This is a genomic window from Streptomyces sp. PT12 (assembly GCF_003311645.1).
Lineage (GTDB): Bacteria > Actinomycetota > Actinomycetes > Streptomycetales > Streptomycetaceae > Streptomyces.
This window is the reverse complement of the sequence record NZ_QEST01000184.1, coordinates 170,909-286,251: the sequence shown is the minus strand read 5'-3', so window position 1 is coordinate 286,251 and position 115,343 is coordinate 170,909. Positions and strand designations below refer to the sequence as shown.

Annotated in this window: 91 protein-coding genes and 1 pseudogene (2 of these 92 running past the window's edge); 31 read left to right on the top strand and 61 right to left on the bottom strand. The window is 73.1% G+C overall.

Annotated features, from left to right (window positions below):
• Window positions 1-1,475, top strand: the 3' portion of a protein-coding gene (locus tag DEH69_RS21650) for an alpha/beta hydrolase (RefSeq protein ID WP_113688636.1). It extends 127 nt beyond the left edge of the window; the window shows 1,475 of its 1,602 coding nt (coding positions 128-1,602); its start codon lies off the left edge, out of view; its stop codon occupies window positions 1,473-1,475.
• Between the two features lie 39 nt (window positions 1,476-1,514).
• On the opposite strand, the gene moeZ is transcribed toward DEH69_RS21650, so the two are convergent.
• The 6 genes from moeZ to DEH69_RS21620 form a co-directional block, all read right to left on the bottom strand.
• On the bottom strand, window positions 1,515-2,693 hold the full coding sequence (gene moeZ / locus DEH69_RS21645) for an adenylyltransferase/sulfurtransferase MoeZ (protein ID WP_113688635.1): 1,179 nt from the start codon (window positions 2,691-2,693) through the stop codon (window positions 1,515-1,517).
• A 123-nt stretch (window positions 2,694-2,816) separates the two neighbouring features.
• Window positions 2,817-3,743 (bottom strand): NAD(P)-dependent oxidoreductase, encoded by a 927-nt coding sequence (locus DEH69_RS21640; protein WP_113688634.1) that lies wholly within the window; start codon window positions 3,741-3,743, stop codon window positions 2,817-2,819.
• 106 nt (window positions 3,744-3,849) lie between these two features.
• On the bottom strand, window positions 3,850-4,881 hold the full coding sequence (locus tag DEH69_RS21635) for a hypothetical protein (RefSeq protein ID WP_113688633.1): 1,032 nt from the start codon (window positions 4,879-4,881) through the stop codon (window positions 3,850-3,852).
• Window positions 4,878-6,470 (bottom strand): DUF3492 domain-containing protein, encoded by a 1,593-nt coding sequence (locus DEH69_RS21630; RefSeq protein ID WP_113688632.1) that lies wholly within the window; start codon window positions 6,468-6,470, stop codon window positions 4,878-4,880. Before DEH69_RS21630 ends, DEH69_RS21635 begins: the two co-directional genes overlap by 4 nt.
• Before the next feature lie 159 nt (window positions 6,471-6,629).
• A complete protein-coding gene (locus DEH69_RS21625) occupies window positions 6,630-7,712 on the bottom strand; it encodes a DUF3152 domain-containing protein (protein ID WP_113688631.1) in 1,083 nt (360 codons plus the stop codon).
• 8 nt (window positions 7,713-7,720) lie between these two features.
• Window positions 7,721-8,605, bottom strand: a complete 885-nt coding sequence (locus tag DEH69_RS21620; protein WP_258534868.1) for an alpha/beta fold hydrolase — start codon at window positions 8,603-8,605, stop codon at window positions 7,721-7,723.
• A 234-nt stretch (window positions 8,606-8,839) separates the two neighbouring features.
• Between DEH69_RS21620 and DEH69_RS21615 the strand changes: the two genes are divergently transcribed.
• The 7 genes from DEH69_RS21615 to DEH69_RS21585 all read left to right on the top strand — a co-directional run bounded on the left by DEH69_RS21615 (window position 8,840) and on the right by DEH69_RS21585 (window position 13,407).
• Window positions 8,840-9,082, top strand: a complete 243-nt coding sequence (locus tag DEH69_RS21615; RefSeq protein WP_113688629.1) for a hypothetical protein — start codon at window positions 8,840-8,842, stop codon at window positions 9,080-9,082.
• 152 nt (window positions 9,083-9,234) lie between these two features.
• Window positions 9,235-9,861 (top strand): TetR/AcrR family transcriptional regulator, encoded by a 627-nt coding sequence (locus tag DEH69_RS21610; RefSeq protein WP_113688628.1) that lies wholly within the window; start codon window positions 9,235-9,237, stop codon window positions 9,859-9,861.
• Window positions 9,862-10,005: 144 nt separating this feature from the next.
• Window positions 10,006-10,233, top strand: coding sequence for a DUF3107 domain-containing protein (locus tag DEH69_RS21605; protein WP_113688627.1), 228 nt, complete (start codon window positions 10,006-10,008; stop codon window positions 10,231-10,233).
• 92 nt (window positions 10,234-10,325) lie between these two features.
• A complete protein-coding gene (locus DEH69_RS21600; RefSeq protein ID WP_113688626.1) occupies window positions 10,326-11,279 on the top strand; it encodes a DMT family transporter in 954 nt (317 codons plus the stop codon).
• A complete protein-coding gene (locus tag DEH69_RS21595) occupies window positions 11,276-11,869 on the top strand; it encodes a suppressor of fused domain protein (protein WP_113688625.1) in 594 nt (197 codons plus the stop codon). Before DEH69_RS21600 ends, DEH69_RS21595 begins: the two co-directional genes overlap by 4 nt.
• 43 nt (window positions 11,870-11,912) lie before the next feature.
• Window positions 11,913-12,560, top strand: a complete 648-nt coding sequence (locus DEH69_RS21590) for a DUF6758 family protein (RefSeq protein WP_113688624.1) — start codon at window positions 11,913-11,915, stop codon at window positions 12,558-12,560.
• 4 nt (window positions 12,561-12,564) lie between these two features.
• Window positions 12,565-13,407, top strand: a complete 843-nt coding sequence (locus DEH69_RS21585; protein ID WP_113688623.1) for a PHP domain-containing protein — start codon at window positions 12,565-12,567, stop codon at window positions 13,405-13,407.
• Between the two features lie 97 nt (window positions 13,408-13,504).
• On the opposite strand, the gene DEH69_RS21580 is transcribed toward DEH69_RS21585, so the two are convergent.
• Window positions 13,505-14,413: an alpha/beta fold hydrolase gene (locus DEH69_RS21580; RefSeq protein ID WP_113688743.1), complete on the bottom strand. Its 909-nt coding sequence runs from the start codon at window positions 14,411-14,413 to the stop codon at window positions 13,505-13,507.
• Window positions 14,414-14,558: 145 nt separating this feature from the next.
• Here DEH69_RS21580 and DEH69_RS21575 point away from each other — a divergent pair, with 145 nt between their 5' ends.
• Window positions 14,559-16,355 carry a bifunctional UDP-sugar hydrolase/5'-nucleotidase gene (locus tag DEH69_RS21575; RefSeq protein ID WP_113688622.1) on the top strand — a complete coding sequence of 599 codons (1,797 nt, stop codon included), beginning with the start codon at window positions 14,559-14,561 and terminating at the stop codon, window positions 16,353-16,355.
• Between the two features lie 40 nt (window positions 16,356-16,395).
• On the opposite strand, the gene DEH69_RS21570 is transcribed toward DEH69_RS21575, so the two are convergent.
• Window positions 16,396-18,057: a DEAD/DEAH box helicase gene (locus DEH69_RS21570; RefSeq protein ID WP_258534853.1), complete on the bottom strand. Its 1,662-nt coding sequence runs from the start codon at window positions 18,055-18,057 to the stop codon at window positions 16,396-16,398.
• Between the two features lie 453 nt (window positions 18,058-18,510).
• Here DEH69_RS21570 and DEH69_RS21565 point away from each other — a divergent pair, with 453 nt between their 5' ends.
• Window positions 18,511-19,242 carry a ferritin-like fold-containing protein gene (locus tag DEH69_RS21565; protein WP_113688620.1) on the top strand — a complete coding sequence of 244 codons (732 nt, stop codon included), beginning with the start codon at window positions 18,511-18,513 and terminating at the stop codon, window positions 19,240-19,242.
• 25 nt (window positions 19,243-19,267) lie between these two features.
• The gene (locus tag DEH69_RS21560) at window positions 19,268-19,822 is read left to right on the top strand and encodes a hypothetical protein (protein ID WP_113688619.1); all 555 of its coding nucleotides are present in this window, start codon (window positions 19,268-19,270) and stop codon (window positions 19,820-19,822) included.
• Here the strand turns inward: DEH69_RS21560 and DEH69_RS21555 are convergent.
• Window positions 19,806-20,564, bottom strand: a complete 759-nt coding sequence (locus DEH69_RS21555; RefSeq protein ID WP_258534852.1) for a hypothetical protein — start codon at window positions 20,562-20,564, stop codon at window positions 19,806-19,808. The genes DEH69_RS21560 and DEH69_RS21555 overlap by 17 nt on opposite strands.
• An 80-nt stretch (window positions 20,565-20,644) precedes the next feature.
• Between DEH69_RS21555 and DEH69_RS21550 the strand changes: the two genes are divergently transcribed.
• Window positions 20,645-21,823, top strand: a complete 1,179-nt coding sequence (locus tag DEH69_RS21550) for an Mrp/NBP35 family ATP-binding protein (RefSeq protein WP_113688618.1) — start codon at window positions 20,645-20,647, stop codon at window positions 21,821-21,823.
• 71 nt (window positions 21,824-21,894) lie between these two features.
• Here the strand turns inward: DEH69_RS21550 and DEH69_RS21545 are convergent, their stop codons facing one another.
• From DEH69_RS21545 to sigE, 5 genes are all read right to left on the bottom strand, one after another.
• A complete protein-coding gene (locus DEH69_RS21545) occupies window positions 21,895-22,575 on the bottom strand; it encodes a hypothetical protein (protein WP_113688617.1) in 681 nt (226 codons plus the stop codon).
• A gap of 134 nt (window positions 22,576-22,709) precedes the next feature.
• Window positions 22,710-23,213, bottom strand: a complete 504-nt coding sequence (locus DEH69_RS21540; RefSeq protein ID WP_113688616.1) for a sec-independent translocase — start codon at window positions 23,211-23,213, stop codon at window positions 22,710-22,712.
• A gap of 118 nt (window positions 23,214-23,331) precedes the next feature.
• Window positions 23,332-24,780: a S1C family serine protease gene (locus DEH69_RS21535; protein ID WP_113688615.1), complete on the bottom strand. Its 1,449-nt coding sequence runs from the start codon at window positions 24,778-24,780 to the stop codon at window positions 23,332-23,334.
• Between the two features lie 55 nt (window positions 24,781-24,835).
• A complete protein-coding gene (locus DEH69_RS21530) occupies window positions 24,836-25,642 on the bottom strand; it encodes an anti-sigma factor (RefSeq protein ID WP_113688614.1) in 807 nt (268 codons plus the stop codon).
• A complete protein-coding gene (gene sigE, locus DEH69_RS21525) occupies window positions 25,639-26,448 on the bottom strand; it encodes an RNA polymerase sigma factor SigE (RefSeq protein WP_258534851.1) in 810 nt (269 codons plus the stop codon). Before sigE ends, DEH69_RS21530 begins: the two co-directional genes overlap by 4 nt.
• Before the next feature lie 86 nt (window positions 26,449-26,534).
• Between sigE and DEH69_RS21520 the strand changes: the two genes are divergently transcribed.
• Window positions 26,535-27,245, top strand: a complete 711-nt coding sequence (locus DEH69_RS21520) for an O-methyltransferase (RefSeq protein ID WP_113688741.1) — start codon at window positions 26,535-26,537, stop codon at window positions 27,243-27,245.
• 89 nt (window positions 27,246-27,334) lie between these two features.
• On the opposite strand, the gene DEH69_RS21515 is transcribed toward DEH69_RS21520, so the two are convergent.
• Window positions 27,335-27,502, bottom strand: coding sequence for a DUF3117 domain-containing protein (locus tag DEH69_RS21515; protein WP_019434894.1), 168 nt, complete (start codon window positions 27,500-27,502; stop codon window positions 27,335-27,337).
• 195 nt (window positions 27,503-27,697) lie between these two features.
• Here DEH69_RS21515 and DEH69_RS21510 point away from each other — a divergent pair, with 195 nt between their 5' ends.
• Window positions 27,698-28,501 carry an enoyl-CoA hydratase-related protein gene (locus DEH69_RS21510; RefSeq protein WP_113688613.1) on the top strand — a complete coding sequence of 268 codons (804 nt, stop codon included), beginning with the start codon at window positions 27,698-27,700 and terminating at the stop codon, window positions 28,499-28,501.
• Window positions 28,502-28,533: 32 nt separating this feature from the next.
• Here DEH69_RS21510 and DEH69_RS21505 read toward each other — a convergent pair whose 3' ends face one another.
• On the bottom strand, window positions 28,534-28,920 hold the full coding sequence (locus DEH69_RS21505; protein WP_113688612.1) for a DivIVA domain-containing protein: 387 nt from the start codon (window positions 28,918-28,920) through the stop codon (window positions 28,534-28,536).
• Window positions 28,921-29,085: 165 nt separating this feature from the next.
• On the opposite strand from DEH69_RS21505, the gene folP reads away from it, so the two are divergent.
• Window positions 29,086-29,946, top strand: coding sequence for a dihydropteroate synthase (gene folP, locus DEH69_RS21500; protein ID WP_113688611.1), 861 nt, complete (start codon window positions 29,086-29,088; stop codon window positions 29,944-29,946).
• An 821-nt stretch (window positions 29,947-30,767) separates the two neighbouring features.
• Here the strand turns inward: folP and DEH69_RS21495 are convergent.
• The gene (locus tag DEH69_RS21495; protein WP_113688610.1) at window positions 30,768-31,517 is read right to left on the bottom strand and encodes a TIGR00730 family Rossman fold protein; all 750 of its coding nucleotides are present in this window, start codon (window positions 31,515-31,517) and stop codon (window positions 30,768-30,770) included.
• A gap of 75 nt (window positions 31,518-31,592) precedes the next feature.
• A complete protein-coding gene (dapE, locus tag DEH69_RS21490) occupies window positions 31,593-32,702 on the bottom strand; it encodes a succinyl-diaminopimelate desuccinylase (RefSeq protein ID WP_113688609.1) in 1,110 nt (369 codons plus the stop codon).
• 57 nt (window positions 32,703-32,759) lie between these two features.
• On the opposite strand from dapE, the gene DEH69_RS21485 reads away from it, so the two are divergent.
• Together DEH69_RS21485 and DEH69_RS21480 are read left to right on the top strand one after the other, a co-directional pair.
• The gene (locus DEH69_RS21485) at window positions 32,760-33,671 is read left to right on the top strand and encodes a hypothetical protein (protein WP_113688608.1); all 912 of its coding nucleotides are present in this window, start codon (window positions 32,760-32,762) and stop codon (window positions 33,669-33,671) included.
• Window positions 33,672-33,790: 119 nt separating this feature from the next.
• Window positions 33,791-34,171, top strand: a complete 381-nt coding sequence (locus DEH69_RS21480) for an ATP-binding protein (protein WP_113688607.1) — start codon at window positions 33,791-33,793, stop codon at window positions 34,169-34,171.
• Window positions 34,172-34,208: 37 nt separating this feature from the next.
• Here DEH69_RS21480 and dapC read toward each other — a convergent pair whose 3' ends face one another.
• Both dapC and fdxA read right to left on the bottom strand, forming a co-directional pair.
• Window positions 34,209-35,306: a succinyldiaminopimelate transaminase gene (gene dapC, locus DEH69_RS21475; RefSeq protein ID WP_113688606.1), complete on the bottom strand. Its 1,098-nt coding sequence runs from the start codon at window positions 35,304-35,306 to the stop codon at window positions 34,209-34,211.
• 64 nt (window positions 35,307-35,370) lie between these two features.
• Entirely contained in the window at window positions 35,371-35,697 is a 327-nt protein-coding gene (fdxA, locus tag DEH69_RS21470; protein ID WP_113688605.1) for a ferredoxin, read from the bottom strand.
• Window positions 35,698-35,825: 128 nt separating this feature from the next.
• On the opposite strand from fdxA, the gene DEH69_RS21465 reads away from it, so the two are divergent.
• Complete coding sequence (locus tag DEH69_RS21465) at window positions 35,826-36,800, top strand: N-acetyltransferase (RefSeq protein ID WP_113688604.1); 975 nt, start codon at window positions 35,826-35,828, stop codon at window positions 36,798-36,800.
• A 70-nt stretch (window positions 36,801-36,870) separates the two neighbouring features.
• Here the strand turns inward: DEH69_RS21465 and DEH69_RS21460 are convergent, their stop codons facing one another.
• From DEH69_RS21460 to DEH69_RS21440, 5 genes are all read right to left on the bottom strand, one after another.
• Entirely contained in the window at window positions 36,871-38,577 is a 1,707-nt protein-coding gene (locus tag DEH69_RS21460; RefSeq protein ID WP_113688603.1) for a peptidoglycan binding domain-containing protein, read from the bottom strand.
• Between the two features lie 280 nt (window positions 38,578-38,857).
• Window positions 38,858-39,205, bottom strand: coding sequence for a DUF6113 family protein (locus tag DEH69_RS21455; protein WP_113688602.1), 348 nt, complete (start codon window positions 39,203-39,205; stop codon window positions 38,858-38,860).
• Window positions 39,202-40,125 (bottom strand): N-acetyl-1-D-myo-inositol-2-amino-2-deoxy-alpha-D-glucopyranoside deacetylase, encoded by a 924-nt coding sequence (gene mshB / locus DEH69_RS21450; protein WP_113688601.1) that lies wholly within the window; start codon window positions 40,123-40,125, stop codon window positions 39,202-39,204. Before mshB ends, DEH69_RS21455 begins: the two co-directional genes overlap by 4 nt.
• Before the next feature lie 55 nt (window positions 40,126-40,180).
• Entirely contained in the window at window positions 40,181-40,375 is a 195-nt protein-coding gene (locus tag DEH69_RS21445) for a hypothetical protein (RefSeq protein ID WP_113688740.1), read from the bottom strand.
• Between the two features lie 152 nt (window positions 40,376-40,527).
• Complete coding sequence (locus tag DEH69_RS21440; RefSeq protein WP_258534867.1) at window positions 40,528-41,568, bottom strand: ABC transporter ATP-binding protein; 1,041 nt, start codon at window positions 41,566-41,568, stop codon at window positions 40,528-40,530.
• A 247-nt stretch (window positions 41,569-41,815) separates the two neighbouring features.
• Between DEH69_RS21440 and DEH69_RS21435 the strand changes: the two genes are divergently transcribed.
• A complete protein-coding gene (locus DEH69_RS21435; protein ID WP_113688599.1) occupies window positions 41,816-42,382 on the top strand; it encodes an RNA-guided endonuclease TnpB family protein in 567 nt (188 codons plus the stop codon).
• Between the two features lie 78 nt (window positions 42,383-42,460).
• On the opposite strand, the gene DEH69_RS21430 is transcribed toward DEH69_RS21435, so the two are convergent.
• From DEH69_RS21430 to DEH69_RS21335, 20 genes are all read right to left on the bottom strand, one after another.
• Window positions 42,461-43,495, bottom strand: coding sequence for an ABC transporter ATP-binding protein (locus DEH69_RS21430; RefSeq protein WP_113688598.1), 1,035 nt, complete (start codon window positions 43,493-43,495; stop codon window positions 42,461-42,463).
• Between the two features lie 12 nt (window positions 43,496-43,507).
• Window positions 43,508-44,488 (bottom strand): ABC transporter permease, encoded by a 981-nt coding sequence (locus DEH69_RS21425; RefSeq protein WP_113688597.1) that lies wholly within the window; start codon window positions 44,486-44,488, stop codon window positions 43,508-43,510.
• Window positions 44,489-44,577: 89 nt separating this feature from the next.
• Window positions 44,578-46,386: an ABC transporter substrate-binding protein gene (locus DEH69_RS21420; protein ID WP_113688596.1), complete on the bottom strand. Its 1,809-nt coding sequence runs from the start codon at window positions 46,384-46,386 to the stop codon at window positions 44,578-44,580.
• 91 nt (window positions 46,387-46,477) lie between these two features.
• A complete protein-coding gene (locus DEH69_RS21415; protein WP_113688595.1) occupies window positions 46,478-47,449 on the bottom strand; it encodes an ABC transporter permease in 972 nt (323 codons plus the stop codon).
• 353 nt (window positions 47,450-47,802) lie between these two features.
• Entirely contained in the window at window positions 47,803-48,861 is a 1,059-nt protein-coding gene (locus DEH69_RS21410; protein ID WP_113688739.1) for an ABC transporter ATP-binding protein, read from the bottom strand.
• Window positions 48,851-49,840: an ABC transporter ATP-binding protein gene (locus tag DEH69_RS21405; RefSeq protein ID WP_113688594.1), complete on the bottom strand. Its 990-nt coding sequence runs from the start codon at window positions 49,838-49,840 to the stop codon at window positions 48,851-48,853. Before DEH69_RS21405 ends, DEH69_RS21410 begins: the two co-directional genes overlap by 11 nt.
• Window positions 49,841-49,854: 14 nt before the next feature.
• Window positions 49,855-50,802, bottom strand: a complete 948-nt coding sequence (locus tag DEH69_RS21400; RefSeq protein WP_113688593.1) for an ABC transporter permease — start codon at window positions 50,800-50,802, stop codon at window positions 49,855-49,857.
• Window positions 50,795-51,718: an ABC transporter permease gene (locus DEH69_RS21395; protein ID WP_113688592.1), complete on the bottom strand. Its 924-nt coding sequence runs from the start codon at window positions 51,716-51,718 to the stop codon at window positions 50,795-50,797. The genes DEH69_RS21400 and DEH69_RS21395 overlap by 8 nt, the downstream gene beginning before the upstream one ends.
• 6 nt (window positions 51,719-51,724) lie before the next feature.
• Complete coding sequence (locus DEH69_RS21390; protein WP_113688591.1) at window positions 51,725-53,359, bottom strand: ABC transporter substrate-binding protein; 1,635 nt, start codon at window positions 53,357-53,359, stop codon at window positions 51,725-51,727.
• 209 nt (window positions 53,360-53,568) lie between these two features.
• Window positions 53,569-54,603, bottom strand: coding sequence for an ABC transporter ATP-binding protein (locus DEH69_RS21385; protein ID WP_181727539.1), 1,035 nt, complete (start codon window positions 54,601-54,603; stop codon window positions 53,569-53,571).
• Window positions 54,596-55,618 (bottom strand): ABC transporter ATP-binding protein, encoded by a 1,023-nt coding sequence (locus DEH69_RS21380; protein WP_113688589.1) that lies wholly within the window; start codon window positions 55,616-55,618, stop codon window positions 54,596-54,598. Before DEH69_RS21380 ends, DEH69_RS21385 begins: the two co-directional genes overlap by 8 nt.
• A 23-nt stretch (window positions 55,619-55,641) precedes the next feature.
• The gene (locus DEH69_RS21375) at window positions 55,642-56,592 is read right to left on the bottom strand and encodes an ABC transporter permease (RefSeq protein WP_113688588.1); all 951 of its coding nucleotides are present in this window, start codon (window positions 56,590-56,592) and stop codon (window positions 55,642-55,644) included.
• Window positions 56,585-57,514, bottom strand: a complete 930-nt coding sequence (locus tag DEH69_RS21370) for an ABC transporter permease (RefSeq protein WP_113688587.1) — start codon at window positions 57,512-57,514, stop codon at window positions 56,585-56,587. The genes DEH69_RS21375 and DEH69_RS21370 overlap by 8 nt, the downstream gene beginning before the upstream one ends.
• A gap of 97 nt (window positions 57,515-57,611) precedes the next feature.
• On the bottom strand, window positions 57,612-59,252 hold the full coding sequence (locus DEH69_RS21365) for an ABC transporter substrate-binding protein (protein ID WP_113688586.1): 1,641 nt from the start codon (window positions 59,250-59,252) through the stop codon (window positions 57,612-57,614).
• 331 nt (window positions 59,253-59,583) lie between these two features.
• Complete coding sequence (gene typA / locus DEH69_RS21360) at window positions 59,584-61,452, bottom strand: translational GTPase TypA (RefSeq protein ID WP_113688585.1); 1,869 nt, start codon at window positions 61,450-61,452, stop codon at window positions 59,584-59,586.
• 171 nt (window positions 61,453-61,623) lie between these two features.
• Window positions 61,624-62,391: a phytanoyl-CoA dioxygenase family protein gene (locus DEH69_RS21355; RefSeq protein ID WP_147255749.1), complete on the bottom strand. Its 768-nt coding sequence runs from the start codon at window positions 62,389-62,391 to the stop codon at window positions 61,624-61,626.
• Window positions 62,392-62,405: 14 nt separating this feature from the next.
• The gene (locus DEH69_RS21350) at window positions 62,406-65,540 is read right to left on the bottom strand and encodes a lantibiotic dehydratase (RefSeq protein WP_147255748.1); all 3,135 of its coding nucleotides are present in this window, start codon (window positions 65,538-65,540) and stop codon (window positions 62,406-62,408) included.
• 57 nt (window positions 65,541-65,597) lie between these two features.
• Window positions 65,598-66,902 (bottom strand): lanthionine synthetase C family protein, encoded by a 1,305-nt coding sequence (locus DEH69_RS21345; RefSeq protein WP_113688583.1) that lies wholly within the window; start codon window positions 66,900-66,902, stop codon window positions 65,598-65,600.
• 109 nt (window positions 66,903-67,011) lie between these two features.
• Window positions 67,012-67,206, bottom strand: a complete 195-nt coding sequence (locus DEH69_RS21340; protein ID WP_113688582.1) for a hypothetical protein — start codon at window positions 67,204-67,206, stop codon at window positions 67,012-67,014.
• Between the two features lie 149 nt (window positions 67,207-67,355).
• Entirely contained in the window at window positions 67,356-69,236 is a 1,881-nt protein-coding gene (locus DEH69_RS21335) for an ABC transporter family substrate-binding protein (RefSeq protein ID WP_258534850.1), read from the bottom strand.
• Window positions 69,237-69,663: 427 nt separating this feature from the next.
• On the opposite strand from DEH69_RS21335, the gene DEH69_RS21330 reads away from it, so the two are divergent.
• From DEH69_RS21330 to DEH69_RS21300, 7 genes are all read left to right on the top strand, one after another.
• Entirely contained in the window at window positions 69,664-69,957 is a 294-nt protein-coding gene (locus DEH69_RS21330; RefSeq protein ID WP_113688580.1) for a hypothetical protein, read from the top strand.
• 60 nt (window positions 69,958-70,017) lie between these two features.
• Window positions 70,018-70,824: a hypothetical protein gene (locus tag DEH69_RS21325; RefSeq protein ID WP_113688579.1), complete on the top strand. Its 807-nt coding sequence runs from the start codon at window positions 70,018-70,020 to the stop codon at window positions 70,822-70,824.
• A gap of 37 nt (window positions 70,825-70,861) precedes the next feature.
• On the top strand, window positions 70,862-72,799 hold the full coding sequence (locus tag DEH69_RS21320) for a fumarate reductase/succinate dehydrogenase flavoprotein subunit (RefSeq protein WP_113688578.1): 1,938 nt from the start codon (window positions 70,862-70,864) through the stop codon (window positions 72,797-72,799).
• Window positions 72,796-73,578, top strand: coding sequence for a succinate dehydrogenase/fumarate reductase iron-sulfur subunit (locus DEH69_RS21315; protein WP_113688577.1), 783 nt, complete (start codon window positions 72,796-72,798; stop codon window positions 73,576-73,578). Before DEH69_RS21320 ends, DEH69_RS21315 begins: the two co-directional genes overlap by 4 nt.
• Window positions 73,579-74,403: 825 nt before the next feature.
• Window positions 74,404-75,726, top strand: coding sequence for a hypothetical protein (locus tag DEH69_RS21310; protein WP_113688576.1), 1,323 nt, complete (start codon window positions 74,404-74,406; stop codon window positions 75,724-75,726).
• Between the two features lie 70 nt (window positions 75,727-75,796).
• Window positions 75,797-76,018: an SPOR domain-containing protein gene (locus DEH69_RS21305; protein ID WP_113688575.1), complete on the top strand. Its 222-nt coding sequence runs from the start codon at window positions 75,797-75,799 to the stop codon at window positions 76,016-76,018.
• Window positions 76,019-76,077: 59 nt separating this feature from the next.
• Complete coding sequence (locus DEH69_RS21300) at window positions 76,078-78,537, top strand: SpoIIE family protein phosphatase (RefSeq protein ID WP_258534849.1); 2,460 nt, start codon at window positions 76,078-76,080, stop codon at window positions 78,535-78,537.
• A gap of 100 nt (window positions 78,538-78,637) precedes the next feature.
• Here DEH69_RS21300 and DEH69_RS21295 read toward each other — a convergent pair whose 3' ends face one another.
• Together DEH69_RS21295 and DEH69_RS21290 are read right to left on the bottom strand one after the other, a co-directional pair.
• The gene (locus DEH69_RS21295) at window positions 78,638-79,426 is read right to left on the bottom strand and encodes an ABC transporter ATP-binding protein (RefSeq protein ID WP_113688574.1); all 789 of its coding nucleotides are present in this window, start codon (window positions 79,424-79,426) and stop codon (window positions 78,638-78,640) included.
• A gap of 150 nt (window positions 79,427-79,576) precedes the next feature.
• Window positions 79,577-80,329, bottom strand: coding sequence for a GntR family transcriptional regulator (locus DEH69_RS21290; protein ID WP_113688573.1), 753 nt, complete (start codon window positions 80,327-80,329; stop codon window positions 79,577-79,579).
• Window positions 80,330-80,461: 132 nt separating this feature from the next.
• Here DEH69_RS21290 and DEH69_RS21285 point away from each other — a divergent pair, with 132 nt between their 5' ends.
• A complete protein-coding gene (locus tag DEH69_RS21285) occupies window positions 80,462-81,001 on the top strand; it encodes a GNAT family N-acetyltransferase (RefSeq protein WP_113688572.1) in 540 nt (179 codons plus the stop codon).
• Window positions 81,002-81,058: 57 nt separating this feature from the next.
• Window positions 81,059-82,006 (top strand): cation diffusion facilitator family transporter, encoded by a 948-nt coding sequence (locus DEH69_RS21280; RefSeq protein WP_113688571.1) that lies wholly within the window; start codon window positions 81,059-81,061, stop codon window positions 82,004-82,006.
• Window positions 82,007-82,046: 40 nt separating this feature from the next.
• Here DEH69_RS21280 and DEH69_RS21275 read toward each other — a convergent pair whose 3' ends face one another.
• The gene (locus DEH69_RS21275; protein ID WP_113688570.1) at window positions 82,047-83,627 is read right to left on the bottom strand and encodes a S8 family peptidase; all 1,581 of its coding nucleotides are present in this window, start codon (window positions 83,625-83,627) and stop codon (window positions 82,047-82,049) included.
• Window positions 83,628-84,773: 1,146 nt separating this feature from the next.
• Here DEH69_RS21275 and DEH69_RS21265 point away from each other — a divergent pair.
• Window positions 84,774-85,256 carry a hypothetical protein gene (locus DEH69_RS21265; RefSeq protein WP_181727538.1) on the top strand — a complete coding sequence of 161 codons (483 nt, stop codon included), beginning with the start codon at window positions 84,774-84,776 and terminating at the stop codon, window positions 85,254-85,256.
• Between the two features lie 27 nt (window positions 85,257-85,283).
• Here the strand turns inward: DEH69_RS21265 and DEH69_RS33025 are convergent, their stop codons facing one another.
• The 3 genes and pseudogenes from DEH69_RS33025 to DEH69_RS33015 all read right to left on the bottom strand — a co-directional run.
• Entirely contained in the window at window positions 85,284-85,445 is a 162-nt protein-coding gene (locus tag DEH69_RS33025) for a hypothetical protein (RefSeq protein WP_258534872.1), read from the bottom strand.
• Entirely contained in the window at window positions 85,445-85,966 is a 522-nt protein-coding gene (locus DEH69_RS33020; protein ID WP_258534865.1) for a tripartite tricarboxylate transporter substrate-binding protein, read from the bottom strand. The genes DEH69_RS33025 and DEH69_RS33020 overlap by 1 nt, the downstream gene beginning before the upstream one ends.
• A gap of 91 nt (window positions 85,967-86,057) precedes the next feature.
• Window positions 86,058-86,495: pseudogene (locus DEH69_RS33015) on the bottom strand (helix-turn-helix domain-containing protein); the annotation flags it as partial.
• A 298-nt stretch (window positions 86,496-86,793) separates the two neighbouring features.
• Here DEH69_RS33015 and DEH69_RS21255 point away from each other — a divergent pair.
• Complete coding sequence (locus DEH69_RS21255) at window positions 86,794-87,384, top strand: TetR/AcrR family transcriptional regulator (RefSeq protein WP_113688567.1); 591 nt, start codon at window positions 86,794-86,796, stop codon at window positions 87,382-87,384.
• Between the two features lie 68 nt (window positions 87,385-87,452).
• Here DEH69_RS21255 and DEH69_RS21250 read toward each other — a convergent pair whose 3' ends face one another.
• Complete coding sequence (locus DEH69_RS21250) at window positions 87,453-87,806, bottom strand: VOC family protein (RefSeq protein ID WP_258534848.1); 354 nt, start codon at window positions 87,804-87,806, stop codon at window positions 87,453-87,455.
• Window positions 87,807-88,037: 231 nt separating this feature from the next.
• Between DEH69_RS21250 and DEH69_RS21245 the strand changes: the two genes are divergently transcribed.
• Window positions 88,038-88,466 carry a VOC family protein gene (locus tag DEH69_RS21245; RefSeq protein ID WP_113688565.1) on the top strand — a complete coding sequence of 143 codons (429 nt, stop codon included), beginning with the start codon at window positions 88,038-88,040 and terminating at the stop codon, window positions 88,464-88,466.
• Between the two features lie 327 nt (window positions 88,467-88,793).
• On the opposite strand, the gene DEH69_RS21235 is transcribed toward DEH69_RS21245, so the two are convergent.
• The 9 genes from DEH69_RS21235 to DEH69_RS21195 all read right to left on the bottom strand — a co-directional run.
• A complete protein-coding gene (locus DEH69_RS21235; RefSeq protein WP_113688564.1) occupies window positions 88,794-90,350 on the bottom strand; it encodes an MFS transporter in 1,557 nt (518 codons plus the stop codon).
• Window positions 90,334-91,173 (bottom strand): thioesterase II family protein, encoded by an 840-nt coding sequence (locus tag DEH69_RS21230; RefSeq protein WP_113688736.1) that lies wholly within the window; start codon window positions 91,171-91,173, stop codon window positions 90,334-90,336. The genes DEH69_RS21235 and DEH69_RS21230 overlap by 17 nt, the downstream gene beginning before the upstream one ends.
• An 11-nt stretch (window positions 91,174-91,184) precedes the next feature.
• Window positions 91,185-92,330 (bottom strand): class II histone deacetylase, encoded by a 1,146-nt coding sequence (locus DEH69_RS21225; RefSeq protein ID WP_113688563.1) that lies wholly within the window; start codon window positions 92,328-92,330, stop codon window positions 91,185-91,187.
• Window positions 92,327-92,635 carry a hypothetical protein gene (locus tag DEH69_RS21220; RefSeq protein ID WP_113688562.1) on the bottom strand — a complete coding sequence of 103 codons (309 nt, stop codon included), beginning with the start codon at window positions 92,633-92,635 and terminating at the stop codon, window positions 92,327-92,329. Before DEH69_RS21220 ends, DEH69_RS21225 begins: the two co-directional genes overlap by 4 nt.
• A 71-nt stretch (window positions 92,636-92,706) precedes the next feature.
• Complete coding sequence (locus tag DEH69_RS21215; RefSeq protein WP_113688561.1) at window positions 92,707-96,543, bottom strand: bifunctional SDR family oxidoreductase/pyridoxal phosphate-dependent aminotransferase family protein; 3,837 nt, start codon at window positions 96,541-96,543, stop codon at window positions 92,707-92,709.
• The gene (locus tag DEH69_RS21210; RefSeq protein ID WP_113688560.1) at window positions 96,540-97,661 is read right to left on the bottom strand and encodes a DNA alkylation repair protein; all 1,122 of its coding nucleotides are present in this window, start codon (window positions 97,659-97,661) and stop codon (window positions 96,540-96,542) included. The genes DEH69_RS21215 and DEH69_RS21210 overlap by 4 nt, the downstream gene beginning before the upstream one ends.
• A complete protein-coding gene (locus tag DEH69_RS21205) occupies window positions 97,654-103,896 on the bottom strand; it encodes a type I polyketide synthase (RefSeq protein WP_113688559.1) in 6,243 nt (2,080 codons plus the stop codon). Before DEH69_RS21205 ends, DEH69_RS21210 begins: the two co-directional genes overlap by 8 nt.
• Window positions 103,893-112,961, bottom strand: a complete 9,069-nt coding sequence (locus DEH69_RS21200; protein WP_113688558.1) for an SDR family NAD(P)-dependent oxidoreductase — start codon at window positions 112,959-112,961, stop codon at window positions 103,893-103,895. The genes DEH69_RS21205 and DEH69_RS21200 overlap by 4 nt, the downstream gene beginning before the upstream one ends.
• Window positions 112,958-115,343: the 3' portion of a polyketide synthase gene (locus DEH69_RS21195; RefSeq protein WP_113688557.1), read on the bottom strand. Its footprint extends 6,920 nt past the window's final position; the window shows 2,386 of its 9,306 coding nt (coding positions 6,921-9,306); its start codon lies off the right edge, out of view; it ends in the stop codon at window positions 112,958-112,960. The genes DEH69_RS21200 and DEH69_RS21195 overlap by 4 nt, the downstream gene beginning before the upstream one ends.

Here is a 115,343-nt window from a genome sequence, read left to right as displayed (position 1 = left end):
CCGATGCGGCCTTCGAGCCCGCGCTGCCCGCCGAGTTCACCGAGCAGACCCTGCGCTGGTCGACGTGCCCAGCGCCCAGCGCGCTCCAGGGCGCGGGCGAGGCCCCTGGCGAGGGCTGGGAGTGCGCGCGGCTGTCCGTGCCGCTCGACTACGCCGACCCCGAGGGCAGCGAAACGATCGGCATCGCGGTCATTCGCGCCCGCACCACCGCGGAGGCCGACCGGGTCGGATCGCTCGTGTTCAACTTCGGGGGCCCGGGCGGCTCGGGGGTGGCCACGCTCCCCCGCGCCGCCGCCCGTTACGAGGCCCTGCGCGCCGGGGGCTTCGACCTGGTGAGCTTCGACCCGCGTGGCGTGGGCGAGAGCGCGGGCGTCGTGTGCCGCTCGGACGCCGAGATCGACGCCGCGGGCCAGCGGGACGACGGCCCCCCGCGCACCCCCGACGAGGAGGCCGCCCACCTGGCCGACGGCCGCGACTACGCCCAGGACTGCGCGGCCAACGCCGGTCGCCTGCTGCCGCACGTCACCACGCGCGACGCCGCCCGCGACCTCGACCTGCTGCGCGCCGCGCTCGGCGACGAGGCGCTGCACTACTTCGGCGTCTCCTACGGCACCAAGCTGGGCGCCGTCTACGCGCACCTGTTCCCCGAGCGCGTGGGCCGCGCCGTCTTCGACGCCGTCGTCGACCCCACGAGGGATGTCACCGAGCGGGCGCTGCTCCAGGCCGAGGGCTTCCAGCTCGCCCTCGACAACTACCTGGCCGACTGCGCCGCCACCGAGCCCGACTGCCCCACGGGCGGCGGGGGGCAGCCCGCGTACGACGCCATCAACGGCCTCCTCGACGCGCTGCGCGAACGCCCCCTGCCCACCGCGACCGAGCGCGAGCTGACCGCGGGCCTGGCGCTGACCGCCCTGCTCTCCGCGCTCTACTCCGAGGCGTCCTGGCCCTATCTGACCGATGCGCTGCGCCAGGCGCTCGACGAGGGCCGCGGCGACCTGCTGCTCGCCGCCGCCGAGGAGTACAACGGCCGCGACGCCCAAGGCCGTTACCGCAACCTCCACGCCGCCAACAACGCCATCAACTGCGCCGACTTCGCCTCCCGCCTCACCGTGGACGACGTGGCGGAGCACCGCGCGGAGTTCGAGGCGGCCTCACCCGTCTTCGGCCCCCAGCTGGTGTGGTCGGTGCTGGCGTGCGCCCACTGGCCCGTGGCGGGCGAGAGCGACCGGCCCGAGGTGTCGGCCGAGGGCGCCGCGCCCATCCTGCTGCTGGCCACCACAGGCGACCCGGCCACGCCCTACGCGGGCGCCGAGCGCATGCGGCAGGCGCTCGGCGAGGGCGTCGGGGTGCTGCTCACCTACGAGGGCGAGGGCCATGGCGCCTATGGCAGCGGCGACCCGTGCGTCACCGCGGTCACCGACCGCTACCTGCTCGACGGCACGGTCCCCGAGCCCGGGCTGACCTGCGGCGGCTGAGCCACGCCGCAGGCCGCCCCGCCCTCCGTGGGACACCGCTCAGTAGACGGGCTTCTGCGGCTCGATCTGGTTCACCCAGCCGATGACGCCGCCGCCCACGTGCACCGCGTCCGCGAACCCGGCGTTCTTGAGCACCGCGAGGACTTCCGCGGAGCGGACACCCGTCTTGCAGTGCAAGACGATCCGCCGGTCCTGCGGCAGGTCGCTGAGGGCGTTGCCCATCAGGAACTCGTTCTTGGGAACGAGCCGCGCGCCGGGGATGGACACGATCTCGTACTCGTTGGGCTCGCGGACGTCGATGATGTCGATCTTCTCGTCGGCGTCGATCCACTCCTTGAGCTGCGCCGGGGTGATCGTGGACCCCGCGGCGGCGGCCTGGGCCTCGTCCGAGACCACGCCGCAGAACGCCTCGTAGTCGATCAGCTCGGTGACCGTGGGGTTCTCGCCGCACACCGCGCAGTCGGGGTCCTTGCGGACCTTGACCTGCCGGTACGCCATCTCCAGGGCGTCATAGATCATCAGCCGCCCGACCAGCGAATCGCCCGTGCCGGTCAGCACCTTGATGGCCTCGGTGACCTGGATCGAGCCGACGGACGCGCACAGCACGCCAAGCACGCCGCCCTCGGCGCACGAGGGCACCATGCCGGGCGGCGGGGGCTCGGGGTAGAGGCAGCGGTAGCACGGGCCGTGCTCGGACCAGAAGACCGAGGCCTGGCCGTCGAAGCGGTAGATGGAGCCCCACACATACGGCTTGTTCAGCAGCACGCACGCGTCGTTGACCAGGTAGCGGGTCGCGAAGTTGTCGGTGCCGTCGACGATCAGGTCGTACCCGGCGAACAGCTCCATGACGTTGGAGGAGTCAAGGCGCTCCTCGTGCACGTTGACCCGGACATACGGGTTGATGCCGAGGACGGTCTCCTTGGCCGAGAGCGCCTTGGACTTCCCGATGTCGGCCTGGCTGTGGATGATCTGCCGCTGGAGGTTCGACTCGTCCACCTCGTCGAACTCGACGATGCCGAGCGTGCCGACCCCGGCCGCGGCCAGGTACATGAGCGCGGGAGACCCCAGGCCGCCCGCGCCCACGCACAGCACCTTGGCGTTCTTCAGCCGCTTCTGCCCGTCCATCCCGACGTCCGGAATGATCAGATGGCGCGAATACCTGCGGACCTCGTCGACGGTGAGCTCGGCGGCCGGCTCTACCAGGGGTGGCAGCGACACGGTGACTCCGTGGGGTCTTGAGGGACAGTCCTTCGTGGTTCAACACTGCCACGGCCCGTCCCATTCCGAGACACCCGTTCCACCCTGTGGGCAGACGGCCGCCACCCCCCTCGGTCAACGGCCTCACATCCGGCAGGCCGCCTCCATCCAGATGTCGGCAAGCGACTCCTCAAGGCCGATGCGGGCCCGCCAGCCGAGCCGGTCGCGCGCGGTGCGCACATCGGCCTGCTGCCAGCCGCCGCAGCCGTCGGGGTAGGGAACGACCGCCACCCCTTCGGGGTGCCGGGGCGCGGGCGGCCCATCGAGCTCGTGCAGCGTCCCGGTGTACCCCGAGATCCTGGCCAGCGCGCTCGCGGCGTCGCGCAGCCGAACGGCGTGGCCCGTGCCGATGTTGACCACCCCCTGCGCGGCGGACAGCGTGGCCGCGTGTGCGGCCCTCGCCACATCGCGCACGTCCACGAAGTCGCGCTGCACGCCGAGCCCGCCGACCTTCAGCTCGCTGTCGCCGTGCTGCATCGCGCGGCGCAGCGAGTCCGCGAGGCGGCCGAGCGGCGACCCCGCGGGCGTGCCGGGCCCGGTCGGCGAGAACACCCGCAGCACGATCGCGTCGAGGCCCGAGCCGAGCACGAGCTCGGTGGCGGCCAGCTTGCTCACGCCATAGGGGCCGCCCGGCCTGGCCACCGCGTCCTCGGCGATCGACGAGCCGTTCTGCGAGGGGCCGTACTCCGCGGCGCAGCCCAGGTGCACGAGCCGCGCCCTGCACCCGCTGCGCCGCAGCGACTCGCACAGGGTCGCGGTGGCCACGGTGTTGTGCCGGGTCAGCTCGCTCGCCGTGCCGCGGATGGCGCCCGCGCAGTTGACGACGACGCCGGGGTGGACGGCGTCGAGGAAACGCGTCAGGGCGCCGGGGCTCCCGGTGGACAGGTCGAAGCGCACATCCGCGTCGTCGCCCCGGCCGAGCGCGGTGAGCTGGACGGCGGGGTCGGCGAGCAGCCGGTCGGCCACGAACCGGCCCAGGTACCCGCCGGCGCCCAGAAGCAGCACTCTCATCGGACGGCCTCCCTGGGGGCGACGGCGCGAACGCCGGGCAGCTGTCGGGTCATCGGTTCTCGAACTCCTCGTGTCGCATCGGAACGGGTCTCGTGGGGGGACGGGCTCACAGGGTGGTGGCGGCGCGGGTCAGGGTGCGGATGGTGGGGACGAGCAGCGCGGCCGCCGCTCCCCCGCACGCGAGCGCGGGAACGGCGGCCGTGCCGTGCGCCGCGACCAGCGCCTCGACGGGCGCGGCCAGGCCCGCGCAGCCGGGCAGCCACGCGCCGCTCGCCAGCGCGAGCGCGAGCAGCTCGGCCGCGCCCGCCGCCGCGAACCCCGCGGCCGCGGCGCCCGTGCGGCCATGGCCGACCAGCAGGACGCCGAGGCCGAGCAGCAGCCCCAGCGCGGTCGTGGCGGCGAACGCGCCGGGCGTGCCCGGCAAGGGAAGCAGCCGCGCCGCGCCCTGCACGGCCAGCAGCCCGGCCAGCACGAGGGCCAGCGCGGCGGCGAGCAAAGGCCGTGCCCCCGCGGCGAATTCGCGCAGCCCGCGGCTCGCGGCCAGCAGCCGCCCACGGCGCACCGCGAACCAGCCGCGGCACCACGCGGTGGGCGCCGCGGCGAACGCCAGGGTGAGCGCGGTCGCGGTCGCCACGTCCTGGGGCGCGGACTGCCGCCCCGGCAGCAGCTCGGCCAGCGCCGCGTCGCCGAACAGCGCGTAGCCGACCGGGGGGAGCGCGCAGATCCCGGCGAGCCTCGGTGGGCCGAGCGGCGAGAGCACCAGGCGCGCCGCGGCGAGCGTCAGCGCGGCCAGCGCGACCGCGAGCACCACCGCGGCGAACGGGCGGGCGCGGCCCGCGGCCACCGTGGCGGCGCACAGCACGCCGGGCAGCAGCGGGGACAGCAGGCGCGCGGCCCGCCGTCGGCGCCGGGGCGCGCGCCCGGCACCGACGCCCTCGGCGCACTCGGGGGGCGTGACGCGCGCGAACAGCTCCTCGGCGAGCGAGAACACGTCGCGGTGCCGGAAACGCGCGGCCGCCCGGTCGGTGACGCCGCTGGCCTCGAGCCCCGCGGCGATCTCCAGCGGGTCGACGGCCCGTTCGCACAGGGCGCGGTGGTCGGTCAGCAGCGCGCGCACGGGATCGGGTGAGCCGGTCACGCCCGCTCGCCTCCTCCCCGGACGGCGGTCAGGCGTATGGTCTCCTCCACCCGAGCGGGCCGCCGCGCCGCCGCGGGCCGCTCCCCGCCGAGCTCGCGGTAGATGGCACCGAACGCCGCGACGTTCCGCTCGACGGTGAACAGCTCAAGCGCCCTGGCGCGCGCCGCCGCCCCCAGGCGCGCCCGGCGCTCGGGGTCGCGCAGCAGCGCGAGACACGCGTCGGCGAGCGCCCTCGGGTCGCGTGGCGGCACGACGAGCCCGGTGCCGCCGACCACCTCGGCGACCGCGCCCACGTCGGTCGACACCGTCGCCCCGCCGCTGAACATCGCCTCGATCAGCGGCACGGGAAAGCCCTCGACCGCGCTGGAGAGCACCGCGACCCCGCCGCGGGCGTAGGCGTCGGCGAGCCCGGGCACCTCCGCGTCCCCCACCTCGGCGAACGCCACGGGCCCCGGCCCGCCGTCGGGCGCGGGGAAGAGCCTGGCCGCCAGCGCGCGACACCGCGCGAGATAGGCGCCATCGCCCCGGCCGTGCGCCGGCGCGCTCACGATCCACAGCCGCGCCCCCGGCTCGGCGGCACGCACCAGGTGGAACGCGTGCAGCAGGCCGACCAGGTCCTTCTCCGGCACGGGCCGCCCCACCCACACGAGCGCGGGCGGCGCGGCCCCGCCCCGCGCGTCGGCCACCGCGTCGAACGGGCGCGCGTCGAGCCCGGGATAGACGGTGCGCAGCCGCTCGGGCGCGGCCCCGCACCGCTCCTGCCAGCGCCTGGCGAGCGCGTCGCCCGGCGTGATCAGCGCGGCCGACGCGTAGATCTCGCGGGCCAGCCGAACCTGGAACGCGCCGAGTAGCGCCCGCACCGCCGCCCCAGCCCCCGCCGCGCCCGCCGCCACCCCCGCGAGATAGTGCTCGCGCACGCGCACCCGCCGCTCGGTGACGAGCAGCGGCGTGCCGTGGCGGCGCCTGGCAAGCAGCCCGGCGAGCGCGGCTGGCCCGCCGCCCACGGCGTGGCACAGGTCGGCCGCGTCGAGACCGTCGGGGCCGTACCAGTCGAGGGACAGCGGGCGCAGGGCCCGTTCGAGCCGCTCGGCGACCGCGAGCAGGTCGGCCACCCGCGCGAACCGCACGGCGCGCGGCGCGCCCCGCGCGCGGCACGCGGCCTCCAGGATCCGCAAGGCCCGCTCGGAGCGCAGCCAGCCGCCGAGCCCGCCATGGGCGTCGGCGGCGTCGGCGAGTCCGTGCAGGCCACTGGCGAAACGGTCCGCCTGTCGCCTGGTGCCCTCGTCGCCCAGGAGCTGATGCCCGGGGCACAGGGCGGCGGTCAACTCGGCGAAGTGCTCGGCGAACCGCCGCGCGCCCGCGCGCGAGGCGCGCCCGGCGGGCGGCGGACCCCACAGCGGCGCGGTGCGCACCCGGCGCACGTGCGGCGGCAGCGGGCGCCAGGGCCCGCGCTCCTGCCGCCCGCCGCGGCTGAGGGCGCCGATGTCGAAGTCGTGGCCGGTCAGGCCGTGCAGCAGCCGGTCACACCAGGCGACCGACTCGCCCCGCGCATACGGGTACCCACCCTCCGTGAGCAATGCGACGCGCACCCGCGCACCCCCTCTCTCCGTGTCACTGACAGGTCACTGACGGAAAGACGGTATGTCTACATGTGCCCGACGCGGCGGACGGTTGTCCGCCGCACCATCAGAAGGGGTGAATATTCGTGACGTCGCGCGACCCGGCGTCGTTACCGCGCGCCCGCGCGGTCAGTTGCCGGGGTGCGGCCAGGGGTTGGGCAGGCAGGTGACGCCCTCGGTCTCGAGGAACTTGGTCTGCTGCATCATCACGGGCGCGGGCTCGCCCTCCGCGGGACAGGTCACATGGCCGTAGCCGAGGCGGTGGCCCACCTCGTGGTTGATGAGCATCTGCCGATAGCCCGCGATGTCGTCCCCGTAGGTCTCCGAGCCCTGCGCCCAGCGCCAGGCGTTGATGATGACCCGCTCGGTGCTCGACGAGTTGCAGGAGACGTTGTCCTCGGTGATGTCGAGCCCCGACATCGCACACCAGTCCGCGGCCGTACCCGGGCTGGCCAGGGTGACGACGAAGTCGTGGTCGCCGCCCGAGACCCGGGCGAACGAGCGCTCTCCGCGGTTGCCCCAGCCGCGGCTGTCGTTGAGCGTGCGCTGCACCGCCTCGGCGAAGAACTCCGGGTCCACGCCCAGCCCTTCCTCCACGTCCACGCGGTAGCGCACGAGCGTCGTCGCGTCGGGGTTGGCCGCCTCTTCGCTGCCGCCGACCGGCACAAGCTCGCCCGAGCCGTCCAGGTCGGCCGCCATCTCCACGCGCTGCCCGAGCAGTTCCTCATAGGTCGGCTCGGGCGCGGGACCGCGCTCGGGGGGCGCGTCCCCGGGGATCCTGGGGCGCGTGTCGGGCTCGGCCGCGCCGCCCCCGGCCTGGCCCTCGGGCGCCGGGTGCTCGGCGTCGGCCACGTCGGCGCCGCCCGAGCCCGGGTCGGCCACGCGGACGGCGACCGCGATGCCGAGCACGGTCACGACCGCGGCCGCGGCCATCCCGCTGAGCGTCCTGCCCCAGCCACCGGGCGAGCGGCGGCGCCGCCTATCCCCGAGCACGGACCCGCGCTTGCGCGGCGACGCGTGGCGCCCGCCCGACTGCGTCCTCGGACGCCCCTCCCGCCCTTCCGGGCGGCGCTGTTCGGGGATGGCGCGCCCGATCTGTCTGTCGTCGAAGGCATCGAGATACTCCTGACGGGGTCCTTGTCCGCGGCCACCGGGACCCGGCAGCGGCTCCGCGCGCCATGCGGTCGGTGCGGCGGCGTCTCGGTGGTCCATACGCTCCCTCAGCCGGCCCCGGCCGGCGTGGTCAGGGGCAGGAAGTCCCGGAAGGCCGTGGCCACTTCCTCCGGGTACTCCATCATGGCCATGTGCCCCGCCTCGGGAAGCACGACGAGCCGCGACCAGGCGAACGCCCGACTGGCCCGACGCGCCACCCGGAAGGACACCAGGCGGTCCCGGACGCCGTACATCAGCAGCGTGGGCGCGAGCACCCGTTCGGCCTGCCGCCACAGCGAGTGCTGGCCGCCCAGGGTGTAGGCGTTGACCAGCCCGCGGGTGCTGCGGGTGAGCGAGTCCCAGAAGTACGGGAGCGACTGCCGCCGTTCGAGCTCGGCCTCGGCCGCGGTGAACTCCTCGAGCGTGATCCGCGCCGGGTCGCCGTAGCACAGGCGCAGCACCTGGCGGGCGCGCTGCCCGGGCGGCTGGTCCCGCGTGACGCGGCGCAGCAGCCGCGTGACGCCGGGGACGCCGAGCAGCCCGGTGGGCAGCGCGGTGCGCTGGGGGTTCAGCTCGGGCAGGGCGGGCGAGATCAGGGTCAGGCTGCGCACGAGGTCGGGCCGCAGCGCGGCGACCCGGGTGGCGACGGCGCCGCCCAGGGAGTTCCCGAACAGGTGGACAGGGCCGCGCTCGCTGACTTCGAGGCAGCGGATCACCGCCCTGGCGTGCCCGTAGAGGGAGTAGTCGGCCCTCCGCGCGGGGGGCGAGGCGCCGAAGCCCGGAAGGTCGACGGCCTCACACTCCACATGGGACGAAAGGCGCTCCATCAGCGCCGACCAGTTGCGCGACGAGCCGCCGAGGCCGTGCACGAAGAGGGCCGGCTCCAGGCCGTCGAGCGCTGCCGCCCGGCGGCGGATCGCCAGCGTCATCCCCGGGAGCGCGACCGAGCGCATCGTCTCCCCGTCCCGCACCCCGGGCCAGCCCTCCGCGGCGGCGAGCGCGGCATGGGTGCGCAGCTCCTCGGTGGTTGGCATGGCGCCATAGTAGGAGCCCCCCGCGGCCCTGGCACGCGCCCCTCCGCGACCGGTCCCGAATCGGTGGGTTCGCCTCCCCGGAGGGACGCACCTACGCTGGGAGGGCCGGAAGGTGCCAGGCGGACCGGAGAGGACCACGAGGAGGTGGCGGCCATGACGCAGGATCCGGCCGATCCCGAGTCGTTCGACGAGTTCCTCGACGACGAGCAGGCGGAGGAGCGCTACGAGGAGGGCCTCGACGAGGAGGCGCCCGAGGCGGACGCCGCGGAGCAGCGCTTCGATCTGCTGCGGCTGCGGGACACCCCGCTCGCCGAGCGCACCGCCGATGAGGCGGACCCCGCGGACGCCGCCGAGCAGGCGCGGGTCGTGGACCCGGGCGACGACGAGTACCGCTGAGCCGGGTTGTCCGAGGAGTGAAATCCTCCCCTCGCGATGCACGCCGTGCGACGGCTCGAACGTACGATGTCGGCACGGCGTACGACTAGGAGCGGTGTACCACCAGGATGTGTGCACGGTACGGGGGCACACCACAACCACCGGGAGGCGGCGTGACAGCCACCGAGCAGACCGAGGCGCGCCCACGCGGCCAGCGCCTGCCCCGCCGGGCCCGGCGCAACCAGCTGCTGGGCGCCGCACAGGAAGTCTTCGTCGCCCAGGGGTACCACGCGGCGGCCATGGACGACATCGCCGACCGGGCGGGGGTCAGCAAGCCGGTGCTGTACCAGCACTTCCCCGGCAAGCTCGAGCTGTATCTGGCGCTGCTCGACCAGCAGTGCCAGGCGCTCGTGCAGGCGGTGCGTGAGGCGCTCGCCTCGACGAACGACAACAAGCAGCGCATCGCCGCCACGATGGACGCGTACTTCTCCTATGTGGAGCACGAGGGCGGCGCGTTCCGGCTGGTCTTCGAGTCCGACCTGACCAACGAGCCCTCGGTGCGCGAGCGCGTGGACCAGGTGGCGCTCGACTGCGCCAAGATGGTCTCGCCGCTCATCGCCGAGGACGCCGACCTGCCGGAGGAGCAGGCGATGCTGCTCGCGGTCAGCCTGTGCGGGATGGCCCAGATCACCGCGCGGCACTGGCTCAGCTCGGGCCAGCAGATCCCCGGGGACATGGCCCGCAGGCTCACCGCGTCGCTGGCCTGGCGCGGCATCGCGGGCTTCCCCATGCAGCACTGAGACACAGCACTGAGGCGGGGTACGTCATCCGCTGTTCGCTCTGGGCGTGGCCGCCCGTGGCGGGAGGGGCCGACCGGCGCGGATAACCTGTGCGGGTACGGCGCGGACCATCGCGCACGTCATGGACCAGCGGAGGGACAAGCCGTGGAGATCAAGATCGGCGTTCAGCACACGCCACGCGAGATCGTTCTCGAGAGCGGGCAGTCTGCCGAGGAGGTGGAGACCGCCGTCGGCGAGGCCCTGTCGGGTGGCGCCAAGGTGCTCACGCTGGTGGACGAGCGCGGCCGCAAGGTGCTGGTGCCCGCCGACCGCGTCGCCTATGTGGAGATCGGCCAGCCGACCGCGCGCCGCGTGGGCTTCGGTGCCCTGTAGCACCCGTGGCGAGGGCGCGCCCCTCGCACCCGCCGGCGGCCGGAGCTGATCCCGGCCGCCGTTCGCTTTCCCCGCCGTCGTAGGAGGAGCGCGTGGCCGCCACCGCCGTGCCGTCGGGCGCGCGCCTCGACGCGCTGCTGCTGACGGTCGCGTTGACCACCGTCTCGGTCTCCGGCCCCCTGATAGCCGCCACCGCCGCGCCCGCGCTGGCCATCGCGTTCTGGCGCAACGCCCTGGCCGTCGCCGGGCTCGCGCCTGTGATCGCGCTGCGGCGGCGGCTGCGTGCCGAGCTGGCCGCCATGAGCCGCCGCACGGTCCTGCTCTCGCTGGCCTCGGGCGCCGCGCTCGCCGCGCACTTCGGTCTTTGGCTGCCCAGCCTGCACCTGACGTCGGTCGCCTCGTCCGTCGCGCTGGTGACCACCACCCCCATCTGGACCACCCTGCTGCTGCGGATGACCGGCCACAGGCCGCCCGCCACGGTGTGGGGCGGCGCGGCGATCGCGTTCGCCGGGGTGCTCGTGCTGACCGGCGTGGATCTGTCGCTCTCCGCCGAGGCGCTGGCCGGGGACGCGCTCGCGCTCGGCGGCGGAATCGCCGCGGCCGGGTATGTGCTGATCGGCGCCGAGGTGCGCAGGACGACGAGCACCACGACGTACACGTTCCTGTGCTACGGCGCGGCAGCCGCGCCGCTGCTCGCGGCGTGCCTGCTGGCCGGGGCGTCGCTCGGCGGCGGGTACTCGGGCGTGACCTGGCTCAAGCTGCTCGCGCTCACCGCCACCGCGCAGCTGCTCGGCCACTCGCTCATCAACCGCGTCGTGCGCGGCCTCGGCCCCTCGATCACGTCGACGGCGCTGCTGCTCGAGACGCCGGGCGCGGCGCTGATCGCGGCCGTGTGGCTCGGCCAGCTGCCGCCCGCCGCCGCCTACCCCGCGCTCGCGCTGATCGTCCTCGGCCTCGCGCTGGTGATCAGGGCCGAGCGGAGCGAAGCGCCCGAGGGCGCGCCCGTGCGGGCGCCCCTGGAGGAACGCGCGGAGCCCGTCCGGTGACCGGCGTCCTGGCGGGGGTGGAGGAGCGGCTGCGGACGGCGTTCGGCGAGCCCGACGCGCGCGCCGCCGTGACGTTCGTGGGCGCGGACCGCATCGAGGTGCTGCGCTTCCCCGACGCGGCCGCCGGGCTCGTGCGCTATGCCACGCTCGGCATGTCGGCCGCGCCCATGGCCGACCCGACCGCGCCGGTCGCCGATCCCGAACGAGGGCCGCGCGCCGAGCTGTTGCTCACCCTGCGCGCCGGGCGCGCCACCACCGACGCGGTGCTGCGCCCGCTGGCCGTGGTGGCGGCCTCGCCGCAGGTGGAGGGCGTCGTGGTGGCCCCTGGCGGCTCGCTCGACCTGGGGGAGCCGCTGTGGCCAGGGGCGCGGTTCACCGCCGTGCTGGTCGGCCGACCCGACGGATCCGTACCGGAGTTGGCGCTTCCCGCGCCCCGCGACCCGGTGCGCTTCCTGCCGCTGCTGCCCATGACCCCGAACGAGGCGGCCTGGCAACGGGCGCACGGCGCGGACGCGTTGACCGAGCGCTGGGCCGGTCATGGCGCCGATCCCCGTGACCCGGCGCGCGCCCAGGTCCCGCTCGGCCCGTGAATCGCCTTGACTCACGGGCGGCGCGGAGGGACTGTTGTTCCCCATGAGGGGCGAACCCAGTTGCCCGAGATGCGGTGGGCGGGTCCGGGCGCCCGGGCTCTTCGCCGACTCCTGGCAGTGCGCCGTCCACGGCGCGGTGCACCCGCTCCAGCCCGTCGTCCCGCCCAGCGTCAACGCGCTGACGGTGGCCGTCGAACGCGCCCGCGTCCCCGTGTGGATGCCGTGGCCGCTGCCCGTGGGCTGGCTGTTCACGGGCATCGCCCACGCCGGGGACGACCGCGGCGGCGGCCGGGCCACCGCCGTCGCCTGCACGGGCCCTGGACCGCTCGGCGGCCCCGGCGAGCTGCTGCTGATCGCCGAGGAGCTTGGCGTCGGCCTGGGCGCCGGGTACGCGGGCGTGCGGGGCCCTGACCCGGGCCCTCGGCTCAACGTCGACGAGCCGCCGCGGGCCAAGGTGCTCGCCGCGGGGCGCCCCACCCCGCTGTGGCTCGTGCGGGACACCCCCGATGACCGCGCGGTGTTCGCGGGCGAGGCGATGGGGCTGTGGCTGTGGGCCGTGGTGTGGCCGCCCGAGTCGGGGATGCTGATGTACGACGAGCTGGTGCTGACCGATCTGCGCGACGCCGGGTCCGAGGTGGACCTGGTGCCCTGCGGCGCCCTCTCGCCACAGCTGCTGCCGCGGCTATCCTGACCCGGTGCGCATCGACCTGCACACCCACTCCACGGCATCCGACGGCACCGACACCCCCGACGAGCTGGTCGCGGCGGCCAGGGCCGCGGGGCTCGACGTCGTCGCCCTGACCGACCACGACACCGTAGCGGGCCACGCGGCCGCCGCCGCGGCGCTGCCCGCCGGGCTGACGCTGGTGACCGGCGCGGAGATCTCCTGCCGCCTCGACGGCGTCTCGCTGCACATGCTGGGGTACCTTTTCGACCCCACCGAGCCCGAGCTGGCCCGTGAGCGCGACCTGTTGCGCGACGACCGGGTGCCCAGGGCCAAGGGCATCGTGACCAAACTCCAGGAGATGGGCGTCCCGATCACCTGGGAGCGGGTCCGCGAGCTCGCGGCGGGCTCGGTGGGCCGCCCGCACGTCGCGGCGGCGATGGTCGAGGCGGGCGTCATCCCCGACATCCCGGCCGCGTTCACCGCCCAGTGGATCGGCGACGGCGGCGTGGCCTGGGTCGACAAGCACGAGCTCGACGCGTTCGACGCGATCCGCCTCATCCACAACGCCGGTGGCGTCGCCGTCTTCGCCCACCCGCTGGCCGAGCAGCGCGGCAGGTGCGTGCCCGACGGCGCGATCGTCCGGCTCGCCGAGGCGGGCCTCGACGGCGTCGAGGTGAACCACATGGACCACAACGCCGACGCCCACGCGAGGCTGCTCGGCTTGGCGGGCGACCTCGGCCTGCTGACCACGGGGTCGAGCGACTACCACGGCGCGCGCAAGGCGGTCGCCCTGGGCGAGTTCACGACGCCCCCTGAGGTCTACGCCGAGCTGCTCACCCGCGCGAAGGGCGCCGCGCCGCTGGTCGGCTGACCGGCCGCTCGACGGGCCCGAGCGCGTCGACGACGGCGCGCGGGGGGCGGCAGCGCGGTCACCGCGGGGTCGGTGAGCGTAGGCGCCAGCGCCCCCGTCAGCCCGCCGCCGAGCGGTCCCGTTCGGCGGGATCGGGGGACGCGGGCGGGCGGGGCGAGGGGAGGGCGGCCCAGAACGCGAGCAGGGCCGAGGCCGTGGCCGCCGGGGCCTGGGCGTTGGGCGAGTGCTCGGCGCCCGTGATCACCGTGCGGTGCGCGCCGAGGCGTTCGGCCATGCGGTCGATGGCGGGGATGGGCCAGATGCCGTCGCGCTCGCCCGACAGCACATGGATCGGCAGGCCCACCCGCGCCAGCAGGTCCACCCGGTCGGGCTCGTAGCACAGCGCGCGGCCCGTGGTCCGCAACTGCGTGGGCGCGTTGGCGAGCCAGCGGCGGCGGAGGAACGCCCCGACCTCGCCCGGCTCGACGCCGCGCTGGGTCAGCCGCCATATGCGCCGCGCGCCGAGCAGCGGCAGCCCCGCGCCAAGCGCCCGCGCGCGCCAGCGCTGGCGGCGCACGATCCGGCCTGGGCCCGAGCCGATGAGCGTGAGCGAGGCGAACGGCGGGGCGCTCCCCGCGGCCACCGCCCGCAGCACGGCGCCGCGCGAGATCAGCCCGCCGAGCGAGTGCCCCACCAGGTGCAGCGGCCCTTCGCCCAGCGCCTCCGCCTGCGCCAGCACGTCCTCGGCGAGCGCGCCGAGGCCGAACGCCGCGGGCCCGTCGGTGCACACCGACTCGTACTGGCCGCGGCCGTCGACCGCCACGGCCCTGATGCCCGCGTCGGCGAGCGGGACGAGCAGCGCGATGAAGTCCTCCTTGCTGCCGGTGTACCCGGGCACCAGCAGCGCCGTGGCGACGGGCTCGCGGTCGGCGGGAACGGCGTCGAGCACGGCGAACTCGCCCCTGCGGGTGGCGAGCCGGTGGGCCCGCACCTCGGCGGGCGGTTCACAGAAAGGCGGTCTGCTCACACCCCGACGGTACCGGCCGGGGAGGACGGCCGACGACATCGTTCCATCATCGAGGAGAAACGCCGAGGGGCTGTCGCCGAACGGGCGGCTCCGCCAGAATCTACGCGCGTTCCCAAGGCCCCACCCCCCGCGAGGAGTCACCCCCATGCCGCTCGACCGCCGGACATTCCTCGGCCGCACCGCGGCCACGAGCGCGGGCGTCGCGCTCACCACCGCCGCGGGCACCACCCCCGCCGCCGCGGAGTGGACGCCCGACCCCAGGCGCTTCTCGTTCTCCGTCATGGGCACGACCGACCTGCATGGCAATGTCCTGAACTGGGACTACTTCACCGACGCGGAGTACACCGACGGGGAGGGGAACGACATCGGCCTGGCCAAGCTCTCCACCCTGATCAACGCCATCCGCGACGAGCGCGGCCCCCACCGCACCCTGCTGATCGACGCGGGCGACACCATCCAGGGCACCCAACTCGCCTACTACTACGCCAAGATCGACCCCATCACGGGCGGGGACGGCGGCCCCGTGCACCCCATGGCGCTGGCCATGAACGCCATGGGCTACGACGCGGTCGCGCTGGGCAACCACGAGTTCAACTACGGCATCCCGCTGCTGCGCGCCTTCGAGGAGCAGTGCGACTTCCCCCTCCTCGCGGCCAACGCGCTGGACGCCGCGACCGAGCGGCCCGCGTTCCCCCCGTACTGGATCGGCACACTGCGCAACCCCTACGGCAGGGACGTCAGGGTCGGGGTCCTCGGCCTCACCAACCCCGGCATCGCCGTGTGGGACCGGGCGCATGTCGAGGGGCGGATGACGTTCCCCGGGCTGCCCGAGCAGGCCGCGCACTGGGTGCCGAGGATGCGCGCGGCGGGCGCCGACGTCGTCATCGTCTCCGCGCACTCCGGCACGAGCGGCACATCCTCGTACGGCGACCAGCTCCCGCACGTGGAGAACGCCGCGGCGCTGGTCGCCGAGCGGGTGCCCGGCATCGACGCGATCCTGGTGGGCCACGCGCACGAGGAGATCGCCGAGCGCCGGGTGGCCAACGCCGAGACGGGCCGCGACGTGGTGCTCTCGGAGCCGCTGCGCTGGGGCATGCGGCTAAGCGTGTTCGACTTCGAGCTGGTGTGGCGCCGAGGCCACTGGCAGGTCGACTCGGTCGGCTCGCGCGTGATCGACGCCAACACCGCCGACGAGGACCCGCGCGTCACCGCGCTCGTGGCCGAGCAGCACGCCAACGCCGTCGCCTATGTCAACCAGGTCATCGGCACCGCCTCCGAGGCGATGACGGCGGCCGAGGCGCCCTGGCGCGACACCCCGATCATCGACTTCATCAACCATGTGCAGGCCGAGACGGTGCGCGCGGCGGTGGCGGGCACGGAGTACGGGGACCTGCCGGTGCTGTCGCAGGCGGCCTGCTTCTCGCGCACCGCGGCGATTCCGGCGGGCGAGGTCACCATCCGCGACGTGGCGGGGATGTACGTCTTCGAGAACACGCTGGAGGCCAGGCTCGTCACGGGCGCGCAGCTGAGGGACTACCTGGAGTTCTCAGCCCGTTACTTCGCGCAGGTCCCGGCCGGTGCCCCGGTGGATCCTGAGGAGCTGACCAACGCGGACGGGACGCCCGACTACAACTACGACGTGGTCAGCGGGGTCACCTACGACATCGACATCGCCAGGCCCGCGGGCTCACGGATCACCGAGCTGGCGTTCGACGGCGAACCGGTCGCGGACACGGCGGAGTTCGTGCTCGCGGTGAACAACTACCGAGCCAACGGCGGCGGAAACTTTCCGCATGTGGCCGCGGCCGACCAGCTGTGGTCGAACTCGGACGAGATCCGCAACACGATCATCGCGTGGGTCCAGGCGAACGGCGAGATCGACCCCGCCGCGTTCGCCTCGGTCGACTGGCGCCTGACCCGGGACGGTGAGCCCGTCTTCTGAGTGCCCCGCCTCGAGGCGAGCCGTGTCAGGCGCCGAACCCTCAGGACCCAGAGGGCGCCGGGTCCGTCGCGGTGGCCGCGCCCCCCGCGCCCGCGGCCCCCGGCGCTCCCGCCTGGCCGCCGCGGGTCCTGCGGCGACGGCGGCGCGGGGTGCGCGGCGCTGCGGCGCCCTCGGCGCCGTCCCCGCCCGCCCCTGGCGCGGGGGCGGCCTTGGCCTTCGCGGGCCCGGTGGCCTGCCCCGCGGCCCGCGCCTCGGGCGCCTCGCCGCCCTCGTCCCCGACCGTGACCCCGCCGCGGGTGCGGCGGCGCTGGCGCGGGGTGCGGGTGGTCGTCGCGCGCTGCGGGCGCGCCTCGCGCCCTCGGCGCCGCGATCCGGGGCCGCCCAGGTCCTCGACCTCCTCGGCCGCGAGCCCCGCGCGGGTGCGCTCGGCGCGCGGCAGCGTGCCCTTGGTGCCCTCGGGGATCCGCAGCGCCTCGAAGAGGTGCGCGGAGGTGGAGTACGTCTCGGGCGGGTCGGGGAACGCCAGGCCGAGCGCCTTGTTGATCAGCTGCCAGCGCGGGATGTCGTCCCAGTCGACCAGGGTGACCGCGATGCCGGTGGCACCGGCGCGGCCCGTCCTGCCGATGCGATGCAGATAGGTCTTCTCGTCCTCGGGCGTCTGGTAGTTGATCACATGGGTGACGCCGTCCACGTCGATACCGCGGGCTGCGACGTCGGTACAGACGAGGACGTCGACCTTCCCGTTGCGGAACGCCCGCAGCGCCTGCTCGCGCGCCCCCTGCCCCAGGTCGCCGTGGACCGCGGCGGCGGCGAAGCCCCTGCGGCCCAGCTGCTCGGCCACGTCGGCGGCCGTGCGCTTGGTGCGGCAGAAGATCATCACCAGGCCCCTGCCCTCGGCCTGGAGCATGCGCGCGACCATCTCGGGCTTGTCGAGCGAGTGCGCCCTGAAGACGTGCTGCGTGATGTTGGCCACAGTGGCGCCCTCGTCGTCGGGCTCCGTGGCGCGGATGTGGGTGGGCTGGCTCATGTAGCGCCGGGCGAGGCCGATAACCTGCCCCGGCATGGTGGCGGAGAACAGCATCGTCTGCCGCTTCGCGGGCAGCAGCTCGATGATCTTCTCCACATCGGGCAGGAAGCCGAGGTCGAGCATCTCGTCGGCCTCGTCGAGGACGAGGCAGCGGATGTGCGACAGGTCGAGCTTGCGCTGGCCCGCCAGGTCGAGCAGCCGCCCCGGCGTGCCGACGACGACGTCCACGCCCCTGGCCAGCGCCTCGACCTGCGGCTCGTAGGCGCGGCCTCCGTAGATGGAGAGCACCCGGACGTTCCTCACCTTGCCCGCGGTCAGCAGGTCGTTGGTCACCTGCTGGCACAGCTCGCGCGTGGGCACGACGACGAGCGCCTGCGGGGCGTCGGTGAGCCCGGTGGTCTGGGCGCGCCCCGACTCCACGTCGGCGGGAACGGTGACCTTTTCGAGCAGGGGCAGGCCGAAGCCCAGCGTCTTGCCTGTGCCGGTCTTGGCCTGGCCGATGACGTCGGTGCCTGCCAGGGCGACCGGGAGGGTCATCTCCTGGATGGGGAACGGGGTGGTGATGCCGACGGCCTCCAGGGCCTCTGCCGTCTCGGCCAGGATCCCCAGATCCCGAAAGCTGGTGGGTGTGGTGGTAGCGGACAGGGTCGTTGCCTCTTCTGTGTGACGCGGCACCCGGCGGCGAGGCGGGTCGAATTGCACCGCGCCTGCGGGTGGCGGCCCTGTCGGGGGCCGCCCTTCGGGCGCGGGACCCGGTCGTCTCGCTCAAGCGCACGCACCGCGCGAGCGGGTCCCTCATGCCGCGGAGGGTGCGAACACCGCACCGCCGCGGAGGGCTGGTCAGGTCGGAGCCGATCGGGCCACCGACCGGGCATCCTCGGGGGTCTGGGCCTACGGCACATCCGGCCGAGGCGACGGCGGACGCGACCGGCCCAGGTCTCCGGCATGGGGATGGGCCCACCACATACGAGTGGGCCGCTATACCACTGTACCCCGGAACGGCGCACATGCGGCAGGCCCTGTCGTCCGGGTGATCGTCACACGGGACGGAGGGCCCCGCTCAGGGGCTATTGTGCACGGCGTGACCAGGAGAGGGCGGGGCCCACGACCGCCCGCGGAGGAGAGCTGATGGAGACGTCCGAGACCTCGACCCCCGCTCCCGAGGCGCCGCGGCTCGCGGCCGACTGGGCGGAGGCGTCAGCTGACCCGAGGTACCGGGCGGCCGTGGTGGACCTGCTCGGCGCCCTGGCCTACGGCGAGCTCGCGGCGTTCGAGCGGCTCGCCGAGGACGCCAAGCTGGCGCCCACCCTGGCCGACAAGGCGGCGCTGGCCCGGATGGCCGCGGCCGAGTTCCACCACTTCGAGCGGCTCACCGAGCGGCTGCGGCAGATCGACGAGGAGCCGACCGAGGCCATGGAGCCCTTCGCGTCGGCCCTGGAGGACTTCCACCGGCTGACCGCGCCGTCCGACTGGCTCGAGGGCCTGGTCAAGGCGTACGTCGGCGACGCGATCGCCGCCGACTTCTACCGCGAGGTCGCCTCACGGCTCGACTCCGACACCCGCTCGCTCGTGCTCGCGGTGCTCGACGACACCGGGCACGCCGAGTTCGCCGTGGAGAAGGTGCGCTCCGCGATTGCCGCCGAGCCCCCGGTGGGCGGGCGCCTCGCGCTGTGGGCGCGGCGGCTGATGGGCGAGGCGCTGTCGCAGGCCCAGCGGGTGGTCGCCGACCGGGACGCGCTCTCCACGATGCTCGTGGGCGGCGTCGCCGACGGCTTCGACCTGGCAGAGATCGGCCGGATGTTCTCGCGCATCACCGAGGCGCACACCCGGCGCATGGCGGCCCTCGGCCTGTCCGCCTGAGCGGCCCGCCGCTACGCTCCCAGGCATGACCTCCCACGCCGCCATCGCCGCGTTCGGACTGGCCCTGATCGAGGAGTCCGCGAAGAAGTCCGCACTGGTCTGGGTGCGCGGCCCCGAGGGACCGGCGAGAGCGCTGTGGCACGTGTGGTCGGGCGGCGCGGTGTGCCTCGTCGGGGGTCCTGGCGAGCAGCCGCTCGACGGACTCGGGCTGGCCGACGGCGCCGCCGCGACGGTCAGCAGCCGCAGCAAGGACAAGGGCGGGCGCCTGGTCGTATGGCCCGCCGTGGTCGCCGAGCCCGCCCCGGGGAGCGAGAGCTGGTCCGACGCGGTCGCCGAGCTGAAGGGGAAGCGGCTCAACGCCCCCGACGCCGACGGCATCGCCGAGCGCTGGGCCCGCGAGTGCCGCGTGCTGCGCCTCGAACCGGCCGGTGAGCCCACCCAGCACCCGGGCGCGATGCCCGTGGAGTCGCAGGCGGCGCCGCCGCTGCCGACCCCGGCGAGCACCCGCGTCGCCACGCCGAGCGGGCTGCCCGTGCGCAGGCGCGGCGCCTCGGGCCACCGGGCTACTCCTCGGGGTTGATCAGCGCGTCCCCGTAGTCGACGATCTCGTCCTCCTTGGGCTCGTTCAGCGAGAACTCCTGGCCCCAGTCGTCGAGCGTCAGCTGCCCCGCCGCGCCGCCGCGCTCCAGGCGCAGCGGGTAGGGCGTGCCCATGAGCGCCACCTCGATCACGCCCCCGGCGCCCCCGTCCGCCTCGACGCGGATGGTGGGGCTGCCATCGATCTCGCCCTCCTCGCCGGTCGCGCGCTCGCCGTCGAGCGTGAGCAGCCCGTCGAGCAGGGTGTTCTTGTCCGTGAAGCCGCTGAGCTGCTCATAGGCGGGGTCGTCGGGCACGACGCGGACATACTTGCCGTCCAGCTTCTCCGTCGGGTCCGTCTCCAGCTCATCGGGGATGCCCTCGCTCTCCCAGAACGTCTGGTCGGCCTTGATGTAGAGGTCGTCGCCGATCCGCAGCAGCTCGAACGTCGTCCCCTCCGTGGAGACCTCACCGACCCCGCCCTCGCCGCCGAGCCGCACATCGAGCCGGAACGTCCCCGCCTCGGTGATCACCGTTCCCGAGAGGCGGACGGACGACGCCTCGGCGGCGGCGGCTCTCGCGCGTTCCTCGATCTCCGCGGCGGGCAGCTCGTCGACGCCGTTCGTCTCGGGCTCGGGCTCGTCGGCACCGCAGGCGGTGAGGGCGACGACCAGGGCTCCCGCGGACGCCGCACCCCCCAGTGCACGGCGCCAGTTGGGACGGAGTGCGGGGGACTTCTCTGTCACGAGCCGCAGCGTACGGCACGCCCGCGACCCCCCGAAGGGGCGGTCCGCCGCGGCACCGGGAGCGCCGTACCATCGGGGACATGGCTACCGATACTCCCCCGCCCCCCGCGGGCGCGACCGGCACGCTGCCCGGCGAGGACGCGGTCCGGGCCGCCCTGTCCCGGGTGAACGACCCGGAGATCCACCGTCCGATCACCGATCTCGGCATGGTCAAGTCCGTGGAGATCGCCCCGGACGGCACGGTGGCGGTCGGGGTGTATCTGACGATCCAGGGCTGTCCGATGCGCGACTCGATCACGGCGAACGTCACGGACGCCGTGCGCGCGGTCCCCGGCGTAACCGGGGTGCGCGTCGAGCTCGACGTGATGAGCGACGAGCAGCGCAAGGAGCTGGCCACGTCGCTGCGCGGCGGGCAGGCCGAGCGTGAGGTGCCGTTCGCCAAGCCGGGCTCGCTGACCCGGGTCTACGCCGTCGCCTCGGGCAAGGGCGGCGTCGGCAAGTCGTCCGTGACGGTCAACCTCGCGGCGGCCATGGCCCGCGACGGGCTCAAGGTCGGCGTGGTGGACGCGGACATCTACGGCCACTCGGTGCCCCGCATGCTGGGCACGGACGCCCGCCCGACCCAGGTCGAGAACATGATCATGCCGCCGTCCGCGCACGGCGTGAAGGTGATCTCGATCGGCATGTTCACGCCCGGGAACGCCCCCGTGGTGTGGCGCGGGCCGATGCTGCACCGGGCGCTGCAGCAGTTCCTGGCCGACGTCTACTGGGGCGACCTCGACGTGCTGCTGCTCGATCTGCCCCCGGGGACGGGGGACATCGCGATCTCGGTGGCGCAGCTGGTGCCGGGCGCGGAGATCCTGGTGGTGACCACGCCGCAGCAGGCGGCGGCCGAGGTGGCCGAGCGGGCCGGGTCGATCGCGGTGCAGACGCACCAGAAGATCGTGGGCGTCGTGGAGAACATGGCGGGCCTGCCGTGCCCGCACTGCGGCGAGATGGTCGACGTGTTCGGCAGCGGCGGCGGCAAGCGGGTCGCCGACGGCCTGACCCGAACGACCGGGGCCGAGGTGCCGGTGCTCGGCACGATCCCGATCGATGTGCGGCTGCGCGAGGGCGGCGACGAGGGAAAGCCCGTCGTGCTGTCCGACCCCGACTCACCGGCCGGGGCGGCGCTGCGTGGCGTGGCGTCCTCGCTCTCAAGCCGGGCGCGGGGTCTCGCGGGGATGTCGCTCGGCCTCACGCCGAGCAACAAGTTCTGAAGGAGTGCCAGGCCCCGGGGTCCCGGCCCCGGGTGGGCGGCCTTCGCGGCGGCCCACCCGCGCCACCGGCGTCAGGCGTAGCTCTCGATGTCCTTGACGACGGCGAAGCCGAGGCCGTAGGCGCTCATCCCGCGGCCATAGGCCCCGATGTGCACCTCGTGCTGGGCGGCCCCGGCGAGCACCCAGCCGTACTCCGACTCCCGGTAGTGGAAGTCCGTCGGAACGCCGTCCACCGGCAGCGACAGCATCGTCCACGCGCCGCCGTGCAGGTCGTCGGCCAACTCCCAGGCGATGGCGGTCTGCTGTTCGAGCCAGTCCTGGCGCAGCGCGCGTTCCATCTGCGCGGGCCAGGTGCATGACAGCAGACCGGAGCCCGCGAGCCACGCGGCCGAGGAGACCGAGGTGGCCTCGAGCACGCCGTTCCCGTCGGGGCTGCGGCGCACCGGGCGGCTCGCGACGGTGACCACGACCGCGAACCGCTGCTCCTCCTCGCCCAACTCGCCCCGCAGCGACGGCTCGTCGCCGTGCCCCGTGGAGCCGTGCTCCACGGCGCCGTCGGCGGCGACGCCGACCTGCATCAGCCAGCGCGCGCCCGTGAACGCGTCATCGAGGCCGTACCAGGGGAAGCCCGCCATCAGGTAGCCTTCCACCGCCCGGCGAGCGCCGGGCACCCCCTGCGATGCGTCCTTCCCCCCGGACGCGCCTGGGCCGCCTGTCGCGTCCTGCGGCTCCGCCCGACTCGTCGTCTCCATCTAACGCGACGCCTCCTCATTGCCCTCGTCCTGGGCACACCCCGGACATAGGGAGGATAGCCATCCGGGTCCGGGGTGTCGGGCATGCCGGGAGATCGGGTGGTGTCATATGCCCCCGAAGGGCGCGAATCCACTCAGGTGGCGTCGGCGTCGAAGGGCGGCGGGGTCGCGGGCGCCGATGAGTCCGCCCCTGGGCCGTCCTTGTCGAGGCGCACCGCGCCCCCGCCCGCCGCCGCGGCACCCGCCGCGCCCGCGCCCTTGGCCAGCTTCGACGACGTGGCGCCCGGCTTGTCGAGGCTGGTGCGGCGCGCGGGCCGCCCGTTCACCGCGTCGGTGACCTCGGTCAGCTCCTTGCGCATGTCCAGACTGCTGGTCAGCTCCCTGAGCCCGAGGTCGTCGTTGTCCAGGAGGTGCTTCTTGGCGAACGTCCTGGGGTTGAGGTCCTCGAAATCGAAATCCTTGAACTCCGGTCCCAGCTCATTGCGGATATCCGCCTTGGCGCTGTCCGAGAACTCGCGGATCTTGCGCAGGAAGCGGGCGGCGTCCTGGATCATCTTCGGCAGCTTCTCCGGACCGAAGACGAGGATTGCCAGGATGAGCAGCACGATGAACTCGAGTGAGCCTATATCGAAGAACACCTGGCAGCTCCCTCACGCATTCGGTAGACGGCCACGGTACCCCGCCTCGGGGCGCCGAGGGGAGACGGCGGAGTGGACAACGCGGTGAACGCCAGGACATGCCCGCCGCCGCGGTCGTTCACTCACCGCTCGACTCGCCCAGGGTGACGGCAAGCTCGAGCTCGTCGCCCGAGCGCTCCACGGTCAGCTCAAGGCGGTCGCCGGGGCGGTAGCTGCGGATCCTGACGATCAACTCGTCGCTGCTGCGCACCCGTTCGCCGTCCACCGCCGTGATCACATCGCCGTCGGCCAGGCCCGCGTCGTCCGCGGGGCCGCCTGGCACCACGGCGGGGCCGCCGCCCGAGCTGCCGACGCGGGCGCCGTCGCCGAGATAGCCGGTGTCCAGGGTCACCCCGATGACCGGGTAGGTGGCGCGGCCTGTGTTGATCAGCTGCTCGGCGACGTCCTTCGCCTGGTTGACCGGGATGGCGAAGCCGAGGCCGACGCTGCCCGACTGGCCCGGGTCGAGGCCACCACCGCCGTCGGCGGTGCGGATCGCGCTGTTGACGCCGATGACGCGGCCGTTGATGTCGACGAGCGGGCCCCCCGAGTTCCCTGGGTTGATCGGGGCGTCGGTCTGGAGGGCGTTCACATAGCTGATGTCGGAGCCGTCGGCCTCCGCGCCGCCCGCGGTGATCGGGCGCTCGGTGGCACTGATGATCCCCGAGGTGACCGTGCCCGCCAGCTCGAACGGGGCGCCGATCGCCACCACCGGGTCGCCGACCCTGACGGCGTCGGAGTCGCCGAGCGTCAGCGGGCTGAGGCCCGAGAAGCCGTCGACCTTGACGACGGCGAGGTCATAGCCGGTGTCCTGGCCGACGACCTCGGCGCGCGCCGAGTCGCCGCTGCTGAACGTGACCTCTATCGCCCCGCCCTGTCCCGCGGGGCGAACCACGTGCGCGTTGGTGAGGATGTGGCCCTCGTCGTCGAGCACGAAGCCGGTGCCGCTGCCCGCCTCGCCCGAGCCCGAGACATGGAGGGTGACCACGCCGGGGAGCACGGTCTGGGCGATGCCCGCGATGCTGCCCTCGGGGGCGGGGGCGCCCTCGGTCACGGTCTGCGGGAGCCGCACGTCGCTGAACGTGCCGTGCCGCTCCAGATAGGAGCCGACGCCGCCGCCGATGAGGCCGGCGACCAGCGCGATCGCCGCGGCGCCCGCGATCAGCCTGCCGCCGCCCTGGCGGCCACGGGGCCCTTCGGGCCCGCCCGGCGCGGGGTGGTCGGACGGGGGCGGCGCGGCGGAACCCGCCGGGGCGGCCCAGGGGTCGTACCGGGGAGCGCCGCCCGATGGCGTCCCGTGCTGGGGAGGCGGCCCGGCCTGCGGCACATGGGTGCCGCCTGGCGGGGTCGGGCTCATGGGCGGGACATGGGTGCCGCCTGGCGGGGTGGGCTGGGGGCGCTGCACGGGGGGTGCCGGGGCCCACGGTCCGGGCTGACCGTAGGGCGGGGTGCCGTACGGGTCGTGTCCGGGCCGGGACTCCGGCTGGCCGGGCGCGCTGTTCGCCTTGTCCATGGCGGCTGTCCCCATCGTGTCGGCGACGTCCTCTTCCGGGCTGGAATTCAACCAGGTCAGCCACCAGGATTCAGCGGGGGCTCACGGCTCCCGTCGTACCGGCCCCCGTGGAGGGCGGCTCCACCGGGCCCACCGCGGGTGAAGGGCGCAGCTCGACGTTCAGCAGGGGGAACAGCTGGCTCGTCGCGCCGATGGGTCCCGCGGGGGCGCTGAGCAGGGAGAGCCCGACCGTGTGGGCGGTCAACGCGCCGGGTCTGCCCGTCTCTTCGTCCTGGGAACGGGCGCCCGACGAGCGAGCGGCCGCGGCCTGGGTGACGGCGGCGCCCGCGGCCACGGCCTCCGAGCCACCGGCGGCGGCCACACCCGGGCCCGCGGTGGTGACCGCTCCCCCGATGGCGACCGCGGCGAGCGAGACCGCACCGGCCGCCGCGAAGGCGAGGCGGTGGCCGCGGTGCAGGCGCGAGCCGCCGCCGTCGTGTATGCGGAAGCCGCGCTCCGAGCCGAGCCGGGGAGGGCCGAGCAGCGACTCGCGCCCCTTGCCGCCCGGCAGCTGGTCGAGGCGGAACGCCGTGCCGCCGCCGCGCCCCGCGGGGGGCTCGGGGGGCGTCCGCGTCCCCGGGGCCGAAGGCAGGCCACCGTCTGACGCGGGCAACCCCTGGAGCCTGGCCAGCAGCCCGTCGGACGGGCCGGGCGGCGGGCTCTCCGCGAACACGCTCTTGAGCTCGCGCTGGGCGTCCGCCTCCGCCTTGCAGCTGGGACACGTGGCGAGATGGGCCAGCACCCGGTCCCTCGTGTCGTGCGACAGCTCCCCGTCGACGAGAGCCGCCAGGCTCTCCCCGAGGTGGTGGTCGGCCGGGTCCGGCTGGGCGCTTGTCACTCCCGCCCGCCTTCCTCCGCGAACCCCCCAGCGGGCGCGCCCTGCGCGGCGGCGAGCACGGACTCCTCGCGCCCTCCCCGCTCGCGCGGGGAGCGGTGGCGCAGCGCCTTGCGTAGATGCGAGCGGCCCCGGTGGATCCGGCTGCGGACCGTGCCGAGCTTCACGCCGAGCGTCGTCGCGATCTCCTCGTAGCTCAGCCCCTCGATGTCACACAGCACCACGGCGGCGCGGAAGTCGGGGGCGAGGGTGTCCAGGGCCTGCTGGACGTCGGCGTCGAAGTGCGTGTCGTTGAAGTGCTGCTGAGGAGTGGGCTCGCGGCTCGGCAGCCGGTCGGCGGCGTCCTCGCCCAGGGCGTCGAACCTGATCCGCTGCTTGCGGCGCACCGAGTCGAGGAAGAGGTTGGTCGTGATGCGGTGCAGCCACCCCTCGAACGTGCCGGGGGTGTAGGTGGAGAGCGAGCGGAAGACCCGGACGAAGACCTCCTGGGTGAGGTCCTCGGCGTCGTGCTGGTTCCCCGTGAGGCGGTAGGCCAGGCGGTAGACCCGCGCGCTGTGCGTGCTGACGATCTCCTCCCAGCTCGGCGGGGCCCAAGTGGCGCCGTCAGACGGGGTGTTGAACGTGGCGACGGTGGTCTGCGGGCCGTCGGCCCCCTCGGTGGTGGACCGCTCCCTGTCGGTGTCAGCGATCTCTGTCACGGAATTCGGCCCGTCGGAAGACTTCAGGAAGCGTTTGAGCACCCCCCTGCCTGTGGACGCAGCCGCACCTCCCCTGTTGGCTCTGGTGGTGTCCAGTGGAGTCCTTACCATAGCCACCTGCCCCGTTAGCTCCGGATAAGCATTTCTTGACCGGCTTTCCTCCGCCGTCCATTGATCCAACGTGCGGTCCGGGCGCCCTGTTCCCCTGGGGAGTCGATACAGTCAAAGCGCGTGACAGACGGGGACAGGAGACGGCCATTACCGGCAACCGGCTGACGAGCTGGACGTTCGCCGAGGCGTATGGCGCACCGGACGCCGAGACCGCCGAGGGGGCGGCGCTGCGCTGGGCCCGTGAGCGGGCGCGCGAAGCCGGTGTGCGCTCCGTCTCGCCCGGCACAGGGGACGCCCTGCGCCTGCTCGCCACCGTCTCGGGGGCCAGGGCCGTGGTCGAGATCGGCACCGGCACCGGGGTCTCGGGCATCCACCTGCTCTCCGGCATGCGGCCCGACTCCGTGCTGACCACGGTGGACGTCGAGCCCGAGCGGCTCCAGTTCGCGAAGCAGGCGTTCGCCATGGCGGGCTTCGTCGCGAACCGCGCGCGGCTCATCCCCGGCCACGCGCTCGACGTCCTGCCCCGGCTGACCGACGGCGGCTATGACCTGGTGTTCTGCGACGGCGACCGGCTCGAGTGCCTGGAGTCGCTGGCAGAATCGTTGCGGCTGCTGCGGCCCGGCGGCCTGGTGTGCTTCGCGGGCGTCTTCGCCGGCGGCAGGACCGTGGACTCGGCCGCGGCGCCCACCGAGGTGCGCAAGCTGCGCGAGCTGCTGCGCACGATCCGCGAGAGCGACGCCCTGGTGCCCGCCCTGCTCCCGGTGGGCGACGGGCTCCTGTGCGCCGCCCGCGCCTGAGCCCTCGCCGCCCCGCGCCGACAGCGAGACGGCGCTGCCCCGGAGCGTCCGGGGCAGCGCCGAAGGGTAAGGCTCGGAGCGCGGCGGCCTCAGCCGGTCACCTTCTTCAGCTCCTCGTCGAGCGCGACCGCTTCGTCCGGGGTCAGCTCGACGACGAGTCGGCCACCACCTTCGAGCGGAACGCGCATGATGATGCCCCGCCCCTCCTTGGTCACCTCAAGCGGACCATCGCCCGTCCGCGGCTTCATGGCCGCCATGCTCGTTCCCCTTCCTGAACCAGCCTCGTCGGAGCCGACAACACGGGGGTCACCGGCCTCGAACACATTGCTTCACGCCATTATCCCGCATGGAACGTCCTCATGACCAACATTGGCCTGTATCCCTTCGGCAACGCGCACGCGCAAAACCACTCAATTCGCCGATTGTCCCGCGATAGCACGGATCTCTGCGTCATGCTGAGCGGCATGGCCGACACCGACACCGTGCTCTACGAGGTAACCGACGGTCTCGCGACTGTCACGCTCAATCGCCCCGACGCGATGAATGCCCTGAATGTGGAGGCGAAGGAAGCGCTGCGCGACTCTCTCCGGCGCGCGGCGATGGAATCCCAGGTGCGGGCCGTTCTCCTGACCGGGAAGGGCCGGGCGTTCTGCGTGGGACAGGATCTGAAGGAACACGTCGCGGCATTGGCGGGAGAAGAGGAGCCGACGCGCACCGTGGCGCTCCACTACAACCCCATCGTCAGCGCGATCGCGGGAATGCGGAAACCGGTCGTCGCGGCCGTCAACGGCGTGGCCGCTGGCGCGGGTTTCGGCTTCGCGCTGGCCGCCGACTACCGCGTGGTGGCCGAGAGCGCGTCTTTCAGCACGGCCTTCGCGGGAATTGCGCTCACCGCGGACTCCGGTCTGTCGTGGACCCTGCCGCGCTTCGTCGGACACGGGCGCGCGGCGGATCTCCTGCTCTTCCCGAGAAAGGTGGACGCGGCCGAGGCGGAACGGATCGGCATCGCACAGCGGGTGGTCCCCGACGCCGAACTCCCCGACGTGGCACGGGAGATCGCATTGGGTCTCGCGCACGGGCCGACGCTGGCGTTCGCCGCGATCAAGGAGTCGCTGGCGTTCGCCGCGGTGCATCCACTGACCGAGACCCTCGAGGTGGAGGAGCGGCTCCAGGCCGAGGCCGGGGCCTCGGACGACCACAGGGCGGCGGTGGAGGCGTTCACCAGGAAGGAGCGGCCTCGCTTCCACGGGCGGTGAGGCGCGCGTCCGCCCCGGGACCCGCTCAGGGGTCACGGGGCCTCGGGCGGCGCGGCGTTGGCGTTGGCCTCGGCGGCGCGCTCCGCGTCGTTGGGCGCGCCCGCGGTGCGGGCACCGGCAAGCGCCGTCTCGAGCTCGGTGATCCGCGCGTCCCGCTCGGCCAGCTCGGCCGCGAGCCGGTCGAGCACGTCGTCCACCTCGGCCATCCGGTATCCGCGGGGCGCCACGGGCAGCCGCACGCGCACGACATCGGCGGGCGCGACCGGGCGGTCGCCGGGCAGCGGGTCGTCGAGGCGGTCGGGCTCCGCGTCGGCCAGCCCGCCGGTGGCTGGCCCGCCGGTGCCGTCCCCGCTGCCCAGCACCGCCAGCGTGACCGCGGCGATCACCACGACCATCGCCGCCATCAGAAACCAGAACACGACCGTCTCCCCTTGCGCTCTTCCGTGCTGCCTCGCCGTACTCGCCGCCCACGTCGGCCGCTGTGCCGATGGTCGCATGCCGCACCGACAACGGGGGCGGGTAGTTTCGGGGGACAGGGTATGACGCGGGAGCGCTCACAGGGGCGAGATCGGGGAGCTGAACGGATGCTGCGGCTGGGGACGCGGGAGTTCGGCCCCGGCGAACCGGTGATCATGGCCATCGTCAACCGGACGCCGGACTCGTTCTACGACCAGGGCGCGACGTTCGCGGACGACGCGGCGTTGGCCCGCGTGGCGCGCGCGGTCGACGAGGGCGCGCAGATCATCGACATCGGCGGCGTGAAGGCCGGTCCCGGCGCCGAGGTGGACGCGGCCGAGGAGATCAGACGCACGGCGGGCTTCGTCGACGAGGTCAGAAGGCGCCACCCCTCCGTGGTGATCAGCGTGGACACCTGGCGGCACGAGGTGGCGGAGGCGGTGTGCGAGGCGGGCGCCGACCTGCTCAACGACGCCTGGGGCGGCGTGGATCCGCGCCTGGCCGAGGTGGCCGCCCGGCACGGCGTGGGCATCGTGTGCACGCACGCGGGGGGCGCGCGCCCGCGCACCCGGCCGCACCGGGTCAGATACGACGACGTGATGGCGGACATCCTGCGGGTCACCGTGGGGCTCGCGGAGCGGGCCGTCGCGCTCGGCGTGCGACGCGACGCGGTGCTGATCGATCCCGGGCACGACTTCGGGAAGTCGACGCGCCACTCCCTCGAGGCCACCAGGCGGCTCGATGAGATGGTGGTCACGGGCTGGCCGGTCCTGGTGTCCCTGTCCAACAAGGACTTCGTCGGCGAAACCCTCGACGCACCGGTCAAGGACCGCCTGATCGGCACGTTGGCCACGACCGCGGTCTCGGCCTGGCTCGGCGCCCGCGTCTACCGGGTGCACGAGGTCGCCGAGACGCGGCAGGTCCTGGACATGGTCACCTCGATCGCGGGCCACCGCCCCCCAACGGTCTCCCGCCGCGGCCTGGCATAACGCGGGGCGCCTGCCGCGGGCTCGGCGCCCGCAACGCGGCGGGGTGGCATCCATGAGTGGTGCGCCTGCGCCGTGCGCGCGTAGTTGACCCGCACGGCGCCCGAACGGCCCGCGTCGCGCCCGCTGCGGGCTCGATGACCGCAGCGCGGCCGGGCCGTTTCCGCGTACCACGTGTCTGCGGAACGGCCAGCGGCGTGGCAGGGGAGAGTTGACGTGCGTCGCGCGCCCGCGCGGTGACCGAGTGAGCGGCCTGCGGCCCGCTTGGTGCCTGCTGCATCGCCGAAGAGTTGGCGTACGCCGCGCATCCACGAGGGCGGGGCCCGACCCGGTGACACCGAGCGCTCGCTCCGCCGCAGGTGTACGCAACGCCCCATGCGCCGCAGGCGCGAGCGGGCCGCAGGCGCGTGAGGCGGTAGCACGCCGCAAGCCGTAACACCGTGCGCCCATCCCGCCGAAGGCAACTGTCCGTCCCAGGCGCATCCAACGCCCCCATGCGCCATGGCCGCGAGCGGGCCGCAAGCCGCGCCCGGTGACGCCAAGCGCCTGTTGCGCGCCCGCCGTTGCACCACGGGGTTCGAACGGGCCGCAGACCACAGGCCCGAGGCCGGTGATCCCGGGCGCCAGTCGCGCGACAGGCGCCAAGCGGGCCGCGGGCCCCCGCCCCCCGAAACCACCCACCGCGCCGCAGACGCCACGCGGGCCGCAGGCCACGCGTCCCCGCAACGCCGCCGCGGCGCAGGCGCGATCCCCGCCCCCCCGGGGGCCCCGGCGCGGGCAGCACGCCGGGGCCCGGGGGCGGTCGGCCTGGCTCCCCGCAGGGGCTACGGCTTGGTCACCCTCGCGATCGCGTCGTCCACGTCGTCCGTCACATGGAAGAGGGCGAGGTCCTTCTCCGACGCCTTGCCCTGGGCAATCACCGTCTCGCGCACCCAGTCGGCCAGGCCCCGCCAGTACGCCGTGCCCACCAGCACGATGGGAAAGCGCGTCACCTTCTGCGTCTGCACGAGCGTCAGCGCCTCGAACAGCTCGTCCAGCGTGCCGAGGCCGCCAGGCAGCACAAGGAAGCCCTGCGCGTACTTCACGAACATCGTCTTGCGCACGAAGAAGTAGCGGAAGTTGACGCCGATGTCGACATAGTCGTTGAGGCCCTGCTCGAAGGGCAGCTCGATCCCGAGCCCTACCGAGACGCCGCCGCCCTCGCTCGCGCCTCGGTTCGCGGCCTCCATCGCGCCGGGGCCGCCGCCCGTGATCACCGCGAAGCCCGCCTCGGCGAGCCCGCGCCCGATGCGCCGCCCCAGCTCGTACTCGGGCGCCCCGGGCGCCGTGCGGGCCGAGCCGAACACGCTGACGGCCGGGCCGAGTTCGGCCAGGGCGCCAAAGCCTTCCACGAACTCCGACTGGATCCGCAGCACGCGCCACGGGTCGCCGTGCACCCAGTCCGACGGGCCCCTGGTGTCGAGCAGCCGCTGGTCCGCCGTGCCCGACATCACCTGCCCTCGCCGCCGCACCACGGGGCCGAGGCGCTGCTCGTTGCGCTGGTGCCGCTCGGGGGACTCGGGACTGCCGCTCATGCCGTGCTCCTTGCCTCTTCTGCCGTCCTGAACGCCTGCTTGACCGTGCTTGAACCGCCTGCCCGCAGCGTACGTTCACGCGGCGGCTGACACGCCCGCGGTCAGCCAGGCGCGCAGGCGCTCCTCGCAGCGCGCGATCGCGTCGATGGCCACCCGCTCGTCCCGCTTGTGCGCGAGGTTCGGGTCGCCGGGGCCGTAGTTGACCGCGGGAACGCCGAGGGCGCTGAAGCGCGACACATCCGTCCAGCCGTACTTGGGCCGCGGCTCCCCGCCCACCGCCTCGATGAACGCGCGCGCCGCCGGGTGCGAGAGACCGGGCAGCGCGCCCGGCGAGTGGTCGGTCACCGTGAACTCCGTCACCCCACAGCCGTCGAAGACCTCCCGCACGTGCGCGATCGCCTCCTCCTGGGAACGATCCGGGGCATAACGGTAGTTGACGGTGACCAGGCAGACGTCGGGGATGACGTTCCCGGCCACGCCGCCCTCGATCCCCACGGCGTTGAGCCCCTCGCGGTACTCGAGCCCGTCGACCACCGGGTGGCGCGGGACATACGCCGCGAGCCGCTGAAGCACGGGCGCGGCGGCGTGGATGGCGTTGTCGCCCCGCCACGAGCGCGCCGAGTGCGCGCGCTGGCCCGGCAGGCGCAGCACCATCCGCAGCGTGCCCTGGCAGCCGCCCTCGACCTCGCCGCTCGATGGCTCGAGCAGCACCGCGAAGTCCCCGGCGAGCCAGTCGGGATGGTCGCGCACAAGGTGGCCGAGGCCGTTGCGCTCGGCCTCCACCTCCTCGTTGTCGTAGAAGACGAAGGTGAGGTCGCGGTTGGGCCGGGGCACCGTCGCCGCGATGCGCAGCTGCACCGCGACGCCCGCCTTCATGTCGCTCGTGCCGCAGCCCCACAGGACGCCGTCCGCGTCGAGGCGGGAGGGGACGTTGTCCGCGATGGGCACGGTGTCGAGGTGCCCGGCCAGGACGACCCGCTGCGCCAGGCCCGACTCGGTGCGCGCCACCACGTTGTTCCCGTGCCGGTCGACGTGCAGCCAGGGCAGCGTGGCCAGCGCGGCGGCCACGGCGTCGGCGAGCGGCTTCTCGGTCCCGCTGACCGAGGGGATGTCGACGAGCCGCGCGGTGAGGGCCGCGGCGTCGAGCGCGAGATCGAGGGCGGGCGGTTCCGCGGGGCGTTCCATGGGCCTCACCGTACCCGGGCGGGGCGGGCCGCGCGGGTGACCCGTTACCCTCGTCCAGTGCCCGAACGGACGACCGACAAGCGACGCCGCCCCTGGCTGCGCGGCGTATCGGCGACGCTGGTGCTCGTGGCGCTCGGGGCTTACGCCTGGGCGCAGTTCGGCCCCGATCCGACGGACGAGCCGCACTGCGCGGTGGCGGGCGCGGACGGCGAGACCGCGATGACGCTCGGGCTCGCGCAGGCGGCCAACGCCGCGACCATCGAGGCCGTCGCCTCGTCGCGCGGGCTGCCCGAGCGGGCGGTGACGATCGCGATCGCCACCGCGATGCAGGAGTCGAGCCTGCGGAACCTGGACTACGGCGACCGCGACTCCCTCGGCCTCTTCCAGCAGCGCCCCTCGCAGGGCTGGGGCACCCCCGAGCAGGTGACCGACCCGGTGTACGCGGCGGGCGCGTTCTACGAGCGGCTGGTCGAGATCGAGGGCTACGAGGAGATGCCGCTCACGGTGGCCGCGCAGGAGGTGCAACGCAGCGCGTTCCCCGACGAGTACGCCAAGCACGAGGAGGAGGCCGCGCTGCTCGCCGGGGCCCTGACCGGGCGCGAGGCGGCGGCGCTGAGCTGTGTGTGGCCCGTGGGCGAGCGGGCCGAGCGGGCCGAGGCCGCCGAACGGGCCGAGGGCGGCGAGCCGGTGGGCGGTCCCGACGAGGTGCACGCGCTCATGGTGCGGGAGTTCGGCGAGGGCGTGCGGCCGCTGGGCGGCGAGGGGTCGGTGACCGTTCCCCTCGACGAGGGCGGCGAGACGTCGCGCGGCTGGGAGCTGGCGCACTGGGCGATGGCGCACTCCGAGGAGCTGGGCATCGAGCGGATCGCCTACGGGGACCATGTGTGGGACGCCAGGAGCGCCGCCCAAGGGTGGCGGGAGAACGACGAGGAGAGCGCCGCCGACGAGGTGCGCCTCGCGCTCCTCTGAGCCGCCGACGCCTCCATCGGCCTGGGGCATTACCGATCCTTTACCGAAGGCGGCCGCAACCTCGGGCCGCCGCGGGGCGATAGGCAGGGCGTCCACAGCACTCTCGGCGAAGGAGCATCATGTCCCACCCCCTCACCCGCCACCTCACCAAGGCCGCGTTCCTGCTCGCCGCCGGTGCCGCACCCGTGCTCGGGGCGGCGGGCCAGGCGGCGGCGGTCGCGCCGTTGCCCTCGGGCCTGAGCGACCTGGTACTCGACGAGGAGGGCGTCAACCGAACGGTGAGCGACACGGTGGACAACGCCGCGCTCGCCGCCACGGGCGCCACCGAGACCATGGGCGGCGACGCCGTGAAGGCGGCCATGCCGGTGGTGGGCCCGCTGGCGCACGGCGCGGCCCACGAGACCGGGAAGACCGCGGGCGCGCTCGCCGGGGACCTGGCGCACACCACCCATGGCACCGGGCTGCTGCCCCTGGTCGACCAGGTCGGCAACGGCCGCTGAGCCGCCCCTCGGGCCTGATGGCGTCGCGAGCGCCGCCTCACGCGAGGCGGCGCACCGCCTCGGCGACGCGCTCGTCCGTCGCCGTGAACGCCACCCGCACGAACGACTCCCCCGCGGGCCCGTAGAACTCCCCTGGGGCCACCAGGATCCCGCGCTTGCTCAGCTCCGCGACCGTGTCCCAGCAGGGCTCGTCGCGCGTGGCCCACAGATACAGCGACGCCTCGCTGTGCTCGATCCGAAATCCCCGCCCGGTCAGGGCGCTTCGCAGCGCGTCCCGGCGCGCGGCGTAACGCGCCCGCTGCTCCGTCACATGCGCGCCGTCCCCGAGCGCCGCGATGATCGCCGCCTGCACCGGCGCGGGCATCATCATCCCCGCGTGCCTGCGGATCGCCAGCAGCTCCCCGAGGACGGCGGGGTCCCCGGCGAGGAACGCCGCGCGGTACCCGGCGAGGTTGGACCGCTTCGAGAGCGAGTGAACGGCGACAAGGCCCGTCATGTCGCCCCCGCACACGTCGGGGTGGAGGACCGAGACGGGGTCGGCCTCCCAGCCGAGCTCCAGATAGCACTCGTCGCTCACGACCAGCACCCCGTGCTCCCTGGCCCAGGCCACCACGGCCCGCAGCTCGTCGACCGTGAGCACCCGACCGGTCGGATTCGACGGGGAGTTGAGCCAGAGGAGCCGCAGCCGAGCCGGGTCGAGCCCGGTCGGCAGGTCGCGGTAGGGAACGGGCTCGGCGCCCGCGAGCCTGGCGCCCACCTCGTAGGTGGGGTAGGCGGGCTCGGGGAAGGCCACCCGGTCGCCCGCGCCGAGGCCGAGCTGGGCGGGCAGCGCCGCCACCAGCTCCTTGGAGCCGATGACGGGAAGCACATGGTGGTGGTCGAGCCCCACGGCGCCGGTCCGCCGCCCGCACCAGCCGACGAGGGCGTCGCGCAGCGCGGGGGTCCCCCACACCGTCGGATAGCCGGGGCTGTCGGAGGCCGCCGCCAGGGCGTCGCGCACGACCTCGGGAACGGGGTCGACGGGGGTGCCGATCGACAGATCGACGATGCCCGAGCGATGGGCGGCCGCGGCGGTCTTGTAGGGCTCGAGACGGTCCCAGGGGAAGACCGGCAGGCGGGCGGAGACGGGTGGCACGGTGGTGGCTCTCACTTCTCGCTGCGACGCGGTGACCGGCGCGACCGGCGCGACCGGCCGCGCGTCACTCGTCGTGGCTCCGCGAGGGAAGCGCGGCGATCATCGGGTGGTCCCGCTCGATCAGGCCGAGCTTACTCGCGCCGCCGGGCGAGCCGAGGTCGTCGAAGAACTCGACGTTCGCCTTGTAGTAGTCCTTCCACTCCTCGGGGGTGTCGTCCTCGTAGAAGATCGCCTCCACCGGGCAGACCGGCTCGCAGGCACCGCAGTCCACGCACTCGTCGGGGTGGATGTACAGGGCGCGCTGGCCCTCGTAGATGCAGTCGACGGGGCACTCCTCGATGCACGCCTTGTCCTTCAGGTCGACACAAGGCTCCGCGATGACGTAGGTCACGCTGTCAGTCCTCCTCGTTGGGGGCGGCAGATCCGCCGCGGTCGCGCGCGGAAGCGCGGCGTCGTCGATGCTCAGCCCTAGTATCGCCGGTTGAGGCTAAAGGGCGAACAAGAGGGGCCGAGAAGACGGTGCAGTTCTCCGCGGGCGCACACTTTATCGTTCGTATCACGGCTGATGACGTGGGGAGACGGGTCTCCGTACGGACCGTGACCGGCCCTGGGGAGGCGGGGGCGCGCTTCACCGACACCGTGGGCGTGCTGACGTCCTGGGCCGACGGCGTGCTCAGCGTCACACGGCGCGACGGGCGCGTGGTGGAGATCGCCGAGGCGGCGATGGTGGCGGCCAAGGCCGTGCCGCCCGCGCCCGCGCGGCGGCGCGGGCTGCCCTCCGCCGATGTGGCGGAGCTCACCGCGGTGGGCGTGCGCGCCTGGCCCGCGCCCGAGACCGAACGCTTCGGGGACTGGATCGCCAGGGCGGGAGGCGGCTGGACGCGCCGGGCCAACTCCGCGGTGGCGCCCGGCGGTCCGAGCGCGGGCGCGCCCGATCTGCCGGGGCTCATGGACTGGTATGCCGAACGCCGTCTGCCCGCCGTGCTCCACCTCGGGCCCGGGCACGAGGCGTTGGCCGCGGATCTCGACGGGCGCGGCTGGGCGGCGGGCGGACATGCCGTGCTCCTGGTGGGCCCGCTGGCCCCGCTCGCCGATCGCACACCCGACGAGCGGGTGGTGGTCAGCGAGGAGTTGACGGACGCGTGGCTCGCGGGGTGGCCACGGGCCGCCGAGGCGCCCGATGTGGCCCGCCGCGTACTGGCGGGCGGGCCACGGGTGTTCTTCGGAGTCGTGCCGGGCGCGGCCGTGGGCCGCTGCGTCGTCGACGGGCGCTGGGCTGGCTATGCCGCGGTGCGCGTGGCCCCCGACCACCACCGCACGGGCCTGGCCACCGCGGTGATGGCCGAGCTGGCCCGCGCCGCGCTCGGCGCGGGGGCGAGCGCGGCGTACCTCCAGGTGGAGACGGACAACGCCCCGGCTCGCGCGCTCTACGCCGCGCTCGGCTTCGGCGAACACCACGGGTACCACTACAGGACGGCGCCTCCGGGGCGTTGAACCGGGGCGTTGGCCGCGGGCGTTGAACCGGGGCGTTGGCCAGGGGCCCGGGGGCGTCGGGTGAGCGGCGTCAGCCCTCCGTCGCGCCCTCCACCACGGCCTCGCGGCGTCCGGGGCCGTCGTCCGTGGTGGCCGTCTCGCGCAGCACCGGGATCATGGCGGCGGCGACGTGCTCGGGCGTGATCGGCACCAGACCGGCGCCCGCGTCGATCATCAGCCCGTCGAACCTGCTGCCGTACAGCGTGGACAGCGCCTCGGTGTCGATGACCGGCTGGAGGTTGCCCTCGTCGCTCGGCTCCATGGTGAGGAGGCCGCTCAGGGTCTCGGGGCTGAGCGGCAGCGGCTCGCGCTCGGCGGCGACCAGCCAGATCCAGCCCGACATCGCGGGCTCGCCGAACTCCGTGAGCGCCCGCTGCACCTGCTCCTCGCCGACGAGCGGCTGCTGCTCGCTCGCGGTCAGCTCGACCGCGGGGTTGCGGCCCGTCGCCGCGCGCTCGCGGAAGGCCGACTCGACCCGGTCGGCCGCCTCGTTGAGGTCGATGGCGTTGCCGGGCTCGCCGTTGCGGCCGATGGCCTCGCCGTTCTCGAAGATGACCGTGCCGTCGACCGGGCCCGCGCCCGTGTCGCCCGTCAGGTCCTGGAGGGCGACGGTCAGCTTCTCGCGGTCCACGGCGAACTCCGCGTCGCGCGCCCGCTCGGCGCCCAGCAGCGAGCCATAGACCGAGACCGGGCTGTAGTCCTGGCCCGACGACGCGTCGACCGTGGCCTCGGTGTCCACGGCGAGGCCAGCGACGCTCGGCTTGAGCTCGAACTCCTGGTCGCCGATGAGCAGCGTCAACGGGTCGTTGTTGGCGCGCTGCAACTCCGCGTCGAGGCGGTCGACGGCCTCCTCCGAGCTGAGCCCGCCGATGTCGATGCCCAGCACGGTGGTGCCGCTCGGCACGTCCTCGGGGCTGAGGTAGAGGCCCGCGCCATAGGCCACGACGGCGATGCCGACGACGCCGACCGCGAGCAGCCTGACCTTCGAACGCCCCTTGGGCTTGGCCGACTTGGCGGCCTTCTGCGGCTTGGCCGCCTTCGGCTCGGGCGCGGGCTCACGGCCCTCGTCGACCGGGGCGGGCGGGCGGGGCCCGGGCGGGGGCACCACGGGGCTCGCGCCCGTGTCGTACGGGCCGCCCACCGCGGCCATCGGCCCGGTCGACGTCACCTCGGGCGGGGGCGGGGGCGGGAACGGGCCGCCGAGGTCCATCGTCGTGGAGACGGGGTCCTCATCGGCGGCGGGCGGCGCAGGGGAGCGCAGCGGCATGTCGCCGGTGGCGGGGCCAGCGGTGGGGCCCACGGGGCGCGGGGGCAGCCCGAGCGGGGTGCCGGCGGGGGGCGTCTGCGTGGACTGGCGGAGCCAGTCGGCGGCGATGCCACCCGAGGGGGTGTCGGTCATCGCCGGGTGGCCGCCGGGCGGGGTGTCGGGCCCCGGGGGGCGCTCGCGCTCCGGCTCGGGCGGCGCGCCCGCGGGGCCCTGGGTGGCCCTGGGCGTGGGCGGCTTCCTCGGCTCGAACCACGAGCTGGTCTTCTTGCCGGGGCCACCGGGGCCGCCCGAGCCACCGGCGCCCTGGCCCTGGGGGCCGCCGCGCGCGGCCATCGACTCGCCACCGGTGCGCATGGGCAGCGGCGGCGGGGCGGGCGCCTCCGCGACGGCGGGCCGCTCCACGGTCTCCCGCACCACGATGGGCGGAATGGGCCGGGAGCCCGGGATGTTGATCCGGGCCCGCGTCGTCATCGTGGTCTCGGTCTTCTTCTCCTCCGCCCGCGGGGCCCCGGGGCGGCCTTCGCCGTCCCGGTCCCCGTGCTGGGGCTCACCCCACCCCGCAGGCCCGGGGGGCGGATTGTCACTGTCACGACTCAAGGCAGATCTCCCGGTTGAGCTTCACCGGCCGGCCCGGGACAGGCCCTGCACCGAGCGGCGTGCCCCACGATACTGGGGTCCCGGGTGTGCTAGGCCGCCACCACAGTATTGCTACAGAGCGCGCGAGCTATGAACGAGCGCCCGCGGTCAGGCCCTACGGCACCGCGAACAGGGGGCGCTCGCTTGGCGCGAGCGTCGCACACAGCACGGCGATCACCATGCCGCCCAGCAGGAACAGATAACTGCCCGCGCCCGCCGCGAAGATGAAATCGCCCTGGGGGCGGGTGAACGTGAGCAACACCACGGCGACCGTCCAGCCGCCCGCCGGCGTACCGGCGCCAAGACGGGAGCGCGTGGCCAGCGCCCCGCCCCAGAAAAGCGCCGCCGCGCCCCCCAGGGCCAGCAGCAGCCCCCCGGGGAACCAGCCGCCCTGGATCAACGCGCCCGCCACCCCCGCCGCGGCGCCGAGCAGCGCGAGAACGCCATGGACGACCGCCCTCATGGGCGTTCCCCCTCCCCTTGCGACTCTTGGGGCCCTTCCGGCGCCGGGTCGAGGCCAGCGAAGATGTCGTCCGCGCCAGGCGGGAGCGGCGCCCCCGCGGCCAGCCGGTAGAACTCCGTGTCCCACAGCGGCTGGGCCAGGCCGTTGGAGAGCGCGAAGACCGGCCCCGGCGGGGTGTCGGCGACCTCGATCTGGGTGGCGTGCGCGGCCATCGCCGCGGCCTTGGCGGCCACCTGCCCCGGGGTGCCGGTGACGGCGAGCGCCACCTCGTCGTCCTCGACGACACCCGGCAGGTCGCCGATCGCGGCCACCCCGGCGAACGGCCCGGGGCCCGCCGCGCGCAGGGCGTCGAGGCGCCGCTCGGCGGCGGAGCGCGGCAGGCAGCACCACAGGACGCGGGCGACGCGGTGCGGCGCGGCGGGGTGGGACGCGGCGAGCTCGGCGCCGCGCATGGCGACCCGGTGGGCCATGATGTGGTCGGGGTGGCCGTAACCGCCCTCGGGGTCATAGGTAATGAGAACCGCGGGCCTGACCTCGGCGATGATCTCGGCGAGCGCGGCGCCCGCCTCGTCGAGGTCGGCGCGCAGGAAGGCGGTGGGCGCGTCGTTGGACGGCAGGCCCCTCATCCCCGAGTCGCGCCAGCGGCCCGCGCCGCCGAGGACGCGGTGGTCGGTGACGCCGACGGCGCGCAGGGCGGCGGCCAACTCGGTGGCGCGGAACGGGCCGAGCGCGTCGTCCCGGTCGGCCGCCAGGTGCCGGAGCCCTTCGGGGATGACCTCGCCCTCCTCGCCGAGCGTGCAGGTGACAAGGGTGACGGCGTGCCCGGCGTCGCGCGCGGCGGCCATGGTCACGCCGTTGCCGATGGACTCGTCGTCGGGATGGGCGTGCACGAGAAGCACACGCGCCGGTCCTGAACTCATGGGGCGAGCTTACGTCCCGGCGCGGGCGCGTTCGATCGGTGGCCGAAGTGGCCGGTCAGAAGCTCAGCTCGCTGATCATGTCGGAGAGGCTGGTCGAGAAGTCGTCGATCGTAGGGGCCATGTTGGACCCGGCGAGGTAGAAGCCCAGGAGCACGCAGACCGCGGCGTGCACGACCTTGAGGCCGTTCTTCCTGACCAACAGGACGACGATGACCGCGAGGAGCAGCACCGCAGAGACGGTCACCAGGATCACCTCCATCGAGTCGCACCCGTGTTCCGGGCAGGCCAGAGGGACCTTCCATCTCTGGAAGCACCCGCCCACCCCGCGTGACGAATCATAACGATCAACAGGCCGAGCACGGCTCGGTGCACGGGTGCAGAAGAGGGGCGCACGCCCCCGGCTCAGTGGGCGAGCGTCGTGCCCTCCTCGGGGAAGTGGCAGGCCGTGAGGTGCCCTTCGGCGTTGCCCCCGATCCTGATCAGCGGGGGTGTCTCGGCCGCGCAGCGCTCCTGGGCCTTCCAGCAGCGGGTGCGGAAGCGGCAGCCCGACGGCGGGTCGGTGGGCGAGGGCACATCACCCTCCAGGCGTATCCGCTCACGGACCGGCGCGGCATCGTCCGCGCCGTCCGTGTCACCCGCGCCGTCCGTGTCACCCGTGTCACCCGTGTCCACCTCGGGCACGGCGGACAGCAGCGCGTGGGTGTAGGGGTGGCGGGGGCGCTCGTAGATATCGGCGCGCTCCCCTACCTCGACGATGCGGCCCAGGTACATCACGGCGATGCGCTGCGAGAAGTGCCGCACCACGGCGAGGTCGTGGGCGATGAAGAGGAACGCGATGCCGAGCTCGCGCTGGACGCGCCTGAGGAGGTTGACGACCTGGGCCTGGATGGAGACATCGAGCGCCGAGACCGGCTCGTCGGCGATGATCAGCTTGGGTTCGAGGGCCAGCGCCCTCGCCACCCCGATGCGCTGCCGCTGACCGCCTGAGAACTCGTGGGGGAAGCGGTTGTAGTGCTCGGGATTGAGGCCGACGGTCTCGAGCAGCTCGCGGACGCGGGCCTCGCGGCCTCCCGGCGGGTCGATGCCGTTGATCTCCATGGGCCCGCGGATGATCGTGCCCACGGTCTGGCGGGGGTTGAGCGACGAGTAGGGGTCCTGGAAGATCATCTGGATCTCGGAGCGGATGGGCGCCATCTCCCTGCGCCCCGCGCGCGTGATGTCGCGGTCCCGGTAGGTGATCGTGCCCGCGGTGGGGTCGATCAGCCGGGCGAGCAGGCGCCCCGTGGTGGACTTGCCGCAGCCCGACTCGCCGACCAGGCCGAAGCTCTCACCCTCGTGGACGGTGAAGTCCAGCCCGTCGACCGCCCGTACGGCGCCAACCGTGCGCTTGAACGGGAATCCGGCCCTGACGGGGAAGTGCTTGGTCAGGTCCCTGACGGTCATCAGGGGCGTCCCGTCCCCCGCCCCTTGGCCGCCCGGGCCCTTGGTGGCGCCGTCCTTGCTCAGCGTGCCGCTGGTCATCAGGGCTTCCTTACCTTTCTTCGTGGATGCCCCGGCCTCCGGGCCGGGGAAGAAACGAAGCTCCTGCGGAGCAGGGCGGGAAAGGCCGGTTGACCGCCGGGGCGGAGCGGCGTGCGCCGCTCATCGGCCGACAACCGCCACTCACACGGGAGCTGATGGGTTGTGAGGTGTGGCGCGGCAGGTCAAGCGGGCGTTCAGGTACCACTTTTACCCTGCGGACGGGCAGGCGGCGGAGCTGTCGCGGACGTTCGGCTGTGTCCGTCTGGTGTACAACAAGGCGCTTGAGGAGCGCACCCGGCTGTCGACTCGACTCGTCCACGAGAACCAAGTGGTAGGGATCGAGGACCTCTCCGTCCGCAACCCGCCGAAGAACGGCCGTCTCGCGCGCGCCATCTCGGACGCTTCCTGGACGGAGCTTCGCTCCATGCTGGAGTACAAGTGCGCCTGGTACGGGCGTGACCTCGTGGTGATCGACCGACGGTTCCCCAGCTCGAAGCTGTGCGGGGCCCGCGGCACGGTCCGCGAGAAACTGCCGCTGAACGTCCGGACGTGGACGTGCGAACGCGGCGCGGCGCATGACCGTGACGTGAACGCGGCACGCGCCATCCTGGCCGCCGGGCTGGCGGCAGCAGCCTGGGGAGACGGTGTAAGACCTCAACGGGAGTCCTCCCGGACAGGGCAGTCGTCGATGAAGCAGGAACCCCAGCGGGCAACCGCTGGAACCCCCCGCCTCTAGGCGGGGGAGAAAGTCAACGTGTCGTCCGTTCTCAACTCGTGTGCTCGAAGGCGTCGGTCGGCGGGGCGCCCGCGGGGGTCAGCGGAGCCTGGGCCGGATCCGCTCGGCGAAGATGGTCCGCTTCTGCTCCGCGGTGAGATGGCACGCGGCGCCGCGCTCCTCGGGGAGGGCGGGCCGGTCGGTGGCGCAGTCGAGCGGGCCTGCGACCCGGTCGGAGAACGCGCACCGCGGCTCGAACGGGCAGCCTGGCGGGGGCGCGAGCAGGCTGGGCGGGGTGCCAGCGATGGGCACGAGGTCACGCCCGACGTCGCCGCGCAGCCGCGGCATCGAGCTCAACAGGCCCCAGGTGTACGGGTGTCGGGGGCTGCCGAGCACCTCGCGCGCGGTGCCACGCTCGACCGCTCGGCCCGCGTACATCACGAGGACATCGTCGGAGACGCGGGAGACCACGCCGAGGTCGTGGGTGATCATGATGATCGCGGAGCCGAACTCCTCCTGGAGCTCCATCAGCAGATCCAGGATCTGCGCCTGGACGGTGACGTCGAGTGCCGTGGTCGGCTCGTCGGCGATCAGCAGGTCGGGGTCGCACACGAGGGCCATCGCGATCATGGCGCGCTGCCGCATGCCGCCCGAGAACTGGTGGGGGTAGTCGTCCACGCGCCGGGCGGGGTGCGGGATGCCGACGCGGGCGAGCATGTCGATCGTCCGCTCCCTCGCCTCCTTGCGCGAGGCGCCGCGGTGCTTGCGGAACGGCTCGCCGATCTGCCGCCCCACGGTGTAGTAGGGCGACAGGGCGGTCAGCGGGTCCTGGAAGATCATCGCGACCCTGTTGCCGCGCAGGTGCTCGAGGCGGCGTTCGGGCGCGGTGGTCAGCTCCTGGTCCTCCAGGTGGATCTCCCCCGACACGCGGGTGTGCTTGGGGTTGTGCAGGCCCAGAATGGCCTGGTTGGCCACGGACTTGCCCGAGCCCGACTCGCCCACGATGCCGAGGGTCTTGCCGCGCCACACGTCGAACGAAAGGCCGTCCACGGCCTTGACGACCCCGTCGTCGGTGGGGAAGTGGACGCGCAGGTCACGCACGGAGAGGAACGGCCCGCTTTCCGAAGTGCTCATCCCGTGGCGCTCCTAGTCCAGCCTGACGCGCGGGTCGATCAGCGCGTAGCAGGCGTCGATGACGATGTTGAACAGGACGATCATCAGGGCGGCGAAGAGCATCACGCCCATCAGCATCGGGAGGTTGGACTGGGTCACCGACTCGACCGCGAGCCGCCCCAGGCCGTGCAGCGAGAACGTGTACTCGGTGATCATGGCGCCGCCGAAGAGCGCGCCCAGGTCGATGCCGAAGATCGTGACGATGGGGATCAACGAGCCGCGCCAGGCGTAGCGGAAGAAGACCGTGCGGGGCGCCATGCCCTTGGCCTTGGCGGTGCGGACGTGGTCCTCCTGGAGCTGTTCGATCAGCGTCGCGCGGGACATGCGCGTGTAGTTGGCGGTGAAGATCGTGGAGAGCACCAGCCAGGGCAGCAGCAGCCCCTGGAACCAGCCCCAGGGGTCCTCGCTGATCGGCACGTACTGCGGCTGGGGCAGCAGCTGGGTGTTGTGGACCAGCACCGCGAGGGCCAGCGGGCCGAGGAAGTAGATCTGCATCGAGCTGAGGACGAGCGACGTGGAGCTCATCGTCTTGTCGAGCAGCGTGCCGCGGCGGGCGGCGGCCAGCATGCCGAACGCCAGGCCGAGGACGAGGAAGACCAGCGCGCCGCCGACCGTCAGGGAGACGGTGGTGGGCAGCCGGTCGAGGATGGTGTCGAGCACCGGGCGGTTGTCGCGGAAGGAGAAGCCGAGGCAGGGCGCGGGGCAGCTGCCCGCGGGGAAGTCGCGGCCGGTGAAGAGCCCGGCCATGTACTCGATGTACTGCTGGGGGACCGGTTTGTCGATGCCCAGATTGTGCTCGACGACGGCCAGCTGCTCCTGGGTGCAGACGCCCTTGCCGCAGGCGAGCAGCGCGGGGTTGCGCGGGATCGCGTAGAAGAGGAAGAACGTCACGGCGCTGATCACCAGGAGAATGGCGATGGCGCCGAGCGTTCGCCTGAGGATGAATCGGAGCATCGGGGTAACAGCCTTTGGTCGAAAGCCGGTTCTCCGGGGACCGGGGCCGCGGCGGGGGTTGCCGCGGCCCCGGTCGGGTGGGACAGCGGCTACGGGATGACGTAGATCCGGTTCATGTCGACGCTGCCGATGTCGTCGTTGAAGACGGCCCCTCCGATGCGCGAGCCGTGCATGACCGTCTGCCGGTAGTAGAACGTCGGCACGCCGGGGATCAGCTCCTCCTGGATGTGCGCGGCGAGTTCGGCCCACTCGGCCGCGGCCTCGGCGGCGTCGGGGATCCGGCGGATCCGGTCGATCTCGGAGTTGACGTGCTCGTCGTTCAGGTGGCTGTAGTTGGAGGCGCCGTCCTGGATCTGGCGGCCGTCGAACTGCGGCGGGATCACCGTGGCGGCGGAGAGCCAGTCGTGGCCCCAGCTGCTGCGGTAGATGTCGTAGCCGCTGTCGACGACGCCGATGGTGTCGTAGTACGTCTCGGGCGGCACCTCGCTGCGGTTGACCTCGAAGCCCGCGGCCTCCAGGGCGTCGGCGATGGCGACCGCGGCCTCGGTGTCCTCGGGGACCGTGTTGTGCACGTAGTTGAGCTCGTAGCCGACGGCGTCGGCCTCTTCCAGGAGCTCACGCGCGCGCTCGACGTCGCCCCGGGGGTTGGCCAGCTTGCCGAACGGGTCGTAATCCGGGTCGAAGCCGGGCAGCAGCGGGCTGAGCAGGCCGCCCGCGTACTCGCCGCCGATCGAGCCGCCGTACGCGTTGAGCACGCCGTTGAGCGGCACCGCCTGGACGATCGCCTCGCGCACGGTGGGGTCGGTGACCCGGTCGAGGTTGATGGCGAGCTGGGCGACATAGGGCTGGAAGCCGTCCACCAGGCGCTCGCGGTACCGCTCGTCCTCCATGACGGTGGGGCCGTTGCCCGCGTCCAGGCCGTTGTTGAACGTCATGGCCGTCTGGTCGTCGCCGTTGTCCGCCATCAGGCGCGCGGTCGAGTCCTCCTGGCTGTGGCCGAAGCTGATCTCGAACCGGTCGGGGTAGGCGTTGCGCGCCGGGTCGGACTCGGGCTCCCAGTACTCGTTCCTGGTCAGGGTCATCGAGCGCCCCGGCCTGAACTCGTCGATCTGGTACGGGCCCGAGGTCATCGGCTCCTGGTCGTAGCGCTCCCTGGTGTCGCCCTCCTCGGAGACGACCGCGTAGCCCGCGATGGCCAGGGCGTAGGGCAGGTCGTTCTGGGGCTCTTCGAAGTGGAAGACGATGGTCTTCTCGTCCGGGGTCTCAAGGATCGAGTCGGGCAGGTGGTCGCCCTCGTAGGGGCCATCGGGCAGCAGGTCGCGGTAGTCGACGCCTTCGGTGCCCGCGAGCCACTGCTGGAGGTAGGTGGGGCCCTGGGCGATGAACGGGGCGAACTGCCGCTCGAACGTGTGCCGGAAGTCGGCCGATGTGATGGGCGACCCGTCGTTGAAGTAGATGTCGTCCTTGAGCGTGTACGTCCATGTCCTGCCGTCGTCGGACACCTGGCCCGAGTCGGTCGCCAGGTCGCCGACGACGGTGTAGTCGCCGTCGTTGCCAAGGCGGACGGCCGTGAGGCCGCGGTGGATCAGGCGGGCGATGTTGGACTCGTGGGAGACATAGATCTGCGCCGGGTCGAGGTGGTCGGGCGAGGTCTGCTGGAGCACGGTGACCGTGCCGCCGGGCTCGGCGCCCTCGACCGGCTCGGCGGGGCCCTGGGAGTCCTCGGCGGTGCCGAAGGATATGCTCGCCAGTTCCTCGGGGGCCGCGCTCTCCTCCTCGCCGCCGCCCTCGCCGTCGCCGCCGCCTCCGCCGCTGCTGCACGCGCTGAGGATCAGCGCCCCGGCCAGGGCGAGTGACACCCCGGCGGCGCGTTTCGCGCCCAGTGATCTCTTGCTCATCGGTTGCTGGCACCTGCCCGTCGTTGATCGGAACATCAGGAGCTGTCGGAACATCAGGGGTGGCGCGTCGAGCCGCGCCGCGCGTGGCCGTTCATCGGACGGTCTTGGGGTCGAAGGCGTCCCTGACCGAGTCCCCCAGGAGGTTGAAGGCGACCACGAAGATCACCATGGAGACCCCGGGGAAGAACATGTAGGTGATGTCGCTGCGGTAGACCTCGGCCGCGGTGGCGAACATCCGGCCCCAGTCGGGGGTCGGCTCGGTCAGGCCCACGCCGAGGAAGGACAGCGCCGCCGCGGTGGTCACGAAGTTGGGCAGCATATAGGTGGCCTGCACGAGCATCGGCGAGACGACGTTGGGCAGCAGCTCCTTGCGGATGATCCGCCAGGGCGAGGCCCCCGAGACCTTGGCCGCCTCGATGAACTCCCGCTCGCGCAGGGCGAGTGTCGCCCCGCGCAGGATCCGCCCCAGGGTCATCCAGCCGAGCGCCCAGAGCACGATGACGATGGAGACCACCTTCACGGAGGTCGGGGTCTCCTCCCTCGGGTCGACGAAGAGGGTGGCGATGATCGGCAGGAAGGCCACGAAGAACAGCTGCTGGGGGAACGCCATGAGCAGGTCGATCAGGCGGCTGATGGCATAGTCCCAGCGGCCCCCGAGATATCCGGCCGCGATGCCGAGCACGATCGCGGTGAGCGTGGCGAGAACGGTGACCGCGAGGGCGATGAGGAGGGATGTGCGTATTCCGTAGAGGAGTTCGGTGAGAACGTCGCGTCCCGTGCCGGGTTCGAGGCCGAACCAGAATTCGCCGTCGATGCCGCCATTGGGCTTGACCGGATAGCCGTACTCATTGAGCAGGCCGCTTTCGAGCTGCCCGTACCTGGTGTAGGGGTCCTTGCCGTAGAGCCAGGATATGACCGGCGCGAGCAGGCCGATCGCAAAGAAGAACAGCACGACACAGGCGGATATCACGCCCGTTCGGTCACGCCGGAAGCGCCGCCACATCAGCTGGCCGGGCGATCGGCCGACGGGCGGCGCCTCGGCGGCCTGGACTTCGCTGGACATCAAGTCCCCCCGACTGTGTGGTCATCCGGCATGCGATGCGAGTAGACCGGACTGTCGCAAGGCCCAGAGTTTCCCGTCAAGACATAGCAGTGGTATAAACCTATGACGATCATTTGGTGAGCCAAGGTTATGCGGATTGACGCAGAAACGTGCTTGACTCGGCCATCAGCGATCGGAAATGTGGGCATAAGAGGGGAAGCGGCCTGTTAACCGGTCCGCAACACCGTGGACCCTATACCGATATGCGAACGCCCCAGACTGAGGCGGTACGGCCGTGCGGGTGCCGTAGCCCGGGGCGGCGTGGCCATCTGGTCCACGCCGCCCCGGTGCCGTGCCGGGGCGGAGCCCCCGCCTCAGGCGCTGGCCACCTGCGGCTTCTCCTCGGCGAAGTGGCAGGCGGAGTCGTGCGCCACATGGCCGGGGGCCGCGGCGAACTCCACGGGCACCGCCAGCGGCGGCTCGACCTCGGCGCACAGCTCGCGCGCTTTCCAGCAGCGGGTGCGGAATCGGCACCCTGAGGGCGGATGGGCGGGCGAGGGCACATCCCCGGACAGAATGATGCGTTCGCGCCGCTCGCGCGCCTCGGGATCGGGCAAGGGAACGGCGGAAAGCAGGGCCTGGGTGTATGGATGGGTGGGGTGGTCGTAAATGGCTTGGTCCGTGCCGATTTCCACGATCTTTCCCAGGTACATCACCCCCACCCGATCGGAGATATGGCGCACGATCGACAAATCGTGCGCGATGAACACATAGGAGAGGCCGAACTCGTCCTGGAGCCGTTCCATCAGATTGACGACCTGCGCCTGGACCGAGACATCGAGCGCGGAGACGGGCTCGTCGGCGACGATGATCTCGGGATTGAGCGCGAGCCCCCGGGCGATCCCGATGCGCTGCCGCTGGCCTCCGGAGAACTGATGGGGATAGCGGTTGAGATATTCCGGATTGAGCCCCACCACATCGAGCAGATCCCGCACCCTGCGCCGCCTGTCTCCCTTGGGCGCGGCCTCGGGGTGGATGTCGAACGGCTCCCCGATGATGTCGCCCACGGTCATCCGGGGATTCAGCGACGTATAGGGGTCCTGGAACACCATCTGGATATTCCGGCGCACCGCCTTGAGCGCCCGCCCCGAGAGCGTGGAAATGTCCTCGCCCTTGTAGATGATCTCGCCGGCGGTGGGCCGTTCCAGGCTCACAAGCAGCTTGGCCACCGTGGACTTGCCGCAGCCCGACTCCCCCACCACGCCGAGCGTCTCGCCCCTGCGCAGGCTGAACGACACCCCGTCGACCGCCCTGACCGCGCCGACCTGGCGGCGCAGCAGGATGCCCCGGGTGAGCGGGAAGTGCTTGACCAGACCGCGGGCCTCAAGGATGACCTCACGCGCGGGCCCGGGGGCCCCGGCCTCATCGCCGATCGGCGTCACCGAGCGTCTCCTTCCAGAAGTGGCAGGCGCTTGACCGGCCTTGACCGATCTCGTACAGCGGGGGCCGCGGGTCCTTTCGGCAGACGTCCCGCACCTGGGGGCAGCGCGGGTGGAAAGGGCATCCGGACGGGACCCTCAGCAGATTGGGCGGCAGCCCCTTGATGGCGCTCAGCTGGGTGCCCTTGGCGTCCAGGCGCGGGATCGACTCCAGCAGGCCCTTGGTGTAGGGGTGCGCGGGGCGGGCGTACAGCTCCTTGACGGGCGCGTTCTCCACGATGCGCCCCGCGTACATCACCGCGATCCGGTCGGCGACATCGGCGACGACGCCCAGATCGTGGGTGATCAGGATCAGTCCCATCTGATACTCGCGGCGCAGCTCGTCGAGCAGATCCATCACCTGGGCCTGCACGGTGACATCGAGCGCGGTGGTCGGCTCGTCCGCGATGATCAGCGCGGGCTCGAGGGCGAGCGCCATCGCGATCATGATGCGCTGGCGCATGCCCCCCGAGAACTGGTGCGGGTAGTCGTTGACCCGCTGCGCCGCGCCCGGGATCCGCACCCGGTCCATCAGCTCGACCGCCCCCGCCCTCGCCTCGGCCCGCGAACTCCCGCGGTGCACGCGGAACATCTCGCCCAGCTGGTAGCCGACGGTGAGCACGGGGTTGAGCGAGGAGAGCGCGTCCTGGAAGATCATCGCCATCCGCTCGCCGCGCACCCTGCGGCGCTCCTCCCTGCCCATGGTGAGCAGGTCGTGCCCCTGGAAGAGGATCCGGCCCCCCGCGACGCGCCCCGGCGGGCTCTCCAGGATGCCCATCACGGCGAGCGCGGTCACCGACTTGCCCGAGCCCGACTCGCCGAGCACCGCCAGGGTCTCGCCCGCGTCCACGCCGTAGCTGACCCCGTTGACCGCGGAGACCACCCCGTCCCTGGTGGCGAACTCCACGCGGAGATCCTGGACTTCGAGCAGCATGCGCGGTCTCCCGTTCAGCGGAGCTTGGGGTCGATGGCGTCGCGCACGGCGTCGCCGAGCATGATGAAGGCCAGCACGGTCAGGCTGAGCGCCGCCGCGGGGTAGAGCAGGATGTGCGGCGCGTTGCGGAACTGCATGCCGTCGGAGGCGGCGGAGATGTCCACGCCCCAGGAGACGGTGGGCGGCCGCAGGCCCACGCCCAGGTAGCTGAGGGTGGCTTCGAGGGCGATGAACGTCCCCAGCGTGATCGTCGCCATCACGATCACGGGGGCCACCGCGTTGGGCAGGATGTGGCGCAGCAGCAGGCGCGCGTTGCCCGCGCCGAGCGCGCGGGCGGCCTGGACGTAGTCGTGCTGCTTGGCGGTGATGACCGCGCCGCGCGCGATGCGGGCCACCTGGGGCCAGCTGAGCGCGGCGATGACGAGCACGACGGGCCAGATGCCGGAGAGCGAGATCATCGACAGGAAGACGATGGCGCCGAGCACCACGGGGATGCCGAAGAAGACATCGGTCAGGCGCGAGAGCAGGGTGTCCCAGAGGCCGCCGAAGAAGCCCGCGAGGCCGCCGACCACCGCCCCGACCAGGGCGACCCCCGCGGTGGCGGTGAGGCCCACGGCGATGGAGGCGCGGGCGCCGTACACGGTGCGGGTATAGACGTCGCAGCCCTGGGTGTCGAAGCCGAACCAGTGCCCGGCGCTGGGGCCCTGGAGCGAGCGGGCCAGGTCGCAGCGCTGCGGGTCGCGGGTGGCGATCAGGCTCGGCCAGAGGGCGATCACGACCAAAAAGAGGATAAGCAACGCCGAGACCACGAAGATCGGATTGTGTCGCAGATCGTGCCAGGCGTCGCTCCACAGTCCGCGGGGGGCGTCCTTCTCGGGGGAGGAGGTGCCGGCCGTGAGGCCCTTGGCGGCGTTCTCCTCCTCCGCTTCCATCGGCGAGGGCGCTGAGGTGGCGTCAGACATAGCGGATCCTGGGGTCGAGCACGGCGTACAGGACGTCGACGAGCAGGTTCGCGAGCAGGAAGATCAGGACCAGGACGACGACAAAGCCGACGACCGTCGGGGAGTTCTGCCGCAGGATGCCCTGGAACAGCTGGTAGCCCACGCCCTGGATGTTGAAGATGCGCTCGGTGACGATGGCGCCCGCCATCAGGTTGCCGACGTCGGCGCCGAGGTAGGTGACCACGGGGATCAGGGAGTTGCGCAGCAGGTGGCGGACCGTGACGCGGCGGCGCGGCAGGCCCTTGGCGTGGGCGGTGCGGATGTAGTCGGCGCGGGTGTTCTCGGCGACGGACGTCCTGGTGAGCCGGGTGACATAGGCGAGCGAGACGAGCGACAGGATCAGCCCGGGGACCAGCAGCTCGTCCAGGCGCGGGTCGGGGCTGACGGCCGGGTCGATCCAGCCGAGCTTGACGCCGAGGACGTACTGGACGGTGGTGCCGAGGACAAAGGTGGGGACGGCGATCACCACGAGCGTTCCGACCAGGACCGTGGTGTCGAGGGAACGGCCGCGGCGCAGGCCGGTGATGACGCCGAGGGCGATGCCGAGGACCACTTCGAGCACGAGCGCGACCACCATCAGCCGGAAGCTGATCGGAAAGGCATGCTCCATGAGCTGGGTGACGGGCTGCCCGTTGAACGCGGTGCCAAAGTCGCCCGTGAAGATCTTGCCCATGTAGAGCAGGTACTGGAGCGGCAGCGGCTTGTCGAGGTCGAACTCCTCGCGCAGCGCCTGCGCGGTGGCGGGGTCGGGGCCCCGGTCGCCGAAGAGCCCCGAGACCGGGTCGCCGATCGCGTAGACCATCACGAAGATGAGGAACGTGGCCCCGAGGAAGACCGGGACCATCTGGATCAGGCGGCGGATGACATAGCGCCCCACGTCGCGTCAGCTCACCTTGATGTCGGTGAAGACCGGCACCGAGAAGGGATTGAGCCGGACGTCGCTGACCCGTTCGGAGAACCCCGCGGTGCCGTTCTGGTACCAGAGGGGGATGGCGGGCATGTCGTGCACCAGGACACGCTCGGCCTCCTTGAACGTGTCGATCGCCTCGCCCTCGTCGCCCTGCGCGTTGGCCCGGTCGATCAGGTCGTCGAACTCACCGCTGCTGTAGCCGGAGTCGTTGGACGAGGCGTCGGTGTAGTAGAGCGGCTGGAGGAAGTTCTGGATGAGCGGGTAGTCCATCTGCCACCCGGTGCGGAACATCCCGTTCATCTCGTGGCCCGTGACGCGGTTGCGGAAGTCGGCGAACGTGGGGACGGGGTTGACGGTGCAGGCGTCGCGCTGGTCGAGGGCGTTGTTGACGCTGTTGCACACCGCGTCCATCCACTGGCGGTGGGAGCCGGTGTCGACGTTGGAGGTGATCGTCACCGAGCCGCCTGGCAGGCCGCCCGCCTCCTCGACGAGCTCCTTGGCGCGCCTGGGGTCGTAGGAGCAGACGTCGCCGCACAGGCCCCGGTCGAAGCCCCCGTTGTCGCCGAGCACCGGGGAGGTGAAGTCGCCGGCCGGGGTGCGGGTGTCGTGGAAGATCCGGGAGGTGATCTGCTCCCGGTCGATCGCCATCGAGAGCCCCTGGCGCAGCTTGCGCCCGTCCTCGCCGCGCCAGCCGCTGTCGTAGAGGGGGAAGGAGAGCGTCTGGATGATCCCGGCCGGCTCGTTGATGTAGCGGTCGCCCAGGTCGTTCTCGACGTTGGCGAGCTGACCGGCGGGGACGTCGTCGATGACATCGAGGTTGCCCGCCTGGAGGTCGGTGTAGGCGGTGTTGTTGTCGGTGTAGACGCGCAGCTCGACGCCGTTGTTGCGGGGGCGGTCGGGGCCCGCGTAGTCCTCGTAGCGGGAGAGCGTCATGCCCTGGCTCTGCCGGTAGGAGTCGATCTTGTAGGGCCCGTTGCCCACGGGCTTGGCCAGCCAGCCCTCGTGGTCGTCGAAGAACGCCCGTGGCAGGGGCGCGTAGGCGGCGTAGCCCAGGGTCTCGGGCCACAGGGAGAACGGCTCGCTGAGGGTGACCTCGAAGGTGTGGTCGTCCTTGACGCGAAGGCCGCTGAGGGTGTCGGCGGTGGCCCGCTCCCCCTCCTCCGTGGGGTGGACCTCGTCATAGCCCTCGATGAACTGGAAGAAATAGCTGGCCACTTGGGCGTTGTCCACATGAGCGCCGTAGTTCCAGGCGTCCACATAGGACTCGGCCGTGACGGGCGTGCCGTCGGAGAACGTCCAGCCGTCCTCGATGGTGACCGTGAAGTGGCGCTGGTCGTCGGTCTCGATGGACTCGGCCATCGCGTCCTTGGCCTCGCCGGTCTCGGGGTCGTACCGCTTGAGGCCCCTGAAGATCATGTCGAGGACCTTGCCGCCCTGGACCTCGTTGGTGTTCGCCGGCTCGAGCGGGTGCTGGGGGTCGCCCCACGACGCACGGACCACGCCGTCGCCCCCGCCGCTCCCGCCGTCGCCCCCGCCGCAGGCCGCGGCCGCCAGGGCGAGGACCGCCGTGCCTGCGATGACGCCGCACAGGCGGGCACGTGGGCGCATGGGTGCCTCCTCGGGATTGGAGAGCCGTGCTCGGAGGCAATAAAACCGCTTATATCCCCTATGGGCGGCGGCGCCCCTCCCGAGCCCGGGCCACTCGTGCCCGAAAACCCCCCGAATGCCGGAGCCCGGCCGGACCAGTGGTCCGGCCGGGCTCTCCCCGCCGCGGCACGCGCGCCCCCCGGCGTTCGGGCACGCGTTCAGGCGCGCGTTCAGGCGTGGACGATGTCCTTGTCCTCGGCGAAGTGGCAGGCCGACTCGTGCTTCGCCCCGGTGTCGCTGTCCTTGTACCGCTCGGGCACGGCGAGCAGCGGCACCTCCTCGGCGCAGATGTCCTGCGCCTTCCAGCAGCGGGTGCGGAATCGGCAGCCGGACGGCGGGTTCGCGGGGGACGGCACGTCGCCCGCGAGGATGATCCGCTCCCTGGTGTCCCTGCCCTCGGGGTCGGGCTGCGGGACCGCGGAGAGCAGCGCCTGGGTGTAGGGGTGGGTGGGGTGGTCGTAGATCTGGGCGTCGGTGCCGACCTCGGCCAGCTTGCCCAGGTACATCACGCCGACCCGGTCGGAGATGTGCCGCACGATCGACAGGTCGTGCGCGATGAAGACATAGGCGAGGTTCAGCTCGTTCTGCAGCCGCTCCATCAGGTTGATGACCTGCGCCTGCACCGACACGTCGAGCGCGGAGACCGGCTCGTCGCACACGATGATCTCGGGGTTGAGCGCCAGCCCCCTGGCGATCCCGATGCGCTGCCGCTGGCCGCCCGAGAACTGGTGCGGGTAGCGGTTGATGTACTCGGGGTTGAGCCCGACCAGGTCGAGCAGCTCGCGCACCCGCTTGTCCCTGCTGCCCTTGGGCGCCGCGTCGGGGTGGATCGCGAACGGCTCCCCGATGATGTCGCCGACCGTCATGCGGGGGTTGAGCGAGGTGTAGGGGTCCTGGAAGACCATCTGGATGTTCCTGCGGACCGCCTTGAGCGCCCGGCGCGAGAGCTTGGAGATGTCCTCGCCCTTGTAGAAGATCTCGCCCGACGTGGGCTGCTCCAGGTTCATCAGGAGCTTGGCCACCGTGGACTTGCCGCAGCCCGACTCGCCCACGATGCCGAGCGTCTCGCCCTCGTACAGGTCGAACGAGACGTCGTCCACGGCCCGCACGGCGCCGATCTGCGACTTGAAGAGGATGCCTCGGGTGAGCGGGAAGTGCTTGACGAGATTGCGCACCCTGAGGATGGGCTCGCCCCGGTCAGCCATGGATCGTCTCCTTCCAGAAGTGGCACGCGCTGCTCCGGCCGCCCAGCGGGCTGCCGTCCCGCTCGGTGACATCCACCTGCGGCGGCACCTCGGTGCGGCAGATGTCCTGCGCCATGGCGCACCGGGGGTTGAACGCGCAGCCGCTGGGGATGGCCGTCAGGCTGGGCGGCAGCCCCTTGATCGCGTAGAGCTCCTTGCCCTTGTGGTCCAGGCGCGGGATCGACTCCAGCAGGCCCTTGGTGTAGGGGTGCGCGGGCCGCTTGTACAGCTCGTGCACGGGGGCGTTCTCGACGATGCGCCCCGCGTACATCACCGCGATCTTGTCCGCGACGTCGGCGACCACGCCGAGGTCGTGGGTGATCAGGATCAGGCCCATGTGGAAGTCGCGCTGGAGCTCGGCCAGCAGGTCCATCACCTGCGCCTGGACCGTCACGTCGAGCGCGGTGGTCGGCTCGTCGGCGATGATCACGTCGGGCTCGAGGGCCAGCGCCATGGCGATCATGATGCGCTGGCGCATGCCGCCGGAGAACTGGTGCGGGTAGTCGTTCACCCGCTCCTTGGCGGCCGGGATGCGGACCCGTTCCATCAGCTCGACGGCCTTGGCCTTGGCGGCCTTGCGGGAGAAGCCGCGGTGGACGCGGAACATCTCACCCAGCTGGCTCCCGACGGTGAGCACCGGGTTCAGGGCGGACAGCGCGTCCTGGAAGATCATCGCTATCTTGTCGCCGCGGACCCGGCGCCTGGCCTCCTCGGGGAGGGTCAGCAGGTCCTCGCCGCGGAAGAGGATCTGGCCGCCGGTGACACGCCCAGGCGGGGTGTCGAGGATGCCCATGATGGTCTGGGCGGTCACGGACTTGCCCGAGCCCGACTCACCGAGCACGGCAAGGGTCTCGCCGGCGTCCACGGAGTAGCTGACGCCGTTGACGGCCTTGGCCGCGCCCTCCCTCGTGCTGAACTCGACGTGCAGGTCCCGGACTTCGAGCAGCGGAACGCCGGGGGTCTCCGCCTTGGTCATTTCGATCGACACGTGCGTCTCCCTCAGCGCAGCTTGGGGTCGAGGGCGTCACGCACGGCGTCACCCAGCATCAGGAAGGACAGGATGGTGATGCCGAGCAGCAGCGACGGGTAGAGCAGCAGGAACGACGCGGTGCGGATCTGGCCGCCCGCCCTGTTGATGTCGCCGCCCCACGAGATCGCGGGCTCGGTGAGGCCGATGCCGAGGAACGACAGCACGGCCTCGGCGGTGATGTACCCGCCCAGGGCGATCATGGCCACGACGATCACCGGGGCCGCGGCGTTGGGCAGCACGTGGCGCAGCAGGATGCGCCAGGTGCCCGCGCCGAGCGAGCGGGCGGCGACCACGTAGTCGGACTGCTTGATGGAGATCACCGAGCCGCGCATGACCCTCGCGATGGTCGTCCAGCCGAGGAACGCCAGCGCCAGGATCACCGTCAACTCGGTCCTGGTGTCGAACGAGACCAGCACCACCATGGCGCCCAGCAGGAACGGGATGCCGAGGAAGATGTCGATGACCCGGGAGAGCAGCGCGTCGATCCAGCCGCCGAAGTACCCGGCGAGCATGCCCACCAGGCTGCCGAAGACCAGGACGAGGGCGGTGACCGAGATGCCGATGACGATCGAGGCGCGGGTGCCGTAGATCATCCGCGCGTAGATGCTCTGCCCCTGCTGGTTGTAGCCCAGCCACTCGGGCGAGAAGAAGTGGGTCAGCTCGGGCTCGCGCAGGAAGTTGTTGGCGAGGTCGGCCTCGCGCGGGCTCACCGAGGTGAACCAGCCGGGGAACGCGGCCATCACCAGCAGGATCGCGATCACGAAGGCCGGGATGACGAACGTCGGCTTGCGCCGCAGGTCGCGCCAGGCGTCCGACCACAGGCTGCGGGCCCTGCCGGGCGCGGGCCCCGACTCGACGACGGCCACGGCCGCGGGGGCGCCGGCGGTGGGCACGGCTTCCTTGTCCAGAGCGTCAGGCATAGCGAATCCTCGGGTCCAGGACCGCGTAGAGCAGGTCGACGATGAGGGCCACGACGAGATAGACGACGATCACAAAGCTGACGACGCCGACGACGGTGGCGCCCTCCCGCTCGTTCAGGGCGCTGTAGACCAGCCGCCCGATGCCGTGGATGTTGAAGATGCCCTCGGTGACGATGGCGCCCGTCATCAGCTCGCCCAGGTTGACGCCGAGGAAGGTGACCACCGGGATGAGGGAGTTGCGCAGCAGGTGCACCCGCACCGCGCGGGTCCGCGTGAGGCCCTTGGCCTTGGCGGTGCGCATGTAGTCGGCGCGCCGGTTCTCGACGATGGAGCTGCGGGTCAGGCGCGCGACATAGGCGAGGGAGAGCGACGCCAGCGCCAGGGCTGGCAGCAGCAGGTCCCCCCAGTTCTCCGAGTCCTGGACCACGGGGGTGATCCAGCCCCACTGCTGGCCAGGGTAGGTCTGGTACAGGTAGCCGATCACGAAGACGGGCAGCGAGATCAGCAGCAGGGTGACGAAGAGGATGGCCGTGTCGGTCTTCCGCCCGGCGCGGAGGCCGGCGACCAGGCCGAGGCCGATGCCCACCACCACGATGATCGAGAAGGCCATCACGGTGAGGCGCAGCGTGGCGGGGAGCGCGTCGCCGATGACCTCGGTGACCTCGCGTCTGCTGCGGATCTGGGTGCCGAAGTCGCCCTGGAGCAGCCCGAGGAGGTAGTCCCAGTACTGCTTCAGGATGTGGTCGTTGAGGCCGAGTTCTTCCCTCATCGCCGCCATCTGGGCCTGGTCGGGGGCGCGTTCGCCCCACAGGGCCCTGATCGGGTCACCGGGCAGGGCGTACATCATCATGAAGATGATGAACGTGGAGCCGATGAACACCGGGATCATCTGGAGCAGTCGCCGCGCGACATAGCGCCCCATTTTTCCTCCATGTCATGTGGACGGGGCCGACAGGCCGTTCCGGTCGATGGAACGGCCCGTCGGCCCCCCTTTCACTGCTTACTCGCGGCCAGCCGTGTTACTCGCTGACCGTGACGTCGGTCAGGATCGGCTGACCGGCGCTGTTGAAGGCCACATTGTCCACATTGGGGCCCCAGCCGCCGTTGACGGCGTTGAACCACAGCGGGATGCTCGGCATCTCCTGGAAGAGCAGCTGCTCCGCCTCCTGGTAGGCGGCCACGGTGGCGTCCAGGTCGGCGGCCGCGTCGCCCTCGGCGAACAGCGCGTCCACCTCGGGGGAGTCGAACTGACCGTAGTTGCTGTGCGCGTAGGAGGCGTACAGCTCCTTCAGGAAGTTCACGTTGAGCGGGTAGTCGGCGAACCAGCCACCGCGGTACATGCTCTGGACCTCGCCGGCCTCACGGGCCTCCAGGTCGGTGGCGAAGTCGACCAGCGGGTCGCCGACGCACTCGATGTCCAGGACCTCGATCACGCTGTTGCAGACGGCCTCGACCCACTCCTGGTGGTCGGCGTCGGCGTTGTACTGGATGACCAGGCGGTCGTTGGGAACGCCGCCGCCCTCCTCGACCAGCCGCCGCGCCTCTTCGGGGTTGAAGTCCGTGATGGTGCCGTCGGCGTTCTCCTGGTACCCGTAGACGCCGGGGGGCAGGAAGCTGTCGGCCGGGAAGCGGGAGCCGTTGAGCACGGTCTGGGTGATGGTCTCCCGGTCGATGGCCATCGAGACGCCCTGGAGCACCTGGGCGGGGTTGTCGGTGGCGTCCCACTCGTACCAGACCGGGGTGATGGTCTGGATGCCGTTGTACGGCTGGGCGACCGAGCGGTCCTCGCCGAGGTCCTGGCGGTAGAGCGGCAGGTCGCGCGGGGCGACCTGGCGGATGATGTCCAGGTTCCCGGACTGGAGGTCGGTGTAGGCGGTCTCCAGGCTGTCGTACGCCTGGATCCGGATGCCGCCGTTCTGCGCGGCGTTGTCGCCCTGGTAGTCCTCGTAGCGGGCCAGCTCGATGGACTCCTCGTGCTCCCACGAGACGAACTCGTAGGGGCCGTTGCCGACCGGGGCCTCGCCGAACGCCTCGGGGTCTTCGTAGAACGACTCGGGCAGCGGCGTGAACGCGTCGTAGCCGAGCTTGTAGTCGTAGTACGAGACCGGCGTCGTCAGCTCGATCGTGAAGGTGAGGTCGTCGACCACCTGGAGGCCGGACATCGTCTCGGCGGTGGGCTCCGCGCCCTCCTCCTCGGGGTGCACGTCCTCGTAGCCGACGATGTCGGCGAACCAGAAGGCGTTGTTCTGCTCGTTCTGGATGTTGGCGGCCCAGTTCCACGCGTTGACGTAGCTCTCGGCGGTGACCGGAGTGCCGTCGTGGAAGGTCCAGCCGTCCTTGAGGGCGACGGTCCAGACGGAGTTGTCCTCGTTGGGCTCGACGGACTCGGCGGCGACCGTGAAGGTCGAGCCGTCGTCGTTGAAGTCGACGAGCTTGGAGAACACGTTCTGGATCACCAGAGCGCCGAACTGCTCGTTCGTGTTCGTCGGGATCAGCGCGTTCTGCGGTTCGCCGCCGTCGATCCTGACGATGCCCTCGCCGCTGCCTTCGCTTGCGTCGTTGTCACCACCGTCGTCGCCATCGTCGCCGCCACAGGCGGACGCGGCCAGAGCCACGGCTATCGCCCCGGCGACCCACTTGGCGCTGCGAGCACCACGCATGGGCTTTGCCTCCTTGGGAGTCCACTTCGAATGCACAGGGAACCCCGGACCGCGGAGGTCTACCCGCGTCCGGTTCGCAATGCCCACAACTATTGGGCATAAACCTGCGGTGAACCACCGATGCGCTATTTCATTTTGATGAAGATGAGGAGAGCAGAAGGTACATATGGGACAAGTCCCAGATGAACACTCTCCGGTATCCGGACTGATGTGACGTATCTCAAGCACCTTGGTCCGCATATCGAACGGCACCTCGAACTAACGGCCGAAAGGACCCTTGACAAGACCGGGCCGAAAGGTGCGAACCAGACAGAAGCCGCGCAGCGGGGCGTTACTGGCGCTTCGCTCGGGCCGCGGCGCGCGCCCGCTCCCGCTGGTCGAGGGCCACCTTGCGAATGCGAACCTCCGAGGGGGTCACCTCGACACACTCGTCCTCGCGACAGAACTCCAGCGACTGCTCGAGCGAGAGCCTGCGCGGGGGCACCAGGTTCTCGGTGGCGTCCGAGGCGGCGGCCCGCATGTTGGTGAGCTTCTTCTCCTTGGTGATGTTGACGTCCATGTCGTCGGAGCGGGAGTTCTCGCCGACGATCATGCCCTCGTACACCTCGGTGCCCGGCTCGACGAAGATCGTGCCGCGCTCCTGGAGGTTGAGCATGGCATACGGCGTCGCCACCCCGGCGCGGTCGGCGACGAGCGAGCCGCTCTTGCGGGTCCGCAGCTCGCCCGCCCACGGCTCGTGCCGCTCGAAGATGCTGTGCGCGATGCCCGTGCCGCGCGTCTCGGTCAGGAACTCGGTGCGGAAGCCGATCAGTCCGCGGCTCGGCACCAGGAACTCCATGCGCACCCAGCCCGAGCCGTGGTTGGTCATGGTCTCCATGCGGCCCTTGCGCCCGGCCATGAGCTGCGTGATCGCGCCCAGGTGCTCCTCGGGGGCGTCGATCGTCATGCGCTCGACCGGCTCGTGCACCGAGCCGTCCACGATCCGCGTGACCACCTCGGGCTTGCCGACGGTCAGCTCGAAGCCCTCCCTGCGCATCGTCTCGACGAGGATGGCGAGCGCCAGCTCGCCCCGGCCCTGCACCTCCCACGCGTCGGGGCGCTCGGTCGGCAGGACGCGCAGCGAGACGTTGCCCACGAGCTCGCGGTCGAGGCGGTCCTTGACCAGGCGGGCGGTGACCTTGTGGCTCTTGCCGCCGCGGCCCACCAGCGGCGAGGTGTTGGTGCCGATGGTCATGGAGATGGCGGGCTCGTCCACGGTGATCAGCGGGAGCGCCACCGGGCTCTCGGGGTCGGCCAGGGTCTCGCCGATCATGATGTCCGGGATCCCGGCCACCGCGCAGATGTCGCCTGGCCCCGCCACCTCGGCGGGCTTGCGGGTGAGCGCCTCGGTCATCAGCAGCTCGGTGATCCGGACGTTCTGCGCCGAGCCGTCGCGCCGCAGCCACGCGACCGTCTGGCCCTTGCGGAGGCTGCCCTGGCGGATGCGGCACAGCGCGATCCGGCCAAGGAAGTTGTCGGCGTCGAGGTTGGTGACATGGGCCTGGAGCGGGGCGTCCTCGTCGTAGACGGGCGCGGGGACCGTTTCCAGGAGCGTGGTGAAGAACGGCTCAAGGCTGTCGCTGTCGTCGGGGACCGTGCCGTCGGCGGGCTGGGTCAGCGAGGCGATGCCGTCACGCGCACACGCGTAGACGATGGGGAACTCGATCTGCTCCTCGTCCGCGTCCAGGTCGAGGAAGAGGTCGTAGGTCTCGTCGAGGACGGCGGAGATGCGGGCGTCGGAGCGGTCGGTCTTGTTGACGCACAGGATGACGGGCAGCCGGGCCTGGAGGGCCTTGCGCAGCACGAAACGCGTCTGGGGCAGGGGCCCTTCCGATGCGTCCACCAGGAGCACCACCGCGTCCACCATGGACAGGCCGCGCTCGACCTCACCGCCGAAGTCGGCGTGGCCAGGGGTGTCGATGATGTTGATGACCACGGGCGAGGCGGCGCCCTTGGGGTGGTACCGCACGGCGGTGTTCTTCGCGAGGATGGTGATGCCCTTCTCGCGCTCCAGGTCGCCGGTGTCCATCACCCGGTCGTCCACGTGCTGGTGGGCCGCGAAGGCGCCCGCCTGCTTGAGCATGGCGTCGACCAGGGTCGTCTTGCCGTGGTCGACATGGGCGACGATGGCGACATTGCGGATGTCGTGGCGGGTAGGCATGGCTGGAGCGGTTCTCCCGAGATCGCTGCGGAAAGGGCTCGGCAGGGACGCCCGCCCGGCGAGGGTCGCACCCCCACGGGACCACGCCATGGCACCGGCCCCACCCATGGTACGGCGCCGCCGCCACCGCCCGGGCCGAGAGCCCCGCATCGCCCGAACCAGTGGCGACGGTCACAACCCGAGCAGTTCCCTGCGCGAGGGCGACATCGTCCCAAGGTGTTCGAACAGCATCAGGGCGAAGTTGTGCTGTGGCCGGACATAGGAGCGGCAGTAGTAGGCGAGGATGCCGATCCTGCTGTCGTCGGCGGACGTGTTGCGCCCGGTGCCGTGCCACACCCTGGCGTCGAGGAGCAGCGCGGTGCCCGCGGGGCCCGTGGCGGGGACCAGGTGGGCGTCGGGCGGGGGCTCGGTGGCGAGGTGGCTGCCCGGCGCGACGAGGGTGGCGCCGTTCTCCTCGGTGAAGTCGTCGAGCATCCAGATGGCGTGGGCGGCGAGCGCGTGGGGCCAGGGGCGTTCGGCCCAGTCCTGGTCGAAGTGCGGGGTCATGGCCCCGGTGCCCGGGTGGGTGATGTTGGCGCTCAGGTTGGACAGCAGGGGGCCGGGGCCGAGGATCGAGGCGACCAGGCCGAGCGCGACGGGGTGTTCGGCGAGCCGCAGGAAGCCCTCGCCCTGGGCGTAGAGCGCCCACACGCGCTGGCTGGCCACGCCGTCGACGCGGTCGGCGGGCGGCGGGTCCCGCAGGGCGGCCGAGAGCACCGACCCGCGCAGCTCGGAGAGCTCGGGCTCGGACAGGGCGCCGGTCAGCCGGGCGACGCCATGGGCGGCCAGGTGCTCCCTCGCCTCGTCGGGGTCGTCGGTGAGCGGGGGCAGGGTGGTGGGCTGCGCGGGCTGTGTCGGCTGTGTCGGCTGTGTCGGCTGTGTCGGCTGTGTCGGCTGCATGGGTAGGGGGCTCCTCACGGTGCGTCGGAACGGTGGGTGCGCGGGGCGTCGGCGCCGAGCCAGCCGCGGGCCACGTGGCCGAGCAGCTTGAGGCTGGCGCTCTCGGCCTGGTGGCCCGTGCCGACCAGGCGGTTGTGCTGCATGTGCAGCAGGCTGAGCAGCGCGGCGTCGCGCTCGGCGCCGGGGAGCGGGGGCCGCACCGCGAGGCCGAGCAGCTCGCCCATCGCCCTGGGCCCCGGGGCCTCGCGCCACGCGGCGGCGAGTCCCCTGACGGCGAGCGCGGCCTCCAGGCGCGCGGCGGTCTCGCCAGGGCGGATCAGCTCACGGGCGGCGGCCAGCGCGGCGGGGGCCACCTCGCCGTTCACGCTGCGTTCGAAGCGGGCCGCCGCCCAGCGCGGCCAGTCCCAGGGGCCAAGGGCGTCAAGCAGCACGGCGTAGTCGGCGGCGATCAGGGCGTCGGCGGTCAGCCGGGACCTGGGGCGGCGCAGGGCCCGCAGCCCGGCGAGCGCGAGCTGGCTGTCCAGGCAGAAGATCTCCTCGGCGGGCCCGATGCCCGCGGGGCCTCCGTAACGCGCCTGCTCGGGCTCATAGCGCGCGACGGCGTGGTCGCGGATGACGCCCTGGTCGGCCAGGTCGAGCAGCCCCGCGGTGAGCCGCGGCCACACCTCGTGGCGCAGCGCGCCGGGGGCCGCCCGCAGCCGCAGCCGCACATGCTCGACGGGGTCGGCGTAGCGCAGGAAGAACCAGCCGTCCGCGTGCTCGCCGACCGAGCGGACCAGGTCGGCCAGCGGGCCCACGATCAGCGCGTCCTGGCTGTCGCGGACCGCGTAGACCTTGACATAGGCCCACGCGTCGGCGGGAGCCCTGGCGCTTCGCCGCGGCGGCACCGTGCGCCGGGCGGGGGGCGCGGCGGGCGCCATGGGCACGACGATCTCGTGGCTGCGCCCTTCGAGCCAGCCGTGGGCGTCGCCGTCGGCGCGCGGGTCCTCGTGGACGCGCTCCCCGCCCTCGGCCATCTCCTTGCGCAGCAGCGCGCGGTGGAGGGGAACGGCGAGGTCGACGCCGTAGTAGCGGTCCTCCCTGCCGATGACCACGCGCCGGGGCAGCCCGGCGCCCTCGCGCCAGCGGTCGAACGCGCCTGGCCCCTCGTCCTCGGCGGGCGGCGGCGCCTCGGGCAGCCAGCTGCGCGGCGAGAGCACGCTGCGGCCGAGCCTGACGCGGGGCAGGAAGGGCAGCTCGCCCAGCTCGGTGCCCCACTTCCACGGGCCCCAGATCTCGGCGGGGTCGGTGAACCTCAACTCGGCGAGCAGCCGCGCCGCGTTGGGGGCGAACGCCGAGGCGTCGAGCATGTGCGGCAGCACCGGGCGGAGGTACTGGCCCGTCCGCTCCCACACCGCGCGCAGCACGCCGTCCTCGGCGACCACGAGCACGTCGCGCCAGTCGATGTGGCCAGGGGCGCCGGGGTCCGCGTGGAGCCCGAAGGGGATGCGGTGCGGGAGCAGCGGCGGGGTGCGCAGGACGTTGCCGACGCGGCCCCGGCTCTGCGGGAAGAGCAGCTGGGCGGGCAGCACGCCGTCGTCGGGCGCGGCGAGCGCCTCGCCGAGCTCGGCGGCGTTGCCCAGGGTGGCGGCGAAGCGCCCCGACATCGCGCCCGCGGTCTGCGCGCCGGTGACCGGGGTGGCGAACAGGAGGAAGTCACCGGCGTCGACGGCGGCGCGGCTCGGGGCGTGGAGCTGGAAGCACACGTCGAGCGTTCCCACGCTGTCGCCGGGGGCGGCGGTGGCGAGCTCGTCGATGTCGGCGGGGCCGAGCACGACCTCGCCCGATGGGTCGGTCAGGCCGCGGTGGAGCAGCCGGGCCAGGCGCCGGGTGCGCCGCTGGTCGGCGTCGCCGCCGGGCGCGGCCTGGGCGGCTACGCCCCCGGCGAACCGCTCGGCGCGCGGCACGTTGTAGCTGTCGGGGAAGCCGAGGCCGCGGTGCGGGTCGATGAGGTCGGGCAGGGGCACGGGCGCGTCGACGCCGTAGCGGCCCTCGAACTCCTCGCGGTAGCGGCGCATATGGGCGTAGGAGCCGTCCCTGGGGAACACCCGCCACAGCGCGGTGGCGAGCGCCTGCGCCTCCTCGCGGACGGAGGGCGGCAGCTCGACGCGGCCCCTGAAGCGCAGGTCGACCTGCGGGGTGGCGGGCTTCACTCCCGGGGCCAGGCGTTCGGCCTCGGCGACCACGGCGTGCCACGCGTCCGCGCCGTCGCCGGGGGCGGTGGCCTCGTACTCCCGGATGAGCGTGGCGAGTTGACCCGGTACGCCGTCCGCGCGGGCGGCCGGGGTGACATCGAGGTGACGCAGGCCCTCGGGCGTGGTGAGGACGTCGTGGCGGAGCAGGTCGAGGAGATAGCGGTCGAGCGCCGCCTCGGAGGGGCCCGGGGCGCCGGTCGGTCCCGGGGCGTCGGCGAGCAGCTTGGCGAGCAGGTCCGCGTAGCGGATCGGGCGGGCCGCGGTGTCCCGCACCCGCAGCAGCAGCGGGGTGGCGCGCAGGGTCAACGCCTGGCGGGACACCGGGTCGTTCGCGTCGTCCGTCTTGCGGGCGCGCGGGAAGTGCAGGTGCTCGCCGCGCCGGTTGACGAGGTCGGTGAACGCGACGTCGAGGGCGCGGCGGGCTTCGGGGTCTTCGAGGCGGCGCAGCGCGAGCACGTCGGCGAACGCGGCGTCGAGCCTGACGACCCGGTCGGCGGCGCCGTCGACCGTGGAGGCGGCCCGCTCTCCGAAGCGCGCGGGGACGACGCCCGCCTGGAGCCCGAACGGGCTGGGGCGCCCCGAGATCCGCAGCGCGTACCGGGCGACCGCGCTCACGACCCTGCGCAGCTTCTTGCGGCCGATGTCGTCCCCGGCGCGTATCCGCAGGATCGAGCCGTGCAACGACGGGCTGGAGACGGCGATGGCCTCGCGGAAGACGGCGTTGCCCGTGGCGCGGACCACCCAGTCGGTCATGTCGGCGACGCACGGGCCGCCGGGGTGGGGGCAGGACAGCGGCTCGGTGTGCGGGCCTTCGGGGCCGAGGGCGGCCAGGCGGAGATGGACGGGGCCGACGGCCGTGAAGCTGGCGGCCGGGGGCGTCGGGTCGTTCAACTGCTTCCCCTCTGCGTGGCTCAAGGGCGTCTCAAGGGCGTCGGGCGTCTCAAGGGCGTCGGGCGTCTCAAGGGAGTTCGGTCAGGCGACCAGGAGGGCCGCGTCCCAGGCGACCGGCGGCTCTCCGCTCGCGTAGGCGTGCAGGGCGAGGGCGAGGCCCGTGGCGCCGGTGAGGAATCCGGGGGTGGTCCAGCCGTGGCGCGGGGCCGCCGTCTCGCGGAACGTGGTGATCCGCAGCGCCTCGGGGTCGGCGAGGCCGGTGACGAGGCGGCGGGCGATGTCCTCGGTGGCGTGGTGGACGCGGTCGGCCTCGGCGGAGTCGCGGAAGAAGCGCAGCAGGTGCAGCAGCCCCGACCAGCCGTGGCACAGCGACCAGTGGTCGATGGCCCAGTGCTCCATGGGGACCTTGAGGAACGAGCCGACCGACTCCGTGGCGAGCGCGGTCCAGCCGGGCTCGCCGAACGCCTCCCCCGCGAGCTGGAGGGCGCGCGCGATGCCGGGCGCGCCGTAGCACCACGAGGGCCGCGCGCGCCCCATCGCCCGGCGCACGCCCGCCCACTCGTCGAGCGAGACGGCGTTGGGCCAGTGGACGCCGAACTCGTCCTCGCGCGCGAGCCGTTCGAGCAGGGCGACCAGGGTCCTGACGGCGCGCTCATGGCCTGGCACGGCGACGCCGCGGGCGTGGGCGAGCGAGAGCAGCGCAAGCGGTCCCGCGATGCCGTGCGAGAGGCCGGTGTTGAGGTGGCCGTACTTCCGCGTGGAGTACGGGTTCTCCGAGCGGAGGTTGGGCGGGTGGGTCGCCCAGAGCGCGGGCACGGTCTCCCCGTGGTAGCGCAGGGAGCGGGTCAGGGAGACCAGCGCGCCCAGCACCCGCTCAAGCGTGGGCAGGTGCTCGGGGGCGCGGCCGAGGAGATGGCGCCCCGCGCCGGTGAGGCCGCCGATCACGTCATAGCGGTGAAACGGGCCGAGAGGGTTCTCCTCGATGTCGCGGCAGCGTTCTTCGACGACCTCGATCAGCGCCTGATCCACGGTGGCGAGCGCCTTTCCATAGCCCCCGCCGACCGAGGCAGCGGCGTCGAGGGCGAACGCAAGGCCCGCCGTTTCCAGATAGAGCCCAGGATTTCGCGGGTAGACGCGGGAAACGGCCGCGGCCGCGCGCTGGAGATACGCGTGGGCGACCGTTCTGCTCTCGATTCCCTCCGCCGCACGCGCGGTGAAGAGAAGGGATATGCCGGAGAAGCCGTCGGCGAAGGACAGCACGTCCCCCGGGTCGTCGACAAGCGTGTCGAGAACGTCGGGCGACCGCAGCGTCCCGGCGACGCGATCCGCGACGTCCCGTGCCTTACGGGCGAATCCGGCCTCTCGGTGGGCCGTCGTCACCGCCATCGCTCTGCCCTCCCCCTCTTCTCCCCTGACCTGGGCCGACGGGGGACACGCGCGCGGTGGACGGCCCACGCGCGTGTCCCCCGCACCGAACGTGTCCGCTAGCTGAGCGTCAGCAACACGGCGGGTTGCAGGTGCCCCTGGTCAGCTGGAGGGACGTGCAGCCATAGGTGGTCGTGGGGACTCCGCTGCACCCGTAGGAGGTGCGCAGGACGGCCGGAGCCGCCTCGGACACCCATCGGATATCGAGGTCGAGCTCGTCCTGGGTCTCGACTTCTTCGGATTCAAGGATCAGCTTGGTGGCCACCGTACTTCTTCTCCTTGTGAGAGGGGATGCGGCAAAAGGAAGCTAACCGCGCGCCTCACACAGTGTCAACGCCAGGAAGTGGAGGGGAGATACAGCGGCAATACAGCGGGGAGACAAGGTGAATACAGGGAGGGCGCGATTCTCTTGACTCAGCTCCGGTGGCCGATGTCCTGATAGCGCGGGGTCTCCATGCCGAACGCGCCCACGCCCGCGAGGGAGTCGTTCGTGGCGACCAGCTGCGGGCGCTGGTAGAGGGGGATGGATCCCGCGGCGGCCCACAGGCGGGAGTCGGCGCGGTTGAGCAGCTTGTCGTGCTCCTTCTCGTCGAGCTCGGCCGCCGCCTGGTTGAGCAGCTGGTCGATGTAGTCGGTGCCGACCCGCGTGTAGTTCTGCTCGATCAGCAGGTCGCCGCCGGGGACGGCGCGCGGCTTGGCGTACAGCGGCGCCGCGTCGGTCGCGGGGAACGCGGTGGCGGGCCAGGAGAACAGCGCCAGGTCGAAGTTGCCCGCGACGACGTGGTCGTCGAAGTACGTCTGCCGCTCGACCTCCGCGATCCCGGCCGTGATGCCGACCTCGCGCAGCATGTCCGCGATGGCGCGGGCCACTTCGCGCAGCGGCTCGCCCGGCTTGCCCTCGGGCACGACGAACCGCAGCTCGAGCGGCTTGCCGTCCTTGGCGCGCACGGGGACGGGCGCCGCGGGCCGCTCCCCCGCCGCCTTGACGTCGCTCAGCCGCCAGCCCGCGTCGTCGAGCGCGGCCGTCGCGGCGTCCGTGCCGGTCTTGCCGAGCGCGTCGCTGTTGTCCTGGTACCCGGCCTGGCCGATGACCCGCAGGTGGCTGCCGAGCGGCTTGACGGGCAGCCCCGCGGGCTCGTGCACGAGCCCGGCCAGCTTCTCGCGGTCGAGTGCGCGGGCGATGGCCCAGCGGACGCGTTCGTCGTCGAGCGCGGGCGACGAGCCGTTGAGCGCGAGCTGCGTGTACCCGGCGTCGTACGCGCGGTGGACGGTGAAGCCCTTGAGCTTGGCGAGCACGGCCTCCTCGCGGGTGGCGAAGGCGCGTTCACGGGCGCGTTCGGTCTCGGCGTACGCGCGGGCGTAGCGTTCGGTGGCCGCGCGCTCCTCGGAACGCACCAGGCGCGCCGTGGCCAGGTCGTGCAACGCGTCGCCGGTGAGCTGGCTGCCGCCGGGGGCGTCGCCCTTGGCGTCGTCGCTCTGCTTCTCCTCCTCGCGCTCCTCCTCGCGCTCCTCCTCGCGCTCCTCCTCGCGCGGCCGTTCGCCGTTCGCGCCGTCGTGGGCCGAGGCGATGCGGTCGGCGTCGGCGGGGCCGATCTCGGCGATGTCGAGGCGCCCGTCGAGGAGCGCGGCGCGGCGCTGGCCGCGCGGGACCGCGGTGAAGACGAGCTCGTCGAGGAGGGCGGGGTCGCCCCACCAGGCGTCGTTGCGGACCAGGGTGACGGACTTCTTGTCGCCGTCCACCTTCTTGAGCTCGAACGGGCCGCCCGAGACCGGGAGTTCGGTGCGGGCGCCATCGTTGAACCGGTCCGGGTCATCGGTGACCGAGCGCGGGTAGAGCGGGCTGAAGAGGGACTTCCAGTCGGCGTAGGGGCGGGCGAAGGTGACCGTGACCTGGTCCGCCTCGGGGCCCTTGGCGACGCTCTCGACGGCGTTGTAGCCGGAGTTGCGGGCGGACCAGTAGGCGTTGTCCTCGCCGTTGAGCGCCTTCCACTGGGCGGTGAAGTCGGCGGCGCCGATCTTCTTGCCGTCGCTCCACTTGGCCTCGGGGTTGAGGGTGTAGACGACGGTCTGCTTGGGCTCGCGCCCGGTGATCTCGGCGGAGCGCAGATAGTCGCCGTTGAGCCGTGGGCGGCCATGGGCGTCGATGGTGAACAGCGTGGGCAGCACGGCGCCCGCGATCTGGTCGGTGGTGCGGTCGGCCTCGAACTGGAAGGCGTTGAGCGTCGCGGGCATCTGGTCGACGCCCCACGTGGCGCTGCCGCCGCTCTCCAGCTGGGCGCGCCCGACGCTGGCCACAGACTGGAGGGTGCCGCCTCCCGTGCCCCCACCGCCGCCATCCGTGGTGCAGCCCGGCGTCGTGGAGAGGAGGAGTGCGCCCGCGACCAGCGCCGTCGCGCGGTGGACGGAACGGGGCGGGGCATGGACCCGGCCGGGTCCCGCTGGCGCGCCTGACATCTGTTACCTCCGGCCTGACCGGTCCTCACCGGTGTGTTGATCACACGTGCGCTGATCACACGTATGCGCCTCACTGAAGGCGAGGCCGGGCGCGCGAGGGCGACGACACGGCGTGCGGCCCGGGCGAGGCCACCCGTCCGGGCCAGCGCGCGACCCCGGACGGGGGCGCGGCGGACCGGGCCGGAACCCGCCGCCCTCTTCACAACCGCGTGTGCCTCACGTCACACTCGATCGTCCGGTGATCCCCCACCAACGGAGGTGGCAAGCGGTGTCACTGCACGACGAGCTGCGCTCTGCCCAGCGCTGCGTGGACGACCTGGCCCGCTGTGTCGCCCGCATCGAGCGGGAGCTGGGGCGCGGCCCGGAGACGCGAAGGGTCCGCAGCGACACGGAACACCTGAGGGAGAGCCTGGCCCTGCTCGCCGCCACCGCGCCCAAGGACCGGGCCCCCCATGTACCCCCCGCGCGGGCCGAGTTGATGCGGGTGCCCGAGGCGCCCTACGACGAGCGGCTGTGGGCGGGCGCCGACGACGAGGGCGTGGGCACCCGGCGCGGCCCGTAGCGGCGACGGCGCCCCCCGGCGACGCGCGCGGCCCGAACGTTCCCCACCCCGGAGAGACTTGTGGCAACCGAAGCTGAACCCAGGACCGAGCCCACCGGGCGGGCCGCCATCGCGCGGCGCCATCTCCGCCTGGACCGGTGGTGGTTGGCCCCGGCCGCGACCGCCGTCGGCCTGCTGGCCTTCGTGGTATACGCGACGTGGCGGGCGTTCGCCAACGCCGACTACTACGCGGCGCCCTATGTGTCGCCGTTCTACTCGCCCTGCCTCGCGGAGAACTGCGCGGACATGCGCGGCGGCCCCAACTGGCCGCTGTTCGGCGACTGGTGGAGCCTGTCGCCCGCGCTGATCTTCCTCGCGCTGCCCCTGGGCTTCCGCCTCACGTGCTACTACTACCGCAAGGCGTACTACCGGAGCTTCTGGGCCTCGCCCCCCGCGTGCGCCGTGGCCGAGCCGCACAAGGCGTACTCGGGCGAGACGCGTTTCCCGCTGATCCTCAACAACAGCCACCGCTACTTCTTCTACGCGGCGGCCGTGGTCGCCCTGATCCTCACCTATGACACCGTGCTCACCTTCAGGGACTCCGACTACGCGTGGGGGCACATGGGGCTCGGCACGCTGCTGTTCACGGTCAACATCGTGCTGGTGTGGGCGTACACGCTCTCCTGCCACTCCTGCCGGCACATCATGGGCGGCAAGCTCAAGAGCTTCTCCAAGCATCCGGTCCGCTATCGCGCGTGGACCCTGGTGAGCCGCCTCAACGGCCACCACATGGGGCTCGCCTGGGCGTCGCTCGCGTCGCTCGCGCTGTCGGACCTCTATGTGTACCTGCTGGCCACCGACGCGTTCACCGACCCGCGGCTGTTCTGAGACGACGGCGCCCCCCCGGCGGACGCAAGGAGGAGATGTGAGCACTGTGGAACGCCAGTCGTGGGACGTCGTGGTCGTGGGAGCCGGCGGCGCCGGGCTCCGCGCGGCCATCGAGGCCCGCGAGCGGGGACTGCGCACGGCCGTCGTGTGCAAGTCCCTGTTCGGCAAGGCCCATACGGTGATGGCCGAGGGCGGCATCGCGGCGGCGATGGGCAATGTGAACGCGGGAGACGGCTGGCAGGTCCACTTCAGGGACACGCTGCGCGGTGGCAAGTTCCTCAACCACCCGCGCATGGCCGAGCTGCACGCCAGGGAGGCGCCCGACCGCGTGTGGGAGCTGGAGGCGTGGGGCGCGCTGTTCGACCGGACCAAGGACGGGCGGATCTCCCAGCGGAACTTCGGCGGCCACGAGTACCCCAGGCTCGCGCACGTCGGCGACCGCACGGGCCTGGAGCTGATCCGCACGCTCCAGCAGCGCGTGGTGGCGTTGCAGCAGGAGGACTTCCGCGAGAGCGGCGACCACGAGGCGCGCCTGAAGGTCTTCCAGGAGTGCACGGTCACCCGGGTGCTCAAGGAGGACGCCGCGGACCCGGGCAGCCGGGTGGCCGGGGTGTTCTGCTACGAGCGCGAGTCGGGCCGCTTCTTCGCGATCGACGCGCCCTCGGTGGTGCTGGCCACGGGCGGCATCGGCAAGTCGTTCAAGGTGACCTCCAACTCCTGGGAGTACACGGGCGACGGGCACGCGCTCGCGCTGCTCGCCGGTGCGCCGCTGGTGAACATGGAGTTCGTGCAGTTCCACCCGACGGGCATGGTCTGGCCGCCCTCGGTGAAGGGCATCCTGGTCACCGAGTCGGTGCGGGGCGACGGCGGCGTGCTGCGCAACAGCGAGGGCCGCCGTTTCATGTTCGACTACATCCCCGAGGTGTTCAGGGAGCAGTACGCCAAGGACGAGGCCGAGGCCGACCGCTGGTACACCGACCCCGACAACAACCGCCGCCCGCCCGAGCTGCTGCCCCGCGACGAGGTGGCCCGCGCGATCAACGCCGAGGTCAAGGCCGGGCGCGGCAGCCCGCACGGCGGGGTGTTCCTCGACGTGTCGACGCGGCTGCCCGCGGCCGAGATCGAACGCCGACTGCCGTCCATGCACCACCAGTTCAAGCAGCTCGCGGACGTGGACATCACCAGGGAACCCATGGAGGTGGGTCCCACGTGCCACTACGTCATGGGCGGCGTCGATGTGGAGCCCGACACGGCCGCGGCCACCGGGGTGCCTGGGCTGTTCGCCGCGGGCGAGGTGGCGGGCGGCATGCACGGCTCCAACAGGCTCGGCGGCAACTCCCTCTCCGACCTGCTGGTCTTCGGCCGCCGCGCCGGGCTCCACGCGGCCGAGCTGGCCGCCGCGCTCACCGGGGGCGAGCGGCCGCTCGCGGACGAGGCGCAGCTGGCCGCGGCGGAGGCCGAGGCGGTCAGGCCGTTCGCGCCGCCCGCCGACGAGGGCGCCGACGCCGCACCAGAGAACCCCTACGCCATCCACCAGGAGCTCCAGCAGGCGATGAACGACCTGGTGGGCATCATCCGCAGGGAGCCGGAGATGACCGAGGCGCTGACCCGGCTCGCCGCGCTGCGCCGCCGCGCCGAGCGCGCCGTGGTGGAGGGGCACCGGCAGTACAACCCCGGCTGGCACCTCGCCCTCGACCTGCGGAACATGCTGCTGGTCAGCGAGTGCGTGGCGCGCGCGGCCCGCGAGCGGACCGAGTCGCGCGGCGGGCACACGAGGGAAGACCACCCGGGCATGGACCGCGCGTGGCGGCGGGTCAACCTGCTGTGCCGCCTCGACGACTCCCAGGGCGCCGACGGCGGTCTCGTGCGGCTCGAACGCCGCGCCCTCCCGGCGATCAGGCCCGATCTGCTCGACCTGTTCGACGACGACGAGCTGGCCAAGTACCTGACGGAAGAGGAAGTGAAGAACCGGTGACGGACACGAGCACCAGCTACGACGCGCACCTGCGGGTGTGGCGGGGGGACGCCGGGTCAGGGGGGCTCACGGACTTCACGGTCGAGGTCAACGAGGGCGAGGTGATCCTGGACGTCATCCACAGGCTCCAGGCCACCCAGGCGCCCGACCTGGCCGTGCGCTGGAACTGCAAGGCGGGCAAGTGCGGTTCGTGCAGCGCGGAGATCGACGGCAGGCCGCGGCTGATGTGCATGACGCGGATGTCGCTGTTCGCGCGGGACGCCACGATCACGATCACGCCGCTGCGCACGTTCCCCGTGGTGCGTGACCTGGTGACCGATGTCGAGTTCAACTACACCAAGGCCAGGGAGATCCCGGCGTTCGTCCCGCCCGAGGGCGTCGCGCCCGGCGAGTACCGGATGCGGCAGGAGGACGTGGAGCGGTCCCAGGAGTTTCGCAAGTGCATCGAGTGCTTCCTGTGCCAGGACGTCTGCCACGTGGTGCGCGACCACGAGGAGAACAAGCAGGCGTTCGCCGGTCCGCGCTTCCTGATGCGGATGGCCGAGCTCGACATGCACCCGCTCGACGACGCGCGGGCGCAGGGCCTCGACCGCAGGCGCGCGGTCACCGAGGACCACGGCCTGGGGTACTGCAACATCACCAAGTGCTGCACCGAGGTGTGCCCCGAGTCGATCAAGATCACCGACAACGCCCTGATCCCGATGAAGGAACGCGCGGCCGACCGCTCCTACGACCCCCTCGTCTGGCTCGGCAACAAGATCAGGCGCCGCCGAGAGTAGCCCTGGCCCGGGCGGGCTTCGACGCCTCAACGGTGCGGCACCGGATGGGGCGAGCGGATCGCCGCTCGCGCGGCGGGGGGCGGGCGCCCCCACCTCCCCCACCTCCCCCACCTCCCCGGACTCCCCGGACTCCGTCCGGGACCAGGGCCGGGCCCCGGCTGTTGCGGCCGTGGCGGCATCAGCCGTGCGGCACCGGATGGGGTGCCTCAGGCCCTCCGGGCCTGGGCGGGCCCGCGAACGGTCCGGTACGGGGTGCCCGCCCGGGCGGCGTCCCGGGGGCGGGGCGCGGGGCGAAAGGGCCCAGCCGTGGCCCGCGGCCCACGGGGCGCGCCGCCGCGGCGGGGCGGAGCGCGAACCGGCCGGTGGGGAGAGCGCTGCCCGGACGAAGTCCGGAGAACGCGCAGGCCCGAAAAGGGCCGCCCCGAACCGCAACCTGCGAGGCGCGCCACGGCGGCAAGCCGGAACGCGGACCGGCCGCTGGGGGCGCACGCGGGGCAACGTCCGTGCTCGCGGCGGCGCGGGGGCACCGGACGAAGTCCAAAGAGCGCGCGGGCCCGACGGCGGGCCCTGCCCGTGGGCATCGGCCCGTACCGCCGCTGCGGGTGCGCCGAGGTGCGGGAAGGCGCGGATCGGGCCGTGGGGCGGGCTGGGACGGCGGCCGCGGGAGGGCGTCGTCAGCCGTCGGAAACAGCCGTCGGAGACAGCCGTCGGAAACGGATGTCGGAAACGGATGTCGGAAACGGATGTCGGAGACAAAAGTCGCGGGGGATTTCGGCGTCGCCTACCGTCAGAGACAGAGCTCTGTCCCCGGCGAAGGGTTGAGCGATGCGGGACGCACACGACGCCGGGCCGGTCGCCGCGGCTGGCACGGACGGCTGGGTGGCACTGCTGCTGCCCCTGACACTCATGGGCGCCGCCGCCCTGGTGGCCCTCTACCTCCTGGTCCGCATGTTGCTGCCGCTGCCGACCCGTGGCGAGCGTGACCGCGGGCGCACGGCGGTGCGTGGCTGGGGCGGGCGCGCGACTCCGCGCGCCCTGCGTGGCGACGACACGCCCCCCGACGAGCTGGACACCAGGGCCAGAGGGCTGCTGATCCGGCTGGACGACGCGGTGCTGCGCAGGCTCGACGAGGTCGTCTTCGCGGGCGCCGCCGACGGGCAGCGCGCCACCGTGGAGGCCCGCGCCGAGGCCGACGCGACGCTCAGGCTGCGGCACCGGCTCGACGATCCGTCGATCGAGCGGAACGACGCCGAACGCCGAAGGCTGCTGCGGGAGATCATCGACCGCTGCTCGCGCGCCCTCGCGCGCCTTGAGGCCGAGCCGGGCCCCGCGGCGGGCACCGAGCCGCCGCCCGGGGTCACGCCGGGCGCGCTGGCGCGTGCGCGGGGGCGCGCGGATGAGCTGGCCACGCGGCTCAAGGCGGCGGACGCCGCGCTGCGCACGCTGGCCGAGCGCTACGCGCCCGAGGCGGTCGCGCCGGTGCGCGGCAACCCTGTCACGGGGCGCGAGCGCCTGACCGAGGCCAGGCGCCTGCTGGCCGAGGCGGGGCGCGACGAGGAGCGCGCGACCGAGGCGCTGCGGGCCGCCGAGGTGGCCATGGGCCGGGCCGAGGCCCTGGCCGACGGCGTGGCCAGGCGGGCCACCGAGCTGGCGCGGGCCGAGGCGGCGCTGGCCGAGGCGATGCGCGCGACCGAGGCCGATGTGGCGGACGCGCCCGCGCTGCCGACGTTGCGCACCCCCGTGGAACGCGCCAGGCGCGCGCTCGATGCGGTGCGCGCCGGTCAGGGGCGCAGGGACCCGTTCGGCGGGCTGCGCACGCTGGCCAGGGCGGGCACGTCGCTCGCGGGCGCGCTCGCCCCCGACCAGCCGCCGATGCGCGGCGATCGCAGGGCGCGCACGCTGCTGGACAACGCCCTGCTCACCGCGGGTGGCGAGCTGGCCGCGGCGCGCGACTACGTCGCGACCCACCGCGGCGAGGTCGGCAGCCCCGCGCGCACCCGGCTGGCCGAGGCCGGGCACCAGCTGGACCGCGCCTTGGGCGTGGCTCCGCACGACACCGACGCCGCGCTCCCCCACGCGTGGCGGGCCGACGCGCTGGCCAGGAGGGCGCGCGTGCTGGCCGCGCGCGACGCCGGTGCCGCCACCTGAGCCCTGTTCGGTGGGTGAGGCGCTGGCGTATGGTCTGGCATATGCAGTTGGGGGCAGAGGGGGGTGAGACATGAACGGTGGCCTTCAGCCCTGGCAGGTCGTCCGCGAGGACGAGAACGGCAGCCGGTACCGCATAGGGCACTGCGCCACGCGCGCCGAGGCGCAGCGGCTCATCCAGCGCCTGCGCTTGGGCCGTTCCCCGGAATCCACCGCGGGAGCGGCGCGCTATCTCGTGGAGCGCGTCGATCCGAGAAGGGCATCGACGGCCGGAGCCAGGCACAATCGGGTTTAGGGGTATTTCCCCCTCTTTGCCGGATTTTCCGGTGAAGCCACCCGACCGAGGCTCGACACGTGCGGACAGATCCATCCGAAGCCCGCGGCCCGGAGGACGCCTCCACGGGCCCGTCGGCCCGCCAGCCGCCCCTCGGCCTGCCGAAGGTCGTGACGGTGGTGCTCGACAGCGCCAGGCGGGTCGTCTTCTGGGGTCCCACGGCGGAGGAGACCCTGGGCTTCGGCCGGTCGGACGCCCTGGGCCGACCGGTCGACGACTTCACCGACGACGCGCGGGCCCTGCGCCCCCCCGAGGGGGAGATCGCCTGGCACGCCTGCGTCACGCTGCGCCACCGCGACGGGCACACGATCACGTTCGACGCCAGGGGGGCGGTGCTCGACCATGTGCCGGGGGAGCCGCTGGCCCTGATCCACATGGTCGAGGAGGGCAAGCTCAAGCTCGTCGTAAAGGACCTGGCGACGCTCAACAGCCTGTTCAACGCCTCGCCGCTCGGCATCGCCGTGTTCGACGCCGAGCTGCGCTACAGCAGGGCCAACGAGGCGCTGTCCCTGCTGCACGGCGCCCCCGTGAACGAGCTGCTCGGCCGCACGGTCCTCGAGGTGCTGCCCCGGCCCATGGCGGAGGAGATCCACCGGCTCCAGCGCGACGTGCTCGACTCGGGCCGTTCGGTGATCGACCTGGTCACCGCGTCGCCCGACGGGCGGGGCGCCCAGTCCGTGTCGTTCGGCCGCCTCACCGACCAGACGGGCCGCGTGCTCGGCGTGAGCTGCACGGTCATGGACATCACCGAGCGGCGCGAGGCGCTGGACAAGATCGAACGCGCCAGGCAGCGGCTCGCCCTGCTCAACGACGTGGGCAGCGCGCTTGGCAACCTCCTCGACGTCCGCCCCATCTGCTCGGCGCTCACCCGTGCGCTGGTCCCCAGGTTCGGCGACCACGCGGGCGTCGGGCTGCTGATGTCCGTGGCCAGGGGCGAGGAGCCCGCGCCCCCCGACGAGCTGACCGATGTCGCGCTGATCCAGCTGGGCCTCTCCAGCGTCGCTCCCGGGCCCGCCGTGGACACGTTCGCCCAGGAGGAGCAGGAGGTCGTGCACGCGCGCGACTCGCTCTTCGGCACGGTCGTCACCACGGGGACGCCGTTCCTCGCCCAGTCGCCCGAGGAGCTGAGCGCCGCCGCCGCCGAGGGCGACCCGCGCCTGGCCGCCTCCGGGGAGCTGGGCGAACACTCCCTGCTCTGCGTGCCGTTGAGCGCCAGGGGCCGGGTGCTCGCCGCGCTGGTCGTCAGCCGCTCGGGCGACCGGCCGCCGTTCGACCAGGAGGATCTGGCCCTGGCCATGGAGCTGGCCGCCCGCGCGGGCATCTCGCTTGACAACGCCCGCCTCTACGGGCGCGAGCGCGAGGCCGCGCTGATGCTCCAGCGCAGCCTGCTCCCCCAGTCGCTGCCCGCGCTGCCCGGCGTGCGGGTGAGCCACCGCTATGTGCCAAGCCGCAGCGGCGCGGAGATCGGCGGCGACTGGTTCGACGTGATCCCGCTTGGCGACGAGCGGGTGGCGTTTGTCATCGGCGACGCGACCGGGCACGGGCTGCGCGCCGCGGCCACGATGGGGCAGCTGCGCACGGCGGTGCGGACCCTGGCCGGGCTCGACCTGGCCCCCGCCGACCTGCTGCGCAGGCTCAACGACCTGGGCCGCGACATCGCCCAGCCGCCCGACACGCCCGTGATGGCCACGTGCGTCTACGCCGTCTACGACCCGGCCGCCCACAGCTGCACCCTGGCCAAGGCGGGCCACCTGCCGCCGGTGTTCGCGGTGCGGGACCAGGACACGGGCCGCTGGCGGGCCACCCCGCTCGAGCTGCCCACGGGCGCGCCGCTCGGCGTGGACGGGGTGCCGTTCGAGGAGCAGCGGATCGAAGCGGCCGACGGCGCGGTCCTCGTGCTCTACACGGACGGGCTGATCGAGACGCGCGACGACGACATCTCGGTGGGCATCGGCCGCCTCTGCGAGGCGCTGACCGAGGCGTTGGAGGACGACGGGTCGCTCGAGGACGTGTGCGACAGGATCGTGCTGGCGCTGCACCCCTCGGCCGCCGAGCGTGAGTCGGACGACATCGCGCTGCTCGCCGCGCGCCTGGGGCGGCTGCCCGAGGACCGGGTGACGTCCTGGACGTTCCCCGCCGAGCGCCGCGCGGTGCGCCGCACGCGGACGACGGTGCGCCGGGCGCTGGCCGAGTGGGGCCTCGCCCCGCTGGCCGACCGGGCGGCGCTGCTGGTCAGCGAGCTGGTGACCAACGCCGTCCGGCACGCGGGCGGCCCGATCCAGATGCGGATGGTGCTGGGCGCGACGCTGCTCGTCGAGGTGACCGACCCGGTGCCCGACCCGCCGCTCGAACGCGACGCGCTGCCGGACGACGAGGGCGGCAGGGGCCTGCTGCTGGTCGCAAGCGAGTCGCGCCGCTGGGGCACGCGCCGCGAACCCGCGGGCAAAACCGTGTGGTTCGAGCTGACGCTCCCCGACTGAGCGCTCCCCGGCCGAAAGGGCCCCCGACTGAGCGCTCCCCGGCCGAAAGGGCCCCCGCTGAAAGGACCCCCGCCCGAACGCTCCCCGCGCCGCCGTGCGCTCAGGCCGCGACGGGCTCGGGTGACCGCTCGGGCAGGCGGGCCAGGCGCTCGGCGACCGCCCCCGGGGTGGGCGCTGGCAGCCTGTCGACGAGGCGGCCATCGGCCAGGAACAGCACCTCGTCGGCGAACGACGCCGCCACCGGGTCGTGCGTCACCATCACGACCGTCCTGCCGTACTCGTCGACCGCGCGGCGCAGCAGGCCGAGCACGTCGCGCGCCGACCGCGTGTCGAGCGCGCCGGTCGGCTCGTCGGCGAGGATCAGGGCGGGCTCGGTGACCAGCGCCCTGGCCACCGCGACCCGCTGCCGCTGCCCGCCCGAGAGCTCGGATGGCAGGTGGTCGAGGCGCGCGCCGAGGCCGACCCGGCGCAGGATGTCCACGGCGCGGGCCGCGTCCACCCTGCGCCCCGCGAGGCGGACGGGCAGCGCGACGTTCTCCAGCACGGTCAGGGTGGGCAGCAGGTCGCAAGCCTGGAAGACGAAGCCGATCCGCTCCCTGCGCAGCCGCGTCGCCGCCGCCTCGTCGCCGGTCAGCTCGCAGCCGTCCACGACCACCAGGCCGCCGGTGGGCCGGTCGAGCCCGGCCGCGCACGTCAGCAGCGTGCTCTTGCCCGACCCCGAAGGGCCCATCACGGCCGTGAAGCCGCCCGTGGGCAGCGAGAGCGAGACGCTGTCGAGCGCGGTGACCCCGGTGCCCGTGGCGTCGGAGCCGTACACCTTGGTGACCGACACCAGGCGCAGCGCCTCCGCCGAGTGGGATCCCCGCCCCTCACCTCGCGACCTGAACATCGCTCTCACCTCGCCTCTTCCCGCGGCGCCCGGCGCGCCGCCCTCACCGTCGAAGGTAGTCGGGCGCCATCGGCCGTGGCGATGGGCGCAGCCACCGGGCACGGGTGTAGCTGGCACCACCCCGCGGGCGGGGGCCTCAGCCGGGAGGGCTCAGCGGACGGGCAGGTGGTAGGCGATCCTGAACCGGTCGGCGGGGACGACGACATCGGCCGTCTCGACGGGCATGCTGCCCGCCCGGTACGTCCGCGTCACGACCAGGACCGAGTGGCCCGGCAGCCCGCCGAGCACGCGGGCCTCGGCGGCGAGGGCGGGGCGGGCGGCGACCTCCTCCGCGACGTTGTCCACCTCGATGTCGATGGCCGCCATGCGCTCGACCACGCCGCGACCGGCCAACGGGCCCTGCTCGGGCAGCATCACGGGCGTCCGGCCCGTGATGCGCAGCGGCTCCCACGACGTGGACACCATCACCGGCTCGCCGCCGATCCTGAACACGTACCGCGTGCACATCACCGGGTCGTCGGGCTCGATCGCGAGGCGCTCGGCCACCACCGCGGGCGCGTCCTGCCGCTCGCTGCGCCCCTCCCACGTGCCGCGCACGCGCTCGTCCGCCTGCTCCTGGCGGAACGGGGTGCACTCGCCCAACGTCCGGTAGCCGCTGCGGGAGATGGTGCGCTGCACCGGGCGCTCGCGCACATAAGTGCCCGAGCCTGACCTGCCCTCCACCAGGCCCTCGGCCATCAACACCTTGCGCGCCTCGAGGGCGACGGTGTCCGAGACGCCGTAGGTGGCGCGGATGCTCGCCTGCGAGGGCAGCCGGGTGTGCGGCGGCAGGGTGCCGTCGGCGATTTGCTGTCGAAGATCTTCTGCGACTCGGAGATACGCGGGCTGCTCACCGAATGGCACTGGCCCTCCCGGAGATATTGACAATCGGCAACAGCTTGACAACAGAGGGTTGCCGCCCGCAAGGGAAGGGCAGAGTTTCACCCGAAGTGATGACCCCTCTTCAGAGACCCTGCCGGGAAGCAGAATGGGGCCATGCGCCTGAGGGAGACGCGCCTTTCCGAGATCGAGGCGCTGCGGGAGGTCGAGCGCGCGGCGGGCGAGCCGTTCCGCGCCCTCGGCATGGGCGAGATCGCCGACGACGAGCCGCCAGGGGCCGAGGAGTTGGCGCGTTTCGTCCACGCGGGGCTGTCCTGGGTGGTGGCCGACGCGGGAGACCGACCCGTGGCCTATCTGGTGGCAGATCCGGTGGACGGCGGGCTGCACATCGAGCAGGTCTCGGTGCACCCGGCCAACGCCCGCCGCGGGTTGGGGCGTTCCCTGATCGAGCACGCCGCGGCGCACGCCACGGGGCGCGGGCTGGCGGCGCTCACGCTGACCACGTTCGCCGATGTGCCGTGGAACGCGCCTTACTACGAGCGGTGCGGCTTCGCCGTGCTCGAAGGGGCCGCGCTCACCGCGGGACTGCGGGCCGTCGTCGCCCGCGAAACGGCCGCTGGCCTGGGCCGCTGGCCCCGCGTCTGCATGCGCCGCCCGCTCCCTTCGGCTCCCCCGCGCCCGGCCTGCGCGCCCTGACAGAATGTGCGGCCTGACGGGGCCACCGCGGCCGGGGAAGACGGAAGGGACCATGACATGAGCGCCTCAGGGGGCACTAGGGCGATCGTCGCCGCGCTGTGCGCGAACTCGGCGATCGCCGCAGCCAAGTTCGTCGCGGCGGCGTTCAGCGGATCCGCCTCCATGCTGGCCGAGGGCGTCCACTCGGTCGCCGACGCGGGCAACCAGGCGCTGCTGCTGGTCGGCGGGAAGCGCGCCAAGCGCGCGGCCACCGAGGAACACCCCTTCGGCTACGGGCGCGAGCGCTATATCTACGCGTTCATCGTCGCCATCGTGCTGTTCTCGGTCGGCGGCCTCTTCGCGGTCTACGAGGGCGTCGAGAAGATCCGCCACCCGCACGAGATCGAGCACTGGTACTGGCCCGTGGGCGTGCTGGTCTTCGCGATCATCGCCGAGACCATCTCGTTCCGCACCGCGATCATGGAGTCCAACGAGGTGCGCGGCCTCCAGTCCTGGTCGCAGTTCGTGCGGACCGCCAAGGCGCCCGAGCTGCCCGTCGTGCTCCTGGAGGACCTGGGCGCGCTCGTCGGCCTGGTGCTCGCGCTCGGCGGCGTCGGGCTCGCGCTGGCCACGGGCGACGGGGTGTGGGACGGCATCGGCACGCTGGGCATCGGCGTCCTGCTGGTGACGATCGCGGTGGTGCTCGCCGTGGAGACCAAGTCGCTGCTGCTCGGCGAGGCGGGCAGCCCCGCGATGGTCGCGCGCATCAGGACGGCGCTCGTGGACGGCGACTCGGTCACCGGCGTCATCCACATGAAGACCCTGCACCTGGGCCCCGAGGAGCTGCTGGTCGCGGCGAAGATCGCCGTTCCGGCGGGGAACGACGCGGCGACCGTGGCCAGGGCGATCGACTCGGCCGAGTCCCGCGTGCGGGAGGCCGAGCCGATCGCCCGGGTCATCTATCTGGAGCCCGACATCGAGCGGTCAGTGCCGGGCGGCCGGTCCGATGGGGCCGACCAGACCTGACCAGAACGGATGAGACCCGATCAGAACGGACCAGAACGCATCAGAACTGAAGCGCCCAGGAGTTGAGCTGGCCCTCGTCGATGTTGGCGTTGTCCGTCACCGTGAGGGTCCAGGTCCCGTCGGCGTCGGTCCCGGCGCCGTTGAGGTAGTACGAGCCCTCGATGTCGTCGGTGCTGCCGCCGCTGCGGTCGTGCAGCGTCCACGACGTGCCGTCGGGCGCGGTGAGGTCGATGGTCAGGTCGCCGATGTAGGTGTGCTGGATGGAGAGCTCCGCGATGAACGCGCCGTCGAGCACGCCCGCGCCGGTCACGTCGAGCGTGGACTCCGACGTGGTGAGGTCCGTGATCGGGACGGCCGTGTCGCTCTCGAAGCGCGGCCCGTCAGGCGGCTCGGGCGCGCCGCCCTGACCACCGGTGTGCACCAGGGCGTTGACCGTGCTCCCTGGAACGCCGCTGAGGCGGTTCCAGACCGCGCCGTCCACCAGCGCGTCGGTGACCTCGGCCGGGGTGGCGGCGGGGTTCGCCTCCAGGTAGAGCGCCACGGCGCCCGCGACGTGCGGTGAGGCCATCGACGTGCCCGAGATGGTGTTCTCGGCCGTGTCGCTGGTGTTCCACGCGGAGGTGATGTCGGTGCCGGGACCGAAGATGTCCACGCGCGAACCGAGGTTGGAGAAGCTGGACACCCCGTCGGTGATCGTGCTCGACGCGACCGTGATCGCCTCGGGGACGCGGGCGGGCGAGTAGTTGTTCGCGTCGGCGCCGTAGGAGTTGCCCGCGGCGACGGCCAGGGTGACGCCCGAGGCGATGGTGTTCTGCGCGGCCGCGTCGAGCACCGGGTCGGCCGGGCCGCCCAGGCTCAGGTTGGCCACGGCGGGACCGTCGGCGTCGGCCGCGACGAAGTCGAGCCCGTCGACCACCGTCTCGGTGGAGCCCGAGCCGCTGTCGTTGAGGACCTTCACGGCCACCAGATCGACTTCCTTGGCCACGCCGTAGCTCTCGCCGCCGACGGTACCGGCGACGTGCGTGCCGTGCCCGTGGCCGTCGCTGCCGTCGCCGCCGAAGGAGTCCCAGCCGAAGCGGGCCCGGCCCTCGAAGTCCTCGTGGGTGTAGCGGATCCCGGTGTCCACGATGTAGGCGGTGACGCCCTCGCCCGCGGTGTCGGGGTAGGTGTAGCTGTCGTCGAGCGGCAGGTCGGGCTGGTCGATCCGGTCAAGGCCCCAGGACGGCGGGCCCGGCTGGACGGCGGTCGTCGTGAACGTCTGGTTCTGCGAGACCAGGCGCACCGCGGGGTCGGCGGCCAGCTCGAGGGCCTCCGCCTCGGTCAGCTCGGCGGCGAACCCGTTGAGCACGTGCTCGTATACGGTCGTCACCTTGGCGCCGTGTTCGACCGCGAGGGACTCGGCCGTGGCCGAGGTCGCCGAGACGCCGTCCTCGAGGACGACGATGTAGCTGCCGGGGATGGTGCCCTCGGCACCGGCGTTGGCGATGACTCCTTGGGCCGCTTCGGCCCCGGACGGGGCCGCCGCCGCGGGTATCGCGGCGGCGATCCCCAGGCCGAGCAGGCCGACGGTGGCCACCGTCGCGCTGATCCTGCGGCGGCCGGACGTTCGCATCACTGCCATCGAGGGTTCTCCTCCTCATCGGTGAGCGCACCAACTAAAGCCATGGGCATGACAATCGGTCGTGCACATGACCACTGCCGCATCATCGGACGTTTCACAGATCTCCACAAGGGCGCCCACGCCTCGGTCACATGATGGCAATCCTCGTGAAGCAGCGGTGACTTGGCCCGTGCGGGGACGGCATGGCCCGTGCCGGGGCGGCTTGGCGGCCTTTGGGCCGGTCGGGGGCGGGGTCCCTCGCGGGCTCCCCCACGGGGTCCCCTGCCGGGGGCACGCGGGAGGGGCGGAAAAGTTGTCATGGACGGCAATAGATCGTTGCGGGGTCGCTGCGGGGGCGCCGCGCGGCTCGGCCGTTGTCGGTACAGGAACGCTGCGCGGCGCGGGGTCGTGTGTGGCGCGTTTACCGGTAGTTGCGCGGCGCGGATCGCAGGACGGCTTGGCCGTTGGTCGTGCCGGGCCGCTACGCGGCGCGGACCGCTCGTTGCGGGCCGGGGGCGCCGCGCGACTCCGGCCTGGGCGTGGCACGGGGGCCGCCGCGCGGCTCGCCCGGCTGACGTGGAACAGGTCGCCGCGCCGCTCACCCACCCGTGGCCCGGCCCGCCAGGCGCACGCACTCCCCCGGTCACCGCACCGGGGCCGGGCGTCGTGTGCGGCGGTGGCGTCACATCCACAGCACGCCGTCGTCCTCGTGCTCGTGGACGCGGTAGGCCATCGTGCGGCGCAGCGGGTCCTTTGGCACCGGGCCGCCGTACGGGAGCTTGACGGTGCCCTTGCCGGTCTGGACACCGCTGAGTTCGGCGTCGAACGCCTCGCGGGTGCTGGGGGGAACCCGAGGTTCGCGTGCTTCGCGTGGCCGCTGAGCACGAACAGGATCGTCCCCGACGGGTGCACCCAGGCGGGGTGGCCCCACTTGATGGCCTCGTTCGCGTCGGGCGCGGTCTCACGGGCCGGTGCGCGCGGTTGCCCTAGCAGCTCCCTGGCCTGGCCGGTGAACCCCTCGATGTACGCGTCGATGACGGGGCGGGTGTGCCCGGGCCCCGGCGAACTGCCGCTCGTTCGGCGGGCACTCGTCCGCCGGGTCCGAGTGGCGGAGTGCCCCGCGTGGGATGAGTCTCGTGCGTGAAGCGTCGATCTCCAGGAGTGCCCATGAGCGTGAACGCCCGTCGCGTCCGAAGGTCCATCGGCCCGGCCGTCGCGCTGGCCCTGATCCCGGCCGGTGCGGTGGCCGGGCCCGCGGACGCGCCGCCGCCGTGGCCTGACCTGATCGCCGTCAAGCGCGCCACGGCCGCCTACCACGACGTGGCCGCAGCCGAGGCCGACGGCTTCACGCGGACCTCGGAGTGCGAGCCCGAGAAGGGCGTCCACTTCCTGCGCGAAGTGGCCGACAGCGCGGAGGCGTTGGTGCCGACCCGGCCCAACGTCCTGGTCTACGAGCCCACTTCGGGCGGCGGCCTGCGGCTGCTCGGCGTGGAGTACGCGTCGAGGACCCCCGGCACGTTTCTCGGGCACGAGCTGCAACGTTCCTCCGTCGTCCCCTACTACCTGCTGCACGCGTGGGTGTGGGACCCGGGCGCGGGCCCCGACGACCTCTTCGAGGCCGACAACCCCCGGATCACCTGCGGAAATTGACCGGTCGCCGCCGGGGCGCGCGCCCGCTCACTTGCCGAGGAAGCGGCGGCAGAGGTCGTTCACGCGCCGGGTCTCCTCGGCGAGGAAGCGGGCGAAGCGTTCGCCGGTGAGGAACGCGTCGGGCCAGCCGTTGTCGCGCAACGCCCCGCGCCACTCCCGGGTTCCGTGCAACCGGGTGAGCAACGCCATCAGCCGCTCGCGCGCCTCGGCGGCGAGCCCGGGAGGGACGAGGAGCCCGCGCCAGTTGGTGAACTCCATGTCCAGGCCCACCTCGTGGAGCGTCGGGGCGTCAACGCCGGGGAACGTTGGGGCCCCGTGACCGCGAGAACCCGCAACTCCCCTGCGTCGACGGCGTGCTGGTACTCGCTGAGGCCGCTCACGACAAAGTCGACGCGCCCGCCGAGCAGGGCTGCGAGCAGGTCGCCCCCGCCGTCGAAGCGCTCGTGGGGCAGTGCGCGGGGCGCGAGGCCCACGGCCTCGGCGATCAGCATCAGCGCGAGGTGGTCGGGGCCGCCGACGTGCGAGCCGATCCCGGTGGCGAGCGCGCCCGAGCGCCAGTCGTCGACCAGCGCGCCGAACGTCGGATAGGGGGAGCCCGCCGCGACCACCACCGCCCCGGGCTCGTCGATCAGCCGGGCCAGCGGCGTCGCGTCCCCGACGGAGACGGCCGCGCCCGTGGCCCGGGCGCCCCCGAGCAGGCCGAGGCCCATCTGGAGCAGCAGGCGTTCGTTGCCCGACTCGTGGACGAGCCTGGTAGAGGTACTGCTGACGCTCCATCCGCTTTCCCACGGCGGCGTCCACGTCGTCCGGGATCTCGTCGTACTCGACAACCTGGCGGAAAGTCTCGGTGGCGTACTCGGCGTTCTGAAACGTGCCCCAGACGACCGTCGGATGCCAGATCCGAAAGACCCTTGTCCTCGCGTAAACGGGAAGCGCCTTGCGCTGTCGGGGAGCGGCCCCCGATTGGAGCTGGCGGCGCCACTCCGACCACAGCTCCTCGATGTGCCGGACGGTGGCGATCAGGTCGGGGATGTGCTCCCCGGCGCCCGTCTTCTCGCACCAGACGCGGATATCCTCCTCGCTGGCGTTCTGGCGTCCGTTCTCGAGCCGCGAGACCTTCGACTCCTGCCACCCGGTGACAGCGGCGAACGCCCGACCGCTCGAGTACCCCGCGTCTTTGCGGAGCCCTCGCAGCCGGGCTCCCAGCGTCTCCCGTTGTGCCCGTGCCTCGTCGCTCACTGACGGGTCACGGCTTGTACTCGGGGTGAGGGATCGCAAGAGACCAAAGCCGATCGCGGACTCGAACACACTCGGTCACGGTCCGGGCAGACTCGATCAGCCCGGATCCCAGGACTTGGAGGGTCGCCCGGCATGAGCTGCCGCTCACGTCCCCGGCCCGGTACGGCGAGGAGACCCGGCTTACCGGGCTTTGCGTGCGACAACGAGCCCGCTGGGACGCCTGCCCGTAAGCCAGGAGGCTGTCGCCCGCGTCCCACCGTGGCCTACCTTCAGTAGGTGAAGAGCGGAGGGCAGCGAGATGGCGCGGGGAGTCCGGGAGCGGCAGCGGGAGCAGACCCGGCAGTGCCTGCTGCGCGAGAGCAGGCGCCTGTTCTCGACCCTGGGCTACAACGCCGTGGGCCTGTCGGAGATCGTCAGCGCCGCGGGGGTGACCAAGGGCGCGCTGTACCACCACTTCGGCAGCAAGTCCGAGCTGTTCCGCGCCGTGCTCGGGCAGGTGCAGCAGGAGGTGGGCGAGCGCATCGCGGCCGTGGCGGACGAGCGGGATGACCTCTGGGACCAACTGGTCACCGGCTGCCTGGCGTTCCTCGAGGTCTCCACCGACCCGGCGATCCAGCGCATCATGCTGGTCGACGGACCGGCGGTCCTCGGCTGGGGCGAGTGGCGGGCGATGAACGAGGCCACCTCGGGCCGGCGTCTGGCGGAGGTGCTGACCGCCCTGGTCGACGAGGGAACGATCACCGCGCAGCCGGTCGAGCCGCTGACGCACCTGCTGTCGGGGGCGATGAACGAGGCGGTTCTGTGGCTGGCGACATCGCCGCGCCCGGATGGCCTGGCGGACACCGTCAGGGCGTTGACGCGGCTGCTCGAAACGTTGCGGGCCCGGTGATCGGGCGCCCGGCACGTCCGTCGGGGAGCGGTTCCGGCGGCTCCCGGCCGATGGCGCGCACCGCTCGCTCAGGCCGACGCGACGACATGGATCCTGACCCCGTTGGGATCCACCACGATCAGGTCGTTCGATTCCGGGTCCGAGAAGCGGAAGGCGAGCCGCTCGTCCCACCCCAGGCGGGTCAGGGAACGCCGGAGTTCGCCCTCTTCGACATCCGCTTCCAGGGTCATCCGGACCGTCCGCATCGGCGATGGCCGCACACCCCGCACCGCGGGGTGCGAGGGGTCGACAAGCGTCAGCTCCTGGGGAGGCAGCCCGGGTCGGACGAGGTCGGCGTGCCACTCGGTCTCGTGCGTGACCTTGAAGCCGAACAGCGACGCGTAGAAGTCGCGGGACGCCCCGAGGCGGGACGTGCTGATCACCGGACAGAAGCTCGCCAGCATGGGCCTCACCCCCCACTCGAGCACCAACGGTGCGCCCATCGAACCTAGTCACGTACCATCGGTATGTCAACGCCGCTGAGCCCGGCCCGACACAGGCCCGAGCGCGGGCGTTCCCCTCGTGACGCGCGGGCGTTCCCGTCGTTCTCCCGGGGGAACGCGAAACCGCGTTCGCTTCGACGACGAGTCCGCTCAAGAACGGTGACAGAAGAGATGACACCCTCCGCCCTGACCAGTTTCTATCCGGTGATCTGCACCCAGAACCTCAGGGAGTCGCTGGCCTTCTACACGGAACTGCTCGGTTTCGAGAAGACCTTCGAGGCCGACTGGTACGTCAGCTTGCGGCGGACCGAAGCGCCGCACTACGAACTCGCCCTGGTCGACGCGGAACACCAGACGGTCCCGGCGGCCTTTCGCCAGCCGGTCCGGGGAGTGCTGCTGAACTTCGAGGTGGCCGATGTGGACGCCGAGTACGCACGGCTAGTGGACGGCGCCGGCCTCAGGCCCGAACTCCCGCTCCGGAGCGAGGACTTCGGACAGCGGCACTTCATTCTTGCCGCGCCCGACGGGGTGCTGATCGACGTGATCACCCCGATCGAGCCCTCGCCCGAGTACGCCGCCGCCTACCGGAGCGCCCCCTGAGCTTCGGCGGCACCGGACCTGGTGGCCCGCACACCGTACGGGCGGGCCACCAGCGGTGGGCTACGGGGTCTGCTCGCAGTGCGGCGCCGGGGACGGCCCCAAGCCCTCGCACACCCGCGTGCGGGAATGCGGGGCCCGCGGGGCCGTCCTAGACCGGGACGTCAACGCGGCGGTCACCATCGCCAAGGGCGCCGGACTGGCGGTGCCAGCCTGCCGAGCGCAGGTGAGAGCGGTACCCGTACCGGCACAGCGCGGCGACGCAGGAACCCACCGAGACGGTCAGCCGGCCGTGGCAGGAACCCCCGGGCCCAGCCTGCGGAGCGGAGGTCAATCGGAGGCGCTGGCGACCGGCTCGGCCTCGGCGGCGGATCCGTCGCCGCCGCCCGTGGGCGGGCTCTTGATCACCGCGGCCACGAGCACGGCGGAACCGAGGGCGAGCAGGGCCCCGAGGCCCCCGATGACGTTCATGCCGTCGGTGAACGCGGCCCGCCCTGACTCGGTGAGGGCCGCCGCCACGTCGGCCGGCAGGTCCCTCGCCGCCTCAAGCGCCCCCGCGAGCGTGTCCCCCGTTCCGTCCTGGATCTGTGCGGGGAGGTCCACCCCGCCGCGGTAGACGGCCGTGCCGAGGCTGCCGAGCGTGGCCACGCCGAGCGCCATCCCCAGCTCGGTGCTCGTCTCCGAGATGGCCGACGCCGACCCCGCCTGCTCGGGCGGCGCCGACCCGACCACGATGTCGGTGCCCAGTGCGATCAGCGGGCCGCCGCCCCCGTACACGAAGGCGAAGCCGGTCACCACCTGGGCGATCCCCGACGTGCTGTCGGCCGTCGCCAGCATCACGTGCCCTGCGGCCGACAGCACCAGGCCGACGGCGACGACGTGCGCGGGCCGGAACCTGCTCGCCGCGATCGGGGACACGACCGAGGTCACGATCAGCGCGATCGCCGCCGGCAACAGGTACAGCCCCGCCCTCATCGGCGACAGGCCGCCGACGAGTTGGAGGAACTGGGTGACAAACAGGTAGGTCCCGCCCGCCACCAGCATGCTGACCAGCAGCGTCACCAGCGCGGCGCGGAACGTGGGGTTGCCGAAGAGGCCGAAGTCCAGCAGCGGGCTGTCCAGCGTGCGTTGCCGCCGGACGAACAGGACGGCGCCAGCCAGGCCCGCCAGGAGCGCCAGCACCGGCACCGGGGACAGGCCGTCCTTGGCGATCTCCTTGAGGCCGTAGATCACCGGCAGGATCGCCGCCAGGGACAGCACCACGCTGATCAAGTCGAGGCGGCCAGCGTCCTCGTCGCGGTACTCGGGCAGCAGAACGGGCCCGGCCAGCAGCAGCAGCGCCATGATGGGCACCCCGAGCAGGAAGACCGAGCCCCACCAGAAGAACTCCAGCATGGCCCCTCCGACCACGGGGCCGAGCGCGATGCCGACGGAGAACATGGTGACCCAGACGGCGATGGCTATGCCGCGTTGCCGCGCATCGGCGAACATGTTGCTGATCAGGGCCAGCGTCGAGGGCATCAGCGTGGCGCCGGCGACGCCCAGGAGAGCGCGGGCCGCGATCAGCGTGGCCGGGTCGTCGGCGTACGCGGCGGCGACCGAGGCCAGGCCGAAGGCGGCGGCGCCGATCAGCAGCAGCTTGCGGCGGCCCACACGGTCGCCGAGCGTGCCCATGGTGACCAGGAAGCCCGCGATCAGAAAGCCGTAGATGTCGATGATCCACAGCATCTGGGAGGCGGACGGGTCCAGCGCCTCGCTGATGTGCGGCACGGCGAGGTGCAGCACGCTCACATCAATCGAGAGCAGCAGTGTGGGCAGCGCCAGCACCGCCAGGCCCAGCCACTCCTTCGGGCCAGCCTGACGAGGGGGTTCAACGGTGGTGCTCACTGTGTTTCCTCTCTGGGGAATCGCTCCGGGGCGCCACCGGCACGGACTCCGGACGGCTCGGAAGGGAACGGTCGGAAACCTCCGACCGCGCGGTGGGGACATCGGCCATGAGGTGGCGGATGACCACCGCGGCGTTGGCGCGGTCGTACAGGTAGAAGTGGCCGCCGGTGAACATCGACCGGCGGAAACCGCCCGTCGTCTCAAGCGACCACAGGTGCAGCCGCTCGGCGACGACGACCGGATCGTCCACCGCGCCGAGGGCCAGAATGGGCACGCCGGTCGCCGACATCGGCCGCTCGTACCGGCCCATCGCCTCAAGGTCCGCGCGGATGGCGCGCAGCACGGGCTGGACCAGATCGGCGCGCTCCGTCAGCTGGGGGCTCAGGCCGCCGATCTCCGTCAGATGCTCAAGCAGCCGCGCGTCGCTGCCCAGGTGGGCGAACGGCGGCTCGCCAGGGAAGCACGGGGGCTGGCGGGCGGATACGGCGAGCAGGGCGGGGGCGAGGCCCTTCTGCTCCATGACCCTGGTCAGTTCGTAGCCGAGGACGCTGCCGAAGCTGTGCCCGATGACCGCGTAGGGCAATGGCTCCTGGTCGGCGAGGTCGCGGCTGAGGGCGTCGACGATCGGCTCCACCCGGGTGAGGGACTCCTCGCCGATGCGCGCCCCGCGCCCCGGCAGCTGGGCGACGAGCAGCTCCACGTCCGCGGGGAGCAGGGGCCACCAGGCGCGGAACGCGGACGGCCAGCCGCCAGCGTGCGGAAACGCGACCAGACGGCGGCGGGGGCGCCACCCGGGCCCGTGCGCGCCGGTCCGCGCTCTCATCCACCAGGCGCTCACGAAGCCCCTCCGGCGGCGGGGGCGGGCGCGGGCGACCGGTCGGCGAGCAGCGGGTGACGTGCCAGGAGGTGCTCGATCACCCGGCTCTGGTGCGGTTGCAGACGCTGGCCAGGAAGGTGCTCAAGGGAGTGCAGGAACGGGTCGTGCGGAGCGGGCAGACCGGCGATCGCGCTGGCCGTTCCCAGCACCGACAGGGGCTGGTACCAGGCCGAGTAGCCGCCCTCGTGGGCGAACACGATCCGCCCCCCGGCCAGTTCGTCGGCCAGTCGGCACATCGCCGAGGCCATGGCGTGGAACGTGCGGCTGGTGCACATCATCCGGCCCATCGGATCGTGCCCGCCAGCATCGACACCGGCCGCGACCAGGACCAGCTCGGGCCGGAAGGCGCGGGCGGCCGGCTCCACCACGCGCTCAAGCACGGCCAGGTACGCCCCATGTCCGCTGCCCGCCGGCAAGGGCACGTTGACGGTGCTGCCCGCGCCCGCGCCAGCGCCGGTCTCCGCGGCACGCCCTGACGCCACGGGGAACAGGCCGTCCTGGTGCACGGAGACATACAGCACGCCGGGGTCCTCGTAGAAGACCCGCTGGATGCCGTTGCCGTGGTGCACGTCCCAGTCGACCACCAGCACCCGGCGCACTCCTTTGCGCTGGGCGACCCGGGCGGCGACCGCCACGTTGTTGAAGAGGCACAGCGCCATCGCCCGGTCCGGCTCCGCGTGGTGGCCGGGCGGACGCACCAGGCAGTAGGCCCGGCGAAACCGCCCGTCCAGCACCCCGGCGGTGGCCTGCGCGCAGGCCCCGGCGGCGAGCCGCGCCGCCCGCGCGCTGTGGTAGTTCACGTGCGCGTACACGCCCGCGTCGCCGGCGCCCGTCGCCGAGGCCGCCTCGACGCGCTCCAGGTGCTCGGGGACGTGCACCAGCAGCAGGTCCTCGTCCGACGCGGGCACCGGCGTCACCTGTTCGAAACGGTCCATCACCCCCGAGGCCCTGACCAACCCCTCCGCTCGCCGCAGGTCCGGATCCACGGCGAACTGCCGAAGCGGCTCGATCCCGGGCCCGACCGGCAGATATCCCGATCCGGGCCCGGGGTCGTGCCAGAAGCACAACTCGTGGCTGTACCAGGCGGGTCGGGGGCCACTCACGGGGCGGACACGCCCAGCGAGGCGCGGCTGATCCCGGAGACCTTCTCGATGTACTGGAGGTAGTGCTCCCGCTCCTCTTCGGGAGTGCGCTTGGCGCGGAAGGTGGTCTCCAGCAGCCCCATCACCTCCTCGGCCTCGCCGGGCGCGATCTCCCGGTCACCGATCTCCTTCTCGACAGCGCGGATGCGCGCGGCCGGCTCCACCACGCCGCTGGCGTGCTCGGCCGGATCGGCGCCGTTGTTGCGGGTCGAGGCGATGGTCTTCAGCACGGCCGCGAAGAACGCCTCGGTGTCGATGTCGGTCACTGCGATTCCCCTGGGTGTCTCGTGGTTTCCTGATGGCTGCCGTCATGAGGGCACGGATGCGCGGTCGCGGGTCAGGGGATGAGGCCGCAGGCCCGTCCCGCCTTCTCCAGCGTGGTGACCGCCGTCTCCAGGTCGGCTTCCGTGTGGCTGAGGTTGACGATGGTCCGCAGGCGGGGCAGCGTCCGCGGCACCGCGGGATAGACGATGGGCTGCACGAACAGCCCGTCGTGCTGGCACAGCCGGGCCATGGCACCCGCCTCTTCCGCGCTGCGGCAGACGACGGGCACCACCGGCGTCTCGCTGGCGAGCGTGTTGAAGCCGAGCGCGCGCAGCCGCTCCCGGTAGCGCGTGGTCTTCGCCCGCAGTTCGCGGGTGCGTTCCGGCGCGGCCGTCATCACCTCGATCGCCGCCCTGGCCGCCGCGGCCTGGGCCGGTGTCACGGCGGCCGAGAACATCCAGCCGCGCGCGTTGTTCTTCAGCGCGAAGACCAGGTCGCGCGACCCGGCGACATAACCACCGGCGCTGGGCACGGTCTTGGACAGCGTGCCCATCTTCACGTCGACGCGGGCCGGGTCGATGCCGAAGTGCTCGGTGATGCCCCGCCCGGTGTCCCCGAGCACGCCGAGGCTGTGCGCCTCGTCGACCATGAGCGGGGCGTCGTAACGCTCGCACAGCTCCACCAGGCCCGGCAGGTCGGCCACGTCGCCGTCCATGCTGAAGACGGCGTCGGTCACCACCAGCCGGCCTGCCTGTCCGGTCTTCTTCAGGGCCCGCTCCAGGTCGGCGAGGTCGTTGTGCGCGTAGGTGATGACCTTGGCGCCGGACAGCCGGTAGCCGTCGAGGATGCTGGCGTGGTTGTAGACGTCGCCGACGATCACGTCGCCGGGGCCGACGAGCGCGCCCACCGTGGCGACGTTGGCCATGTAGCCGCTGGAGTAGACGATGGCGTCCTCCGTGCCGAGGAATCGGGCGAGCGCCAGCTCCAGTTCGCGGTGCAGATGCAGGGTCCCGGCGAGGAGCCGCACCCCGTGGGCCCCGGTGCCGTGCCGCTCCACCGCATCGAGCGCCCGCTGGTCGATGTAGTCGTGGCCGATGAGCCCGAGGTAGCTGTACGAGGCGAAGTTGAGGAACCAGCGGCCGTCGAACCTGATGCGGGCGCCGTCGGCCTGCTCGATGACGGGCTCGTAGAAGTACTCGTCCCTGGCGACGATCAGGCGGTCCTCCTCGGAGAGCGCGTCGAGGCGCCGGTCGAGGAAGGTGCCGCCGGCCGCGTTCACCAGCCGGCCGGGGAGGGTCCGGCGTGGGAGGCGCCCCGCGGCGGAGGGTGGCGGAGCGGGGGCCTCGGGGACAGCGCGGGCCCGCGCAGGGCTCCGCGGCGGCGGCGCGGGCTCAGGGGAGCGATAGCGGTCCCAGTCGGGGGTGAAGGTGTCAGGGGCGAAGGTGTCAGGGGTGAAGGTGTCAGGGGTGAAGGTGTCAGGGGTGAAGGTGTCGGTGTCCGCGCGGGCGGGGGCGGGAACGGGGGCGGGGGCGGGGGCGGGGGCGGACGGTTCCCGCACCGGGAGCGAGACCGGTGTCGCGGGTGCCTCGGCCGAGGCCGTCCCGGGGCGTTCCGGTGGGGCGGCGTCGGCCGGCCCCGAGGGCGTGCCGACGCGCGGCAGCGTCTCCAGGTGGCCGAGCAACGCGCCGACGCGGCTGTGCTCGAAGAACACCAGGGGATCGACGTCGAGTTGGCATCCGGTCAGGGAGGCGGCCAGCTCGACCGCCATCATCGAGTCGAGCCCCATCTCCAGCAGGTCGTCATCGGGCGTGACCTCATCGACGTAGAAGATCTTCCTCACGGCCGTGGTGAGCTGCGGCCACAGCCCGCTCTCCGGTATGACGGCGGTCATGGGTTCACCCTTCGCTTGCTCGGTGGCGGACAGGAGGTAGTTGGCGGGCGGACAGCCGAGGGCCGCCTCAAGCAGGGCGACGCCGTCGTCCGCGGTGAGGGCGGGGATGCCGTGCGCGCTGGCCCTGGGGGCGACATCCCGGCCCATGCCGACGGTCCACAGGCCCCAGCCGAGGCTGTACCAGGGCTCTCCGGCCGCACGCCGGCGGGCGGCGTAGCCGTCGAGGTAGGCGTTGGCCGCCGCGTAGGAGCTCTGGCCGAGGTTGGCGCGTGTAGCGGCGACCGACGAGAACAGGACGACGAGGTCAGGCGGGGCGTGACCGGCCGCGAGCTCCGCCAGGGCGTGCACGCCGTCGACCTTGGGGCCGAGAACCTCGCCCACCTGCCGCTGCGTCAGGCCGCGGGCCAGCCCGTCGCGCAGGACCCCGGCCGTGTGGAAGATCCCGTCGTAACGGCCCTCGCCGCCGAGGACGTCGGGAAGGGCCCGTACATCGGCGGCCACGATATCCAACGCGCAGAGCCTGCCGAGCCGTTCGAGTCGCTGCCGGGCCTCGCCCGCTTCGGGGACGTTCCTGCCGACCAGGGTCAGATGCGCGCACCCCCGCTCGGCCAGGAACTCCGCCACCCGCAGCCCGATGGCCCCCATGCCACCGGTGATCAGGAAGCGCCCCCCGCGCCACCGCGGCGGCTTGGCGGAGGAGGGCCGGTGCGGCTCAGGCGCGGGCTCGTACCACCGGTCGCCGCGGCGGGCGAGTTCGGGCCCGGCAGGCAAGGCGTCCCATGGCGGCGGGCCGCTGCCCGGCTCCAGATCGACCAGGCGCACGGTGGTGCGGGGATACTCCGCGCGTAGCGTGCGGCCCAGGCCCCACAGCGCCGTCATGAACGGGTCGACACGCTCCCCTCCGGTGACATCGTGCGCGGCGGAGGTGACGATCAGCAGGTCCGGCATCGGGGGCCGGGCGGCCAGGCGGCGCACGAGGGCGAAGACGCCCTGGAGGGCCGGGGTCACGCCGTTTCCGTGCACCGCTCCCTCGGGGGCGACATGGACCACCTCGCGCACCGGGTCGCCGACGAGCGTCTCGTCGAGCCGCTCCGGGGACAGCTCGTCGGGCGCCACCCGCACGACGGGCCGGCCGCGCGGCGGCGCCAGGTCGCGGGGGGCGACGAGCAGCAGCGCGCCCTCGGTCGCCGGTGGCGCGGCGGCCGGCGACGTCGTCCGCCAGGTGACCGTCTCGATCAGCCCCGCCGCCGCGCCGGGCGCCGAAGGGGCGGGCGCGGTGGCCTTCAGCGTGACGCGGTCCAGTTCGAGCAGCACCTCGCCCTGCTGGTTGCAGACGGTGGCCCGGCCGCGCACGGCGGCCCCGGTGCCGGGCGCCGGGTCCCTCTCGACCAGGGCCAGAATCGTTCCCGTGATCCTGCGCCGGGCGACGAGCCGGCCGATGTACCAGGGCAGGCACGCCCCGGTCGCGCCGGCGTCGAGCATGGCCAGGACCTGGAAGACGCCGTCAAGCAGCGGGGGCGGCACGAAGGCGGCCGGGTGTGCGTCGTCGTCGGCCGCGCGCAGGACCGCCAGCATCCGGCCGGGCGCACGGTGCAGGGAGTGGACGCTCCGGAAGGCAGGCCCGTAGGTGATGCCGCTGGCCCGCCGCCACTCGGCCAGCCCGGCGAGCGGAACGCCCTGGGTGCAGCCGCCGCGCAGCTCCGCGACATCGAGGTAGCGGGGAGGTGGCAGGGGGACGCCCCTGGCATGGGCGGTGCTGTACTCGGTGCCGTCCGAACGGACGGAGCACCGGCCGTCAGGGGCCGTGACGACGTCCAGGTCGATCCCCTCACCGGTCACCCGCAGCGGCTCGCGGAACGCGACATGCCGCAACGTCCAGACGGAGTCGGGCCGCCGGGCGTCGCAGGCGCGCAGCATGGCGTCGATCTGGAGCGCGGCGGCGATGACCGGGGTGGCGCCGATCCGGTGGTCGTCGACCAGCGGGTCGGCGGCGCTGAGCGGGATGCGCAGGCCGCTCATCTGCGGAGGTCGAATCTTTCGGTGGCCTTCACCAGGCCGTTGACCTGGATGTCGACCACGTGCTCCCCCGGGTAGTAGGCGCGGGTCTGCACCTCCCTGATCGGGTGGGACTTCCGCAGGGCGCGTCGTTCTCCCGCGGCGATGTCGAGGGTGGTGAGCTTGAACACCTTGGGGATGCTGCGGCCGTTCTTGCGCACATGGTGGACGACGTAGTCGACGGTGAGGCTGTGGGCCCGGTCGTCGGTGTTGACGATGTCGAGGTCGATGACGAGGGTCTCCCCGACGATCACGGACCGGGGGGTGACGCTGAGCCGGGGGACCTCGACCCGGTCGCCGCCGGTCGCGCCCAGGATGGCCAGGGCCTGCTGGTCGCCCTTCTTCACCAGCGTGCGCAGCCCGTGCTTGACGATCCAGCCGGTCTCGGGGGTGGGGCTCTCGTCGAGCCAGCGCAGCGCGGTGGCGAGGGCGAGGTCCTGGTGGTCCCTGGAGATGTCGTTGAGGTTGTTCGCGACGGACTTGCGCACATACTCGGAGGGGTCGCTGCGCAGGGGTTCGAGGATCTCCAGGACGGGCCGCGGGTCCCTGACGAAGATGTCGAGGGTGCGGGCCCAGGGCAGCCGGGGCCTGATCCCCTCGCTGGCCAGGCGTCGCACGTTGTGGCTCGGGCTGCGGGCCCACTCGGCGACGCGCTTCATGGCCGGCGCGTAGTGCCGCTCGACATAGGGCCGGATCGCGTACTCGCCGGTGTGCCTCCTGGTGATCTCCTCGATGGCGTCGAGGGACAGCTCGGGGTACTCCAGCCCGTACTCCTCCACGAACCTGGCCACCGGCATCAGGAACCAGCTGGTGTTGAACATGCCCTCGCCCTCGGCGAGTTCGTCGCCGAGGGTGGGCATGAGCATCGCCAGGGCGCCCGGGTAGTCCCCGGGCAGCCGGTCGCGCAGGCCCTCGGTCAGGACGAGAACGCGGTCCTTCAGCTCCTTGCCCGGGACGCGCCGCTCGGTCTCGGCGACGTAGCCCTCGACATCGAACTCGGGGTACACGGCGCGGACCCTGCCGCCGATGAGGCGGGCCGCCTCGCCGTTGAAGTGTCGCTTCAGTCCGTACTCGCTAGCCATGGTGCTCGGGCCTTCTCGTCTCGTCGGGTCGCGTGTCGGCCGGCGCGTCCTGAGGGGCCTCGGTGTCGGTGGAGACCCAGAAGCGCCGCCGGTTGAATGGATAGGTCGGGATGTCGGTGGTGCGCTGGCCCTTCCCGTGGTGGAGTCCGGTCCAGTCCAGGGCGGCGCCGGCGTGGTTGTGGTGCGTGGTCAGGGCGGCGTGCAGCTGAACCTGGTCAACGCGTCCCCGACGGAGGGTGGCAATCCACGCCGGCCGCGCGGACTCGGAGCCCGGGACGGCGAGCGTGGCACGGGCCAGGGGAATGAGCTGCGGGTGCGGGCCAATCTCCCACACGGTGTCAGGGCCCGTCTCACCCAGGGTGGCGACGGCCTGGCCGAAGCGCACCGCGTGCCGGAGAGCCCGCGCCCAGTGCGCCGGGTCGGTGGCGGTCCCGGCGGTGTGCCAGGTGCCGGTCAGCGTGCTGGCGAACGGGATCGCCGGCGGGCGCAGCGGGGTCGCGGCCGTGGCCTCGGCGAACGGGGCGACGGCGCCGTCCATCAGCGCCGAGTGGAAGGCGTGGCTGACCGTCAGCGGTCTCACGCGAAGGGCGGTCTCGGCCCTGAACCGGTCGATCGACCGGGCCGGCCCGCTGATGGTCTGCGCGCGCGGCGCGTTGTAGGCGGCTATCTCGATGTCGGGGTACGGCTCAAGCGCGGCGGCGAGGGTGTCGGCGTCGGTGTGCACGGCGGCCATCGCCCCGGTGGTGGGCTGGGCCTGCATCAGCCGACCGCGTTCGGCGGTCAGCCGCAGCAGGTCGGGCAGGGCGATCACACCCGCCGCCCACGCCGCGGTCAGCTCACCGAGGCTGTGCCCGGCGACCGCGTCGGGGCGCACCCCGACGCCCTCCAGGTACCGCACGAGGGCGACCTGCACGCTGACGATGCCGATCTGCGCGTACCGGGTCTCGTCGAGCAGATGCCGGGCCTGGCCGTGGAGCAGGTCGAGCAACGGAACGTCGGCGTGCGGCGCCAGGAGTTCGGCGCACTCGTCCAGCGCGTCGCGGAAGCGGGGCTCGGTGGCGTACAGCCCTCGGCCCATGTCGGCGTACTGCGAGCCCTGGCCGGTGAACAGGAACGCGGTGGCCGTCGCCCTGCCGGTGTGCCGGGTCGCCGGGATGGTGCCGGCCGCGACAAGGGCGAGCTGGTCGGCGAGTTCACCGGTGGTGGCGCCGTGCACGGCGACGCGGTGGGGGTGCGCGGCCCGCGCGGTGTTCGCGGTGCGGGCGAAGTCCCCGACGCGGTCGTCGGCCAGGGCGGCCACCCGGTCGGCGTAGGCGCCGGCCAGGGCGCGCAGCGCCGGCTCGTCGGCCGCGCTGACCCGCAGCATGTGGCTGTCCTGGGCCAGCGGCGTCCCGTCCGGTGCGGCGGGCGGCTCCTCGACGATCACATGGGCGTTGACGCCTCCCATGCCGAACGCGCTGACCGCCGCGCGGCGCGGACGGTCGCCGCGCGGCCACGGCACGCCGCGGTCGGCGAGGTAGAACGGGGAGTCCTCGAAGCGGATGTGGTCGTTGGGGCGCACCACGTGGAGCGTCGGCGGTATCCGCTCGTGCCCCATGGCGAGCAGCGCCTTCACCAGACCGGCGAGGCCGGCCGCCGGCTCCAGGTGGCCGACGTTCGACTTGAGCGACCCGATCGCGCAGAACTGCGAACGGTCCGTGTGGCGGCGCCACGCGCGGGTCAGCCCGTCGATCTCGATGGGGTCGCCCAGCCGCGTGCCCGTGCCGTGTGCCTCGACCAGCTCGATGGTCTCAGGGGAGACGTCCGCGTCGCCGAGGGCGGCGGCGATCACGTCGCGCTGGGCCCTGGGGTTCGGGGCGGAGTAACGGGTGGTGCGGCCACCGTGGTTCACCGCCGTTCCCCTGACCAGGCCGCGCACCCGGTCGCCGTCTCGCTCGGCGTCCCCGTGCCGCCGCAGCACCACGGCCACGGCGCCCTCGCCGGGCACGAAGCCGTCGGCGGTGTCGTCGAAGGCGCGGCAGCGGTGCCGGGGCGAGAGCGCCATCAGGTCGCCCATGGAACGGAAGTACTCCGGGCTGATCGCACCGTGCACGGCGCCGATCACGGCCGTGTCGATCTCCCCTGCGCGCAGCTCCCGCACGGCGGTGTGCAGCGCCACGAGCGAGGAGGAGCACAGGGTGTTGACGAGGACGCTGGGGCCGCGCCAGTCCATCAGGTACGAGAGCCGGTTGGCGATCATCGCCTCCAGGCCGAGGCCGCGCCCTTCGGGAACGCCGTGGCGCGCCCGCTCCTCGTGGTAGTGGTCGTGGCTGTAGGCGATCCACAGGCCGGTGGTGCTGCCCTCGGCGCGTTCGCCCAGCCGGCCGCCGTCCTCCAGCGCCTCCCAGATGGTCTCGTACACCAGGCGCGCCTGGGGGTCGATCAGCGGGGCTTCCCTGGGCGAGATCCGGAAGGGAGCGGGGTCGAACTCGTCCACCCGGTCCAGGAACGACGCGTGCGGGGCCGGGCCTTCCCACCGGCTCCGCCGCCCGTCGGGGAGGGCGCGTACCGTGTCCCGGCCCTCGCCGAGCAGCTCCGCGAAGGCCGCGATGCCATCGGCGGTGGGAAGCCGGACGGCCGCGCCGACCACGGCGACATCACGAGGGCGCGGGGGGCGGCCGCGGGCGGGAGAGGAGGGCGCGGGCTCGGGGGAGGGCGCGGGCTCGGGGGAGGGCGCTCCCCCCGCGGGCACGTCGTCGGCGGAGGCCCGGCCCGCGTCGGCGCGGGGGCCGGAACCCGGGCCGGGGCCGGGGCCAGACGTTCCTCCGGCCCGCGGGGCCAGCCTGGCCACCAGCTCCGGCGCCTCGCCCGCCAGGAAGTCGGCGAACCGCCGCGGGGTCGGGTACTCGAAGAACACCGTCGGGTACAGCGCCGGACCGAACTCACGGGAGACGCGTTCGCTCAGCGACACCAGTCCGACCGAGTCAAACCCCGCGGACAGGAACTCCGTGTCGGCGTGCTCCTCGGGCGTCTGGGTCAGCTCGAGGAACCAGGCGAGCACCCGTGCGACGGCCGCGGGCCGACCGGCCGGGGCCGTCGCCTCCGGCACGGGGGATTCCAGCACGGGGGATTCCGGCACGGGGGATTCCGGCACGGGGGATTCCGGCACGGCGCGGGTGGCCGTCTCCGGGCGGGAAGCCGTCGCCTCAGGAAGGACGGGGGCCGCGGGCGGCGCTGCCTTCGCGGTGCCAGAGCCCCAGCCAGAGCCGGAGCCCGCCCCCGCGAAGGAGACGGCCGGCTCCGCGCGGAACGCCAGCGGGGGCACCCGCTTGGAGGCCATCTCGGCGAACACCAGCAGCGGCCGTCCCGTCGCGTCGGTGACCGTCTGGGTGACCCGGCACGCCTCGTCGTTCCAGAAGGCGATCTCCGTGCGGACGTACGCGGCGTCGTCCAGCGGCCCGTGCACGTCCACGCGCCCCACGGAGAGCGGGATAAACACGGACGCGTCGGCGGCACCGAACACCGGGTTGCCTGGCCCGATCGCGGCGATGGTCACGCTGTCGAGCAGCCCGGGGAACAACCGGACCCCGGCCGGGTTCAACTCCCGCTGGCGGCGGCCCTCGACGCGGGCGAGCGTACCGCCGTCGGGCAGGTCGGCCACCCAGGAGATGTTCCGGTAGTAGCGGCCGTGGTGGTAGCCGATCCGCCGCAGCCACCGGTACAGCTCAGAGCCCGCCCGCGGGTCGGCGCAGGCATCCAGAAGCGAGGCGACCGGCACGGCGGCCGGCTCGTCGGCGGCCCTGGCGAGATACCGGCCGGTGACGAACGGCTCGCGGCTCTCGGCTTCCTCGACCGTGAACCGCCCCCGCCCGTCCACCCGGCACACCACCCGGTGCGCCCCGGCGGGGATCAGCGGGCGGTGGAAGAGGACATCGGCGACTCCGTGGAACGTTGAGCCGTGCAGGGTGGCGCCCTCGCGCAGGAAGTCGAACCAGGCGACGCCGGGAAGCATGATCCGCCGGTGGACGGCATGCTGGGCTATGGGCGGCTCACCGGCTCCGAACACCCGGGAGAAGGCGTATCCGGTGGCGTCCTGGTGGGGGATCAGCTCCGTGGGGGTTCCCGGCTCGGCCGAGCGCAGCGGCTCGCGCAGGTCCAGGGCGGGACCGTCGGGCTGGGCCGCCGGCAGCGGACGCTTGCGCCAGGGCCGTTCCGCCTGGAACGCGGACCAGTCGATCTCCCGGCCCGCCGCGAACAGTTCGGCCGCGACCGCGGCGAGCACCGCGGTCACCTCCCGCTCGTCGCGGGCCCCGGCCAGCCGCGCGCAGACCTCGCGGTCCGCCCCGGACGGCGGGCCCGGTGCCGCGTCCCCGTCGCGCCGGAGCACGTCGGCCAGCGCCTGCTCCAGGGGAACGCCCGCCCAGGCGAAGTCCCGCACCGCCTCCCACCCCGGCGGCAGCTCCACCGTGTCCCTTGGCAGCCCGAGGTCGCGCAGCGCGACCGCGAGGGCGACCCCCTCGCAGATGCGGAGCAACTCCCCGGAGAACCTGGCCAGCCGGGCGCCGGTCGCCGTCTCGAAAAGACCGATGACCTCGCGCACGGCGGGCACGGCACGGCCGATGGCCGCCAGCCACGCGGGGGGCGCCGAAGCGGCCACCGGGCGGACCCGCACGGTGCCGTGGGCCTCTCCGGCGCCACCGGCCCGCAACAGCCAGGTCCGCAGCGCGGAGGCCAGCTCCTCGGCGTCGCCTCCGGTGACGGCCAGCCGCTCGCCGCGGTGCGGACGGGCCAGTCGCGCGGTCGCGCACACGTCGTCCAGGTCGCCGGCCACGGTGGGCAGGAAACGGAGCCACTGGGCGGCCAGTTCACGCAGCGCGTAGGGGCGGTCCGCGGACAGGGGCAGCACATGGACCGCGCCCGTCGGCTCGGCGGTCGGCACGCGGGGCGCGGCCTCCGCGACCACGTGCGCGTTGGTGCCGCCGAAGCCGAAGCCGCTCACCGCCGCCCGCCGCACCGGCGCCTGGGGCCAGGGGCGCGGGGTCGCCGGGAGATGGAAGGGACCCGAGGCGAGGTTGAGCCGCGGGTTGGGGGACTCGACGGTCATCGCCGGGACGAAACCCTCACGCAGCATGACGAGCACCTTCGCCAGTCCCGCGAGGCCCGACGCCGAGTGGAGGTGCCCGATGCGGCGCTTGAACGAGCCGAGCGCCACGGAGTTCCGCGGGACACCGTGCCGACCGAACACCTCGGTGAGGGCGCGCGTCTCGATCGGGTCCCCGATGGCGGTGCCTGTGCCGTGCGCCTCGACGTACTGGACGGTGGCCGGGTCGATCGTCGCGTAGACCTCGCTCAGCAGCTCGACCTGCGCGTCGAGGCTCGGCGTGGTGACGCCCATGGTGGAGCCGTCGTTGTTGACCGCCGTGGCGCTGATCGCGCCGAGCACCATGTCGCGGTCGGCGAGGGCCGCGCGCATCGGCTTCAGGACGAGGGCGATGGCGCCCTCGCCCGGCACATAGCCGTCGGCCCGGCTGTCGAACGTTCGGCACAGGCCGTCAGGGGACAGCGCGCCGGTCCGGGAGAGCAGGACGAACGTCAGCGGGTCGACCAGCAGGTCGACCGCGCCGACCACGGCCAGCTCGCTGGCTCCCGTGGCGAGGCTCTGGCAGGCGAGCCAGACGGCCGTCAGCGAGGAGGAGCAGGCCGTGTCGACGACGAGGCTCGGCCCCGACAGGTCAAAGCGGTCGGACAGCCAGGCCGCCAGGAAGTTCTGCGACCGGCCCCACAGGGCGGCCGGGCGGTCGGCGGGTTCCGGCGCCCCGGCGAGTCCTCGCCCGTGGTCGAAGCCGTACGCGTTCATGCGGGCGCCGACGAACACGCTCGCGTTCAGCCGGGGCCGGGACCCCAGATATCCGGAGTCCTCCAGGGCCCGCGCGCCGACCTCCAGCATCACCCGCTGCTGCGGGTCGAGGCGGATGGCGTCATCGGCCGCGAGACCGAACGCCTCGTGGTCGAAGGAGAAGGGGTCGAGCAGGAACGCGCCGCGGTGGTGCGTTCCCTGGTGCGCCGCGTCACCGAGGTACAGCTCGCGGGCCCACCGGCTGGGCGGCACCTCGTCGACCTCGACGGTGTCGCGCCTGAGCATGTCGGCCAGGTCGGCGACGTCCTCGGCTCCCGGCAGCCGCACCGCCAGGCCGATGACGGCGATGCGGTCATCCTGCTCGCTCTCCACGGTCCCTCCGGTCGTGTCCTCGGTCATGACGTCCGCCCCGCGTCGCCGTCGAGCAGGGGCCGCAGCAGGAGGCCGAGCGCGGCGGCGCGGTCACCGGTGGCCGTCGCCCCCGCCACCGCCCTCGGTGGTGCGCCGTCCGCGGCGCGGGCGAGCGCGGCGGCGATGTCGTCGGCCGTGCTGGCCCGCATCAGCAGCGAGGGATCGACGGAATGGCCGACGCGCTGCTCAAGGGCCGTGGCGAGTTCCGCGATGACCAGGGAGTCGATGCCGAGATCCTGGAGCGGGCGCTCGCCCGGGTCCACCCCCAGCACAGAGACGAAGGCGTCCCGCACCGACGCGCGCACCGCCGCCCGGTCCCGCCCGGTGGCCGGCGTGGGGATGACGGCGTTGATCTCCCCGACGGCGCCCAGCCGTTCGTCGGCGCCCGCCGCGCCCCCGGTCCCCGCCGCGCCCGTGGGAGTCGCCTCCACGGGAGTCGCCTCCACGGGAGCGGGAGCGGGGGCGGGCGCCCGGCCGGGGAAGAGCACGGCGCCACCGGTGAGCGCGTGGTCGAAGAACGCGTTCTCCGCCTCGTCGGCCGCGAGGGAGTTGCCCGCGGCGAAGGACGCGTCCGCCTCCATGCCGACGCCCGTCCAGTTCGGCCAGGCGTGCGCGGTCACGGCGGTGGCGGCGCCGTTCTCCCGCTCGGCGAGGGCGAGTTGGTAGGCGTTGGCCAGGCTGTAGTCGACCAGGCCCCGGCCCGCCGATGGCCACGCGCCGGCGACGGAGGACGCCAGGGTCACAAAGTCGGCGCCCCGGTCCTTCGCCAGCCGCACGACGTTCGACGAACCCTGCACCTTGGGGGCGATCACGTCGGCGGCCTCGCTCCACGGCCTGCGGTGCATCGCCCCGAACGGGTTGACCCCGCCCGAGCAGTGGACCACGCCGCGCAGCCGCCCCCAGCGCCTTCCCCACTCCTCGGCGACGGCCGCGAGAGCCGACGCGTCCGAGACGTCACAGGGCAGATACGCCACCTCGGCCCGGCGCGCCAGCTCGCGCAGCGCCTCGCTGCGCCCGGGGTCGGCCAGGGACCGGCCGACGATGCCGATGTGCCGGGCGCCGCGGTCGGCCAGCCGCTCGGCCAGCCGCCGGCCGATGGCCCCCAGCCCTCCGGTCACCAGGTAGTACCCGTCGGCGGACACCCGGCAGGGCGGCCCCGGCTCCGCGGCGGCCGTCTCCGGTTCGTACCGCGTGGCTCCCCGGTAGGCGACGGTCGTGTCCCCGGTGCCGTGGTGCAGGGCCGCGTACTCGACCGCGAGCTGGCGGGCCCAGACCTCGGGCGGGTCGGCGGAGGCCAGGTGAACGACCGCGCACGGTCTGCGGCTCTCGGCACAGGCGGCCGAGACGGCCATCGCCATGGCGGCCGTCTCGGGGCGGGTGGCGGCCCGTTCCCCCGCGTGGATGGCCGCACCGTCAACGCCAGCCCAGAGCAGTCTGCCGTGCGGCGGCAACTCCCTGATCAGGGCGCCCAGTTCGGTCCAGAACGCGCCAAGGTCCTGCGCCTTCCCCGCCGGGGAGCCGTCCACCACGACGACGGCGTCCGCGCTTCGCCCTGGCTCCACGACGACCGCTCCCCTGGCCCTGAGCTCAGCCGCGAGCGCGTCCCCGAGCCCGGGCTCCGCCGTGACCAGACGCACGGTGCCGGACAACGCCGAGGGCTCCGCGGCCAGTTCGCGGGCGCGCCACCCGGCCCTGAGCGCCTCGGGGCCGCGCCGCTTCGGCGCCGGCGCCACCGGCCGGTGAACGTGCCAGTACTTCTCCTGGGCGAACGGATAGGTCGGCAGGTCCGTGGTCCGGGCGCCCGCCGGGGAGACGGCGGCCCAGTCGAGGTGCACATACCCGGCGCGCACCAGGTCCACGACGGCGCGGGGATCCGTGCCCGGGTCCCGTTCGGCGGTCAGGCCCGCGTCGGCGCGGGCGATCGGCACGGTGCCCGCCGCCACGGCGCGCAGCGCCGCCGCGATCCCGGCGGCGTCGGGCCCGTGGACGGCCGTCTGGAAGCCGAGCGCGGAACGGCCGACGTTGGCCGTGTGGCACAGGTCGGCGGTCTCCCGCGCGGTGCGCGCGGTTTCGAAGCGGTCGGCGTAGGCGGTGGCCAGCGCACGCACCGCCCGCTCATCCGCACCCGTCACCCGCACCACATAACCCCCCCGCACCACCGGCTCCCCCCGCACCACAGGCGGCGCCTCCTCCACCACCACATGAGCGTTCACACCCCCCATCCCAAACGCACTCACCGCCGCCCGCCGCACACCCCCACCACGCGACCACACCCACGGACGATCCACCACAAAAAACGGCGTCCCCTCAAAACGCACATGATCATTCGGCCGCCGCACATGCAACGACGCCGGCACCACCCCCCGCTCCAACGCCAACAACACCTTCACCAACCCCGCAAGCCCCGCCGCCGGCTCCAAATGCCCAATATTCGACTTCACCGAACCAATCCCACAAAACTGCGAACGATCCGTAAACCGACGCCACGCCCGCGTCAACCCCTCCACCTCAATCGGATCCCCCAACCCCGTCCCCGTCCCATGCGCCTCCACCAACCCAATCGACTCCGCCGACACCCCCGCATCCCGCAACGCCGCCACCACCACCTCATGCTGCGCACCACCACTCGGCACCGTCAGACCACTCGTCCGCCCCCCGTGATTCACCGCACTCCCCCGCACCACCCCACGCACCCGATCCCCATCACGCAACGCCGCCCCCAACGGCTTCACCACCACCGACACCACACCCTCCCCCGGCACAAACCCATCCGCCCCCGCATCAAACGCCCGCACCACACCCGAAGGGGACAGGGCGCGCAGGTTCCGCATGGCGACATAGTGCAGGGGGGACAGGGCGACGCGGACACCGGCGACGATGGCCTGCTCGCACTCGCCCTCCCTGAGGGAACGCACCGCCGTGTGCAGGGCCACAAGCGACGACGAACACAATGTGTCGATCGTCATGCTCGGCCCCCGCAGATCCAGGAAGTAGCTCAGCCGGTTGGCGAGGAAGGCGTTGTGGTTCCCCAGACCGCTGTGCGCGTCCAGCTCGGGCGCGATGTTGTACTCGCGGTAGTGCTGGTAGCTGGCGCCGACGAACACGCCCGTGGCGGGCGGCAGCTGACGCGGCGGAAGCCCCGCCGATTCCAGCGCCTCCCACGTGGTCCGCAGCAGCCAGCGCGCCTGCGGGTCAAGCGCCTCGGCCTGGCGGGGGAAGAAGTCGAAGAACTCCGCGTCGAACTCCTCGACGTTGTCGAGGAACCCGCCCATGTCGGGCTCCGCCCCGTTAGCGTACTCGCCCCACCGGTGGGCCGGTGCCGGGCGGAGGGCCGTGCCCGAGCCGGCGAGCAGCGACCAGAGGGCCTCCTCGTCCTGGGCGCCCGGCAGCGCGAACGCGAAGCCGATGACGGCCATGTCCCTCTCCTCGCGCGCCGCGTCCGACGCGGCCCGGCGGGTGCCCGCGCCGGCCGAGGGCTCGGGCGGCGGCGCGGCGAGCGGCCCCTCGGCCGCGGGCTCGGGCGGCGGTTGAGTGGACGGCTCATCGGCCGGGGGCGCGAAGGTTCCCTCGGCGGCCCGCTCGGCCACGGCCGCGGCCAGGGCTCGGCAGTCCGGGGAGTCCAGGACGTCGGCCACGTTCAACGGCACGCCGTGGGCCTCCTCCACGTCGGCCGCGATGGCCGTCGCCAGCAGGGAGTCGAGGCCCGCGGAGGACAGCGGGGTGGTCGGGGTGATGCCGGGGTCGTGGAAGGCCCTCCGGACGATCGCGAGAACCGCGGCCTCGGCCGCCTCCCGGTGCTCCCCGCGCGGGGCGGGGCCGGTCACCGGGGCGGGCTCCGCGGACGGAGGGCGGCTTGGCCGCGCCCCCGGTTCGGTCACCGTCCGGTACTCGATGCCGCTGAGCCGGACCAGCACGCCGCCGTCGGCGGAGAGCAGTGCCGCATCGCCGCGGCGCACGCGGTCGGTGCCCGTGTCGTCGGCCTCAAGCAGCACATGGGTCGTCTGCGCCGGGTCGCCCCACCGGGTCACCCGCCCGATCGAGACAGGCAGATACGTTCCGTCCGGGGCCGCCGGGTCCGCGAGGGTGAGCACGGCCATGCTCTGGAGGGCGGCGTCGAGCGCGACCGCGCCCCGCTCCAGCGCGCCGCCGGACGAGGCGTCAACGCGCGCCAGCACACGAGCCGTTCCGTGACGCACCTCGGTGAGGGAACGCAGCGGCGCGCCGATGGCCATGCCCTTCACCTCGAACCAGGCGTACAGGCCCTCCGGTTCCAGGGGCCGGGTGAGTTCGGCGCGCAGCGCGTCGAGGTCCAGGGCCGTATCGGCCGGCGTCTCCTCGTGGGCACCGGGTTCGATGCGGGCGACGACCCGCTCGCCATAGCGGAAGGCGGCCGGTCCGGTGCGGGCCGGGTCGTCGAGGTCGCCGGTGAGGTGGTGGGTGCCGGTCCCCCGCACCGGGAAGGTGACGCGCCCGAGGACATCGGTGTGCCGAAGCGCGAGGGCCAGCGGCAGGGCGCCCGGCACGCTGGGCTCGCCGAACACCCGGTGGGCACCGGTCAGCCGGGCCACGACATCATCCGCTTCCTCCTCCACCCGCCGCGTCCCCTCGGCGGCGCTCCGGAAGGGATACGGCGGCAGCGTGATCCGCCGGGCCGGCGCCCCCTCGTACACCTTGCGCCAGTCGACGGTCCCGCCCGCGACGTGGAAGGCGGCCAGCGAGCTGCTCAACCGGCTCTCGGGAACGCGCAGTCGAGCGGTGAGCCGCTCCACGCCGACGGAGGTGAGCGCCGCCAGGCGTTCGATGAGCGCGGTGTCGGTCACCGCGGTGCCGCCCGTGAGCACGGTGTCGGCGCGCAGCACGGCCCCGTCCGCGTCGCCTCCCCGGCGGACGATCCACGCGAGTCCGGCGCGCAGTTCGTCGGCGGTTGAGCCGAGGACGGCGACGCGGTGCCGCCGGTGGTCGCGGCCCACCGCGGCCGAGCGGCACAGGGCGGCCGCGGTCTCGGGTCGCGGCATCCGCAGGATGCCGGCCGCGCGCCGGGCCAGTGCGTCGGGGGTGTGGGCGGAGAGAACGAGGAGGTGTTCGTCCAGCGCGCCCGGCGCGGCGTCCTGTTCGGCGGGGCGGTCGGCGACGTACTCCTCCACGACGATGTGCGCGTTGGTGCCGCCCATGCCGAAGGCGCTGATCCCCGCGCGGCGCGGCCCGTCGGAGTGCCAGGGAAGCGGCTCGGTCGGGATGGCGAACGGCCCTGAGGAGAGGTCGAGGTGCGGCCCTGGGGTCTCGAAGCCGGCGAGCGGCGGGATCTCCCGGTGGCGAAAGCACAGCAGGACCTTGACCAGGCCGGCGAGCCCGCTGGCCGGTTCCAGGTGGCCGATGTTGGCCTTGACGGAGCCGAGGTGGCACGGGCCGCCGCGGGCCGGGTCGCCGCCGAACACCTCGGCGAGAGCCCCGATCTCGATCGGGTCGCCAAGCCGGGTCGCCGTGCCGTGCGTCTCGATCAGCGTGATGTCGGCCGGGGCGACGCTCGCGTCGTCCAGGGCCGCGCGGATGACCTCGCTCTGCGCCTCGCCGCGGGGCACCGGCAGAGCGCTGCCGCGACCGCCGTGGTTCACGGCCGCGCCGCGGATCACGCCCCAGACCGGGTCCCCGTCCCGCTCGGCGTCGGCGAGCCGCTTGAGCATCACGGCCACCGTCCCCTCGCCCGGGACGAAGCCGTCGGCCCGGGCGTCGAAGGGGTGCGGCCGGGACTCGGACAGGGCTCCCAGCTGGCTCAGACTGCGGTAGTACCAGGGGGTGAGACCGACCTGGCTGGCCGCCACGATGGCGGCGCCGCAGCGCCCCTCCCGCAGGGCCGCGACCGCCTGCTGGACCGCGACCAGCGACGACGAGCAGAGGGTGTCGACCGTCTGCGACGGGCCCGTCAGATCCAACGCGTAGGAGATCCGGTTGGCCAGCAGCGCGTTCATGGAGCCCAGCGCGGTGTAGGGGCCGACGGTCTCCAGCCCTCTGGCGTCGCGGTGATGGGTGTAGGTGGCGCCGACGAAGACGCCGATGTCGCGCCGGCCCGCGAGGCCGCTGTCGTCCCGCACCGCCCAGGCGTGCTCGAGCAGCAGCTTCTGCTGGGCGTCCATCTCCTCGGCCTCGCGGACCGAGATGCCAAAGAAGGTGGGGTCGAAACGGTCGATGTCGCTCAGGAAGGCGCCCGTACGACAGTATGTCCCGGTCATGTGCGGACCGCGCCGCTCGAAGTGGGCGTCGATGTCCCAGCGTTCGGCGGGTATCTCGGTGAACGCGTGCCCGCCGGAGCGGAACAGGGACCATGTGCCGTCCGGGTCCTCGGCTCCGGGCAGGTTCCAGGACGCGGCGACCACGGCGACATCACCGGGCCTGGCGCCAGAGGGTCGGGACGGCGCCCCGTGGTCGCCGGTCCGCGGCGAGGGCGCGGGCGCCGGGGGAACGACGGGTGCGGGCGCGGGCTCGGGCTCGGGCTCGGGCGCGGGCTCAGGAAGGGCCTCGGCCACTCCGTAGCGTTCCGTCAACGCCCGCGCCAGCTCCTCGAAGCCGCCGTACTCAAGGAACAGCGTGGCCGGCAGGTGGACTCCCCATCTGCGGGACAGCTCCTCCGACATCTCGACGCTCATGATCGAGCTCATGCCGTGGTCCGCCAGGGGCGTGACACGGTCGAGGGAGGCGAGGCCGAGACGCCCCGTCAGGAAGCGCTCCAGCTCCTCCTCGACGCGTTCGTGGTCCGCTCCCCCGGCGCTGACGCCGCCGTCCCCCTGGGCGGGGGAGGCTCCGGGCGCGGCCCGTGGGGTGTCGTCATCGGCGAGCGCGTCCGAGGCGTCGGGGTGTGCGATGACGACCTGGCGCCGGTCGCCGCCCAGCACGGCGACGAGCGCGTCCAGGGCCTCCGCGGTCCGAAGAGGGCGGACGCCCCGGCGCCGCAGCTGCTCCGCGACGGCCGTGCCCATGCCGACCTCGCCCCACAGGCCCCAGTCGACGCTCAGCCAGGGCGCGCCGCGCGCGTGCGCGAAGGCGTCCAGATAGGCGTTGGCCGCGGCGTAGCCCGCCTGTCCGAGATTTCCGAACGCTCCCGAGACGGAGGCGAAGAGGACGGCGAAGTGCAGGTCGAGACCGGCGACCGCGGCGGCGAGTTCGCGGACGCCGTCCACCTTGGAGCGCATCACCTCGGCGATGTCCTCGGCGGTGGCGGAGCGGATCAGCCCGTCCCTGAGGGTGCCGGCGGCGTGCACGACACCGTGCGGCTCGCCGACCTCGGCGCGGAACCGTTCGAGCACGGCCCGAAGTTCGCCCGGCGCGGCGATGTCCGCGGCGTAGGAGACGACCGAGCACCCTGGCGCCTCGATCCGGGCGAGCTGGGCGCGATCGACGTGCGCCCCGCCGGAGCGGCTCACGAGGGCCACCACGCCGGCGCCCTCCCGAGCGAACCGGGCGGCGACCTCAAGGCCGAGGCCGCCGTGACCGCCGAGGATCAGATAGCGGCCTCCTCGGCGGATGGGCCGCGCCGTGGCGGCGGACGGGCCGGTCCTGACCCGGACCGGCTCATGGCGGACGCCGCCCCGGTAGCCGACCTCGGGGGGACCGTCGCCGACTTCCGCCAGCAGCACGTCGGGGGAGGCGTCGTCGAGGTCGACGAGCCGGGGCCGCAGTCCGGGGTACTCGATCGCGGCGGTGCGGACCAGCCCCCAGAGGGCCGCGCGTGCGGGAACGGGCCGGTCGTCGCCGGTGACCGGCTGGGCGAACCGGGTCACCGCGAGGAAACGGGCGCGGCGCTGCCGTTCCCCCAGGGTCTTCAGCGCGGCGAAGCAGCCGTACAGACCGGCGTCGAGCTCCGCCCGCTCCGCCCTTTCCGTCCCCTCCGCCCTTTCCGCCCCCTCCGCCCTTTCCGTCATCTGCGTCCGCTGTGGACCGCAGCCGCCCAGGTGCACGACGCCGGTCACCTCGTCGCCCACCGAGGCCCAGAGTCGGCGGAAGTCCTCCTCGTCCGCCGCGGTGAGGAGCCGGTGGTCCGGGTCCTGGGCGCGCGGGGCGGCCCCGGGTGCGAGGACCGCCTCCACCACACGGGCGCCCTCGGCGCGCAGGTGGCCCGCGGTGCGCTCGCCGAGGCCACCGGCGTGGCCGTCGTGCACGACGACCCAGGTGCCGGTCGCGGGTTCGCGCGGCGTGCCGGGCGGGGCGGCCCGCGACCACTCGATCCGCGAGACCGGTCCTGGGACACCGGCCGACGAGCGGTGTGCCGTGCCCGGCAGGGCCGGGCGGCGCATCCGCACGCCGGTGAACTCCGCCACGACCTCACCGGACGGCCCGAGCACGAGGGCGTCCCCCGTCGCGTGGGCGCCCTCGTCGGCGGTGCGGCGCGCCAGCACGCTCACACCGGTCGTCGCGGCCGACAGGTCGCTCAGGACCGCGAGGCGGGCGACGCCGATCGGCAGCATGAGCCGGGGCTCGCCGCCAGGGGCGAGATCCTGGAGCGCGCAGCTGACGACCTGGAAGACGCCGTCCACCAGCAGCGGGTTGGCGTGCCAGGGCTGGGGTTCGGCGTCGCTGCGCAGGGTGGCCAGGGCCGTGCCCTCCCCGACGGTGAGGTCAAGGACCGTGCGGAAGTCCGGCCCGTAGTCGAGCCCCGCCCCCGCCCAACTCCCGTACAGATCCTCCGGGTCGATGTGCCGGGTGCCGGTCACTCGCCGGACCCGTGGGCGGGGTCCGCCGTCGCCAAGCAGCCGGCCTGCGCCTGTGGACAGCGCCTTCCGTTCCCCCGCCAGGACGGTGCTCAGCTCGAAGCGCGTCCGGTCTACGTGCGTCACATCGAGGCGTACGGGCGCCGTCGCCCCGTCGGCGATGGCCAGGGGCCGGAGAAAGGAGACGTCGGTGAGTTCCAGGGGGACGAACGGCCGGCGCCGGGCGACCCCGACCATCGCCATCTCCAGCTGCACCGCGGCGGGCAGCAGCCCGGTCCCCTGGGCACGGTGCTGGGCGACGAAGGGGTCGTGTCCCGCGAAGGTCTTCTCGTAGGTCTCGGCTCGTTTCGTCATTCTGTCTCGCTCCGGTGTTCGTAACGACGGTCGAACAGCGGGTGACCCACGGCACTCGTCACGGTGCGGCGAGCGGGAGGCGCGGTCAGCTCCAGTCGGTCGAAGGGATAGGTGGGCAGGGAGGTGGTGCGGTGGTTCCCGCCGGTGTGGAGCTCGCTCCAGTTGAGGTCGGCGCCGGTGCGGTTGTGGTGGTCGGTCAGGGCGGCCCGCAGCTGGGCCCGGTCGTCGCGTCCGCGGTGCAGCGTGGCGATCCACGCCGGGTGAGGCTCGGCGAGGGTGGCCCTGGCCAGCGGGAGCAGGTGCGGGTGGGGGCCGATCTCCCAGACGACGTCCGGCTCCGTCCCGGCGAGTGTGGCCAGCGCCTGGGCGAAGCGGACGGGCCGGCGGATGGCCGCGGCCCAGTGCTCGGGGTCGGTCGCGGTCTCCGCGGTGTGCCAGTCGCCGGTCAGCGTGGTGGCGAACGGGAGAGCGGGGGGCTTGAGCGGCGTGGCGCCCACGGCCTGGGCGAACGGCCGCACGGCCGGCTCCATGGCCGCGGAGTGGAAGGCGTGGCTGACGGCGAGCCGCTGGGTGCGGATCGCGGTCTCGGCGAGGAAACGGGCGACGGCGTCGGCGGGGCCGGTGACCGTGTGCGCCCGGGGCGCGTTGTACGCCGCGATCTCCACGTCGGGGTGGTCCCGCAGCGCGTCGGTCAGTGTCCCCGCGTCGGTGTGGACCGCGGCCATGGATCCGCCGGCCGACCGCTCCTGCATGAGCGCGCCGCGCAGCGCGGTCAGCCGCAGCAGGTCGGGCAGGGGCAGCACGTCGGCGGCCCAGGCGGCCGTGAGTTCGCCGAGGCTGTGCCCTGCGACGGCGGCCGGGCGCACCCCGACCGCCTCCAGGTAACGCACCAGGGCCACCTGGACGCTGACGATGGCGACCTGCGCGTACCGGGTCTGGTCCAGCAGGTGCCCGGCGCCGCCGTGCAGCAGATCGAGCAGCGGAACGTCGAGGTGGGGCTCGACAAGTTCGGCGCACTCGTGCAGGGCCTCGCGAAAGGCGGGCTCGGTCGCCGCCAGTTGCTTGGCCATGTCGCCGTACTGGGTTCCCTGGCCGGTGAAGAGGAAGACGGCGGCCGGATTTCCGCCCCGCTGGACGGCCGACGTGCCGCCGTCGGCGACATCGGCGAGCCGCGCGGCCAGTTCCGCGCCGTTGGCGCCGTGCACGGCGACGCGCCAACGGTGAGCCGCGCGGCCCGTGTTGGCGGTGTACGCGAGGTCGCCCAGCTCGTCGTCCGATGCGGTTTCGAAGCGGTCGGCGTAGGCGGTGGCCAGCGCACGCACCGCCCGCTCATCCGCACCCGTCACCCGCACCACATAACCCCCCCGCACCACCGGCTCCCCCCGCACCACAGGCGGCGCCTCCTCCACCACCACATGAGCGTTCACACCCCCCATCCCAAACGCACTCACCGCCGCCCGCCGCACACCCCCACCACGCGACCACACCCACGGACGATCCACCACAAAAAACGGCGTCCCCTCAAAACGCACATGATCATTCGGCCGCCGCACATGCAACGACGCCGGCACCACCCCCCGCTCCAACGCCAACAACACCTTCACCAACCCCGCAAGCCCCGCCGCCGGCTCCAAATGCCCAATATTCGACTTCACCGAACCAATCCCACAAAACTGCGAACGATCCGTAAACCGACGCCACGCCCGCGTCAACCCCTCCACCTCAATCGGATCCCCCAACCCCGTCCCCGTCCCATGCGCCTCCACCAACCCAATCGACTCCGCCGACACCCCCGCATCCCGCAACGCCGCCACCACCACCTCATGCTGCGCACCACCACTCGGCACCGTCAGACCACTCGTCCGCCCCCCGTGATTCACCGCACTCCCCCGCACCACCCCACGCACCCGATCCCCATCACGCAACGCCGCCCCCAACGGCTTCACCACCACCGACACCACACCCTCCCCCGGCACAAACCCATCCGCCCCCGCATCAAACGCCCGCACCACACCCGAAGGGGACAGGGCGCGCAGGTTCCGCATGGCGACATAGTGCAGGGGGGACAGGGCCACGTGCACGCCGGCGACGATGGCCTGCTCGCACTCGCCCTCCCTGAGGGAACGCACCGCCGTGTGCAGGGCCACAAGCGACGACGAACACAATGTGTCGATCGTCATGCTCGGCCCCCGCAGATCCAGGAAGTAGCTCAGCCGGTTGGCGAGGATCGCGTTGTGGTTCCCCAGGCCCGCGGCCGTCTCCACGACATCGCCCACGACGACGTCGCGGTAGTGCTGGTAGCTGGCGCCGACGAACACACCCGTGGAGCCGTGCACCCGGCCGGCGATCCCGGCGTCCTCGAGCGCGCGCCAGGCCGACTGG

Excerpts from the sequence above, each read along its gene's own strand:
- DEH69_RS21535 (WP_113688615.1), bottom strand. The coding sequence starts at position 24,780 with ATGGGGACAGCCGCCATGGACAAGGCGAACAGCGCGCCCGGCCAGCCG.
- DEH69_RS21455 (WP_113688602.1), bottom strand. The coding sequence starts at position 39,205 with ATGAGGGCGGTCGTCCATGGCGTTCTCGCGCTGCTCGGCGCCGCGGCG.
- DEH69_RS21230 (WP_113688736.1), bottom strand. The coding sequence starts at position 91,173 with ATGAGAGCGCGGACCGGCGCGCACGGGCCCGGGTGGCGCCCCCGCCGC.
- DEH69_RS21205 (WP_113688559.1), bottom strand. The coding sequence starts at position 103,896 with ATGACCGAGGACACGACCGGAGGGACCGTGGAGAGCGAGCAGGATGAC.
- DEH69_RS21560 (WP_113688619.1), top strand. The coding sequence starts at position 19,268 with ATGACCTCCCACGCCGCCATCGCCGCGTTCGGACTGGCCCTGATCGAG.
- DEH69_RS21590 (WP_113688624.1), top strand. The coding sequence starts at position 11,913 with ATGAGGGGCGAACCCAGTTGCCCGAGATGCGGTGGGCGGGTCCGGGCG.
- DEH69_RS21575 (WP_113688622.1), top strand. The coding sequence starts at position 14,559 with ATGCCGCTCGACCGCCGGACATTCCTCGGCCGCACCGCGGCCACGAGC.
- DEH69_RS21440 (WP_258534867.1), bottom strand. The coding sequence starts at position 41,568 with ATGACCGTCAGGGACCTGACCAAGCACTTCCCCGTCAGGGCCGGATTC.
- DEH69_RS21625 (WP_113688631.1), bottom strand. The coding sequence starts at position 7,712 with ATGGACCACCGAGACGCCGCCGCACCGACCGCATGGCGCGCGGAGCCG.
- typA (WP_113688585.1), bottom strand. The coding sequence starts at position 61,452 with ATGCCTACCCGCCACGACATCCGCAATGTCGCCATCGTCGCCCATGTC.
- DEH69_RS21400 (WP_113688593.1), bottom strand. The coding sequence starts at position 50,802 with ATGTCTGACGCCACCTCAGCGCCCTCGCCGATGGAAGCGGAGGAGGAG.
- DEH69_RS21215 (WP_113688561.1), bottom strand. The coding sequence starts at position 96,543 with ATGAGCGGCCTGCGCATCCCGCTCAGCGCCGCCGACCCGCTGGTCGAC.
- DEH69_RS21295 (WP_113688574.1), bottom strand. The coding sequence starts at position 79,426 with ATGTTCAGGTCGCGAGGTGAGGGGCGGGGATCCCACTCGGCGGAGGCG.
- DEH69_RS21615 (WP_113688629.1), top strand. The coding sequence starts at position 8,840 with ATGACGCAGGATCCGGCCGATCCCGAGTCGTTCGACGAGTTCCTCGAC.
- DEH69_RS21385 (WP_181727539.1), bottom strand. The coding sequence starts at position 54,603 with ATGGCTGACCGGGGCGAGCCCATCCTCAGGGTGCGCAATCTCGTCAAG.
- sigE (WP_258534851.1), bottom strand. The coding sequence starts at position 26,448 with ATGGTAAGGACTCCACTGGACACCACCAGAGCCAACAGGGGAGGTGCG.
- DEH69_RS21285 (WP_113688572.1), top strand. The coding sequence starts at position 80,462 with ATGCGCCTGAGGGAGACGCGCCTTTCCGAGATCGAGGCGCTGCGGGAG.
- DEH69_RS21495 (WP_113688610.1), bottom strand. The coding sequence starts at position 31,517 with ATGAGCGGCAGTCCCGAGTCCCCCGAGCGGCACCAGCGCAACGAGCAG.
- folP (WP_113688611.1), top strand. The coding sequence starts at position 29,086 with ATGCTGCGGCTGGGGACGCGGGAGTTCGGCCCCGGCGAACCGGTGATC.
- DEH69_RS21425 (WP_113688597.1), bottom strand. The coding sequence starts at position 44,488 with ATGCTCCGATTCATCCTCAGGCGAACGCTCGGCGCCATCGCCATTCTC.
- DEH69_RS21255 (WP_113688567.1), top strand. The coding sequence starts at position 86,794 with ATGGCGCGGGGAGTCCGGGAGCGGCAGCGGGAGCAGACCCGGCAGTGC.
- DEH69_RS21430 (WP_113688598.1), bottom strand. The coding sequence starts at position 43,495 with ATGAGCACTTCGGAAAGCGGGCCGTTCCTCTCCGTGCGTGACCTGCGC.
- DEH69_RS21310 (WP_113688576.1), top strand. The coding sequence starts at position 74,404 with ATGCGGGACGCACACGACGCCGGGCCGGTCGCCGCGGCTGGCACGGAC.
- DEH69_RS21545 (WP_113688617.1), bottom strand. The coding sequence starts at position 22,575 with ATGGAGACGACGAGTCGGGCGGAGCCGCAGGACGCGACAGGCGGCCCA.
- DEH69_RS21460 (WP_113688603.1), bottom strand. The coding sequence starts at position 38,577 with ATGACGACGCGGGCCCGGATCAACATCCCGGGCTCCCGGCCCATTCCG.
- DEH69_RS21405 (WP_113688594.1), bottom strand. The coding sequence starts at position 49,840 with ATGCTGCTCGAAGTCCAGGATCTCCGCGTGGAGTTCGCCACCAGGGAC.
- DEH69_RS21355 (WP_147255749.1), bottom strand. The coding sequence starts at position 62,391 with ATGCAGCCGACACAGCCGACACAGCCGACACAGCCGACACAGCCGACA.
- DEH69_RS21480 (WP_113688607.1), top strand. The coding sequence starts at position 33,791 with ATGTCCCACCCCCTCACCCGCCACCTCACCAAGGCCGCGTTCCTGCTC.
- DEH69_RS33025 (WP_258534872.1), bottom strand. The coding sequence starts at position 85,445 with ATGGCGTTGCTCACCCGGTTGCACGGAACCCGGGAGTGGCGCGGGGCG.
- DEH69_RS21275 (WP_113688570.1), bottom strand. The coding sequence starts at position 83,627 with ATGGCAGTGATGCGAACGTCCGGCCGCCGCAGGATCAGCGCGACGGTG.
- dapE (WP_113688609.1), bottom strand. The coding sequence starts at position 32,702 with ATGGAACGCCCCGCGGAACCGCCCGCCCTCGATCTCGCGCTCGACGCC.
- DEH69_RS33020 (WP_258534865.1), bottom strand. The coding sequence starts at position 85,966 with ATGGGCCTCGGCCTGCTCGGGGGCGCCCGGGCCACGGGCGCGGCCGTC.
- DEH69_RS21620 (WP_258534868.1), bottom strand. The coding sequence starts at position 8,605 with ATGCGCTCGGTCGCGCTCCCGGGGATGACGCTGGCGATCCGCCGCCGG.
- DEH69_RS21550 (WP_113688618.1), top strand. The coding sequence starts at position 20,645 with ATGGCTACCGATACTCCCCCGCCCCCCGCGGGCGCGACCGGCACGCTG.
- DEH69_RS21420 (WP_113688596.1), bottom strand. The coding sequence starts at position 46,386 with ATGAGCAAGAGATCACTGGGCGCGAAACGCGCCGCCGGGGTGTCACTC.
- DEH69_RS21640 (WP_113688634.1), bottom strand. The coding sequence starts at position 3,743 with ATGAGAGTGCTGCTTCTGGGCGCCGGCGGGTACCTGGGCCGGTTCGTG.
- DEH69_RS21370 (WP_113688587.1), bottom strand. The coding sequence starts at position 57,514 with ATGGGGCGCTATGTCGCGCGGCGACTGCTCCAGATGATCCCGGTGTTC.
- DEH69_RS21305 (WP_113688575.1), top strand. The coding sequence starts at position 75,797 with ATGAACGGTGGCCTTCAGCCCTGGCAGGTCGTCCGCGAGGACGAGAAC.
- DEH69_RS21515 (WP_019434894.1), bottom strand. The coding sequence starts at position 27,502 with ATGGCGGCCATGAAGCCGCGGACGGGCGATGGTCCGCTTGAGGTGACC.
- DEH69_RS21510 (WP_113688613.1), top strand. The coding sequence starts at position 27,698 with ATGCTGAGCGGCATGGCCGACACCGACACCGTGCTCTACGAGGTAACC.
- mshB (WP_113688601.1), bottom strand. The coding sequence starts at position 40,125 with ATGAGTTCAGGACCGGCGCGTGTGCTTCTCGTGCACGCCCATCCCGAC.
- DEH69_RS21280 (WP_113688571.1), top strand. The coding sequence starts at position 81,059 with ATGAGCGCCTCAGGGGGCACTAGGGCGATCGTCGCCGCGCTGTGCGCG.
- DEH69_RS21265 (WP_181727538.1), top strand. The coding sequence starts at position 84,774 with ATGAGCGTGAACGCCCGTCGCGTCCGAAGGTCCATCGGCCCGGCCGTC.
- DEH69_RS21380 (WP_113688589.1), bottom strand. The coding sequence starts at position 55,618 with ATGACCAAGGCGGAGACCCCCGGCGTTCCGCTGCTCGAAGTCCGGGAC.
- DEH69_RS21345 (WP_113688583.1), bottom strand. The coding sequence starts at position 66,902 with ATGGCGGTGACGACGGCCCACCGAGAGGCCGGATTCGCCCGTAAGGCA.
- DEH69_RS21565 (WP_113688620.1), top strand. The coding sequence starts at position 18,511 with ATGGAGACGTCCGAGACCTCGACCCCCGCTCCCGAGGCGCCGCGGCTC.
- DEH69_RS21415 (WP_113688595.1), bottom strand. The coding sequence starts at position 47,449 with ATGTCCAGCGAAGTCCAGGCCGCCGAGGCGCCGCCCGTCGGCCGATCG.
- DEH69_RS21390 (WP_113688591.1), bottom strand. The coding sequence starts at position 53,359 with ATGCGCCCACGTGCCCGCCTGTGCGGCGTCATCGCAGGCACGGCGGTC.
- DEH69_RS21365 (WP_113688586.1), bottom strand. The coding sequence starts at position 59,252 with ATGCGTGGTGCTCGCAGCGCCAAGTGGGTCGCCGGGGCGATAGCCGTG.
- DEH69_RS21200 (WP_113688558.1), bottom strand. The coding sequence starts at position 112,961 with ATGACGAAACGAGCCGAGACCTACGAGAAGACCTTCGCGGGACACGAC.
- DEH69_RS21375 (WP_113688588.1), bottom strand. The coding sequence starts at position 56,592 with ATGCCTGACGCTCTGGACAAGGAAGCCGTGCCCACCGCCGGCGCCCCC.
- DEH69_RS21210 (WP_113688560.1), bottom strand. The coding sequence starts at position 97,661 with ATGGCTAGCGAGTACGGACTGAAGCGACACTTCAACGGCGAGGCGGCC.
- DEH69_RS21245 (WP_113688565.1), top strand. The coding sequence starts at position 88,038 with ATGACACCCTCCGCCCTGACCAGTTTCTATCCGGTGATCTGCACCCAG.